The organism is Caballeronia sp. AZ7_KS35 (genome assembly GCF_023631045.1).
In the GTDB taxonomy this organism is placed as follows: domain Bacteria; phylum Pseudomonadota; class Gammaproteobacteria; order Burkholderiales; family Burkholderiaceae; genus Caballeronia; species Caballeronia zhejiangensis.
The window spans coordinates 336323-451665 of the sequence record NZ_JALQDV010000003.1; the positions used below are offsets into that span (position 1 = coordinate 336323).

101 protein-coding genes and 3 tRNA genes (2 of these 104 running past the window's edge) are annotated in these 115343 nt (G+C 63.8%); 61 read left to right on the forward strand and 43 right to left on the reverse strand.

Annotated elements, in window-relative coordinates:
* Positions 1 to 32 carry the start of a glyoxylate carboligase gene (gene gcl, locus NCT05_RS07750; protein ID WP_175980101.1) on the reverse strand. 1744 nt of this gene lie to the left of the window's left edge, so only the first 32 of its 1776 coding nucleotides appear in the window; the start codon lies at positions 30 to 32; its stop codon lies beyond the left edge, outside the window.
* A 167-nt stretch (positions 33 to 199) separates the two neighbouring features.
* Between gcl and NCT05_RS07755 the strand changes: the two genes are divergently transcribed.
* From NCT05_RS07755 to NCT05_RS07790, 8 genes are all read left to right on the forward strand, one after another.
* Positions 200 to 1153: a LysR family transcriptional regulator gene (locus NCT05_RS07755; RefSeq protein WP_008349850.1), complete on the forward strand. Its 954-nt coding sequence runs from the start codon at positions 200 to 202 to the stop codon at positions 1151 to 1153.
* Between the two features lie 131 nt (positions 1154 to 1284).
* Entirely contained in the window at positions 1285 to 1656 is a 372-nt protein-coding gene (rpsF, locus tag NCT05_RS07760) for a 30S ribosomal protein S6 (protein WP_008349848.1), read from the forward strand.
* 33 nt (positions 1657 to 1689) lie between these two features.
* On the forward strand, positions 1690 to 1989 hold the full coding sequence (priB, locus tag NCT05_RS07765) for a primosomal replication protein N (RefSeq protein WP_175980102.1): 300 nt from the start codon (positions 1690 to 1692) through the stop codon (positions 1987 to 1989).
* A 2-nt stretch (positions 1990 to 1991) separates the two neighbouring features.
* Positions 1992 to 2267 (forward strand): 30S ribosomal protein S18, encoded by a 276-nt coding sequence (rpsR, locus tag NCT05_RS07770; protein ID WP_007000150.1) that lies wholly within the window; start codon positions 1992 to 1994, stop codon positions 2265 to 2267.
* Positions 2268 to 2296: 29 nt separating this feature from the next.
* Positions 2297 to 2752, forward strand: a complete 456-nt coding sequence (gene rplI / locus NCT05_RS07775; protein WP_175980103.1) for a 50S ribosomal protein L9 — start codon at positions 2297 to 2299, stop codon at positions 2750 to 2752.
* 123 nt (positions 2753 to 2875) lie between these two features.
* Positions 2876 to 4264, forward strand: coding sequence for a replicative DNA helicase (locus NCT05_RS07780; RefSeq protein ID WP_008349838.1), 1389 nt, complete (start codon positions 2876 to 2878; stop codon positions 4262 to 4264).
* Between the two features lie 138 nt (positions 4265 to 4402).
* Positions 4403 to 5029 (forward strand): DUF47 domain-containing protein, encoded by a 627-nt coding sequence (locus NCT05_RS07785; RefSeq protein ID WP_008349836.1) that lies wholly within the window; start codon positions 4403 to 4405, stop codon positions 5027 to 5029.
* A gap of 95 nt (positions 5030 to 5124) precedes the next feature.
* A complete protein-coding gene (locus NCT05_RS07790) occupies positions 5125 to 6135 on the forward strand; it encodes an inorganic phosphate transporter (RefSeq protein ID WP_008349834.1) in 1011 nt (336 codons plus the stop codon).
* Positions 6136 to 6174: 39 nt separating this feature from the next.
* Here the strand turns inward: NCT05_RS07790 and NCT05_RS07795 are convergent, their stop codons facing one another.
* The 12 genes from NCT05_RS07795 to NCT05_RS07850 all read right to left on the reverse strand — a co-directional run bounded on the left by NCT05_RS07795 (position 6175) and on the right by NCT05_RS07850 (position 19003).
* On the reverse strand, positions 6175 to 6981 hold the full coding sequence (locus NCT05_RS07795; RefSeq protein WP_175980104.1) for an SDR family oxidoreductase: 807 nt from the start codon (positions 6979 to 6981) through the stop codon (positions 6175 to 6177).
* Positions 6982 to 7039: 58 nt separating this feature from the next.
* Positions 7040 to 7969, reverse strand: coding sequence for a C40 family peptidase (locus NCT05_RS07800; protein WP_033536115.1), 930 nt, complete (start codon positions 7967 to 7969; stop codon positions 7040 to 7042).
* A 198-nt stretch (positions 7970 to 8167) separates the two neighbouring features.
* Entirely contained in the window at positions 8168 to 10033 is a 1866-nt protein-coding gene (locus NCT05_RS07805) for a PhoH family protein (protein ID WP_250480494.1), read from the reverse strand.
* Positions 10034 to 10431: 398 nt separating this feature from the next.
* On the reverse strand, positions 10432 to 10893 hold the full coding sequence (locus tag NCT05_RS07810) for a peroxiredoxin (protein WP_008349827.1): 462 nt from the start codon (positions 10891 to 10893) through the stop codon (positions 10432 to 10434).
* Positions 10894 to 10964: 71 nt separating this feature from the next.
* A complete protein-coding gene (locus tag NCT05_RS07815) occupies positions 10965 to 11861 on the reverse strand; it encodes a polysaccharide deacetylase family protein (RefSeq protein WP_250502008.1) in 897 nt (298 codons plus the stop codon).
* Between the two features lie 9 nt (positions 11862 to 11870).
* The gene (locus tag NCT05_RS07820) at positions 11871 to 12917 is read right to left on the reverse strand and encodes a bifunctional UDP-4-keto-pentose/UDP-xylose synthase (protein ID WP_008349823.1); all 1047 of its coding nucleotides are present in this window, start codon (positions 12915 to 12917) and stop codon (positions 11871 to 11873) included.
* Complete coding sequence (locus tag NCT05_RS07825) at positions 12914 to 13900, reverse strand: formyltransferase (RefSeq protein WP_250459683.1); 987 nt, start codon at positions 13898 to 13900, stop codon at positions 12914 to 12916. The genes NCT05_RS07820 and NCT05_RS07825 overlap by 4 nt, the downstream gene beginning before the upstream one ends.
* Positions 13897 to 14934 (reverse strand): glycosyltransferase, encoded by a 1038-nt coding sequence (locus tag NCT05_RS07830; protein WP_008349819.1) that lies wholly within the window; start codon positions 14932 to 14934, stop codon positions 13897 to 13899. Before NCT05_RS07830 ends, NCT05_RS07825 begins: the two co-directional genes overlap by 4 nt.
* 29 nt (positions 14935 to 14963) lie before the next feature.
* Positions 14964 to 16121 (reverse strand): DegT/DnrJ/EryC1/StrS family aminotransferase, encoded by a 1158-nt coding sequence (locus NCT05_RS07835; RefSeq protein WP_250502009.1) that lies wholly within the window; start codon positions 16119 to 16121, stop codon positions 14964 to 14966.
* Between the two features lie 52 nt (positions 16122 to 16173).
* Positions 16174 to 16545, reverse strand: coding sequence for an SMR family transporter (locus NCT05_RS07840; protein ID WP_008349817.1), 372 nt, complete (start codon positions 16543 to 16545; stop codon positions 16174 to 16176).
* A 97-nt stretch (positions 16546 to 16642) separates the two neighbouring features.
* Positions 16643 to 18316 carry a glycosyltransferase family 39 protein gene (locus NCT05_RS07845; protein ID WP_175980107.1) on the reverse strand — a complete coding sequence of 558 codons (1674 nt, stop codon included), beginning with the start codon at positions 18314 to 18316 and terminating at the stop codon, positions 16643 to 16645.
* Between the two features lie 312 nt (positions 18317 to 18628).
* Complete coding sequence (locus NCT05_RS07850; protein ID WP_250502010.1) at positions 18629 to 19003, reverse strand: Mth938-like domain-containing protein; 375 nt, start codon at positions 19001 to 19003, stop codon at positions 18629 to 18631.
* A 419-nt stretch (positions 19004 to 19422) separates the two neighbouring features.
* Between NCT05_RS07850 and NCT05_RS07855 the strand changes: the two genes are divergently transcribed.
* The 4 genes from NCT05_RS07855 to NCT05_RS07870 all read left to right on the forward strand — a co-directional run bounded on the left by NCT05_RS07855 (position 19423) and on the right by NCT05_RS07870 (position 25237).
* Positions 19423 to 20661, forward strand: a complete 1239-nt coding sequence (locus NCT05_RS07855) for a pyridoxal phosphate-dependent aminotransferase (RefSeq protein ID WP_008349814.1) — start codon at positions 19423 to 19425, stop codon at positions 20659 to 20661.
* Between the two features lie 25 nt (positions 20662 to 20686).
* A complete protein-coding gene (locus tag NCT05_RS07860; protein ID WP_008349813.1) occupies positions 20687 to 22009 on the forward strand; it encodes a homoserine dehydrogenase in 1323 nt (440 codons plus the stop codon).
* 11 nt (positions 22010 to 22020) lie between these two features.
* On the forward strand, positions 22021 to 23466 hold the full coding sequence (thrC, locus tag NCT05_RS07865) for a threonine synthase (RefSeq protein ID WP_250502011.1): 1446 nt from the start codon (positions 22021 to 22023) through the stop codon (positions 23464 to 23466).
* A gap of 178 nt (positions 23467 to 23644) precedes the next feature.
* Entirely contained in the window at positions 23645 to 25237 is a 1593-nt protein-coding gene (locus NCT05_RS07870; protein WP_250502012.1) for an ABC-F family ATPase, read from the forward strand.
* Between the two features lie 69 nt (positions 25238 to 25306).
* Here the strand turns inward: NCT05_RS07870 and NCT05_RS07875 are convergent, their stop codons facing one another.
* The 3 genes from NCT05_RS07875 to NCT05_RS07885 form a co-directional block, all read right to left on the reverse strand.
* Positions 25307 to 25510: a DUF1289 domain-containing protein gene (locus NCT05_RS07875; RefSeq protein ID WP_008349809.1), complete on the reverse strand. Its 204-nt coding sequence runs from the start codon at positions 25508 to 25510 to the stop codon at positions 25307 to 25309.
* 72 nt (positions 25511 to 25582) lie between these two features.
* Positions 25583 to 26800 (reverse strand): phospholipase A, encoded by a 1218-nt coding sequence (locus tag NCT05_RS07880; protein WP_250502013.1) that lies wholly within the window; start codon positions 26798 to 26800, stop codon positions 25583 to 25585.
* 168 nt (positions 26801 to 26968) lie between these two features.
* Positions 26969 to 28306 (reverse strand): Nramp family divalent metal transporter, encoded by a 1338-nt coding sequence (locus tag NCT05_RS07885; protein WP_250502014.1) that lies wholly within the window; start codon positions 28304 to 28306, stop codon positions 26969 to 26971.
* A 551-nt stretch (positions 28307 to 28857) separates the two neighbouring features.
* Here NCT05_RS07885 and NCT05_RS07890 point away from each other — a divergent pair.
* The 4 genes from NCT05_RS07890 (at position 28858) to NCT05_RS07905 (ending at position 32995) form a co-directional block, all read left to right on the forward strand.
* Positions 28858 to 29973 (forward strand): polyamine ABC transporter substrate-binding protein, encoded by a 1116-nt coding sequence (locus NCT05_RS07890; protein WP_008349802.1) that lies wholly within the window; start codon positions 28858 to 28860, stop codon positions 29971 to 29973.
* A gap of 129 nt (positions 29974 to 30102) precedes the next feature.
* A complete protein-coding gene (locus NCT05_RS07895) occupies positions 30103 to 31275 on the forward strand; it encodes an ABC transporter ATP-binding protein (protein ID WP_244808061.1) in 1173 nt (390 codons plus the stop codon).
* Positions 31272 to 32180, forward strand: a complete 909-nt coding sequence (locus NCT05_RS07900; protein WP_033536118.1) for an ABC transporter permease subunit — start codon at positions 31272 to 31274, stop codon at positions 32178 to 32180. Before NCT05_RS07895 ends, NCT05_RS07900 begins: the two co-directional genes overlap by 4 nt.
* Positions 32180 to 32995 (forward strand): ABC transporter permease subunit, encoded by an 816-nt coding sequence (locus tag NCT05_RS07905; protein ID WP_250502043.1) that lies wholly within the window; start codon positions 32180 to 32182, stop codon positions 32993 to 32995. The genes NCT05_RS07900 and NCT05_RS07905 overlap by 1 nt, the downstream gene beginning before the upstream one ends.
* Positions 32996 to 33102: 107 nt before the next feature.
* Here the strand turns inward: NCT05_RS07905 and NCT05_RS07910 are convergent, their stop codons facing one another.
* From NCT05_RS07910 to mfd, 5 genes are all read right to left on the reverse strand, one after another.
* Positions 33103 to 34683, reverse strand: coding sequence for an NHL repeat-containing protein (locus NCT05_RS07910; RefSeq protein ID WP_250459691.1), 1581 nt, complete (start codon positions 34681 to 34683; stop codon positions 33103 to 33105).
* A 48-nt stretch (positions 34684 to 34731) separates the two neighbouring features.
* On the reverse strand, positions 34732 to 35655 hold the full coding sequence (locus NCT05_RS07915) for a SphA family protein (RefSeq protein ID WP_250502015.1): 924 nt from the start codon (positions 35653 to 35655) through the stop codon (positions 34732 to 34734).
* 570 nt (positions 35656 to 36225) lie between these two features.
* The gene (locus NCT05_RS07920; protein ID WP_175980116.1) at positions 36226 to 37248 is read right to left on the reverse strand and encodes a threonine/serine dehydratase family protein; all 1023 of its coding nucleotides are present in this window, start codon (positions 37246 to 37248) and stop codon (positions 36226 to 36228) included.
* Between the two features lie 23 nt (positions 37249 to 37271).
* Positions 37272 to 38498 carry an acetylornithine deacetylase gene (gene argE, locus NCT05_RS07925; RefSeq protein WP_244808066.1) on the reverse strand — a complete coding sequence of 409 codons (1227 nt, stop codon included), beginning with the start codon at positions 38496 to 38498 and terminating at the stop codon, positions 37272 to 37274.
* Between the two features lie 836 nt (positions 38499 to 39334).
* The gene (gene mfd / locus NCT05_RS07930) at positions 39335 to 42811 is read right to left on the reverse strand and encodes a transcription-repair coupling factor (protein ID WP_008349786.1); all 3477 of its coding nucleotides are present in this window, start codon (positions 42809 to 42811) and stop codon (positions 39335 to 39337) included.
* Positions 42812 to 42950: 139 nt separating this feature from the next.
* On the opposite strand from mfd, the gene ispD reads away from it, so the two are divergent.
* Together ispD and ispF are read left to right on the forward strand one after the other, a co-directional pair.
* On the forward strand, positions 42951 to 43673 hold the full coding sequence (gene ispD / locus NCT05_RS07935) for a 2-C-methyl-D-erythritol 4-phosphate cytidylyltransferase (protein ID WP_250502044.1): 723 nt from the start codon (positions 42951 to 42953) through the stop codon (positions 43671 to 43673).
* A gap of 26 nt (positions 43674 to 43699) precedes the next feature.
* Positions 43700 to 44191 (forward strand): 2-C-methyl-D-erythritol 2,4-cyclodiphosphate synthase, encoded by a 492-nt coding sequence (gene ispF, locus NCT05_RS07940; protein WP_008349780.1) that lies wholly within the window; start codon positions 43700 to 43702, stop codon positions 44189 to 44191.
* Positions 44192 to 44207: 16 nt separating this feature from the next.
* Here the strand turns inward: ispF and NCT05_RS07945 are convergent, their stop codons facing one another.
* The 4 genes from NCT05_RS07945 to ompR all read right to left on the reverse strand — a co-directional run bounded on the left by NCT05_RS07945 (position 44208) and on the right by ompR (position 47694).
* Positions 44208 to 44732, reverse strand: coding sequence for a carboxymuconolactone decarboxylase family protein (locus tag NCT05_RS07945; RefSeq protein WP_008349777.1), 525 nt, complete (start codon positions 44730 to 44732; stop codon positions 44208 to 44210).
* 89 nt (positions 44733 to 44821) lie between these two features.
* Positions 44822 to 45370, reverse strand: coding sequence for a peroxiredoxin (locus tag NCT05_RS07950; RefSeq protein WP_008349775.1), 549 nt, complete (start codon positions 45368 to 45370; stop codon positions 44822 to 44824).
* Positions 45371 to 45542: 172 nt separating this feature from the next.
* Positions 45543 to 46907 carry an ATP-binding protein gene (locus NCT05_RS07955; RefSeq protein WP_250502016.1) on the reverse strand — a complete coding sequence of 455 codons (1365 nt, stop codon included), beginning with the start codon at positions 46905 to 46907 and terminating at the stop codon, positions 45543 to 45545.
* A 61-nt stretch (positions 46908 to 46968) separates the two neighbouring features.
* On the reverse strand, positions 46969 to 47694 hold the full coding sequence (gene ompR, locus NCT05_RS07960; RefSeq protein WP_008349770.1) for an osmolarity response regulator transcription factor OmpR: 726 nt from the start codon (positions 47692 to 47694) through the stop codon (positions 46969 to 46971).
* A 244-nt stretch (positions 47695 to 47938) separates the two neighbouring features.
* Between ompR and NCT05_RS07965 the strand changes: the two genes are divergently transcribed.
* Both NCT05_RS07965 and NCT05_RS07970 read left to right on the forward strand, forming a co-directional pair.
* A complete protein-coding gene (locus NCT05_RS07965; RefSeq protein WP_250439695.1) occupies positions 47939 to 48304 on the forward strand; it encodes a hypothetical protein in 366 nt (121 codons plus the stop codon).
* Positions 48305 to 48320: 16 nt separating this feature from the next.
* Entirely contained in the window at positions 48321 to 49172 is an 852-nt protein-coding gene (locus NCT05_RS07970; RefSeq protein ID WP_244808069.1) for a DUF1501 domain-containing protein, read from the forward strand.
* Here the strand turns inward: NCT05_RS07970 and NCT05_RS07975 are convergent.
* Both NCT05_RS07975 and NCT05_RS07980 read right to left on the reverse strand, forming a co-directional pair.
* Positions 49169 to 50011 carry a squalene/phytoene synthase family protein gene (locus NCT05_RS07975; RefSeq protein WP_008349765.1) on the reverse strand — a complete coding sequence of 281 codons (843 nt, stop codon included), beginning with the start codon at positions 50009 to 50011 and terminating at the stop codon, positions 49169 to 49171. The two genes, NCT05_RS07970 and NCT05_RS07975, sit on opposite strands and share 4 nt — an antisense overlap.
* 168 nt (positions 50012 to 50179) lie before the next feature.
* Positions 50180 to 50266 (reverse strand) — tRNA-Leu (locus tag NCT05_RS07980).
* A 272-nt stretch (positions 50267 to 50538) separates the two neighbouring features.
* Here NCT05_RS07980 and NCT05_RS07985 point away from each other — a divergent pair.
* Complete coding sequence (locus tag NCT05_RS07985; RefSeq protein WP_250502017.1) at positions 50539 to 50907, forward strand: DUF2946 domain-containing protein; 369 nt, start codon at positions 50539 to 50541, stop codon at positions 50905 to 50907.
* A 141-nt stretch (positions 50908 to 51048) separates the two neighbouring features.
* The gene (locus NCT05_RS07990) at positions 51049 to 52479 is read left to right on the forward strand and encodes a PepSY-associated TM helix domain-containing protein (RefSeq protein ID WP_250502018.1); all 1431 of its coding nucleotides are present in this window, start codon (positions 51049 to 51051) and stop codon (positions 52477 to 52479) included.
* A gap of 24 nt (positions 52480 to 52503) precedes the next feature.
* Here NCT05_RS07990 and NCT05_RS07995 read toward each other — a convergent pair whose 3' ends face one another.
* Positions 52504 to 53652: a glycerate kinase family protein gene (locus tag NCT05_RS07995; RefSeq protein WP_250502019.1), complete on the reverse strand. Its 1149-nt coding sequence runs from the start codon at positions 53650 to 53652 to the stop codon at positions 52504 to 52506.
* Between the two features lie 528 nt (positions 53653 to 54180).
* Here NCT05_RS07995 and tig point away from each other — a divergent pair.
* The 8 genes from tig to NCT05_RS08035 all read left to right on the forward strand — a co-directional run bounded on the left by tig (position 54181) and on the right by NCT05_RS08035 (position 63350).
* Complete coding sequence (tig, locus tag NCT05_RS08000; protein WP_008349757.1) at positions 54181 to 55527, forward strand: trigger factor; 1347 nt, start codon at positions 54181 to 54183, stop codon at positions 55525 to 55527.
* A 138-nt stretch (positions 55528 to 55665) separates the two neighbouring features.
* Positions 55666 to 56319: an ATP-dependent Clp endopeptidase proteolytic subunit ClpP gene (gene clpP, locus NCT05_RS08005; protein WP_008349755.1), complete on the forward strand. Its 654-nt coding sequence runs from the start codon at positions 55666 to 55668 to the stop codon at positions 56317 to 56319.
* A gap of 173 nt (positions 56320 to 56492) precedes the next feature.
* Positions 56493 to 57764, forward strand: a complete 1272-nt coding sequence (clpX, locus tag NCT05_RS08010) for an ATP-dependent Clp protease ATP-binding subunit ClpX (protein WP_008349753.1) — start codon at positions 56493 to 56495, stop codon at positions 57762 to 57764.
* A 186-nt stretch (positions 57765 to 57950) separates the two neighbouring features.
* Entirely contained in the window at positions 57951 to 60374 is a 2424-nt protein-coding gene (lon, locus tag NCT05_RS08015) for an endopeptidase La (RefSeq protein WP_008349749.1), read from the forward strand.
* A gap of 212 nt (positions 60375 to 60586) precedes the next feature.
* The gene (locus tag NCT05_RS08020) at positions 60587 to 60919 is read left to right on the forward strand and encodes an HU family DNA-binding protein (RefSeq protein WP_279613068.1); all 333 of its coding nucleotides are present in this window, start codon (positions 60587 to 60589) and stop codon (positions 60917 to 60919) included.
* 76 nt (positions 60920 to 60995) lie between these two features.
* A tRNA-Val gene (locus NCT05_RS08025) sits at positions 60996 to 61071 on the forward strand.
* 25 nt (positions 61072 to 61096) lie between these two features.
* A tRNA-Asp gene (locus tag NCT05_RS08030) sits at positions 61097 to 61173 on the forward strand.
* Between the two features lie 254 nt (positions 61174 to 61427).
* Complete coding sequence (locus NCT05_RS08035) at positions 61428 to 63350, forward strand: SurA N-terminal domain-containing protein (RefSeq protein ID WP_250502020.1); 1923 nt, start codon at positions 61428 to 61430, stop codon at positions 63348 to 63350.
* A 90-nt stretch (positions 63351 to 63440) separates the two neighbouring features.
* Here the strand turns inward: NCT05_RS08035 and NCT05_RS08040 are convergent, their stop codons facing one another.
* Both NCT05_RS08040 and NCT05_RS08045 read right to left on the reverse strand, forming a co-directional pair.
* Positions 63441 to 63782, reverse strand: a complete 342-nt coding sequence (locus NCT05_RS08040) for a hypothetical protein (RefSeq protein ID WP_008349728.1) — start codon at positions 63780 to 63782, stop codon at positions 63441 to 63443.
* A gap of 125 nt (positions 63783 to 63907) precedes the next feature.
* The gene (locus NCT05_RS08045; RefSeq protein ID WP_284507484.1) at positions 63908 to 64579 is read right to left on the reverse strand and encodes an arylesterase; all 672 of its coding nucleotides are present in this window, start codon (positions 64577 to 64579) and stop codon (positions 63908 to 63910) included.
* On the opposite strand from NCT05_RS08045, the gene NCT05_RS08050 reads away from it, so the two are divergent.
* The gene (locus NCT05_RS08050) at positions 64578 to 65279 is read left to right on the forward strand and encodes an ABC transporter ATP-binding protein (RefSeq protein WP_033535923.1); all 702 of its coding nucleotides are present in this window, start codon (positions 64578 to 64580) and stop codon (positions 65277 to 65279) included. The genes NCT05_RS08045 and NCT05_RS08050 overlap by 2 nt on opposite strands.
* A gap of 50 nt (positions 65280 to 65329) precedes the next feature.
* Here NCT05_RS08050 and pgi read toward each other — a convergent pair whose 3' ends face one another.
* The 3 genes from pgi to NCT05_RS08065 all read right to left on the reverse strand — a co-directional run bounded on the left by pgi (position 65330) and on the right by NCT05_RS08065 (position 70090).
* Positions 65330 to 66964, reverse strand: coding sequence for a glucose-6-phosphate isomerase (pgi, locus tag NCT05_RS08055; protein WP_250502021.1), 1635 nt, complete (start codon positions 66962 to 66964; stop codon positions 65330 to 65332).
* 203 nt (positions 66965 to 67167) lie between these two features.
* Positions 67168 to 68730: an NAD(P)H-hydrate dehydratase gene (locus tag NCT05_RS08060; RefSeq protein WP_250502022.1), complete on the reverse strand. Its 1563-nt coding sequence runs from the start codon at positions 68728 to 68730 to the stop codon at positions 67168 to 67170.
* A gap of 67 nt (positions 68731 to 68797) precedes the next feature.
* Positions 68798 to 70090 (reverse strand): FAD-dependent oxidoreductase, encoded by a 1293-nt coding sequence (locus NCT05_RS08065; protein ID WP_250502023.1) that lies wholly within the window; start codon positions 70088 to 70090, stop codon positions 68798 to 68800.
* Positions 70091 to 70547: 457 nt separating this feature from the next.
* Between NCT05_RS08065 and purL the strand changes: the two genes are divergently transcribed.
* Together purL and NCT05_RS08075 are read left to right on the forward strand one after the other, a co-directional pair.
* Positions 70548 to 74585 carry a phosphoribosylformylglycinamidine synthase gene (gene purL, locus NCT05_RS08070; protein ID WP_250502024.1) on the forward strand — a complete coding sequence of 1346 codons (4038 nt, stop codon included), beginning with the start codon at positions 70548 to 70550 and terminating at the stop codon, positions 74583 to 74585.
* 224 nt (positions 74586 to 74809) lie between these two features.
* A complete protein-coding gene (locus NCT05_RS08075; RefSeq protein ID WP_250502025.1) occupies positions 74810 to 77266 on the forward strand; it encodes a family 20 glycosylhydrolase in 2457 nt (818 codons plus the stop codon).
* Positions 77267 to 77330: 64 nt separating this feature from the next.
* Here the strand turns inward: NCT05_RS08075 and NCT05_RS08080 are convergent, their stop codons facing one another.
* The 5 genes from NCT05_RS08080 to NCT05_RS08100 form a co-directional block, all read right to left on the reverse strand.
* Positions 77331 to 78113: a peptidylprolyl isomerase gene (locus tag NCT05_RS08080; RefSeq protein WP_008349712.1), complete on the reverse strand. Its 783-nt coding sequence runs from the start codon at positions 78111 to 78113 to the stop codon at positions 77331 to 77333.
* Between the two features lie 81 nt (positions 78114 to 78194).
* Positions 78195 to 78509 (reverse strand): BolA family protein, encoded by a 315-nt coding sequence (locus NCT05_RS08085; protein ID WP_008349710.1) that lies wholly within the window; start codon positions 78507 to 78509, stop codon positions 78195 to 78197.
* On the reverse strand, positions 78506 to 79042 hold the full coding sequence (locus NCT05_RS08090; RefSeq protein WP_008349709.1) for a septation protein A: 537 nt from the start codon (positions 79040 to 79042) through the stop codon (positions 78506 to 78508). Before NCT05_RS08090 ends, NCT05_RS08085 begins: the two co-directional genes overlap by 4 nt.
* 104 nt (positions 79043 to 79146) lie before the next feature.
* Positions 79147 to 79563: a peptide-methionine (R)-S-oxide reductase MsrB gene (gene msrB, locus NCT05_RS08095; protein ID WP_008349708.1), complete on the reverse strand. Its 417-nt coding sequence runs from the start codon at positions 79561 to 79563 to the stop codon at positions 79147 to 79149.
* Positions 79564 to 79612: 49 nt separating this feature from the next.
* The gene (locus NCT05_RS08100) at positions 79613 to 81205 is read right to left on the reverse strand and encodes a protein adenylyltransferase SelO (protein WP_008349707.1); all 1593 of its coding nucleotides are present in this window, start codon (positions 81203 to 81205) and stop codon (positions 79613 to 79615) included.
* A 105-nt stretch (positions 81206 to 81310) separates the two neighbouring features.
* On the opposite strand from NCT05_RS08100, the gene NCT05_RS08105 reads away from it, so the two are divergent.
* The 10 genes from NCT05_RS08105 to NCT05_RS08150 all read left to right on the forward strand — a co-directional run bounded on the left by NCT05_RS08105 (position 81311) and on the right by NCT05_RS08150 (position 91072).
* The gene (locus NCT05_RS08105) at positions 81311 to 82969 is read left to right on the forward strand and encodes a 3-(methylthio)propionyl-CoA ligase (protein ID WP_250439714.1); all 1659 of its coding nucleotides are present in this window, start codon (positions 81311 to 81313) and stop codon (positions 82967 to 82969) included.
* A 171-nt stretch (positions 82970 to 83140) separates the two neighbouring features.
* Entirely contained in the window at positions 83141 to 85225 is a 2085-nt protein-coding gene (locus NCT05_RS08110; protein ID WP_250502026.1) for a 3-hydroxyacyl-CoA dehydrogenase NAD-binding domain-containing protein, read from the forward strand.
* On the forward strand, positions 85218 to 85868 hold the full coding sequence (gene pncA / locus NCT05_RS08115; RefSeq protein ID WP_249798848.1) for a bifunctional nicotinamidase/pyrazinamidase: 651 nt from the start codon (positions 85218 to 85220) through the stop codon (positions 85866 to 85868). Before NCT05_RS08110 ends, pncA begins: the two co-directional genes overlap by 8 nt.
* Complete coding sequence (locus NCT05_RS08120) at positions 85865 to 87043, forward strand: acetyl-CoA C-acyltransferase (RefSeq protein ID WP_034473389.1); 1179 nt, start codon at positions 85865 to 85867, stop codon at positions 87041 to 87043. Before pncA ends, NCT05_RS08120 begins: the two co-directional genes overlap by 4 nt.
* Positions 87044 to 87103: 60 nt before the next feature.
* The gene (locus NCT05_RS08125; RefSeq protein ID WP_061161325.1) at positions 87104 to 87406 is read left to right on the forward strand and encodes a Dabb family protein; all 303 of its coding nucleotides are present in this window, start codon (positions 87104 to 87106) and stop codon (positions 87404 to 87406) included.
* A 5-nt stretch (positions 87407 to 87411) separates the two neighbouring features.
* Complete coding sequence (locus NCT05_RS08130; protein ID WP_008349701.1) at positions 87412 to 87894, forward strand: PaaI family thioesterase; 483 nt, start codon at positions 87412 to 87414, stop codon at positions 87892 to 87894.
* A 27-nt stretch (positions 87895 to 87921) separates the two neighbouring features.
* The gene (locus NCT05_RS08135; protein WP_034473387.1) at positions 87922 to 88926 is read left to right on the forward strand and encodes an NADP-dependent oxidoreductase; all 1005 of its coding nucleotides are present in this window, start codon (positions 87922 to 87924) and stop codon (positions 88924 to 88926) included.
* Positions 88926 to 89786, forward strand: a complete 861-nt coding sequence (locus tag NCT05_RS08140; RefSeq protein ID WP_034473386.1) for an SDR family oxidoreductase — start codon at positions 88926 to 88928, stop codon at positions 89784 to 89786. The genes NCT05_RS08135 and NCT05_RS08140 overlap by 1 nt, the downstream gene beginning before the upstream one ends.
* A gap of 49 nt (positions 89787 to 89835) precedes the next feature.
* Positions 89836 to 90795 carry an alpha/beta hydrolase gene (locus NCT05_RS08145; protein WP_008349697.1) on the forward strand — a complete coding sequence of 320 codons (960 nt, stop codon included), beginning with the start codon at positions 89836 to 89838 and terminating at the stop codon, positions 90793 to 90795.
* A 40-nt stretch (positions 90796 to 90835) separates the two neighbouring features.
* Positions 90836 to 91072, forward strand: coding sequence for a hypothetical protein (locus tag NCT05_RS08150; protein ID WP_008349694.1), 237 nt, complete (start codon positions 90836 to 90838; stop codon positions 91070 to 91072).
* Here the strand turns inward: NCT05_RS08150 and NCT05_RS08155 are convergent, their stop codons facing one another.
* Positions 91073 to 91891: an NRDE family protein gene (locus NCT05_RS08155; RefSeq protein ID WP_244808081.1), complete on the reverse strand. Its 819-nt coding sequence runs from the start codon at positions 91889 to 91891 to the stop codon at positions 91073 to 91075. It abuts the gene before it with no gap.
* Positions 91892 to 91903: 12 nt separating this feature from the next.
* Complete coding sequence (ygfZ, locus tag NCT05_RS08160) at positions 91904 to 92890, reverse strand: CAF17-like 4Fe-4S cluster assembly/insertion protein YgfZ (protein WP_008349691.1); 987 nt, start codon at positions 92888 to 92890, stop codon at positions 91904 to 91906.
* 104 nt (positions 92891 to 92994) lie between these two features.
* Between ygfZ and mltG the strand changes: the two genes are divergently transcribed.
* The 9 genes from mltG (at position 92995) to NCT05_RS08205 (ending at position 102003) form a co-directional block, all read left to right on the forward strand.
* The gene (gene mltG / locus NCT05_RS08165; protein ID WP_250502027.1) at positions 92995 to 94005 is read left to right on the forward strand and encodes an endolytic transglycosylase MltG; all 1011 of its coding nucleotides are present in this window, start codon (positions 92995 to 92997) and stop codon (positions 94003 to 94005) included.
* Positions 94006 to 94626, forward strand: coding sequence for a dTMP kinase (gene tmk, locus NCT05_RS08170; protein ID WP_250502028.1), 621 nt, complete (start codon positions 94006 to 94008; stop codon positions 94624 to 94626).
* Between the two features lie 18 nt (positions 94627 to 94644).
* Positions 94645 to 95682 (forward strand): DNA polymerase III subunit delta', encoded by a 1038-nt coding sequence (locus NCT05_RS08175; protein ID WP_250439727.1) that lies wholly within the window; start codon positions 94645 to 94647, stop codon positions 95680 to 95682.
* A gap of 61 nt (positions 95683 to 95743) precedes the next feature.
* Positions 95744 to 96529 (forward strand): TatD family hydrolase, encoded by a 786-nt coding sequence (locus tag NCT05_RS08180; RefSeq protein WP_250434693.1) that lies wholly within the window; start codon positions 95744 to 95746, stop codon positions 96527 to 96529.
* Between the two features lie 54 nt (positions 96530 to 96583).
* On the forward strand, positions 96584 to 97330 hold the full coding sequence (locus NCT05_RS08185) for an ankyrin repeat domain-containing protein (RefSeq protein WP_033535925.1): 747 nt from the start codon (positions 96584 to 96586) through the stop codon (positions 97328 to 97330).
* A gap of 103 nt (positions 97331 to 97433) precedes the next feature.
* Positions 97434 to 97790 (forward strand): Rap1a/Tai family immunity protein, encoded by a 357-nt coding sequence (locus tag NCT05_RS08190; protein ID WP_008349679.1) that lies wholly within the window; start codon positions 97434 to 97436, stop codon positions 97788 to 97790.
* 188 nt (positions 97791 to 97978) lie between these two features.
* Entirely contained in the window at positions 97979 to 99217 is a 1239-nt protein-coding gene (locus NCT05_RS08195) for a mechanosensitive ion channel family protein (RefSeq protein WP_250502029.1), read from the forward strand.
* Between the two features lie 100 nt (positions 99218 to 99317).
* The gene (gene otsA, locus NCT05_RS08200; protein WP_175982897.1) at positions 99318 to 100703 is read left to right on the forward strand and encodes an alpha,alpha-trehalose-phosphate synthase (UDP-forming); all 1386 of its coding nucleotides are present in this window, start codon (positions 99318 to 99320) and stop codon (positions 100701 to 100703) included.
* A 229-nt stretch (positions 100704 to 100932) separates the two neighbouring features.
* On the forward strand, positions 100933 to 102003 hold the full coding sequence (locus NCT05_RS08205) for a glycosyltransferase family 4 protein (RefSeq protein WP_008349671.1): 1071 nt from the start codon (positions 100933 to 100935) through the stop codon (positions 102001 to 102003).
* Positions 102004 to 102114: 111 nt separating this feature from the next.
* Here NCT05_RS08205 and NCT05_RS08210 read toward each other — a convergent pair whose 3' ends face one another.
* The 3 genes from NCT05_RS08210 to NCT05_RS08220 form a co-directional block, all read right to left on the reverse strand.
* Complete coding sequence (locus tag NCT05_RS08210; RefSeq protein ID WP_008349670.1) at positions 102115 to 102705, reverse strand: BPSL1445 family SYLF domain-containing lipoprotein; 591 nt, start codon at positions 102703 to 102705, stop codon at positions 102115 to 102117.
* Between the two features lie 399 nt (positions 102706 to 103104).
* Positions 103105 to 103575, reverse strand: coding sequence for a hypothetical protein (locus NCT05_RS08215; protein ID WP_250502030.1), 471 nt, complete (start codon positions 103573 to 103575; stop codon positions 103105 to 103107).
* Between the two features lie 224 nt (positions 103576 to 103799).
* Positions 103800 to 104096 carry a PsiF family protein gene (locus tag NCT05_RS08220; protein ID WP_008349666.1) on the reverse strand — a complete coding sequence of 99 codons (297 nt, stop codon included), beginning with the start codon at positions 104094 to 104096 and terminating at the stop codon, positions 103800 to 103802.
* A gap of 227 nt (positions 104097 to 104323) precedes the next feature.
* Between NCT05_RS08220 and NCT05_RS08225 the strand changes: the two genes are divergently transcribed.
* The 9 genes from NCT05_RS08225 to NCT05_RS08265 all read left to right on the forward strand — a co-directional run.
* Positions 104324 to 104605, forward strand: a complete 282-nt coding sequence (locus NCT05_RS08225) for a hypothetical protein (RefSeq protein WP_250502031.1) — start codon at positions 104324 to 104326, stop codon at positions 104603 to 104605.
* Between the two features lie 254 nt (positions 104606 to 104859).
* On the forward strand, positions 104860 to 105822 hold the full coding sequence (locus NCT05_RS08230) for a sugar ABC transporter substrate-binding protein (protein ID WP_250502032.1): 963 nt from the start codon (positions 104860 to 104862) through the stop codon (positions 105820 to 105822).
* A gap of 158 nt (positions 105823 to 105980) precedes the next feature.
* Complete coding sequence (locus NCT05_RS08235; protein ID WP_008349659.1) at positions 105981 to 107570, forward strand: sugar ABC transporter ATP-binding protein; 1590 nt, start codon at positions 105981 to 105983, stop codon at positions 107568 to 107570.
* Positions 107571 to 108560 carry an ABC transporter permease gene (locus tag NCT05_RS08240; RefSeq protein WP_008349658.1) on the forward strand — a complete coding sequence of 330 codons (990 nt, stop codon included), beginning with the start codon at positions 107571 to 107573 and terminating at the stop codon, positions 108558 to 108560.
* A 219-nt stretch (positions 108561 to 108779) separates the two neighbouring features.
* Positions 108780 to 109802, forward strand: coding sequence for a LacI family DNA-binding transcriptional regulator (locus NCT05_RS08245; protein WP_008349655.1), 1023 nt, complete (start codon positions 108780 to 108782; stop codon positions 109800 to 109802).
* Positions 109803 to 109838: 36 nt separating this feature from the next.
* Positions 109839 to 110771, forward strand: coding sequence for a ribokinase (rbsK, locus tag NCT05_RS08250; protein WP_034473383.1), 933 nt, complete (start codon positions 109839 to 109841; stop codon positions 110769 to 110771).
* Between the two features lie 181 nt (positions 110772 to 110952).
* Positions 110953 to 112668, forward strand: coding sequence for a methyl-accepting chemotaxis protein (locus NCT05_RS08255; RefSeq protein ID WP_008349650.1), 1716 nt, complete (start codon positions 110953 to 110955; stop codon positions 112666 to 112668).
* A 114-nt stretch (positions 112669 to 112782) separates the two neighbouring features.
* Complete coding sequence (locus NCT05_RS08260; protein WP_250502033.1) at positions 112783 to 113544, forward strand: hydratase; 762 nt, start codon at positions 112783 to 112785, stop codon at positions 113542 to 113544.
* A gap of 386 nt (positions 113545 to 113930) precedes the next feature.
* A protein-coding gene (locus NCT05_RS08265) for a PrkA family serine protein kinase (RefSeq protein WP_008349646.1) crosses the window boundary here: on the forward strand, positions 113931 to 115343 show its 5' portion. 510 nt of this gene lie beyond the right edge of the window; only the first 1413 of its 1923 coding nucleotides appear in the window; its start codon is at positions 113931 to 113933; its stop codon lies off the right edge, out of view.

The window sequence follows — 115343 nt, forward strand, 5'->3', positions numbered from 1 at the left end:
ACGGCTGCGTCGACGGCTCTCATTTTGGGCATGGTTGTCTCCTTCTGGGGTCTCTATCCGAAATCGCTGTCTGCATTCAAGCAGGGTTCCGTTGCACTTTAAGTCTGTGAAAAAGGTTTGATAAGATCAGCGTCAGTCGCTTTTTTCCAAACAAAAAGTATCGAATGCCCGAGTGATGAGGCATTGGCGGGAGACGCAGATGGACCGCTTCAAGCAGATAGAAACGTTCGTGCGCGTGGCCGAGGCGGGCAGTCTCGCGGCGGCGGCGCTGGAAGAGGGGGTGTCGCCCGTGATTCTGGGACGCCGCATCGACGCGCTCGAAAAGCGCCTCGGCGTGAAGCTGATGTATCGTTCGACGCGACGGCTCGTCGTGAGCGAAGAGGGCGCGGCGTTCCTCGACCGCTGCAAGAACCTGCTCGCGGACTGGGATCAGGCTGAGAACGAACTGGCGGCGGGACGGCGCGCGGTGGGCGGGCATCTGATCGTGTCGGCGCCGGCGGCCTTCGGGCGCATGCACGTCGCGCCGCACGCGCCGCCGTTCCTGCGCGACAAACCGGAATTGCAGATGTCGTTCAATCTGACCGATCGCGTCGTCGATCTGGTGCGCGAGGGCTATGACCTGTCGATTCGCATCGGCGGCGCGGTCGATCCGAATTTCGTCGCGGTCAAGCTCGCGAGCAACCGGCGCGTCGTCTGCGGCACGCCCGCGTACTTCAAGAAGCACGGCCGGCCGAAAACGCTCGAAGACCTGCCGAATCACAATTGCCTCGCGTTCAATCTGCAGGGCGGGCAGAACCGCGGCTGGTATTTCCGCCGCAATGGCAAGGTCGTGACCGTGCGCGTGACCGGCAACCTCGACTGCAACGACGGCGAATTGCTGCATCGCTGGGCTTCGGAAGGGCTCGGGCTCGGCTGGCGCTCGACGTGGGAAATCCAGCGGCAACTGGAATCGGGCGAACTCGAAACCGTGCTCGACGACTTCGAACTTCCCGATTACGACATCCTCGCGGTCTATCCGCAGCAGCGCTACGTGCCTGCGCGCGTGCGCTACTTTATTGATTATCTTAAGGAAATCTACGCGCAACCCGGATATTGGAGCCGTCGGCTGACGCTTCCCGGCGAACCGCAGCGCGAGCACGCGCGCGGCCGCTAACTGCTTGAAAAGGCGTTCGAATTTGCATTTGCGCGAGCGCGCACGAAAAGCTATAATCTTTGGCTTCTCACTTGCCGCACCGGTCCGACGCCCGGGTGGCTTTCATCCAAAAGTCAGCACAAGGAGTGAATATGCGTCATTACGAAATCGTCTTTATCGTGCACCCCGATCAAAGCGAGCAGGTGCCCGCGATGATCGAGCGCTACAAGAGCACGATCACGTCGCACGGTGGTCAGATCCACCGCATCGAGGACTGGGGCCGTCGCCAACTGGCCTACATGATCGAGAAACTCGCGAAGGCTCACTACGTCTGCATGAACATCGAATGCGATCAGGCTACGCTCGAAGAGCTGGAGCACGCATTCAAGTTCAACGACGCCGTTCTGCGTCACCTTATCGTCAAGATGAAGAAGGCTGAAACCAGCCCGTCGCCGATGATGAAGGAAGTGCAGCGCGAAGAAGCCAAGAAGGCGGCCAGCCAGCCGTCCGAAGCGCAGGCTTAAGGCGAATCTTTCGCCACAGCCACCAAGGTTTAAGTGAACCGGCTGCAACTGACAGCGAGCGTCGTGGAACGCGAACCGGTGCGGTACACGCCCGCCGGCATCCCGATCGCAAGCTGCACGTTGCAACACGCGGCAGAAGTCGTCGAGGCGGGCATCGCCCGGAAAGTCGAACTGACTCTGCAGGCGGTCGCGGCCGGCGAAGCGAGCGGCAAACTGGAAAGCTGTCCGATGGGCGTCGAAACACGCTTCACGGGCTTTCTGGCGAAGAGAAGCCGTAACGCGCGAACCTTGGTGTTTCACATCACAGAATTGCAGGACATTGGAAAGGACTAATCATGCCCCGCCCGACTGGTAAGAAATTCGACAAGCGTCGTCAGCAACAAAACCCGCTCTTCAAGCGCAAGAAGTTCTGCCGTTTCACGGCAGCCGGTGTCGAGTACATCGACTACAAGGACACGGAAACGCTGAAGGACTTCATCGGCGAAAACGGCAAGATCACGCCGGCTCGTCTGACTGGCACGAAGGCGCACTATCAGCGCCAGCTCGACACGGCAATCAAGCGCGCGCGTTTCCTCGCGCTCCTGCCGTACACCGACCTGCACAAGGCCTAAATCAGACGACGCACTAAGGAAAGCCAAAAATGCAAATCATTCTTTTGGAAAAGGTCGTCAACCTGGGCAACCTCGGCGATATCGTCAAGGTCAAGGACGGCTACGCACGTAACTTCCTGATCCCCGGCAAGAAGGCACGCCGCGCGACCAAGGACGCAATCGCCGAATTCGAAGTTCGCCGCGCGGACCTCGAAAAGGTCGCCGCTGAAAAGCTGGCAGCCGCACAAGCTCAGGGCGAAAAGCTGAACGGCTTCACGGTTCAGATCGCCCAGAAGGCTGGCGTCGACGGCCGTCTGTTCGGTTCGGTCACGAATGCGGACATCGCTGACGCGCTGAAGAAGCAAGGCTTCGCGGAAGTGGAAAAGGCGCAAGTGCGTCTGCCGCAAGGCCCGATCAAGATGGTCGGCGACCATCCGGTTCAAGTGGCGCTGCACACGGACGTCCTCGTCGACGTCAACGTGTCGGTGCTCGGCGAGCACGCGTAAGTTTCAGGCGAGGCCTCGCGTCTCGCAACGCACGAAAGAAAGGCAGGAACCGTCGAGGTTCCTGCCTTTTTTATTTGTCTGAGCGTTGTTCCTACGCGCTGAATTCATCGATAATTCCACCCCATGAACGCACCGTCCAAAGACCCGCAACTCGACGCGCTGAAGGTCCCGCCGCACTCGATCGAAGCCGAGCAATCCGTGATCGGCGGCCTGCTGCTGGACAACGCCGCATGGGACCGCATCGCCGATGTGATGCATCAGGGCGATTTCTATCGCTACGACCATCGCATCATTTATGAGCATATCGGCAAGCTGATTGCTTCGACGCGTCCGGCGGACGTCATCACCGTCTACGAAGCGCTCACGATGGCCGGCAAGGCCGAGGAAGTGGGCGGGCTCGCGTATCTGAACGCGCTCGCGCAGAACACGCCGAGCGCGGCGAATATCCGCCGTTACGCGGAGATCGTGCGCGATCGTGCGGTGCTGCGCCGTCTGGTTTCCGTCGCCGATGAAATCTCCGCCGATGCGTTCAATCCGCAAGGCAAGGAAGTCCGCCAGATTCTCGACGAAGCCGAAGCGCGCGTGTTCTCGATCGCCGAAGAGGGCGCGCGCGGCACGCAGGGTTTTCTGGAGATCGGACCGCTCTTGACGCAAGTCGTCGAGCGCATCGACACGCTCTATCACACAGCCAATCCAAGCGATGTGACCGGCACGCCGACAGGCTTCGTCGACCTCGACCGCATGACGTCGGGCATGCACGGCGGCGAGCTGATCATCGTGGCGGGCCGCCCGTCGATGGGTAAGACGGCCTTTTCGATGAATATCGGCGAATACGTGGCCGTGGAATACGGCTTGCCCGTCGCCGTGTTCTCGATGGAAATGCCGGGCACGCAGCTCACCATGCGTATGCTCGGCTCGGTCGGCCGGCTGGACCAGCATCGCATGCGCACCGGGCGTCTCACCGACGAAGACTGGCCGAAGCTCACGCACGCCGTCCAGAAAATGAGCGAGGCGCAACTTTTCATCGACGAAACCGGCGGCCTGAATCCGATGGAACTGCGCTCGCGCGCGCGGCGTCTGTCGCGGCAGTGCGGCAAGCTCGGCCTCATCATCGTCGATTACTTGCAGCTCATGTCCGGCTCGGGCGGCGGCGAAAACCGCGCGACCGAAATCTCCGAGATATCGCGTTCGCTGAAGAGCCTCGCGAAGGAACTCGACGTGCCGGTCATCGCGCTGTCGCAGTTGAATCGCGGTCTCGAGCAGCGTCCGAACAAGCGGCCGATCATGTCGGACCTGCGCGAATCGGGCGCTATCGAACAGGACGCGGACGTGATCCTCTTCATCTATCGTGACGAAGTCTACAATCCCGACAGCCCCGACAAGGGCACGGCGGAAATCATCATCGGCAAGCAGCGTAACGGTCCGATCGGGCCGGTTCGCCTGACCTTCCACGGCCAATACACGAAGTTCGACAACTTCGCGGGCGCACAAAACTTCTACGGCGGCGAATAGGCCAGTTACCGCAACCGCTGTCAAGCCCGGGGCAATAGCGGCCGCGCGTCAGATGCGCGCGGTGCGTCGGGTAGTGCACACAGGTACAATATGTCAGTTTGATGTCTGACTCAGATTGACCCATTTATCGGGATTTTCATGTTCGGTCGTTTCATGCCCACCGAGGGCAAATTTTTCGAGATTTTCAACGCGCATGCGAAGTGCATGGTCGATGCGAGCCGCGAGCTTGAACTGCTGATCGACAACCTCGACGAAGCCGAGGTTCACAAGCAGAACGTGCAGGCGAACGAGAAGCGCGCCGACAAGCTCACGCACGAAACCATCGACCTGTTGCACAAGACGTTCATCACGCCGCTCGACCGCGACGAAATCCACAAGCTCATCACGACGATGGACGACATCCTCGACCTGATGGAGGACGTGGCCACCGCTATTTCCCTGTACGACGTGCGTTTCGTGACGTCGGAGGCGAGCCAGCTCGCGCATATCTGCACGAGCACGGTCACGCGCGTGCAGCAGGCCGTCGAATTGCTGGCGGACATGAAGCGCGCGAGCGAAATCCTGAAGATCTGCGAGGAAATCGACCGGCTCGAGTCGGACGCGGACCGCGTATTGCGCTCGGCGATGTCGAAGCTCTTCCGCGAGGAAGACGACGTCAAGACGCTCATCAAGCTGAAGGCGATCTACGAACTGCTCGAGACGATTACCGACAAGTGCGAAGACGTCGCGAACATCATCGAAGGCATCGTGCTGGAAAACGCCTGATCATGCCGCCCGAGCCCGCGGCGCATCACGCAACGCGGGCAACGACGACACAATCCCGCGCCGTCTTCGAGCGCCGGTAAAAACAACACCAACCGATGCATTCGATTCAACTCGCCATCTGGGCAGTCGCCTTGCTCGTCATAGTCGCACTCGCGTTCGACTTCATGAACGGCTTTCACGACGCCGCCAACTCCATCGCCACGGTCGTTTCGACCGGCGTATTGAAGCCGCAGCAGGCGGTCGCCTTCGCCGCGGCGTTCAACGTCATCGCGTATTTCATCTTTCACCTCAAGGTCGCCGCAACCGTCGGAAAGGGCACGATCGATCCCGAAATCGTCGATCATTACGTCATTTTCGGCGCGCTCGTCGGCGCGATAGGCTGGAACATCGTCACCTGGATCTACGGCATTCCATCGAGTTCGTCGCACGCACTGATCGGCGGCCTCGTCGGCGCGGCGCTCGCCAAATCCGGCTGGGGGTCGCTCAACTGGGACGGGCTGCTCAAGACCGTCGCATTCATCTTCATCTCGCCGCTGCTCGGCTTCGTGCTCGGCTCGTTCTTCATGCTGCTCGTGTCGTGGCTGTATTTCCGCACGCCGCCTTCGAAGGTCGACCGGCGTTTCCGCCGCATGCAGCTCGTTTCGGCTGGCCTGTATTCGCTCGGCCATGGTGGCAACGATGCGCAAAAAACCATCGGCATCATCTGGATGTTGCTGATCGCGACCGGCTACGCCTCCGCAACAGCCGAAGCGCCGCCCGTCTGGGTAATCGGCCTGTGCTACCTGTCGATGGGTCTCGGCACGCTCTTCGGCGGCTGGCGCATCGTGCGGACCATGGGTCAGAAGATCACGAAGCTGAAGCCGGTCGGCGGATTCTGCGCGGAGACGGGCGGGGCGATCACGCTCTTCGTCGCGTCGTTCCTCGGCATTCCCGTATCGACGACCCATACGATCACCGGCGCGATCGTCGGCGTCGGCGCGACGCAGAAATTCAGCGCGGTGCGTTGGGGCGTCGCGGGCAATATCGTGTGGGCGTGGATTCTGACCATTCCCGCGTCCGCCGCGCTCGCGGCGGCCGGCTGGTGGATCGGCCACCGCTTCCTTTGATTCGTTCCGCCTGCGGGCTCTCATCGGGCCCGCAGCGCGTCAGATGATCGGCGACGACACTCCGTCCATCGGAATGATTGCGCCCGACACGTAACTCGCGCGGCGGCTCGCCAGAAAGAGCGCAACGTCGGCGATTTCCTCCGGCTTCGCATAGCGTCCGAGCGGCACTTTCGCCTGACTGTCGGCGAGCACCTGATCGCGCGTCACGCCTTGCCGCTTCGCCTCCAGATCGAGCGCTTCCTCGACGCGTTCCGTGAGCGTCGCGCCCGGATTGATCGCGTTGATGCGGATGCCGAGCTTCGCGTAGTGATGCGCGAGCCCGACGGTGTTGAGCATCAGCGCCGCATTGGCCGCGCCGCCTGCGATGTGGATGTCCGTCGCGATCTTGCCGCCCATTCCCACGATGTTGACGATCGCGCCAGGCTCGGCTTTCGGATCGTTACGCAGGCGCTCCGCCATGCGCTTGAGAACGACCTGCTGCGGATAGACATAGGAGAAGTATTTGGCGTCCATCGCCGCTCTGTAGGCCGCGGCGTCGAGCGTGTCCGGATCGTAGCGGCGCGCGGCGCCGGCGCTGTTGATAAGAATGTCGATCGGCCCGAGCGCGGTGCTCGCTTCCTCGACGACATCCTCGGCGCTGTGGGCCTCGTGCAGGTCGGCGCGCGCGAGATGCACGTGATACCCGTCGCTCGCGAGTTGCTCCCGGGCGCGGGCCAGATTCGCAGCGTCGCGCGAAACAATCGCGACCTTCGCGCCTTCGCTCGCGAACGCTCTGGCGCATGCAAATCCGATCCCCTTGCTGCCGCCCGTAATCAGGACAACCTTGCCCGCGAGTCCCAGGTCCATGGTGTTGCGCTCCGTCGACGAATGATCGGAACACGATAGCAGAGACGCGCAGCGCGCGTCAGTTCGTGCCAGTGGCGAAGCGGGCGATGGGATCGTCGTTCTGTGCGGGGCGGGGTGCGGCGAGCGAGCCGGTGGAGGCGCGCATCACGCGCACGGGCGGCTCGGCGGAATCGTAGGGATCGGCAGCGGCTTGTGCGGAGCGCGCCTGCTGACGCGCGGCGGTCGATGTCGGCGGCGGCGGTTCGAAGGCGTCGGCGGCGGCCTGAATCGGATCCGATGAAGCGTTGATCGTCGCGACGCCAGGCGTCGTAGCGCTCGCGGCGCGAGCCTGGCGTTGCGCCGCGTTGAGCGTCGAGGGCGGTGGCTCGAAAGCGTCGGCGGATGACGGAGCAGGCGCTTGCACGGGCGCAGGCGACGCGATGTAAGTCGGCGCATCGAACGGGGTAGGCGCGGTCTTCGGCGGCGCGACGCGGCGAATGCCGTCGAATCGTTTCGCCCAGTACGGGTTCGTCAGATAGTCGAGGCGCACCGTGCCGCCCGTCGATGGCGCATTCACGAAGCGCAGCTTGCCGACATAGATGCCCACGTGCGAATGCGGCCGTCCGGTCGTGTTGAAGAAGATCAGATCGCCCGGCGCGATCTCGTCGGGTTCGACCGATTCGCCGCGCGAGCTCATGTCGGCGGTCGTACGCGGCAGATTCACGGACGCCGCGCGGTCGACGACATACCGCACGAGCCCGCTGCAATCGAAGCCCGCATCGGGCGTGTTGCCGCCCCAGCGATACGGCACGCCGACGAGCGACATCGCCTGAATGGAGATTTCCTCGCGCCCGACACTGTGATCGACGAACTTCGGAAAACCGGGCGGCGGACTATAAGTGCGGTTGGCGCTCGTGCTGGCCGCAGGCTTGCGTGCCGTCTGCTGCGGCGCGGATCCACACGCGGCGAGCATGACGGTAACAAGTAGCGGCAGGCAGATTCGACGCATTGCAAAAGGCGAGCGGCAACCCGCCAGGAAGGACAGTGTGCCGATACTAATCCGCCGCACGGCCGTGCGGCAAGATGTCTTGAGGATTTACATGAAGTCTGTGCCGTAAGTGTTGCAAGTGCGGAACGTTAGGACGAAAGGAAACGGCCCGGCAGGATCGCTCCGCCGGGCCGTTTCATCGCGTTGAAAGCCGCGCGCTTACAGAATGTCGGACGCGTAATCGGCGAGGCGCGAACGCTCGCCGCGCGCGAGGGTCACATGACCGCTGTGCGTCCAGCCTTTGAAGCGATCGACGACATACGTGAGACCCGAACTGCCTTCGGTCAGGTACGGCGTGTCGATCTGCGCGATGTTGCCGAGGCACACGATCTTCGTGCCGGGGCCCGCGCGCGTGACGAGCGTTTTCATCTGCTTCGGCGTGAGATTCTGCGCCTCGTCGATGATCACGTACTTGTCGACGAACGTGCGTCCGCGCATGAAGTTCATGCTCTTCACCTTGAGACGCGAACGGATGAGCTCCTGCGTCGCGGCGCGGCCCCATTCGCCGGCGGCGTCATCGGTCTTCTGGAGGACTTCGAGGTTGTCGTCGAATGCGCCCATCCACGGCTGCATCTTCTCTTCCTCGGTGCCGGGCAGAAAGCCGATGTCCTCGCCGACCGGAACCGTCGCACGCGTCACGATGATCTCGTTGTAGCGCTTGTCGTCGAGCACTTGCGCAAGGCCCGCGGCGAGCGCCATCAGCGTCTTGCCGGTGCCGGCCTGACCCAGCAGCGTGACGAAATCGACTTCCGGGTTCATCAGCAGATTCAGCGCGAAGTTCTGCTCGCGGTTGCGCGCAGTGATGCCCCACACGTTGTTCTTGTGATGACCGTAGTCCCGCAGCGTCTGCAGGAGCGCGGTCTTGCCGTTGAGCTCGCGCACGACCGCATGGAACGACGGCTCGCCGTTCTGCGGCTCGAGATAGACGAACTCGTTGACGAGCATCGAAGGGCACAGCGGCCCGGTCACGCGGTAATACGTGGTGCCGGTCTTGGTGTCCTGCCAGCTCTCCATGCCCTTCGCGTGCTTGGTCCAGAAGTCCTGCGGCAGTGCGCGCACGCCGGAGTAGAGCAGATCCTTGTCTTCGAGAACCTGATCGTTGAAGTAGTCTTCGGCAGGCAGACCGAGCGCGTGCGCCTTGATGCGCATGTTGATGTCTTTCGACACCAGCACGACCTGGCGATCCGGCCGCTCCTTCTGCAGCGCGCGCACGACGCCCAGAATCTGGTTGTCCGCCTTGCCGACGGGCAGGCCTTCGACCGGCTCGATGTCCGTGAGCGTCGTCTGGAAGTAGAGGCGGCCGAGCGCGTCGCGATTGCCTTGCGCAGCGAGCGGAAGCCCTTCGGCCATCTTGCTGGCGTTGCCCGCGTGCGCGACGAGCGCATCGAGCGTCCGGCTCACCTGACGCGCGTTGCGCGCCACTTCCGACATGCCCTTCTTGTGGTTGTCGAGTTCTTCCAACGTCATCATCGGCAGATAGACGTCGTGTTCCTCGAAGCGGAAGAGCGAACTCGGGTCGTGCATCAGCACGTTGGTGTCGAGCACGAAGAGCTTGCGCAATTCGGCTTCGGCAGCCGTGCCCTTGCGACGTTTGTTCTGCGCGCGCGTATCGCGCGTCGTGGCCGAGACAGGTGCTTCGGTCGCGACGGGCGTTTCGGCGCGCTCCGTGCGCGCTTCGACTGCATCCGGCGTGGCGCGGGCGCCGGGCGTCGGCTGCAGGAGCGCGGCGGTCTGCTTCGATTTTCGGCCGCGCGTAGGGACGGTGCCCGGTGCGGGCGGCGGCACGACGGCTTCGACGTGCGGCTCGGCCGGAATCTGGGTCAGCACTTCGTTCGCGATCGAGCGCAGCGTGTGCGCGGCATTCGTGGCGGGACGCTCGGCGGCGACGGTCTCGACCGCGCCATAGGCGTCGTCATCGCTCGCCGCGGCTTGTTTTTTCGACTGCTTCGAAGGCCGGGCTTTGGCCTTGTATTCTTCAGCCGGAAGGAGATGGCCGAGCTTGGCCGGGGCGGTAGGCAAAGGCATGATGTTCCCTCGAAAGGAATCGGGTCGTGTATCGTGCGCCGCCTGTCGCATCCTGCTCGTACGCCCTCGAAGCGATACGAATCCTGCAGTTTGCGCCCGGAGGCGCGCTTCGTTGTCGAAATCGCCGGTTCGCCTAAGTTTCGATCTGCTCCTTGGAGGTTGCGTGCAACACGCCGCGCCCGAGCCGATGAAGCGTGGCTTTCGTGCGACGCCAAATGAAAAAGCCGCCGTTCCGACTACCGGAACCAGCGGCTGACTTCAGCTTCAGAGCGCCTTTCCCTTGCCGGATCCACATAGCCCGGGTCCATGCCCACCGTACCCACGGGCACACGGCGGCTTGCACTGGAACGAAGGAAATGGGGAAGGCAGGCGCTCATTGCGAACCAATATAACGTGCCTCAAATCGCTTGTACAGCCTCGACGATCGCCTCTACGTGGCCCGGCACCTTGACACCGCGAAACTCGCGTCGCAGCACGCCGTTTGCGTCGACGAGGAAGGTCGAGCGCTCCACGCCGCGCACTTCCTTGCCATACATCTTCTTCATCTTGATGACATCGAAGAGCGTGCAGATCGCTTCGTCAGCGTCCGAAACCAGCGTGTAAGGCAGCTCGAGCTTCGCCTTGAAGTTGTCGTGCGATTTCACGCTGTCGCGCGAGATGCCGATCACTTCCGCGCCGGCCGCCTTGAACTGATCGTAGTGGTCGCGAAATTGCAGGCTTTCGGTGGTGCAGCCGGGCGTGTTGTCCTTCGGATAGAAGAAGAGCACGACCTTTCTGCCGCGCAAGGAGGACAGGGTGAACTCGCCACCCGTCGCGGGTGCGGTGAAGTCGGGAACGGGCTGGTCGACTGCAACTGACACGTAGGTTTCTCCGGTTGTTCTGGTTTATCGGTGAGAAAAGCGAGGCGGGGAGAAAGCGGCCACGCGCCGCTTCAGCCCGGCTGGACGATCAGTTCGCCCGCGCGGCCCGGAATCTCGCCCCACGTCACAGGGTACGTGGGCAGCGACGCGCGGTCCAGCGCCGCATGGTAATCGCCCATCGTGGCAAAGCTGTGTCCCTGCGCGCGCCAGCCGGCGAGCAGCTGCTCGAACACCGGCGCGAGCTTCTGGCCTTCGAGTTCGGCGTGCAGCGTGAACACCTGATCGTGCGGATTGTTCGCCGTATGACGCAGCACGTGCGCCGCGACATTGCTTTCGTCGACGCCGTCGACGCCGAGCACTTCGTCGAGCGTCGGCAGCGTGGTCGGCATCTGGATGTGATTCAGCGTGCGGCCGTCGAGCACGGGAATATACGGCGTGTGGCCGCGCCCGTCGGATGCGTAGCGCATGCCCCACGCGTCGATCTGCTCGAACGCGTAGCCGTTCATCTGCCAGCCGGCGGCGCCGTGCGTGACGGGCGGTGCGCCGAAAATCTCGATGAAGCGCGCGTGGCTCTGCTGCATCTGCGCGACGGTCCAGTCGCGATCACGCCCGCGCACGTTGTCCTGCCAGTAGACGTGATCCCACGTATGGATGCCGCATTCGAAGCCGGCCTCGTGGATCGCACGCATTTCCGACACCGCTTCGCGGCCGATATCCGGCCCCGGCAGCAGCACGCCGTACATGAGCGTCTTCACGCCGTAATGCTCGACCACCGACGTGCGCGACACCTTCTTCAGAAAGCCGGGCCGGAAGACCCGCCGCAGCGCCCAGCCGGTGTGATCCGGGCCGAGACTGAAGAGGAACGTCGCGCGGGCGCTGTACTTGTCGAGGAGCCGCCCGAGGTTCGGCACGCCTTCGCGCGTGCCGCGCAGCGTATCGACGTCGATTTTCAGAACGATGCGAGCCACGCGCGCGCCTTACGCCTGTTCCACCAGCTTGCGGGCCTCGCCCACGTGGCCGCGGTACGCTTCGAAGATCTTGCGCAGCGCGTCGTCCATCGACGCTTGCGGCGCCCAGCCGAGTTCCTGCATCGTGTTGTCGATCTTCGGCACGCGGTTCTGCACGTCCTGATAGCCGTTGCCGTAGTACGCGCCCGACGACGTCTCGACCAGTTGCACCTGCTTCGCGCTGTCCGAGTACTCGGGGAATTCGTTTGCGAGCGCGAGCATCTTGTTCGCGAGTTCGCGGACCGAGAAGTTGTTCGTCGGATTGCCGATGTTGTAGATCTTGCCCGACGCCACGCCGCCCTTGTTTTCGATGATCTTCATCAGCGCGCCGATGCCGTCGTCGATGTCGGTGAACGCGCGTTTTTGCGCGCCGCCGTCGACGAGACTGATGTTCTCGCCGCGCACGATATGCCCGAGGAACTGCGTCACGACGCGCGACGAACCTTCCTTCGGCGTGTAGATCGAGTCGAGGCCCGGGCCGATCCAGTTGAACGGACGGAAGAGGGTGAAGTTGAGACCCTCCATGCCGTAGCCCCAGATCACGCGGTCCATGAGCTGCTTCGAGCACGCGTAGATCCAGCGCGGCTTGTTGATCGGGCCGTAGGAAAGCACGGAGTTTTCCGGATCGAACTGCTCGTCGGTGCACATGCCGTACACCTCGGACGTCGACGGAAACACCAGATGCTTGCCGTACTTCACGGCCGAACGCACGATCGGCAGATTCGCCTCGAAGTCGAGCTCGAACACGCGCAGCGGCTGCTTCACGTACGTGGCGGGCGTGGCGATCGCGACGAGCGGCAGGATCACGTCGCACTTCTTCACGTGATACTCGACCCACTCCTTGTTGATCGTGATGTCGCCCTCGAAGAAATGCATCCGCTCGTGATTCGCGAGGTCGCCCAGGCGATCGGTTTGCATGTCCATCCCGAAGACTTCCCAGTCGGTGGTTTCGAGGATGCGCTTGGACAGGTGATGGCCGATGAAGCCATTGACACCCAGGATCAGAACTTTTTTCATGAATGACGAGAGGATTGAATGATTCGGCCGAATTCGGAAGGATCGACGGTGCGTTCTTCGCCCGACGGTTGCGCGTCGGCGTTCAGGGGCCGGTGACGCAATTCGTGGATGGCGATGACGCGGCCATCGCCGCAGACGCCAAACAGCGCATTATCCGCCACGGTCAGGCCCGGGGGCAAACCCCGCAGCTCACGGAGTCTTTCGGGTGAAACGCCCGGCGCGCCCGTTTCGGGCACGAGCCGCGCCCGCGCGACGATGAAACGATCGGCGCCGATATCCGTGAACGCGCCCGGATACGGCGGTGCGACCGCGCGGATCAGGTTGTAGACACGCTGCGCCGGCTGCGACCAGTCGATGCGGCCGTCTTCCGGCTTGCGTCCGCCGTAATAGCTGCCCGCCGCGAGATCGTTCGGCAGATGCGGCGCTTCGCCGGCGAGCAAGGCGGGCAGCACGCGCCAGAGCGTCTGTTCGGCGGCAACGACGGTCTTGTCGAAGACTTGCGCTGCTGTGTCGTCGGGCAGGATGGGCACCGGCGTTTGCGCGAGGATCGCGCCTGCATCGGGTTTCGCGAGCATTTCATGCAGCGTCGCGCCGGCCTCGGTTTCGCCGTTGATGACGGCCCAGTTCGTCGGCACGCGGCCGCGATACTTGGGCAGAAGCGAGCCGTGCATGTTGTACGCGCCGCGCTTTGCGAGCGAAAGCAGCGAGACGGGCAGCATGTGCCGGTAGTAGAACGAGAAGATGAAGTCCGGCGCGATTTTCTCCACCGCGCCGAAAAGCTCGGGCGACTTTGGATCGGCAGGCGTGATCGTGTCGATGCCGTGTTCCGCCGCGACCTGCGCGACGCTGCCGAACCAGATGTTCTCGCTTGCGCTGTCTTCGTGCGTGACGACGAGCGCAACATCGACGCCGCGCGCGAGCAGCACCTGCAGACAGCGCACGCCGACGTTGTGATACGCGAAGACGACTGCGCGCGGCTTCATCGGTCGTCTTCCTCGCGCGTGACGGCGACCACTTGCTGCACGGCGTCCTGCAACGGCTTGGCGGCGACCGATACGCCGTCGCGCTGTTCGAGAATCGTCTGCACGAGATAGCGCGGCCGCGCGCGCACCTGCTGATAGATGCGCCCGATGTACTCGCCGAGCAGCCCGAGCGCGAAGATGATGACGCCGAGCATGAAGAACGTGATGGCGAAGAGGGTGAACACACCCTGGACTTCCGCGCCGAACATGAAGCGGCGAATCAACAGCAGCAGGAACAGGCCCGCCGAGCCGACCGACAGAATCACGCCGATGAACGACAGCCATTGCAGCGGCACGACCGAAAAGCCGGTAACGAGATCGAAGTTCAGGCGGATGAGGCTATAGAGCGAATACTTCGACTCGCCCGCGAACCGCTCCTCGTGTGCGACATCGACTTCGATCGGGTTTTGCGCGAAGGTGTACGCGAGCGCCGGAATGAACGTGTTGATCTCGCCGCAGCGATTGATCGTATCAATGATATGGCGGCTGTACGCGCGCAGCATGCAGCCCTGGTCCGTCATCTTGATCTTTGTGATGCGCTCGCGCAGGCGGTTCATCGCGCGCGACGCCTTCTTGCGCCACAGGCTGTCCTGCCGCTGCTGGCGAATCGTGCCGACGTAATCGTAGCCCTCGCGCATCTTCGCGACGAGCTTGCCGATTTCCTCGGGCGGATTCTGCAGGTCGGCATCGAGCGTGACGACGATCTCGCCGCGCGACTGTTCGAAGCCCGCGAGGATCGCCATGTGCTGGCCGTAATTGCCGTTGAGCAGAATGACGCGCGTGGTGTCGGGCCGCACGTGGAACTGCTGCGCGAGCAGCGCGGCCGACTTGTCGCGGCTGCCGTCGTTGATGAAGATCACCTCGTACGACGTGCCGAGCGCATCGAGCGCCGGATAGAGGCGCTGGAAAAGCGCGGCGAGGCCGTCCGCTTCGTTGTACACCGGGATGATCACCGAAAGCTCGGGGGACGTCGCCGGAAAATCGAAATGACTCATGTTGCGCTGATTGTCCTTGATGGTCCGTGTTACCCGTTGTGTCCGAACTGCTCGCAGATTTCGTCGATGGACCGGACGACATGCGTCACGTCGTCGGCGGTCATGCCCGGGAAGAGCGGCAGCGTCACGTTCGACGCGCCGTAATGCTCCGAATGCGGGTACATGCCTTCCTTGTAGCCACGCGCGCGATACAGCGTGAACAAGTGCAGCGCCGGGTAATGCACGCCGCTTCCGACGTTGCGCTCCTTCAGTTGCGCCATGAATTCCGCGCGCGTGAGCTTGAGCCTCTCGAGCGGCAGCGCGATCTGGAACATGTGCCAGTTGTGGTCCGTGAAGTTGTCGACCGGCAGACCCACGCCGAGCTCGACCGCCGCGCCGCCTTTGAAGGCATCGAAATAGAGGCGCGCCAGTTCGCGGCGCTGCTGCGTGAGGGTTTCGACGCGCCGCAACGAGCCGAGGCCGACGCGCGCCGCCACGTCCGTCAGGTTGTACTTGCCGCCGAGCACGTCGCAATCCATGCCGTCGAAGCCCGTGCGCGTAATGCCTTGCAGACGGTACTTGCGCGCGAGTTCCGCTTCGTCCTCGTTATTCATTACTAGCGCGCCGCCTTCGATCGACGTCACATTCTTGTTCGCGTGGAAGCTGAACGACACGATGTCGCCGATCGCGCCGATGCGCTGGCCTTTCCACGTCGAACCGAACGCCTGCGCGGCGTCTTCGATCACGCGCAGCTTGTGGGCGCGCGCGATCTCGTAGAGCTTGTCCATGTCGACGGGCAGGCCGGCCAGATAGACGGGCATCAGCGCCTTGGTGCGCGGCGTGATTGCGCGTTCGAGCAGATTCAGGTCGATGTTGCGCGTGACCGGATCGATATCGACGAACACCGGCGTCGCGCCGACTTCGAGGATCACGTTCGCGGTCGACACCCAGGTCATCGGCGTGGTGATGACTTCGTCGCCGGGGCCGACGCCCGCGATGCGCAAGCCGATTTCCATCGTGCAGGTGCCCGAGTTGAAGGCGCGCACCGGGCGGCCGCCCACGTACGCCGACAACTCCGCCTCGAACTGCTGATTCTGCGGGCCGGTCGTGATCCAGCCCGAGCGCAGCACGTCGACGACGCCCTGAATGGTTTCTTCGTCGATATCGGGCTTCACGAAGGGCAGGAACGGCCGCGTTGTTTGAGTCATGGACTATGCGTTTAAAAAATGAATTGATCCGGCGGACGCTTCGGTCCGGCAACTAGCCGCGCGCGAGCACCACGACGCCGACCAGAATGATGCCGATGCCGATGAGCCGCTGCATCGACAGCACTTCGCCGAACAGGTACCACGCGGCGAACGCGTTGACGACATAGCCGAGCGAGAGCATCGGATAGGCGATCGACACGTCCACGCGCGACAGCCCGACGATCCACACGACGACGCTCAGCACATAACAGGCAAGCCCGCCGATGATCGGCCACTGCGTCGCGATCTTGATGCCGACCGGCAGAATGTTGGCGGGCGTCATGTCGAAATGGCCCACCGCGTTCACGCCGGCTTTGAGCAGGAGCTGGGCGCATGCGTTCAACGATACGCCGATGACGATGCAAATAAAGGAGATCGGGTTCATCGCGCGTTTTTCAAATGCGGAACAAGGATACTCGGTTCATCGCGAAATGCCGAACGATCGTGCAGCGCAGCATCGCGACCGGGAGGAAAACGCGCGCTCACGGCTGCGGTTTCTCCACGATCACGCGGCGCTCGTCGCGGGCGATCACCTGCATGGGCACGTGGCGTGCCATGAGCTCGTCGTAGCGTGCGGGCGGCATCAGCGCGAACGCGTAGCGCTCCGAATCCCACAGCCTGACCCATTCGTCGACGCTCGGCACCCATTTTTGCGGCTCGGTCTGGACGCCGAAGGTCAGCTCGTCGGCTTCGCCGACCATGATCATCGTGTGGCCGAGGTAGAAGGGCATCGTGTGGTCGAGCTTCGCGATCGAGTAGAACGGCGTGTCGGGCGGGAGCTTGGCCATCGCGGCCTTCACGGCCGGCACGAGCCGCACGCCGGAACTCTGCGTGCCGAAGACATCGTGACCGGAGCCCGCGATCGTGCCCAGCAGCAGCCAGGCCGCGCCTAGTCCCGTCGCGCCCGCGAGCACGCTGCGCCGGTTCAGCCAGAGCGCGAATATCGTCACGACGAAAGCGACGGCGAGGCCCGCGTACACCCAGATCTGGAACTCGCGATAGAGCGCGTTAGGCGTGTTGGCGCTGCCCGCGCGGCCGAGGAAAATCGCTCCGAAGGCCGCGGCGATCAGAAATACCGCATAGCCGATCAGATGCATGCGGTACTGCGATTTCGTCAGCGAGGGCAAATACAGCCCGATGACGAGCGCGAGCGCCGGCGCGATCGGCAGCACGTACGAAATGAGCTTCGAATGCGACGCGCTGAAGAACAGGAAAATGAACGCGGACCAGATCAGCAGCATCGTGACCGGCGCGAAGCCGTTGGGCTGGCGTGGCGTCTTCAAGCCGTGGCGCACACTCTGAAAGGCGATCGACAGCCACGGCAGAAAACCCACGATCAGAACCGGCACGAAGTAATAGAACGCGCCGGGGCGGTTCTGCTCGGGCGTCAGATAGCGCTTGAACTGCTGGACGATGAAGAAGAAGTCGAAGAACTCCGGGTTCTTCATCTGCACGAGCGCGAACCACGGGCCGGTCACGATCAGGAACACGATCAGCCCACTGCCGATATAGAGCCGCTTCCAGAGCGCCCAGTCGCGCGACACGAGTGAATACAGAACGAGCACGGCGCCCGGCAGGATCAGGCCGACGAGACCCTTCGACAGCACCGCGGCGCCCATGCCGGCCCAGCAGAGCCACATCCAGAGACGCACTTCGCGGGTCGGCAGTCCGGGGCGCTGGGCGAGCAGGAGCGCGCAGAGGGTCAGCTCCATCCAGAACGACAGGCCCATGTCGAGCGCGTTGAAGTGGCCCATCAGGTTCCAGTACGGGCACGTCGCGAGGATGACCGCGGCGGCGAAGCCCGTCATCGCGTTGAATACGCGCGTGCCGGTATAGCCGACGAGCAGCACGCCCAGAAAGCCCGTGAGCGCCGTATAAAGGCGCGCCTGCCACTCGCCGATGCCGAACCACGCAAAGGTAAGGGCATTCGCCCACGTTTGCAGGGGCGGCTTTTCGAAATACTTGTAGCCGTTGTAGCGCGGCGTGATCCAGTCGCCGGTCACGAACATCTCGCGCGCCATTTCGGCGTAACGGCCTTCGTCGCTGGGCACGAGATGACGATACCCGAGCGGCGCGAACCAGATGATCGCGAGTGCGAGTACCAGAAGAATGAGCGAAAGACGCGTGAGCGGTAGCCGGGTAGGCGTATCGTTCATGAAGTCGACCTGTCCGATGCCGCGATGCGCGGCGCTAATGAAACGAATTGAGCGATGAATGCGCGCCGCGCGAGGATGCAACTCGTGCATGCTCAGGCACGCATTGTCGATGCGAGTTCGCACGTTCGAGCGCGCGCTGCGCACTTGTCCGACGTCGAAACGCCCGGCGTAACGACGATGCCGGGCGGGAGTGTAGCGCACGGCCGACCGGCATCCGTCAAAATTGACGACTGGCAAGCGACGGCTGCTGCCGATATCGGACGGGCGGCGGGAGTCTGCCAACGCTTCCTTAGCGCCGCCTTAGCGATCCCGTCAGGCTTCGATCAGCAGTGCGGCGGCCACGCGCCGGCCTTCGGACATCAGTATGTTGTAGGTGCGGCAGGCCGCGCCGAAATCCATCGTTTCGACGCCGATGCGGTGTTTCGCCAGTTGCGCGGTGAGGCGCGGATGCGGAAAGCGCAGCCGCGACCCGCTGCCGAAAATGACGACTTCCGGCGCGGCCTCGATGAGCGCATCGAAATCCTCGGGCTTGAGCGCATCGAACGACGACACCGGCCACGCCGCGACGGGCGTCTGCGGCATGACGATCACGCTGCCTTCGTGCCTTTCGAGATTGATCGCCACGAAACCGTCTCCGTAGCTCGTGATGGTATTGAGCGCGCTGGTGGAATCCTGGTGCAGTTTCAAAACAATGATCCGGCAAGGAAAAGGAGAGAGGCCCGGCGGGCGCGCGCAGCGCCGTTTGCGCCGGTTCCGGCGCATTCGATTGGTGCATTGCGGAACTGGGCCATAATCAGTAAATTATAACTTTTTGGCTGCCGGGCTCGCTCGTGCGCCACCCGTTGCGCTCGCGTGCCGCCACAAGCCGCCTTCGACACGCAATCCGGTCCGCATCGCCCATGCCTTACCTGGCGCGGCGTCTAAAATGCATCGTTCGGCGCTCGGGAAAAGCGAGCCGTCCGGGCGAGCCGCCATCGGCTTTCACCTCGGTATTTATTGCAACGCCCGTCCGCCGCGCGCGAGGCTGGCTGCCCCGAATTCCGAGCCGCACGCGACCGACATCACCAGAACCCGTCCGCATTCACATCAGACCCAGAGCGCCAGCCGTGAAACCGATTCTCAAATCCAACAAGCTGCAAAACGTCTGCTACGACATTCGCGGGCCCGTGCTCGAACACGCGAAGCGCCTCGAAGAAGAAGGCCATCGCATCATCAAGCTGAATATCGGCAATCTGGCGCCGTTCGGCTTCGAGGCGCCGGACGAGATCATTCAGGACATGATCCGCAATCTGCCGGGTTCGTCGGGCTATTCGGATTCGAAGGGCGTGTTCGCCGCGCGCAAGGCGATCATGCATTACACGCAGCAAAAGGGTGTGACGGGCGTCGAACTGGACGATATCTACATCGGCAATGGCGCGTCGGAACTGATCGTCATGGCGATGCAGGCGCTTCTCAACGACGGCGACGAAGTGCTCCTTCCGGCGCCGGACTATCCGCTGTGGACGGCCGCGGTGAGCCTGTCGTCGGGCACGCCGCGCCACTACATGTGCGACGAGAGCAACGGCTGGATGCCCGATCTCGACGACATCCGCGCGAAAATCACGCCGAACACGAAGGCGCTCGTCGTCATCAACCCGAACAACCCCACAGGCGCGCTGTACTCCGACGAACTGCTGCGTGAACTGATCGCGATCGCGCGCGAGCACGGTCTCATCATTTTCGCGGACGAGGTCTACGACAAGATCGTCTACGACGGCAAGACGCACACGTCGATGGCCGCGCTCTCCGAAGACGTCGTCACGGTCACGTTCAACAGCCTTTCGAAAAGTTACCGCTCGTGCGGGTATCGCGCGGGCTGGATGGCGATCTCCGGGCTGATCGAAGAGAACCGCCGCCGCGCGAAGGATTATCTCGAAGGCCTCGGCATTCTCGCGTCGATGCGCCTGTGCCCGAACGTGCCCGGCCAGTATGCGATCCAGACGGCGCTCGGCGGCTATCAGAGCATCAACGACCTGATCGTCCCGAGCGGGCGCCTCTTCAAGCAGCGCGAACTCGCGTACGACATGCTCACGGCGATTCCGGGCGTCACGTGCGTGAAGCCGCAAGCCGCGCTCTACATGTTCCCGAAGCTCGATCCGAAGATGTATCCGATCCAGGACGACCAGCAGTTCATCACGGATCTGCTGCTCGAGGAGCGCGTGCTGCTCGTGCAAGGCACCGGCTTCAACTGGCCGACGCCGGATCACTTCCGCGTGGTTTTCCTGCCGAACGTCGACGATCTCGCGGATTCGATCAACCGCATCGCGCGCTTCCTCGACGGCTATCGCAAACGACATTCCGCTTAATCTCTCTTTTAAAGACTCGCGCTGCATGGAACCGATCAAAGTAGGACTCTTGGGCTTCGGCACGGTCGGCAGCGGCACCTTCACGGTGCTGCGCCGTAACCAGGAAGAAATCAAACGACGCGCGGGACGCGGCATCGAAATTTCGCGTGTCGCCGTGCGTACGACGGCGAAGGCCGAAGCGGCGAAGCAGGAAGGCATCGCGGTGACGGACGACTTCAACGCGGTCGTCGACGATCCTTCCATCGCCATCGTGTGCGAAATGATCGGCGGCACGGGCTTCGCGCGCGAACTGGTGCTGCGCGCGATCGCGAACGGCAAGCATGTCGTGACGGCCAACAAGGCGCTGCTCGCGGTGCACGGCACGGAAATTTTCGAGGCCGCGCGCGCGAAGGGCGTGATGGTCGCGTTCGAGGCCGCGGTGGCGGGCGGCATTCCGATCATCAAGGCGCTGCGCGAAGGGCTGACGGCGAACCGCATCGAGTACATCGCGGGCATCATCAACGGCACGACGAACTACATTCTTTCGGAAATGCGTGACCGCGGGCTCGACTTCGCGACCGCATTGAAGGCCGCGCAAGAACTGGGTTACGCCGAAGCCGATCCGACTTTCGACATCGAAGGCGTCGATGCCGCGCACAAGGTCACGATCATGAGCGCAATCGCGTTCGGCGTGCCGGTGCAGTTCGATCGCGCGTATGTGGAAGGCATCAGCAAGCTGGCCGCGATCGACATTCGTTACGCGGAAGATCTCGGCTATCGCATCAAGCTGCTCGGCATCGCGCGGCGCTCGGAGAAGGGCATCGAGCTGCGCACGCATCCGACGCTCGTTCCGGCCAAGCGCCTGCTCGCCAATGTGGAAGGCGCGATGAACGCGGTCGTCGTGCACGGCGACGCGGTCGGCACGACGCTCTACTACGGCAAGGGCGCGGGCGCGGAGCCGACGGCGTCCGCCGTGGTCGCCGATCTCGTCGACGTGACGCGCCTGCATACGGCCGATCCCGAGCATCGCGTGCCGCATCTGGCGTTCCAGCCGGACAGCCTGTCGAACACGCCAATCCTGCCGATCGACGAAGTGACGAGCGGCTACTACTTGCGCCTGCGCGTCGCGGACGTGACGGGCGTGCTCGCGAACATCACGCGCATTCTCGCGGACAAGGGCATCTCCATCGACGCGCTCCTGCAGAAGGAATCGGAAGAAGTCGACGGCGCGAACAAGGGCGAGACCGACATCATCCTCATCACGCACGAGACGCTCGAAAAGAACGTGAACGCGGCGATCGCGCAGATCGAGGCGCTGTCCACGGTCGTCTCGAAGGTGACGAAGCTGCGCATGGAAGCGCTCAACTAAAGGCAAGCACGATGAACTACATTTCGACGCGCGGCGCCGGCACCGACGAGCGCCACACGTTCTCCGACATTCTGCTGGGCGGCCTCGCCAAAGACGGCGGCCTGTATCTGCCGACGGAGTATCCGAAAGTCAGCGCCGACGAACTCGCGCGCTGGCGCACGCTGTCGTACGCGGATCTCGCATTCGAAGTGCTGTCGAAGTTCAGCGACGACATTCCTGCCGACGACCTGCGCTCGCTTACGCGCAAGACGTACACCGCGCAGGTGTACAGCAACGTGCGCCACGAAGAGAGCGCGGTTCAGATCACGCCTTTGAAGACGCTCGGCGAGGAAAACGGCACGACGCTGTCGCTGCTGGAACTCTCGAACGGCCCGACGCTCGCCTTCAAGGACATGGCGATGCAACTGCTCGGCAATCTGTTCGAGTACGCACTGGCCAAGCAGGGCGATGAATTGAACATCCTCGGTGCGACCTCGGGCGACACCGGCAGCGCCGCCGAATACGCGATGCGCGGCAAGACCGGCGTGCGCGTGTTCATGCTCTCGCCGCACAAGAAGATGAGCGCGTTCCAGACCGCGCAGATGTTCTCGCTGCAGGATCCGAACATCTTCAATCTGGCGGTCGAAGGCAACTTCGATAATTGCCAGGACATCGTCAAGGCCGTGTCGAACGATCACGCGTACAAGGCGAAGCACAAGATCGGCACGGTCAATTCGATCAACTGGGCGCGCGTCGTCGCGCAGGTCGTGTACTACTTCAAAGGCTATTTCGCCGCGACGAAGAGCAACGACGAACGCGTGTCGTTCACGGTGCCCTCGGGCAATTTCGGCAATGTGTGCGCGGGGCACATCGCGCGCATGATGGGCCTGCCGATCGATCAACTCGTCGTCGCGACCAACGAAAACGACGTGCTCGACGAGTTCTTCAAGACCGGCGTGTATCGCGTGCGCGGCGCGGCGGAAACGTATCACACGACGAGCCCGAGCATGGATATCTCGAAGGCGTCGAACTTCGAGCGTTTCGTGTACGACCTGCTCGGACGCGATCCGGCGCGCGTGCTGCAACTGTTCCGCGACGTCGAAGAGAAGGGCGGCTTCGACCTCGCGGTGAGCGGCGATTTCTCGCGCGTGAAGGAATTCGGATTCGTGTCGGGCAAGAGTGGCCACGACGACCGCGTGAAGACGATCCGCGACGTATTCGAGCGCTATCACACGATGATCGACACGCACACCGCCGACGGCGTGAAGGTCGCGCGCGAAAATCTGAAGCCCGGCGTGCCGATGATCGTCCTCGAAACCGCGCAGCCGATCAAATTCGGCGAGACGATCCGCGAGGCGCTCAATCGCGAGCCCGAGCGGCCGGCTGCGTTCGTCGGACTTGAAAAACTGCCACAAAGGTTCGATATCGTTCCTGCCGATGCTGGCGTCGTGAAGGCGTTCATCGCCGAGCGCACGTAACAGGATCGTCATCGGGATGAACGGGGCGCGGCTGCACGGCCGCGCCCCGTTTTTCATGATGCGGCACGAAATCCGCCGCCCGAGCCAGCTTGGCAGAATCGCCGCTCGCGGGCAAAAGCCCGCCAAAAGCTGTTAAAATCTCAGGTTTTTCGTCGTACCCCATTCAAAAGGACGCGCCGTGCTGTCTACCGCCAATATCACCATGCAATTCGGGCCCAAGCCCCTCTTCGAGAACATCTCGGTCAAGTTCGGCGAAGGCAACCGCTATGGCTTGATCGGCGCCAACGGCTGCGGCAAGTCGACCTTCATGAAGATCGTGGGCGGCGATCTCGAGCCGTCATCGGGCAACGTCATGCTGGAGCCGAACGTGCGTCTCGGTAAATTGCGCCAGGACCAGTTCGCGTACGAAGACATGCGCGTACTCGACGTCGTCATGATGGGCCACACCGAAATGTGGGCCGCGATGACCGAGCGCGACGCGATCTACGCCAACCCCGACGCCACCGACGACGACTACATGCGCGCCGCCGACCTCGAAGCCAAGTTCGCCGAATACGACGGCTACACGGCCGAAGCGCGCGCGGGCGAACTGCTGCTCGGCATCGGCATCAACATCAACGATCACAATGGCCCGATGAGCAACGTCGCGCCGGGCTGGAAGCTGCGCGTGCTGCTCGCGCAGGCGCTGTTCTCGAAGCCCGACGTGCTGCTGCTCGACGAGCCGACCAACAACCTCGACATCAACTCGATCCGTTGGCTGGAAGACGTGCTGAACCAGTACAACTCGACGATGATCATCATCTCCCACGATCGGCACTTTCTGAACCAGGTCTGCACGCACATGGCGGACATGGACTACGGCACGTTGAAGGTCTGGCCGGGCAATTACGACGACTACATGCTGGCGTCGACGCAGGCGCGCGAGCGTCAGCAGGCCGCGAACCAGAAGGCGAAGGAGCGCGTGGCCGACCTGCAGGACTTCGTGCGCCGCTTCTCGGCGAACAAGTCGAAGGCGCGTCAGGCGACCAGCCGTCTGAAGATGATCGACAAGATCAAGATCGAGGAATTCAAGCCGTCGTCGCGTCAGAATCCGTTCATCCGCTTCGAGTACGAGAAGAAGCTGCACAACATCGCGGTGGTCGCGGAAGAAATCACGAAGAAGTACGACCGCACGATCTTCCAGAACTTTTCGCTCTCGGTGCAGCCGGGCGAGCGTATCGCGATCATCGGCGAGAACGGCGCGGGTAAGACCACGCTGCTCAAGTCGCTCAAGGGCGCGCTCGAACTCGATCACGGCACGGTGAAGTGGGCGGAAAACGCCAACGTCGGCTATATGCCGCAGGACACGTACGAAGAGTTTCCCAAGGACGAGACGCTGACCGAGTGGATCGACCAGTATCGCAAGGAGGGCGACGACGAGCAGATGATGCGCGGCACGCTCGGCCGTCTGCTCTTCAACGCGGACGATATCAAGAAGAACGTGAAGGTGCTGTCGGGCGGCGAAAAGGGCCGCATGATCTGGGGCAAGCTGATGCTCGGCCGCCACAACGTTCTGCTGATGGACGAGCCGACCAACCACATGGACATGGAGTCGATCGAGTCGCTGCAGATCGCGCTGGAGAAGTTCGAAGGCACGCTGATCTTCGTGTCGCACGACCGCGAGTTCGTGAGCGGGCTGGCGAATCGCATCATCGAAGTGAAGACGGATGGCACGCTGCGCGACTTCGGCGGGAATTACGAAGATTTTCTGGCGAGCCAGGGGATTCAGTAATCACCGGCTTCGCGCTCGCGCTGAAACAAGCGGCCCGCCTCGAAAGAGCGGGCCGTTTTTACATGCCGGTCAAAGCCTGTCGTTGCGAAACCGCATCGCCGTTCCTTCGCGCGTAATGCGCTCCCAGATCGCGCGTTTTTCGTCGTCGTTCAGAAACACCCAGTTGGACACTTCGCCGGCCGTGCGGCCGCAGCCTTTGCAGACGTCGTCGAAGAGCGTGGAGCACACGCCGATGCAGGGGCTATCAGGCAGATCGTGAAGATTCGAAGACATTGGGCTAGCTCGTGACCGCATCGGCGCCGAACAAAAAGGGCGGCAACGCGGCATTCAAAATCGTAAAAAAACTCAACGCGCGATACTGTAGCCTATCCGCGCGATCCAGTGATGCCGCTGGTTGTAATCGAGGATGTCCTCGCCGTACCCGTTGAAGTAGCTCACGAACAGATAGCCGCCCCACGCGCTGCCGATCAGCTTCGCGAGCGGATAGGTCAACTGCGATTCCACGCTGCCGTACCAGTGCTTCGAGCCTTTGCGTAATGTCGTCGCGAGTTGCCAGCCGTCCGGGCTGCCGTATTTCACGAGGAAATCGACGTAGCCGCGATAATCCGCGATGTCCTCGTTGCCCGCCTTCGACAGGTAGTAATAGAACTTCGGCGAGAGCGTCAGGTGATTGCCGTTCAGATCGCCGAAATCCCATGTCGGGCGCACGAACGCGATGTTGATCGAGCGCGATTCGTCGCCGCTCTTGCCGTTCGATTCATGCCCGATGCCCGCCGCGACGCCCATGCGCGTGAAGAGCGCGCTTTTCCAGCCGGTGTCCTCCACGTAATAGAACAGTTGCGGCTGAAAGCTGATGTCGCGAAACGGCACCGATTCGGCCGAGAGATTCCATATGGCCGTTTGCGTGTAGCCGAAATAGAGGTTGTCGAGGAAGCCGCGCGAGCGGGGATCGTCAGGCAGATGCAGGCGATATTTGAAGCTGAACTGGAATTTCGCGAGATTGTCGCCGTTTTTGCCATCCGCGAAATAGATCGGCTCGAACGTCGAGAAGCGGCCCGAGAGCAACGTGTCCGTGCTGGACGCCGGTTGGACGGCGGTATTCGCCGCGGCCGTCGCGACGGCGAGTTGGCCGGGCGTCGTCGCTTGCGACTCGGCCTTCTCCGCGGCGGCGACCTCGGTCTGCGTATCGCTGCGATTGAGCGTGACGAGCATCGGCGAAGCATCGAAGCCGACCGGATCGATCTTCACCGTGCCGCGCGCCGAATCGGGCCACGGCGCCGAAAAACGCACGCGGCGATACTGGCCGGGCGCAAGGCGCAGACGGTCCGGCACTGTCGGATCGCGCTCGAGCGTGAGCGGCGCCGGCGGCAAATCGCCATTGGTCAGATTCACGGTCAGTTGCTTCGGGACATCGACGGTCAGGGGTTTCGCGTCATCGTCGGTATAGAGGAGCGTCAGTTCGAGCGGTTGCGAGGCGGCGGCTTCGCGCGCGGGTTGCAGCACCGCGACGGTCGCGCGCGTAGCGCCGCTTGTGCAAAGGCCGGCAAGAAGAAGCGCGAACATGCGTGCGCGGCCGGCAGAGCGGCGGGAATTTTTCAGCGAAATCGATCGTGGGCCGTGGGCCATGTAGTTCGTGTCCTGTTGGGGCGGGGCGGGCATCAGGACAGTCTGACAGCGCGAGCCGCGCCGCGATCCCGACATTCCAGACGAAATGGCATCGAAACCGGTGCGTCAGGCCGAAAACACCGCCTGCCAGAGCATCGCGCCGTTCAGCGCGACGATCACGCCCGCGCACATCCACGCCAGCGCCAGCGGCACGCGCGCGACGCGCCAGCGGCCCATCAGCCCGGCATCGGAAGCGAAGCGCACGAGTGGAATCACGGCGAGCGGCAATTGCAGGCTCAAGACGACTTGCGTCGCGACGAGGAGCGCGTTCGAACCATGCTGGCCGAAACTTCCGACCGCGACGAGCGCCGGACCGATCGCGAGCCCGCGCGTCAGGAGCGCCCGCGCCCAGCGCGCCATCTTGAGGCGCAGGAAGCCTTCCATCACCGCCTGGCCGGCGAGCGTGCCCGTGACCGTCGCGTTCAGGCCGCACGCGAGCAGCGCGGCGGCGAACACGACGCCCGCCCAATGGGTGCCGACGAGCGGCGCAATGAGACGGTGGGCGTCGGCGAGATCGTTCACACCGGTGTGGCCGTTCGCGTGGAAGACGGCGGCCGCGACGATCAGTAACGACGCGTTGACGATGAACGCAAGCCCGAGCGAGCCGAACGTATCGATGTTCACGCCACGAAGCGCGCGCCCCATGGTCGCGTCGTCGCGGGCGCTCGCGTGCTCCTTGACGAGCGCGGAGTGCAGGTAAAGGTTGTGCGGCATCACGGTCGCGCCGAGCACGCCGGCGGCGAGCCAGAGCATGCCGGCATCGCGGACGAGTTCGCGCGACGGCGCGAGCCCGCGCAGCGCATCGCCCCAGACCGGATGCGCCAGCGCGAGTTCGATGACGAAGCACAAACTCACGAGAAAGATGAGCGTCGACACCGCCCGCTGCAGGGACCGCTTGCCGCGGTTTTGCAGCGCGAGCATCGCGAAGGTTCCGACCGCCGAAACCAGCACGCCGGCCGTGAGCGAGAGGCCGAAGAGCATTTGCAGCGCAACCGCGCTGCCGACGACTTCCGCGACGTCGCACGCGATGATCGCGATTTCGCACGCGATCCACAGGACAAGCGTCGTACGGCGGCTGTAGCGTTCGCGGCACAGTTGCGCGAGGTCGCGCCCGGTCACGACGCCCACGCGCGACGCGACCCATTGCAGCAGCATCCCCATCAGGCTCGCGAGCAGGACGACGAAAAGCAGCGAGTAACCGTAGCGCGCGCCGCTCGCGAGCGCCGTCGCCCAGTTGCCGGGATCCATGTAGCCGACAGCGACGAGCGCGCCCGCGCCGGCGAACGAATACCAGTGTCTGCGCGGGCGCGGCGCGCGCTCCCGATCTTCACGGGTCGCCGCGGGCGACTGCGCGTCGGATTTCGCGGCTGACGGCCGGGCGAGCGCGGAGGGATTGGTATTCATGCGGGAGGCGGCCTCGAATAGCGTTGCAACGGTGCGCGTTGCCGGTTCAGAAGACGCCGCTTTTCGCGGCGCACGTCGAATTGGCTCGCAACAACTGTTCCGCTGGCTATTCGTCAGGCTTGCCCGTGTCGGCCGCGCTCGTGCGAGTCAACGAAACGACGAAGAAACGACTCGCAAAACGGCGGGCGCAAGGGGACGCAGGCGACCGACCACGAATAATGACATTGCATCGGGCTTACGCCTGCGTGTCACTTTGACGAGTGTGGGTTTATCACGTGCCGCGGCAGCGGATTAGGGGCTAAAATGCGCGCTCTTTCCGGCTGTCGGCGCGCGGCGCTAAGCCGGGCAGAGCCCCGCGCGGCAAGACCGTCGCCGCGTGACGCAAGGGCGTGTACATTTTGCGCGACAAGCGGCGGATTATTTTTTGTCGCGTCCGCGTTTAATGGTAGTTTTCGGGGTTTTAGGGGAGTCGCGGGTCGCTCGGCGATGCGAAAATGCGCCGGGTCCGGGCGGCACGACGTCGTGACAAGTCGGAACAAGGGAGAATCGAAATGAACGAGAAACTGGCGAGCCGCACGGCCAAGCTGGCGGGCGCCCTGGCATGCGCCGCGATGTTGACTCCGCTCGCGGCCTTCGCGAAAGACACGCAGTTGAACGTGTACAACTGGTCGGACTATATCGCGAAGGACACGATTCCCAACTTCACCAAGCAGACCGGCATCAAGGTGAAGTACGACAACTACGACAGCGACGACACCCTGCAGGCCAAGCTCCTGACCGGCCGTTCCGGCTATGACATCGTCGTGCCGACCAGCAATTACGCCGGCAAGCAGATCGCCGCGAACATCTTCGCGCCGCTCGACAAGTCGAAGCTGCCGAACCTCAAATATCTCGATCCCGACCTGATGAAGCTCGTCGAGGGCGCGGATCCGGGCAATAAATACACGGTGCCCTGGGCGTACGGCACGACGGGCCTCGGCTACAACGTCGACAAGGCGAAGCAGATCCTCGGCGCGAACGCCGAACTGAACAACTGGGACATCCTTTTCAAGCCCGAGAACATCTCGAAGCTGAAGGCGTGCGGCGTCTCGGTGCTCGACGCGCCGGACCAGATGTTCGCGGCCGCGCTGCATTACATCGGCAAGGATCCGATGAGCACGAACCCGGCCGATTATCGCGAAGCGCTCGCGATGATGAAGAAAATCCGTCCGTACATCACGCAGTTCAACTCGTCGGGCTACATCAACGACATGGTCGGCGGCGATATCTGCTTCACCTACGGCTGGTCGGGCGACGTCGTGATCGCGAAGCATCGCGCCGTCGATGCGAAGAAGCCGTTCAAGATCGAGTACTACATTCCGAAGGGCGGCGCGCCCGTGTGGTTCGACGTGATGGCGATTCCGAAGGACGCCAAGAACAAGGACGCGGCGCACGAGTGGATCAACTACATCGAGACGCCGCAGGTTCACGCCGCGATCACCAACGCCGTGTACTACCCGAGCGCAAATCTCGAAGCGCGCAAGTACGTGGATAAGGACGTCGCGAACGATCCGGCCGTGTATCCGCCGCAGGATGTCATCAAGACGCTGTTCCTGCTGAAGCCGCTGCCGCCGGAAATCCAGCGCCTGCAGACGCGGCTCTGGACGGAATTCAAGTCCGGCCGATGAATCCGATAAGCCGGTTATTCTTTTGAAACGACGAAGCCCCTGGACCTCCGGGGGCTTTGTTCGTGATCGCATCGCGTGGCGGGGCGAGTCACGAAAGACGCATGGAAGCAAGGAGTCGAACAGGCAATCATGAGTGAGCAGTCGAGCGCGTTGAAGGCAGCGCCTAATTCCGGCCGGCGCGAGCCGGGCAGTTTCCCATCGGTCTCGAGCACGGACGACAGCTTCGTGCAGATCGTCGATGTCGTGAAGAAGTTCGGCGAGACGACGGCCGTGCGGGGCGTCAACCTGTCGGTGAAGAAGGGCGAGCTGTTCGCGCTGCTGGGCAGCTCGGGCTGCGGCAAGTCGACTCTTTTGCGCATGCTCGCCGGACTCGAATCGGTGACCGAAGGGCAGATTCTGATCGACGGGGAAGACCTCGCCAAGATGCCGCCGTACAACCGGCCGGTCAACATGATGTTCCAGTCCTACGCGCTCTTTCCGCACATGAGCGTGGAATCGAACGTCGCGTTCGGGCTGAAGCAGGAAGGCGTAAAGGGCGGCGAGCTGAAGGACCGCGTCCACAACGCGCTCGAACTCGTGCAGATGGCGAAGTTCGCCAAGCGCAAGCCGCACCAGTTGTCGGGTGGTCAGCAGCAGCGCGTCGCGCTCGCGCGCAGCCTCGTCAAGCGACCTAAGCTGCTTCTGCTCGACGAGCCGATGTCCGCGCTCGACAAACAGATTCGCCAGCGCACGCAGATCGAGCTCGTCAATATTCTCGATACGGTGGGCGTCACCTGCATCATGGTGACGCACGATCAGGAAGAAGCGATGACGATGGCCAATCGCATCGCCGTGATGAGCGAAGGGCAGATCGTGCAGCTCGGCACGCCGCACGAAGTCTATGAGTATCCGAATAGCCGCTTCTCCGCGCAGTTCATCGGCTCGACCAATCTCTTCGACGGCAATGTCATCGAGGACGAGCCGGATCACATCTTCGTCGAATCGCCGGACCTTCCGGTGCGGCTCTATGTGAGCCACGGCATCACCGGGCCGCTCGGCATGCCGGTGACGATATCCGTGCGTCCCGAACGCATCGCGCTCACGCGCAAGCCGCCCGAAGGCACCTACAACTGGGGCCGCGGCAAGGTGACGAACATCGCGTACATGGGCGGCTACACGCTCTATCACGTGACGCTCGATTCCGGCAAGGTCGTGGTCGCGAACCTGTCGAGCCTCGCGATCGGCGAGATCGATTCGCCCACGTTCGACGACGAAGTCTACGTGCGCTGGAGCGCGTCGGCGGGTGTGGTGCTGACCGCATGATGACGAACTGGCTCAAGCGCATCGGCGTTTCCGGACGCACGCTCGTCATCGGCGGTCCGTATCTGTGGCTCCTGCTGCTGTTCTTCGTGCCGTTCCTGCTCGTCGTGAAGATCAGCTTCGCCGACAGCCAGCTCGGCATTCCGCCGTACACGGATCTCGTGACGATGGAAGAGGGCGTGATGCATATCGCGCTCGACTTCGCGCACTACGCGTTCCTCGTCAAGGACAGCCTGTACTTCGCGACCTACATGAACTCGCTGCTGGTCGCGGCGGTATCGACGGTGCTGTGCCTCCTGATCGGCTATCCGATGGCGTATTACATCGCCCGTTCGAATCCGGCCACGCGCAACATCCTGATGATGGCCGTGATGCTGCCGTTCTGGACGTCGTTCCTCATTCGCGTGTACGCGTGGATCGGCATTCTGAAGAACAACGGCCTGCTCAATAACTTCCTGATTTCGATCGGCCTGCTGCATTCGCCGATCGAGCTGTATCACACGAACATCGCGGTATATATCGGCATGGTGTATTCGTATTTGCCGTTTCTCGTGATGCCGCTTTACGCGCATCTCGTGAAGATGGATCTGACTTTGCTCGAAGCGGCCTACGATCTCGGCGCGAAGCCGTGGAAGGCGTTCGTGCAGATCACGTTGCCGCTGTCGAAGAACGGCATCATCGCGGGCTGCCTGCTCGTGTTCATTCCGGCGGTGGGCGAGTACGTGATTCCCGAACTGCTCGGCGGCGCGGACACGCTGATGATCGGCCGCGTCATGTGGAACGAGTTCTTCAACAACGCCGACTGGCCGATGGCTTCCGCCGTCACTTGCGCGATGGTCCTCTTGCTGCTCGTGCCGATGGCGCTTTTCCAGCACTTCCAGGCGAAGCAACTGGAGGAAAAGCGATGATCAAGGTCAGCCGTCCGTTGCAAATCACCGCGCTCGGACTCGGGTTCGCGTTCCTCTATATACCGATCCTGAGTCTCATCGTCTATTCGTTCAACGATTCGCCGCTCGTCACCGTCTGGACCGAGCCGTCGCTCAAGTGGTATCGCGCGCTCGTCACCGACGACGAACTGATCAACGCGGCGTGGCTGTCGTTGCGCATCGCGTTTTTCACGGCGTGCGCGTCGGTCGTCATCGGCACGTGGGCGGGCTTCGTGCTCGCGCGCATGGGGCGCTTCAAGGGCTTCACGCTCTACGCGGGCATGATCAACGCGCCGCTCGTGATCCCCGAAGTCATTCAGGGCATTTCGCTGCTGCTGTTGTTCGTCGAAATGGCGAAGCTCATCGGATGGCCGGATCGCGGATTCTTCACGATCTGGATCGGACACGTCATGTTGTGCATCTCATATGTGGCGATCATCGTGGAATCGCGCGTGCGGGAGCTGAATCCTTCGCTGGAGGAGGCCGCGCTCGATCTCGGCGCGACGCCGCTGCGCGTGTTCTTCTCGATGACGCTGCCGCTGATCTCGCAGGCGCTCGTCGCCGGTTGGCTGCTGTCGTTCACGCTTTCGATCGACGATCTCGTGCTGTCGGCGTTCCTGTCCGGTCCCGGTTCGACGACATTGCCGCTCGTCGTGTTCTCGCGCGTGCGTCTTGGCCTGAATCCGGAGATGAACGCGCTCGCGACTTTGTTCATCGCGCTCGTGACGGTCGGCGTGATCGCGGCGAACGTCTTCATGCTGCGCAGCGAACGGAGAAAACTCGCAACGGTGATGTGACGCCAAGTGGCCGGACGCAAAAAGCGCGTCCGGCACGACGCTGTAAACGCCGAAGGGCCATCGCGATGTTCAGTCGCGATGGCCCTTCTTGCATCAAGACGCGCCGCTTACTTCGCTGCTGCGTCCTTCAGAACGACGCGCGTCGGACCGCCGATGCTATTCATGAGCAGGTCGCCGTTGGACATGTACTGGATGATGGCGTAAGCGCCGTTGCCCAGATTGCTCTGCCCGAACGACACGCGATGCACGGTCTTGCCGGTGTTCCAGTCCATGCCGGTGATTTCCCAACCCGTCTTCGGATAGTAGCCGTTCACGAACACCATGTTCGACGCCGAACTCGTGCTCGGCACCATGCTGATGGAAACGACGTCGTCACGCGTCCAGACCGAGCGCCATGCGTGCTTCTTCGGATCCCATTCGAGACGCTCGGCACCCGAGGCCGGCTTGTTGACCGGACCGAGCGACAGCACGTCGACGAGCTTGTCCGGATGGCCCTTCTCGGCAACGTTGTTGACGACGAACGCGCCGTAGCCGTTCACGACCACCGACTGTTCGCTCTGAACGAACTTCGGCGGATGCTTGAGTCCGGCCGTGATGCCGATCTGACCGGCGATGCGCGGCGACTTCGTACCCGGAATCTGCTTCCAGCCCGCGGGCATCTGGTCGCGCCAGAACGCGACGAGGTGCATGCGGTTCGCGCCGTCCGTGATGACCACGAGCTTGTCCTGGTCGTCGCCGAAGCCCATGAGCGTGGGCGTGGAGCCGGTGCCGTCGCCGAACTTGACTGCGGGCGGCTGATCGCCGTGCTCGTATTCGGCCTTCCATGCGCCGTCTGCTTCGTCTTCCGAGAGCTTCGTGCCGGTCCAAACGACCTTATGCATCACGCGATTCGACGCAATGTAGATGCCGCCTTTCTGATCGATCGCGAACGAGTTGCTCACGAATTCGCCCGGCGCAAAGCGGATCGTCTGCGGCTGGCCTTCGAGCGAACGGTCGAACACGCTGATCGACACGTTCGATGCCACGACGAACTTGCCGTCGTACGTGACACCCGTGCCGACGAGATGCGCCTTGCCGACGATCGGTTTCATGTCGATCGTCTTGATGACCTTGATGCCGGCGGCCGGATTCTTTTCGTCCACGAGACCGAACATGCTGATGTTGCCGTCCGAATCGTTGTAGTAGACATGATTATCCTTGTCCACCACCGAGTACACGCCGTTGACGACGCGCGTCCAGTCGAGGCCGTAGGTCTTGAACACTGCGTCTTCGGCCTGCTTGATGTTCGTGTAGCGCTCGCCGAGCACCTTGTCGTGCAGCGCGGCCGGAATGACCTTGTTGCCGGGGGCCGGGGCGCGTGCGACTTCCTTGAAGCCGCCGTTCGACACGTCGATATACGTCACGCCTTCGCTGGACACGCCCCACATGTAGTTCGGCGACGTCGACGCGAGCGTCATGATGTTCACCGGACCGGCGACGACGCGCGGCGCCTTGCTGATATCGACGTTGAAGAAGCCGGGCTTGACCGCATACGGAAACGCATCGCTCTGCGACGAATCGAAGTGCGTGATCGAATATTTCTCGGCGGCGAGGAACGGGTTGCGCGGCGGCTGCTTCGCTTCCAGCGCGTGCGCGGTGCCGGCAGCGAACAGCAGCGCGGTTATCGTGCTGATAGAGGTTTTTTTCATGCGTTGCTCCTTCTTCGGGTTGAATTCATATCGCGATGCGGGCAGGCATCAGAACGCCAGCGTCGCGCTTGCCATGAAACTGTTGGTGCTCTTGAGCCGGTTCGTGCTCGCGATGCTCGGCACCCAGCGCAAGCTCGCCGAAACGGGATGTTTGCCGCCCACCTTGGTGTCGTAAGTGACGATGGGACCGAGCGAGAAGTCATGTCCGACGAAGCCGTCGAGCCGATCGGCGACTGGGCCGGAGTCCTTGCCGAGCTGCTGAACGGTGCCCATCACGAGGCCTACGCCGACGCCATTGGCGAATTTCTTCAGGCCCATTAGATCGAGCGTGAAGAGCGGGGCGTTTTGATAATCGGTGGCTTGATTGCGCGTGTAGAACTGCAGTCCCGCGACGGCGTCGAATTCCAGGCCGTACTGCGGAACGAGCTTCGTGTACGCCACTTGAGGCACGAAGGTCCAGTTGTTCAGGCTCGTGTTGGCGAGCGCGTTCGGGTCGTAACGGCCGGTCGGCGCCCAGACGTTGAAGCTGAGCGCGATGTGATCGGTGCGCGAGAAGTGGTATCCCGCGACGATCGGCGTGAAGTAGAGGTCAAACAAGTTCGCGGCGCTGTCGCTGCGCGCGCCGTTCAGGCGTCCGACGGACGCGCCTGCTTTCACGTCGGTCCAGACGTAGGGCAGCGTGATGGCGGACGCGAAACTCCATCCGGCCATGCTGCCCCACGAGCGCATCAGGGTAGCGAGCGTGAAGTCGATCTTCGCGTCGACGCCGGCAGTCGCCGTGCCGGCGATCGGCACGGAGCGGTTCGCGCCGATCGAGCCGTCGAGATAGATGTTCTCGAAGTTCACGATGGTCATCGGCTCGGGCGGCACGATGCCCGCGCTCGGGCCGACGCTCATGCCCGCGACAGGCCGGCCGAGCGCGCTTTCGGTTGCATGAGCAACGGGAATGCAGGCCGATGAGGCCGCCAGCATCAGCGCCAGAACTGATCGGCGCGCGGTAAGTCCGCGACGCGTGCCGAATTCAGATAAAACGCATTGCATTATTCCCGTTTCTGGGATTCGATTTATTTTGCTCATTGTTTGAAAAATTGGTGCGTCCAAAAGCGCCGTAATAAATGGATCCGTCTATCTATCCGCTTTGTGAAATATCGCGGTAGACATTAATTGAATTTAATCGCTATTCGTAGGTGTGCGTGTTCCCGCAACGATGGATCGTTGCTGCCTGTACTTGCCGGAGAGAGTTCTTGTTCGTGGCGAATCAGCTCGGCGAACTTTGGAACGGGCGCTAATGGCGATTGAAAAGGATTAAACAGTGCTCAGATTTAGAAACAGATCTTCCGACTGCATTTGGTTGGCGACACTATCAGCGCGCACGTGCGCAGACAAGCTTTGCCGCCGGAATGACAAAGATATGCACAAAGATCAATTATTTTTTTCATTAATACGCTTTGAGAAAATCTCAGCGTGAAGTTTGCGCAAAACGAGTTCGGGGCGCACGATGCGCCCCGAGAAAAGACATGCAAACGCCTGCTTGCGAAAGCTTCAGTCGCCCGACGCTTCCCGCGCGAGCGCGAGATGCTTCGCGAAGGTCGTCGGGTCGGTATTGGTGCCGCACAGCAGCACGCCGACACGCTTGCCTTCCAGCCGCTCGCGCAACGGTCCGAGCAGGGCGGCGGTGGCGGCGGCGCATGCCGGCTCGACCGCCAGTTTGAGTTCACCGAACAACTGCAGCATGCCGTGACGCAGCTCGTTGTCCGACACGGTGACGATCTCGTCGATATGCCGCCGACATAGCTCGTAGCTGTACTGCTCGGTATGCGGCGCCATCAAAGAATCGGCGATGCCGTGCATCGCGCCCATCTTGACCGTGTGATTCGCCTCGAAGCTGCGTTTCATCGCATCCGAGCCTTCCGGTTCCACGCCGAAGACATGCAGCGACGGATTTGCGAGGCGCATCGCCGTCGATACGCCCGCGGCCAGGCCGCCGCCGCCGATCGGCAGGATCACGGCGTCGAGATCGGGCGCCTGCGACGTCCACTCGTAGCCGAGCGTCGCCGTGCCGAGCACCGTGCGATAGCCGTTGAACGGATGGATGAACACGCGTCCTTCTTCCGCTTCGACGCGCCGCACGACATCGAACGCCTCGGCGACGTTCTCCGCGAACACGACTTCCGCGCCGTAGCGCCGGCACAGCGCCACGCGCGCCGGGCTCGCGCTCTTGATGATGACGACCTTCGCGCCCACTTCCATGCGCTGCGCCGCGTACGCGACCGCCACCGCGTGATTGCCCGCCGATACGCACGTGACGCCCGCCGAACGTTCGCTGTCGGTGAGCGCGAGGATATTCGAAAACGCGCCGCGCGCCTTGAACGTGCCGCTTGCCTGCAAGAGTTCGAACTTGAACGTGACCGGCGTGCCTTCGAGCGTCGGAAAGTCGTGGCGCTCGAAGGTCGGGGTGCGCGTCACCCACGGCGTGAGCGCCATATGCTGCTCGGCGATTTCGTCGAGCGTCGGAATCGGCGTGCCGTCGATCGTATTGTCGGAATGCTGCATGGCAGTGGACATGACGTGTTGTCGATCTGGAGAGGTCAACGGGGCTGTGCTTCGACGGACATGCTGTGGATGAACTTGCCCAGGAACGCCTCGCACTGGACGAGCTGTTCGAGCGACACGTACTCGTTCGCCTTGTGCGCCTGTTCGATGTTGCCCGGCCCGCAAACGATGCTCGGCACGCCCGCGTTCGCGAACAAGCCCGCTTCCGTGCCGTAGGCGACCTTGTGCTTGTCCTGATTTTGCGTGAGCGCGCGCACGAGTTGCGTGATCGCGGCCTGCTCGGTGGCGTCGAGGCCGGGCGCGGACGCGAGCTTCGTGAATTCGATCGCCGCGTTGCCGTGTTCCTTCAGCATCTTCGGCAGCAGCGTGTCATGCGCGTACGACTGGATGCGTTTGAAGATCTGATCGGGATCGATCGTCGGCAAATTGCGGAATTCGAACTCGAAGTTGCATTCGGCGGGCACGGTGTTGATCGCGTTGCCGCCTTTTATCGTGCTCGTCTGACCGGTGGTGAAGGGCACGTCGTAGAGTTCGTCGAACGGACCTTGCGCGCGAAACTCGTCGACGAGATCGCGGATGTGGCAGATGAGCCGCGCTGCGTACTCGATCGCGTTCAGGCCCTTCGGCGTCAGCGACGAATGCGCCGCGAAGCCGCGCACGCAGCAGTGATAAGTGTTGATGCCTTTGTGCGCGATGATCGGGCGCATCGATGTCGGTTCGCCGACGATGCAGCCATCGGGTTTGAGGCCGCGCTTTTTCAGGTCGGCGATCATCAGCGGCGCGCCGGCGCAGCCGACTTCTTCGTCGTAGGAAAGCGCGAAGTGGATGGGTTTCGCGAGCTTCGTCGCCTGCATCTTCGGTAGCATGGCGAGCGCGGCGCCGATGAAGCCTTTCATGTCACATGAGCCGCGGCCGTAGAGGAGGCCGTCGCGCACTTCGGGCTTGAACGGATCGCTCTGCCAGTCCTGACCGTCGACCGGAACGACATCGGTGTGACCCGACAGCACGATGCCGCCGTCGGTTTGGCCGTCGTGCGCCGGGACCGTGGCGAAGAGATTCGCCCACTGGCCGCGCGGATCGTTGGTGATGGTCGCTTCGATGCCCGCTTTTCGCAGTTCGTCGCGTACCGTTTCGATCAGGCCGAGATTCGGATTGCGGCTTACGGTATCGATGGATACGAGCCGTTCGATCCACGGCAGGCAAATGGGCGTTTCGGTTCTGGATTGAGCTTCGAGATTCGCCGTGTCAGCGATCTGTGACATATTTTTGCTCCTGCGGGTAGGGCTTGATCATAGCCCAAAAGAATGATGCTGGCCGTAGGGGGCTTTTTGGTTTTTGAGTTTTGGGGCTTTTGAGCTTTGGCGCTTTGGGGTTGTCGCTGGATCCCGTTTTCTTTGTGGTCTATGAGCGTTGCCCCTGTGCGGCGCGGCAGTCACTTTCTTTGCTGCTGCAAAGAAAGCAACCAAAGAAAGCAGCTTCCGATACGCCCGTGGTCACACGCAATTTGGGTAGTCCTCTCGTCCATCGTGGGCTGCCTAAAGAGTGCCCTCATAGGCCCCATCGTGCTTGGCTCGCGCACGGTCCGTCTCATCGCACCACACAACAAACCGGTTCAGCACCAAACAGCTCCAGCCTGCTTCGCGGCCGACCGGTCAATCGGGGATGCATGTGCTTCTTCACTAACGTCTCCATCTCACTACAATCGCCGCCCTTTGGTTTCCCTTGCAGACCCGGCGGCAGCGCGTAGCGCTGTGCGGAAGCTATTTCGTGCTGAACCAACGTTCTGAACACCTTCGGGCGACAGACCGTGCGCGAGCCAAGCCCGATTAGGTATTTGAGGGCACTCGTTAGGCGAGTGCCGCCTGGGACGAGAGAACTACCCAAATTGCGTGTGACCGCGGGCCTGAAAAGCTGCTTTCTTTGCTTACTTTCTTTGCAGCAGCAAAGAAAGTGAGTGCCGCCCCGCACAGGGGCAACGCTAATAGACCGACACGAAACCGGGATCCGGCGACTACAGTAAGCAAAGTGAGCCCCACCCCGCACAGGAGGCAACGCTGACAGACCGAAAGCAAATCGGAATCCGGCGAAAATAAAAAAGTCACCGAACAACAGCGGCCGGTTTCCGAACCGGCCCCCCCAACGCCCGCAACGTCTCCTTGACAGTAGAGATCCGCACCGAGAGATCGGGACTCCGCGACTCGATGCGCAACTTGTCCTGACCCGCGAGCTTGATGTGCTTATGCTTCTGCACCATCTCGATGATCTTCATGCCATCGACGGGCGGATTCGGAACGAACTGCAGCGAGATCGACTGCTCGCCCGCGTCGATCTTCGAGATGCCGAGCGGTTTCGCAGCAAGACGCAGCCGATGCGTCTCCACGAGCGCATGCGCCTGCGGCGGCAGCTTCCCAAAACGATCGACGAGCTCTTCGAGAATGCCATCGATCGCATCGCTCGATTCGCAGTTCGCGAGCCGCTTGTACAACGACAAACGCTCCTGCACATCGGCGCAGTAATCGGCGGGCAGAATCGCGGGCGCGTGCAGGTTGATCTCGGTCGTAGCCGCAAGCGGGGCGTTCAGATCCGGCTCGCGGCCTTCGCGCAGCGCGCGCACGGCGTCGTTCAGCATGTCGGTGTAAAGCTGGAAGCCGATCTCGTGAATCTCGCCCGATTGCTTGTCGCCGAGCACCTCGCCCGTACCGCGAATCTCCAGGTCGTGCATCGCGAGATAAAAACCCGAGCCGAGTTCCTCCATCTGCTGAATGGCTTCGAGCCGCCGCTGCGCCTGCTTCGTCAGCGATTGCGGATCGTGCACCAGCAAATACGCATACGCCTGGTGATGCGAACGCCCGACACGTCCGCGCAACTGATGCAACTGCGCAAGACCGAACTTGTCCGCACGATGCATGAGGATCGTGTTCGCGCTCGGCACGTCGATGCCGGTCTCGATGATCGTCGTGCACAACAGCACGTTCGCGCGCTGGCCGACGAAATCGCGCATCACGCGTTCGAGCTCGCGCTCGTGCATCTGTCCGTGCGCAACCGCGATGCGCGCCTCGGGCACCAGCGCTTCGAGCATCGCGCGCCGATTCTCGATCGTCTCGACTTCGTTGTGCAGGAAGTAAACCTGGCCGCCGCGCTTCAGTTCGCGCAGCATCGCCTCGCGGATCACGCCGTCTTCCTCGCGCCGCACGAAGGTCTTGATCGCGAGCCGCTTCTGCGGCGCGGTCGCGATCACGGAAAAATCACGCAGGCCTTCGAGTGCCATGCCGAGCGTGCGCGGAATCGGCGTCGCGGTGAGCGTGAGCACGTCGACCTCGGCGCGCAATGCCTTGAGCGCCTCCTTCTGCCGCACGCCGAAGCGATGCTCCTCGTCGATGATCACGAGCCCGAGCCGCTTGAACTTCACATCGCTCGACAAGAGCTTGTGTGTGCCGATGACGATATCGACCGAGCCTTCGTTTATCTGCTGCACGGCCGTCGAAACTTCCTTGCCGGTCTTGAAGCGCGACAGTTCCGCGATGCGCACCGGCCAGTCGGCGAAACGGTCGGTGAAGGTCTGCGTGTGCTGTTCCGCAAGCAGCGTCGTCGGCGAAAGAATCGCGACCTGCTTGCCCGCCATCACCGCGATGAACGCGGCGCGCAGCGCGACTTCCGTTTTGCCGAAGCCGACATCGCCGCACACGAGACGGTCCATCGGTTTGCCGCTCGTCATGTCGCCGATGACGGCTGCGATCGCCGCCGCCTGGTCGGGCGTTTCCTCGAAGCCGAAGCTCTCCGCGAACTTGGTGTAGTCGCGCGGCTCGAGCTTGAACGCATAACCTTCGCGCGCCGCGCGGCGCGCGTAAAGGTTGAGCAGCTCGGCGGCCGTATCGCGAATCTGCTGCGCGGCCTTGCGTTTGGCTTTTTCCCACTGGCCGGAGCCGAGCGTATGCAGCGGCGCGCTTTCCGGGTCCGCGCCGCTGTAGCGCGAGATCACATGCAATTGCGCGACCGGCACATACAGCTTCGCCTCGTTCTGATACTCGAGATGCAGGAATTCGGTTTCACCTTCGCCGAGGTCCATCGACACGAGGCCCATGTATCGGCCGATGCCATGCTGCGCATGCACGACGGGATCGCCGACCTTCAGCTCGGCGAGATCGCGCACCATCGAATCGACGTTGCTCGCCTGCTCCTGACGACGCCGTCCGGCGCGGCGCGCGAGCGGTCCGTAAAGCTCCGTCTCGGTGACGATCGACAGCTTCTCCAACGGCAGCGCGAAACCGTTGGCGAGCGGCGCGATGCCGAGCGTGAACTTGCCGTCGGCGGTCAGCCATTCGTGGAACGTGTCGCGCAATTCGCCGCGCAGGCCGTTGTCGGCGAGCAATTGCTGGATCGTCTCGCGACGTCCCGCCGATTCCGCGACGAGCATCACGCGATTGTCCGTCTGCTCCAGATAGTGACGCAGCGCGAGCAAAGGCTCGTCGGCGTGACGGTCGATCGCGAGGCCCGGCAGCGGCACGGCCCAGCCGCCTTCGGGCGTCGCGGGAAACTTCAACTGCGCGAAGGGCTTCGCGAACGTGAAGAAATCGTCGTCTGTCAGAAAGAGCCGGCGCGGTTCGAGCAAGGGCCGCTCGCGATCGTGCGAAAGGAAGTCGTAGCGCTGCTTCGTGTCGTGCGTGAAGCGTTTGATCGCGGCGTCCATATCGCCGACAAACGCGAGCTGCGAGCCTTGCGGCAAGTAATGAAAGAGCGTCGCGGTTTCATCGAAGAAGAGCGGCAGATAGTATTCGATGCCCGCCGAGGGCACGCCATTGCCCATGTCCTTGTAAATCTGCGAGCGGCTCGGATCGCCCTCGAAGACCTCTCGCCAGCGGCTGCGAAAGGCGGTGCGCGCGGCTTCGTCGAACGGGAACTCGCGGCCCGGCAGCAGGCGCACGTCGCGCACCGGATAAAGGCTGCGCTGCGTGTCCGGATCGAACGCGCGGATGGAGTCCACCTGGTCGTCGAACAGATCGATGCGATACGGCAGCGCCGAGCCCATCGGATAGAGATCGATGAGCGAGCCGCGCACGCAATACTCGCCCGGCCGCACGACCTGGCTCACGTGCTCGTAACCCGCGAGCGTCAATTGCGCCTTGAGCTTCGCTTCGTCGAGCCGCTCGCCCTGCGTGAACGAAAACGTGTAAGCCGCGAGAAACGACGCGGGCGGCATGCGATAGAGCGCGGTCGTCGCCGGGACGATGAGGATGTCGCAGCGGCCTTCGCCGAGATCGTGCAGCGTCGCGAGACGTTCCGAGACGAGATCCTGGTGCGGCGAAAACGTGTCGTACGGCAGCGTCTCCCAGTCGGGCAGAAGGCGCACGCGCGCATCGGGCGCGAAGTAGGGGATTTCGGCGGCCAGACGCTGCGCATCGACTGCGCTCGCGGTGACGACCGTCAGGAGCGGCACGCTCTCGCGATACGCGGCGTAGTAGCGCGCGATGGCGAGCGCATCGGACGAGCCGGAAGCGCCATCGAAGACGAAGCGCTGACCCGGTTTCACGAGCGCGATGGGAGAACTGGACTGCGCGTTGACGGCTTTGGAAGGCATAAGGTGTGCATGGAGCCGTCCGGCAAACGCGGGTTCGGAGAGTCGAACCGGCGTGCGCGGGACGTGGTCGCGAAAGACCTATTATAAAATCCGGGCTTCAACTTTGACTTGTTCACCTCATCTGCTCGACTATTCGCCCGTGACTTCGCGCCTGTTCTCACTGATTCCCTGCGCCGGCACCGGCAGCCGCTCCGGCGCGCCGATGCCGAAGCAATACCAGACGATCGCGGGCCGCCCAATGCTCGCGTACACGCTCGCGGCGTTCGACGCGTGCTCCGAATTCTCGCAGACGCTCGTCGTGCTCGCACCGGACGACAACCACTTCGACGCGCGCCGCTTCGCCGGATTGCGCTTCGCGGTCGAGCGCTGCGGCGGCGCCTCGCGGCAAGCGTCGGTGTACAACGGGCTCGTCGCGCTCGCGAAATTCGGCGCGCGCGAAGACGACTGGGTCCTCGTGCACGACGCCGCGCGCCCCGGCATCACGCCGGAGCTGATTCGCAAGCTTGTCGCGGAACTGCGCGACGATGCGGTCGGCGGCATTCTCGCGCTGCCGGTCGCGGACACGCTGAAACGCGTCGCACCGAACATGCCCGATATCCCCACGGACGACGTGCGCGTCGCGCGCACCGAATCGCGCGACGGGCTCTGGCAGGCGCAGACGCCGCAAATGTTCCGGCTCGGCATGCTGCGCGAAGCGATCGAGCGTGCGCGTCACGACGGCCACGACCTGACGGACGAAGCGAGCGCGATCGAATGGCTCGGTCATTCGCCGAAACTGGTTCAGGGCAGTCTGCGCAACTTCAAGGTGACGTATCCGGAGGATTTCGCGCTCGCGGGCGCGATGCTTTCGGCCGGCGCCTGACTCACACTCAACAAAGGTTTGGATCGATGGATTTCAGAATCGGACAAGGGTACGACGTCCACCAGCTCGTCGAAGGCCGCCCGCTCATCATCGGCGGCGTGACGATTCCCTACGAGCGCGGTCTGCTCGGCCACTCGGACGCCGACGTGCTGCTGCACGCGATCACCGATGCGCTGTTCGGCGCGGCGTCGCTCGGCGACATCGGCAGGCATTTCCCGGACACGGCGACCGAATTCGCCGGCGCGGACAGCCGCGTGCTGCTGCGCGAGGCGTTCCGGCGCGTGTCGGAGGCGGGTTTCGCGATCGCGAACGTCGACAGCACGATCATCGCGCAGGCGCCGAAACTCAGCTCCCATATCGATGCCATGCGCGAAAACATCGCCGCTGATCTCGATCTTTCAATGGATCGCGTGAACGTCAAGGCCAAGACGAACGAGAAGCTCGGCTATCTCGGGCGCAAGGAAGGCATCGAAGCGCAGGCCGCGGTGCTTTTGCGCCGGACGTCAATCGACGGCTAAAGCGCGGCGGGAAGCGCTATTTCCCTTCGGCTTCGATCGTCAGCGCGACGGCGTTGATCACCGCGGCGATGCGGCCGACGTCGCGCAGTTGCGTCGTCGACATGCCTTCGGCCACGAGATTCTCGTAGTGCGATTTCACGCAGAAATGGCACTTGCCGACGATCGACGCCGCGAGCGCGTACATCTCGAAGCGCCGCTTGTCGACGCCGCCGTGCGACGCATACGCGTTCATGCGCAAGTTCGCGGGCTGCGTCTTGAGATCGGCGTTGTCGGCCATTTCCAGGTACGGATACCAGACGTTGTTCATGCCCATCAGCGCGGCCGCGGTGAGCACGGCGTTCGTCTCTTCGGGCGACAGCGCGCCCGAGTTGCGAATGATGGCGACGAGCTTCGTCGCTTTCGCGGCAAACGCGGCGGCGAGCGCGACGCCAGCCGCATCGCTGCCTTCGAGCGATGAACGCGCGATCGTGCCGTCGACGTTAAGGCGAATGTCCTTCGCGTAGTCGGGCACCAGTTCCTTGATCGCAGACAGAAATTCCATTGTTTTCTCCTGTTCGATGGCATTAAAAAGCCCGCCGATCGGCCGAAAACACTCGGCTCGATGGCGGGCTTTGCGGCATCCGGAAACGCTTACAGCGTCGCGCCGCCGACGGCACGGTTGCACGGGCAGAGTTCGTCCGTTTGCAAGCCGTCGAGAATGCGCAAGATTTCTTCCGGGCTGCGGCCGACGTTCAGGTTATTGACCGAGACGTGCTGAATGACGTTGTCCGGATCGACGATGAAGGTCGCGCGCAACGCCACGCCGGCTTCCTTGTCGCGCACGCCGAGTTGATCGATCAGTTCGCCTTTCACGTCGCCGAACGAGTAATGGTTCAGCTTGTTCAGGTCTTTGTGCTCGCGGCGCCATGCCAGCTTGACGAACTCGTTGTCTACGCTGCCGCCGAGCAGAACCGCGTCGCGGTCCTCGAAATCGGCCGCCAGCTTCGCGAATTCGACGATCTCCGTCGGGCAGACAAACGTGAAATCTTTCGGATAGAAATAGATGATCTTCCACTTGCCGGGGAAAGACTGCTCGGTAATTTCCTCGAACGCCGACTGGCCGTTCTCTTCGTGATGGTTGAAACCCGGCTTCGCAGCGGTGACAGTGAATGCTTCGACTTTATCGCCAACGGTCTTCATGCGGAAAACTCCTGTGAAATCGTTGAAAGGACAAACTCCAGCCAAACTACCGTATCGCCGTAACGCTCGCGTGACACGTTCATGCCAGGCCGCGCCGAGCGTTGAACCGCTTCATCTTAACCAGAATTAAAAGAGTGCTTCGGCCGTTTCCAGCTTCCGAAACGGGCGCGCTCTAGCCTTCGAAGCGCACGCCGCCTTTCATCGGCGGGAAGTCGATGGTGACTTCGAAGCCGGGCAGAGGCGTGCGGTTGCGCAGACGCAGCGTGCCGCGCTGTCGCGTGACGAGGCGCTGCACGATCGCCATGCCGAGACCGGTGCCGTTCGCCTGCGTGCGCGCCGTATCGACGCGATAGAACGGACGCGTGATGAGCGCGACCTGATCGTCGGGGATGCCGCGGCCCTCGTCCATCACGGAGAGCTCGACCCTGCCGTGCGCGACGCGCGTCTGCAGCGTAATGCGGGCGATGTCGTCGTGTTCGCTGCGGCCGTACTTGCGCGCGTTTTCCAGCAGGTTGCCGACCACGCGGCGCGCATCCGTCGGATCGCCTTCGATGACCGCGCCCTGGGCGAGATCCGTCCGCATGACGACGCCGTCGTCGGCCTGGAAGCGGGCGGCGAGTTCGCTCGCGATCATCGACAGGTCGACGGCCTCGGGCATGCGCTGCATCGGCCGCGCATAGTCGAGAAAGCGCCCGATGATCATGTCCATCTGCTCGATGTCGTCGATCATCGCGAGCTTGGTCGCTTCGTCCGACGGGCTCATCTCCGTCTCCAGCCGCAGGCGCGCAAGCGGCGTGCGCAGATCGTGCGAGATGCCCGCGAGCATCAGCGCACGGTCGGCCTCGAGCTGCTCGAGATCCTGCACCATCTGGTTGAAGCTTCGATTGGTTTCCGCAGCAACGCCCATGCCGCGTTCGGGCAAGGGTTCGGGCGATTGCCCCGAACCGACCTTGCGCGCGGCGAGCGCGAGACGCGCGAATGGCCGATTCACGAGACTTGTGATGAACGCCGCGCCGAACAGCGACAGCGCGAGCGCGAACACGCCCCAGCCGGCCCATTGCAGGCCGGTGACGGTGTCGAGCTGATCGCGATCGAGGGCGACCCAGTAATCGTCGTCGTCGATCTTGAAGCTGATCCATACGCCCGAAATGTCGTTCACCGACTGCGCGATGATCGTCTCGTTGCCGAGCCGCCCGCGCACGTCGCGTTCGATCAGCCGGTTGAGCGATTCATCGGGCTGGAGTTTGTATTTGTCGGTGGTCTCGCGCGGATACACGCGCACGCCTTCGTTGCTCTCCAGATCCTGAAGCAGCGCGCGGCGCAGATCGGGGTCGGAATAGAGCAGGGCGGTGCGCGTGAGCTTGACCACGGCGACGAGCTGAAGCGCCACGCGCTGCGCACGCGGCTCGCGCTCGATGACGCGAAAGCTCTGGAACCACGCCGTGAGACTGACTGCGATGAGCAGCGCGATCAGCGCGAAGGTTCGCCAGAACAGGCCGCCGAACGCGAGCGCCAGTAGCCGCCTGTCGATTCGCATGAGTCTGTCGGGTTCGGCTCGGTGAAGGGGAGAGAGCGTGACGAAACTCGCTTAGGATCGATCAGGCTGCGCCGTCGGGAATGAACACGTAGCCGAGGCCCCACACGGTCTGGATGAAACGCGGACTGCTGGGATCGGGCTCGATCAGCTTGCGCAGACGCGATATCTGCACGTCGAGGCTGCGGTCGAACACTTCGTACTCACGGCCGCGTGCGAGCTCCATCAGCTTTTCGCGCGAAAGCGGCTGGCGCGGATGGCGCGCGAACACTTTGAGTACCGAAAATTCGCCGGTGGTCAGCGGGATTTCCTGGCCGTTCTTCGTGAGCGTGCGCGTCGCGAGATTCAGTGCAAATTCGCCGAACTCGAACACTTCGGTGGTTTCGGACGGCGCGCCCGGCAATTCGGACGGCGTCTGACGCCGCAGCACCGCATGAATGCGCGCGACGAGTTCGCGCGGATTGAAAGGCTTCGGCAGATAGTCGTCCGCGCCCATTTCGAGGCCGACGATGCGATCGACATCTTCACCCTTCGCGGTGAGCATGATGATCGGCGTGCGATCGTTGCTGCCGCGCAGACGCCGGCAGATGGAAAGACCGTCTTCGCCGGGAAGCATCAGATCGAGGACGAGCAGATCGAAACGCTCGCGCACCCACAACTTGTTCATCGACGGGGCGTTTTCCGCAACGTACACGTTGAAGCCCTGTTCACCGAGGTATCGGCGCAACAGATCGCGCAGGCGCGGATCGTCGTCGACGACGAGAATTTTTGAAGGGTTCTTGGTTTCCATGGCGGCATCTTAGCGCGTTTGTTCAAACGCCGAGTTTGTAACAAAAGCGAGTGTAACAGTTCGTTACAAAATTTACGGGGCCTGTGGCACGGCCTAGGGGTTTGCTGCGTACACTGCTTTACCTAAGCCCGCCATTCGGTAGATACTCCATTAGACCAGTGCGTCGCGCGGCACGACCAAGCCGCTTCGAGACGTGCGCGAAAAGACTGAGGCTGTCCGGTTGTCGAGCAACGAAGGGAACAACATGAAGGGAGCGCGGCAGCGCGGACCCGTGCGCAACGAGCGCATTCTCAGAAAGACACTTCTTGCCAGTGCGCTCTACGCAGTACTGAGCACGCCTCACGCCTATGCACAACCGACAGGCTTCGATCGCGGCATCGCGAGTTCCCCGAATCGTTTCGATGGCAGGATGATTCGCGCGCAGCAGCGCGTGGGCAAAGGTTCGGGGTCGTCGAGCCACGATCCGAAGACCGCGGCCATGCAACCCATTCAGCAAGTGGATCAGGCGCCGCCCGCGCGCCCGCCGCGCCACACCGTGATGACCGCCGACGAGCGCCGTCTCTTGCGGCAGCATATCGAAGAAGCGGTGCGCGATCTCTACAAGCGGTAAGCGGCGCGTGCCCGCGATGGACCGACGTGAATTTCTCTCGATTGCCGGTGCGTTCGCGGGAGGTCTCGGCAGCATCGGCGATGCGTGCGCCATCGCACATTCCGACACTTCCTCTGCTTCGATTCGCTCCCTCGTGATCGTCGACCTCGACGGCGGCAACGATGCGCTCAACACAGTCATCCCGATCGCCGATGCGCGCTATCGCGTGTTGCGGCCGAAACTCGCGATATCGAAAGACCGCGCATTGATGCTCGATGAACGCACCGCCTTGCATCCGTCGCTGTTGCCGTTGATGAGCGCGTGGCGCGCCAACGAAATGGCGATCGTGCAGGGCGTCGGCTATGACGCTCCCAATCGCTCGCATTTCCGCTCGCGACAGATCTGGGACACGGCATCGCATGCCGATGAATATCGCGCCGGCGGCTGGCTCGATCGCGTGAACCTGAAGGTGACGCACATCACCTTGCACGGCTTCGACACGCACGAGCGTCAGTCGCACCGGCATGCGGCGCTGCTGGCCACGCTGGCAGAGCGGCTCGCGTCGCTGCGGGCGTCGCTGATCGCGTCCGGCGCATGGAGCCGCACGCTCGTGATGACGCGCTCGGAGTTCGGACGCGCCGCGCGCGAGAACGCCGCGGGCGGCACCGACCACGGCGCGGCCGCGGCGCATTTCATGATGGGCGGAGGCGTGCGCGGCGGACTCTTCGGCATGCCACCGCGACTCGATCGACTCGATGCGGACGGCGGCTTGTCCGTCGGCGTCGACTTCAGAACGCTCTATGCCACGGTGCTCGACGCATGCGGGCAGATCGATTCGTCATCGATTCTCGGCGCGCGCTTCGCGCCATTGCCGATCCTTCGCGTCTAACGCGTCTTCCATGTGATCCACAGCTTGCGGATCGGCGTGAGTGCGATGCGTTGATGCAGCACCCGAAAGTTCTCCCGTTCGATCTCGTCGAAAAGCGCGAAGGACAGCGCTGCCTGCGCGCGCAGCACGCGTTGCGTCGCGCGCTCCGAAGCGGGAATCGCGGCCAGCGCGTCGTCTAGCGCCTGGCGGGCGCGGCTGGTCTGAAAGCGCATGAGGTCCGTGAACGTATCGCCGTACTTGCGATTGATGATGTCCGCGGCCGTCACGTTGAATCGCTGCAACTCGTCGATGGGAATATAGATGCGGCCATTGCGCGCATCGCCGCCGATGTCCTGAACGCGCTCGGCCAGCAGCAACGCGGATCCGAGCGGCGCGGCCCACGACGCGGCCTGCTGCGGATCGCGCGCGCTCGCGCGTGCAACGGCCGTCGCGAATGCGCCGCCCGTCTGATCGAGGTAACGCCGCAAGCCGGGCCAGTCGAGGTAGCGCGCCTGATCGAGATCCATGCCGAAGCCGTCGACGATCGCGGCAAGCGATGCGCGTCCGGCATCGTCGAGAACCGGATGCGCGGCATCGCCCGCGTGCGCCTGCAACGCTTTCGTGACCGGATGCGTGGGCTCGCCGCCATCGAGCCGCCCGAGTTCGCTTTGCCACCATGCGTGCTTGGTGCGGCCGATGGTCGGATCGCTCGTCTCCTTCACGGTCTCTTCGAGCTCGCGATAAAGCGCATAGAGCGCGGTCAGAAGCGGCTGGCTCGCAGCCGGCGCGCGGCGCAGCGCGTAGTACGTGCCGGAACCTTCAGGCGCGGCTTTTTGCTGGCAGTAATCGTCGAAATTCACGAACGGAGCTTGTGGGAGTTCGAGGGGAGGCGGGGTCGGTTCTGGTCGTGCGGTTGGCCGCGCGGCGTTCATTTTATCCGGCGAGGCGCGGCTTCGCTGCGCAGCGGCGGCAGCATCAGCCGGCCGCAAAAACAAAAAACCCCTTTGCCGATGAAAGGGGTTTTCGTGTGGTGCGAGGAGCGGGACTCGAACCCGCACACCCTTGCGGGCGTCAGGACCTAAACCTGGTGCGTCTACCAATTTCGCCATCCTCGCAGCACGGCAGGCGCTCTGGGCTCTTGCGGATGATGACCCGCGCCCGGCGATGCCGCCGTGTCCGGCACCGGTCCACTGTGCCAAGCCCGAGATTCTAACGCATTCATCTGGCGATGTCTGCGAAAATGCGTCGACGGTCCTGAGCTTAAGCGAGGCGCGAGAATCGTCGGCATGGCCGTCGATTCCGGCCATACGCGCCCGAAGATTGCGGCTCGCAGATCGGCTGCCTACAATCTCGTCACACTTCCGCTTCGGCATCGACATTCCCGCTCATGAACCGCAACGCGCGCAATCGCTTCGTCGCATGGCTCGGCATCGCCGCCATGTGGCTTGCCATCGTCGCGCCGGTCATCAGTCAGACGCTCGCCGCGCGCCAGGCCGCCAATCCGCAAGCGGTGCTTTGCACGGTCGATGCGACTGCAACGGACTCGCACGCCGGCCAGCACGACGCCGGGAGTCATGTCGACGCCTGCTCCTACTGCGGACTGCTCGCGCAGAATCTGCCGATCGTCACGGGCGTCGTGCATGACGTCGCGCTGATCGAACGCGTCACGCGCGTGCCTGCCGTCGCGAACGTCGAAGACGTCACCTCGAAATCCTTCAACGCCGCGAGCCCGCGCGCGCCGCCCGTCCTCTCCTGAAGCCTTCCTTCGTCTGACCGCATCGATGTTCGTCGCGCACATGAGCGCGATGGACGTACGACCGCTCGTCGGGAATATCGTCACGGCACTGACGGTACCTCCGATGCGCGCTCATCGCAAAAATACTCAACGAGATTCGCCATGCTTGCACCCGACCTGAACGCGGCGCCAGCGACGCCGAGCGCGGAAGTCATCGCGCATCGCCGCACGCTGTGGCGCTGGCATTTCTATGCGGCACTCTTCGTGATGCCGCTCCTCATCGTGCTCGCGATCACCGGCACGATCTACTGTTTTCAGCCGCAGATCGAGCCGCTGCTGTATCGCGACCGGATGATCGTCGCGGACACGCACGCCCCGCAACTGTCCCGCGATATCCTGCTCGCCAAGGCTGCCGCGAGCGAACCGCGCGGCGCCGTACCGACGCTCGCGCAAATCGAAACCGATCGCACGCGCAGCGCCGAATTCGTCTTTCGCCTGCCATCGGGCGAAAGCGAAAGCGTCTACGTGAACCCGTACGACGGCACCGTGCTCGGCACGCTTTCCGTCGAACATCGATTGATGAAACAGGTGCGCAACCTGCATCGCGGCCTGATGCTCGGCAAGACCGGCGAGCTGCTGATGGAACTCGCCGGATGCTGGACGCTCGTGATGATCGGCACGGGTATCGCGCTGTGGTGGCCCAGCCGGTCGAACGCGAGACAGGGCGGCGTGTGGCTGCCCCGGCTATCGCTCCAAGGGCGCGCGTGGTGGCGCGATCTGCATGCGGTCGGCGGCGTGTGGCTCGCGGTCGGCGCGCTCTTTTTCGTTCTCTCGGGATTGCCGTGGTCGGGATCGTGGGGCAAGCAATTCAAGGCGCTTGCGACGACCGCATCGCTCGGATATCCGAAGGGCGCGTGGGGCGAGGCGCATGTGCATTCGACGGCCCCAGCGACCTCGAACAACGAACACGCGATGCACGGCATGCAGATGAAGATGGACGATCTGCCGCTGCATCAGACGCCGTGGGCCGTCGGCGCGACAACGGTGCCGCAAGGCGCGAATGCGTCGGCTTCGGCTGCGCGCGTGTCGATCGACGACGTGGTCGCGCTCGCCGCGAAAAACGGTGTCGCGGATGACTACGGCATCGCGCTTCCGTCCAAGCCGACGGGCGTCTACACGGTCTCGTATTTCCCCGCCGATCCGCGCGCCGAACGCACGCTGCACATCGATCAATACAGCGGCCGCGTGCTGTCCGACATCGATTACGCAAGCTACGGCGGCGTGGCGAAAGTGATCTCGTACGGCACGTCGCTGCATATGGGGCGCTACTTCGGGCTTCTGAACCAGATCGTCTGCTCGGCGATATCGCTCGGGCTCGCGGCGTTGTCCGTGACGGGCTTCATCATGTGGATGAAACGCCGGCCCGCGCGCGAACTCGGCGCGCCTGCGCGGCCCACGAAGCGCCCGCCGATGCGCGCCTGGCGCGGCAGCCTGACGTTGCTCGGCGTGATTTTCCCTTTGATGGGCGCGACCATGCTCGCCGTCTGGTGCTTCGACCGGCTTGCGTTCGGGGCCAAGCGCGCGGCTGCCTGACGAACCCGCGCGCCTCGTTCGGACTTATTTGGAACCGAATCTGAGGCGCGTGAGCTGCTCGGCTTCGTTGGCGAGCAGCCGCGCCGCATCGCGGATCGCCGTTTCGAGCGTGATCGGGCCGGGCGCCGGCGAGAAGCAGCCGCTGAAAAATTCGGAGAGCCGCGGCAGCGCGGCCGAATCGACGGCGCCCGACAGCAACGACGCCGGCACGCCGTGATCGCGCGCGTGCTTGCAGGCGATGAACGGCGCCTTGCCATGCAGCGTCTGCACGTCTGAACGGCCTTCGCCCGTGATGAGCCAGTTCGCGCCTTCGAGCGCGGCGTCGAGCCCGATTTCGCGCGCCACCACCTCCGCGCCGGTCTCGAAACGCGCGCCGAGCATGTGCAGCGCGAACCCGAGCCCGCCCGCCGCGCCCGCGCCGGGTTCGCTGCGTTTCGCGACGCCCATCGCGGGTTCGAGCAGATCGGCGAAATGGGCGAGGGCGGCGTCGATGGTGGGCACTTGCTCCGGCGTCACGCCTTTCTGCGGCCCGAAGACCGCCGTCGCGCCGTGATCGCCGGTGAGCGGATTGTCGACATCGGACATGCCGACGAACTCCGCGTCCTTCACGCGCGGATCGAGCCCGGAAGGGTCGATGCGCGCGACTCGCCCGAGCGCCGATGGCACCGGATGGAGCTCCTTGCCGTCTGCGTCGAAGAGTTTCAGCCCGAGGCCGACGAGCAGGCCCGCGCCGCCGTCGTTGGTGCTGCTGCCGCCGAGCGCCACATAGAATCTGCGCGCGCCGGAATCCAGCAGCGCGCGGATCGCCTCGCCCATGCCGAGCGTGCTGCGCTCGGTGACGGGCACGGCCATGCCGTCCGCATCCGTGATGCCCACGACTTCCGCCGTCTCGATAATCGCGCTGCCGTCGTCGAGCAGGCCCGTGGCGGCGTCGCGGCGTGCGGCGGCCGCGCCCCGCACGTTGAGCATGCGCCGCTCGCCGCCTGCCGAGAGCATCGCGTCGAGCGTGCCTTCGCCGCCGTCGGCCATCGGACGGATACGGATATCGGCGTCCGGCCGCGCGCGCCTGATGCCTTCCGCGACGGCGTTCGCGACGCCTTCCGCGGAGAGCGAGCCCTTGAACGAATCGGGAGCGATGACAACTACGGGAGCAGCGGACGTGGCGTTAGGCATGGTGTCTCGAATGTTCTGATGTGGAAGCAAGGATTGAAAAGCCGCGGCGAGGCTCCATCTATGCGTATGTCGCATGCGCTTCATGCCTTGCGGCAATGGATTGCGCGCCGGAGCGCTTCGCCGCTCGAATCATGCGCCGGCAAGCTTATCAGCGCGGCGCGCGACGCAAAATAGCGGCGTGCCGATAGCGGGAATTCTGCGCGGGAGAGCCGGTCAGCAAAACGCGGATTTACGCCGAAATGAGCGTCGAAAACTGGCACTTTTCGAGTCAAATCGGACCGAAACGCAGTGTTTGCAGGATCGTCGGACGGACCGCGCGGAATAGTTTGCTAAAATGCTTGGCTCTGTTGACTGACACCGTGTCGGGCGACGTTCCGGCACTCCCGCGAGACGCTTATTCTGGGCGTCTTCCGGCGCCAGGCGTCGATTTCGGCCGGCTCAGGCAGAGGCCGCATCCGGACCCGCGCCTTTAGAACCGCGGAAGAACCGAACACCGAATTTACGATTTACTCTAGGACGATTTCAGCCATGGCTAACGTAGTTGAGAACCTCGGCAAGCTCGAACGCCGCGTGACGATTTCCCTGCCGAAGGACACGGTGCAGAAGGAAGTGGATTCGCGCATCCGCCAGTTGGCCAAGAATGTGCGCATGCCGGGTTTCCGCCCGGGCAAGGTACCGCTCAAGATGGTGACGCAACAGTATGGCGGCCAGGTCGAAGCCGAAGTGCTGAGCGACAAGGTCGGCAAGGAATTCTTCGATGTCACGCGCGCCGAGAACCTGCGTGTCGCGGGCCAGCCGAGCTTCGCGCCGAAGTCGGAAGCCGCAACGGACGCCTACGCCTTCGACGCGACCTTCGAGGTCTATCCCGAAGTGCGCCTCGGCGACGTGGCGACCGCTGAAATCGAACGCACGGTCACGACCATCTCCGAAGCCGAAGTCGATCGCACGCTGGACATCCTGCGCAAGCAGCGCGTGCATTTCCACGCCCGCGGCGAAGCCGGCGAGCACGGCGACGGCGGCGCGGACACGGCAGCCAAGGAAGGCGACCGCGTAACGCTCGATTTCGTCGGCAAGATCGACGATGTCGCGTTCGAAGGCGGTAGCGCACAGGACTTCGCATTCGTGCTGGGCGAAGGCCGCATGCTGCCCGAGTTCGAGCAAGCCGCGACGGGCCTGAAGGTCGGCGAAGAGCGCACGTTCGACCTCAAGTTCCCGGATGACTACCACGGCAAGGACGTGGCGGGCAAGACGGCGCAATTCACGATCACCGTGAAGAAGATCGAATGGCCGCATCTGCCGGAAATCAACGCCGATTTCGCGAAGTCGCTCGGCATCGAAGACGGCGACCTCACGAAGATGCGCGCCGAGATCAAGGACAATCTGGAGCGTGAAGCGAAGCGCCGCACGCAGCAGATCGTGAAGAATCAGGTCATGGACGCGCTCCTGAAGATCTCCGAACTCGACGTGCCGAAGGCGCTGATCGAACAGGATCAGCAGCGCCTCGTCGAAATGGCTCGCCAGGACCTGCAACAACGCGGCGTGCCGAATGCAGCCGACGCGCCGATCCCGGCCGAAATGTTCGCCGAGCAGGCCGAGCGTCGCGTGAAGCTGGGCCTCGTGCTGGCCGAACTCGTGAAGGCCAACGAACTGCAGGCGAAGCCCGAGCAGATCCGCGCTGAAGTGGACGAATTCGCCAAGAGCTACGAAGACCCGAAGGAAGTCGTCCGCTGGTATTATTCGAACCAGCAGCGCCTCGCCGAGATGGAAGCGTACGTCGTCGAAAGCAACGTCGTCGATTTCGTCTTGGGCAAGGCCAAGGTGACCGACAAGGAAGTCAGCTTCGAGGAACTGGCCAGCGCAACGGCGCAAGCCTGACGCGTTAGGCAAGGGGCGTGCGGAGTCGTCGGACTGACGGCTCGCACGCCTTTTTTGCATTAAAGTTGGGCGTTTGCATGCCGTTCTAGTGGATGTTCCTTTGTCGTTCAGTACCCTTATTCCGAACAAGGAAATTGCATGACCTTTCGCGCTGAATTGCTCGACACGTTGGCGTCCCACGCACCGCGGGATTTCGAAGCCCAGGCGCTCGGCCTCGTTCCGATGGTCGTGGAAACGAGCGGCCGCGGCGAGCGTGCCTATGACATTTACTCGCGTCTCCTCAAGGAGCGCGTGGTGTTTCTCGTCGGTGAAGTGAACGACCAGTCGGCGAATCTCGTCGTCGCACAGTTGTTGTTCCTCGAAAGCGAGAACCCGGACAAGGACATCAGCCTGTACATCAACAGTCCTGGCGGCTCGGTCTCGGCCGGCATGGCGATTTACGACACCATGCAGTTCGTGAAGCCGGACGTTTCGACGCTGTGCATGGGCCTCGCCGCAAGCATGGGCGCATTCCTGCTGGCGGCCGGCGCGAAGGGCAAGCGCGTCGCGCTGCCGAACGCGCGCGTGATGATCCACCAGCCGCTCGGCGGCGCACGCGGCCAGGCGTCGGACATCGAGATCCAGGCACGGGAAATCCTGTATCTGAAGGAACGTTTGAATCAGTTGCTGTCGCATCACACGGGTCAGCCGGTCGAGCGCATCGCGCGCGACACGGATCGCGACAACTTCATGTCGGGCGACGATGCGCAGGCTTACGGCCTCGTCGACCAGGTGCTTCACAAGCGTCCCTGAGGCGTCCGGAGCGGCGCCGCGCCGGCGCTCGGAGACGAAGCCGGCGAAGCGTGCGAAGTCGCGCATTGGGCGCCACGCCAAAACGCGCTCCGGCGGTCCTCGCGGGTGCGAATCTGCGTCGCGGAATCGAAGCGCGTATCATGTAACAAGAGTGTCCGGAGGCTTACACATTTATGGCGGACAAAAAAGGTTCCAGTAGCGAAAAGCTGCTGTATTGCTCGTTCTGCGGCAAGAGCCAGCATGAGGTGAAGAAGCTCATCGCTGGGCCGTCGGTGTTCATCTGCGATGAATGCATCGACCTGTGCAACGAGATCATTCGCGACGAGGCAGCCGGTGCGGCGGAGGAGGCCGGGCTGACCAAGTCCGACCTGCCGAGCCCGCAGGAAATCAGCGATATCCTCAATCAGTACGTGATCGGCCAGGAACGCGCGAAGAAAATTCTCGCGGTGGCCGTGTACAACCATTACAAGCGGCTCAAGCATCTCGACAAGAAGGACGACATCGAGCTGTCGAAGAGCAACATTCTCTTGATCGGGCCGACCGGCTCGGGCAAGACGCTGCTCGCGCAGACATTGGCGCGCATGCTGAATGTGCCGTTCGTGATCGCCGATGCAACGACGCTGACCGAAGCCGGCTATGTCGGCGAGGACGTCGAGAACATCATTCAGAAGCTGCTGCAGAATTGCAATTACGAAGTCGACAAGGCGCAGCGCGGAATCGTGTACATCGACGAGATCGACAAGATCAGCCGCAAGTCGGACAACCCGTCCATTACGCGCGACGTGTCGGGCGAGGGCGTGCAGCAGGCGTTGCTGAAGCTGATCGAAGGCACGATGGCGTCGGTGCCGCCGCAAGGCGGACGCAAGCACCCGAATCAGGATTTCATCCAGGTCGATACGACCAACATCCTGTTCGTCTGCGGCGGCGCGTTCGACGGACTGGAAAAGGTCATCACGGATCGCACCGAGAAGACCGGCATCGGTTTCGGCGCGAGCGTGAAGAGCAAGCAGGATCGCGACGCGGGCGAAGTGCTGCGCGAAGTCGAGCCGGAAGACCTGATCAAGTTCGGCCTGATTCCGGAGCTGATCGGCCGTCTGCCCGTCGTGGCGACGCTCGGCAAGCTCGATGAAGCCGCGCTGGTGAAGATCCTGATCGAGCCGAAGAACGCGCTCGTGAAGCAGTATCACAAGCTCTTCGCAATGGAGCGCGTCGAACTGGAAATCCGTCCGGCGGCGCTTCAGGCCATCGCGCAGAAGGCCATTCGCCGCAAGACCGGCGCGCGCGGGCTGCGTTCGATTCTGGAACAGGCGTTGCTCGACGTAATGTACGAACTGCCGACCATGAAGGGCGTTTCGAAGGTGATCGTCGACGACAACACGATCGACGGAGACGGCAAGCCGCTGCTCATCTACGAAGACGCACCGAAAGTAGCAGGATCGAACTGAAGCAGGCTGTGTGTCGGCGAAAGGCCGTTCATGGCGACGTGAACGGCCTTTTATTTTTGTCGGTTTATCTTGTGGACGTTACTGACGCGATCTTTGACTAACGACTTTTCCCTTCCGATAAAGGCTTGCAATAGCTCTGACCGGCCTTATTTACGACTGAACTGATTCCACTAATGGGGAAATGAAATGTCAGGAACCCAACTCCTCCCGCAGGAACGCATTACGCTGCCGCTGCTCCCGCTGCGCGACGTAGTCGTTTTCCCGCATATGGTGATTCCGCTCTTCGTCGGGCGGCCCAAGTCGATCAAGGCACTCGAAGCCGCGATGGAAGGCGGCAAGCACATCATGCTCGTCGCCCAGAAAACGGCGGCGAAGGACGAGCCGACCGAAAAGGACATGTACGAAGTAGGGTGTGTCGCCAACATCCTGCAAATGCTGAAACTGCCCGACGGCACGGTGAAAGTGCTCGTCGAAGGCCTGCAGCGCGCGAAAACGCTGTCGATCGAAGAGCAGGAAACGCAATTTTCCTGCGATGTGATGCCGCTCGAGCCGGATCACGCCGATAGCGCCGAAACCGAAGCGCTGCGCCGCGCGATCGTGTCGCAGTTCGATCAGTACGTGAAGCTCAACAAGAAGATTCCGCCGGAGATCCTGACGTCGCTGTCGGGCATCGACGAGGCGGGTCGTCTTGCCGACACTATCGCCGCGCATCTGCCGCTCAAGCTGGATCAAAAGCAGCACATCCTCGAGATGTTCCCTGTGATCGAGCGTCTGGAGCATCTGCTCGCCCAGCTCGAAGCCGAAATCGACATTCTTCAGGTCGAGAAGCGCATCCGTGGCCGCGTGAAGCGCCAGATGGAAAAGAGCCAGCGCGAGTACTACCTGAACGAGCAGGTCAAGGCGATCCAGAAGGAACTGGGCGAAGGTGAAGAGGGCGCGGATCTCGAAGAGCTCGAGAAGCGCATCGCCGCCGCGCGCATGCCGAAGGAAGCCAAGAAGAAGGCCGACGCCGAGCTGAAAAAGCTCAAGCTGATGTCGCCGATGTCCGCGGAAGCGACTGTCGTGCGCAACTACATCGACACGCTGATCGGCTTGCCATGGCGCAAGAAGAGCAAGGTCAACAACGACCTTTCGAATGCCGAGCGCGTGCTCGACGAAGACCATTTCGGTCTCGAAAAGGTCAAGGAACGCATTCTCGAGTACCTCGCGGTGCAACAACGCGTCGAGAAGGTGAAGGCACCGATTCTGTGCCTGGTCGGGCCTCCGGGCGTCGGCAAGACCTCGCTCGGGCAGTCCATCGCTCGCGCGACGAACCGCAAGTTCGTGCGTATGGCGCTCGGCGGCGTGCATGACGAATCCGAAATTCGCGGCCACCGTCGCACGTATATCGGTTCGATGCCCGGCAAGATTTTGCAGAGCCTCACGAAGGTCGGCGTGCGCAATCCGCTTTTCCTGCTCGACGAAGTCGACAAGATGGGCATGGATTTCCGCGGCGATCCGGCATCCGCGCTGCTCGAAGTGCTCGATCCGGAACAGAACCATACGTTCGCGGACCACTACATCGAAGTGGACTTCGACCTGTCCGACGTGATGTTCGTGGCGACGTCGAACTCGCTGAACATTCCGCCGCCGCTGCTCGACCGGATGGAAGTCATCCGCCTGTCGGGTTACACGGAAGACGAGAAGGTCAGCATCGCGACGCGTTACCTGTTGCCGAAGCAGAAGCGCAACAACGGCCTGAAGGACGGCGAGATCGACGTCACGGAACAAGCGATCCGCGACATCATTCGCTACTACACGCGTGAAGCGGGCGTGCGTTCGCTCGAGCGTGAAGTATCGAAGATCTGCCGCAAGGTCGTGAAGATGCTGCTGCTCAAGAAGGCGGAAGGCGCCGTGAAGGTCGACGGCTCCAACCTCGACACCTTCCTCGGCGTGCGCAAGTACGACTTCGGTCTGGCCGCGAAGGAAAACCAGATCGGTCAGGTGACGGGTCTTGCGTGGACGGAAGTGGGCGGCGATCTGCTGACGATCGAAGCAGCGGTGATGCCCGGCAAGGGCGGCGTGATCCGTACGGGTTCGCTCGGCGACGTGATGAAGGAATCCGTCGAAGCGGCGCGCTCGGTCGTGCGTTCACGTTCGCGCCGGCTTGGCATCACGGATGAGTCGTTCGAGAAGAAGGACATCCACATCCACGTGCCGGAAGGCGCGACGCCGAAGGACGGTCCGTCCGCCGGTATCGCGATGACCACGGCGCTGGTCTCGGTGCTGACCGGCATTCCGGTTCGCGCGGATGTCGCGATGACGGGCGAAATCACGCTGCGCGGCGAAGTGCTGCCGATCGGCGGATTGAAGGAGAAGCTGCTGGCAGCGCATCGCGGCGGCATCAAGCTCGTGCTGATTCCTGAAGAAAACACGAAGGATCTGGCCGACATCCCCGACAACGTGAAGAACGCCATCGAGATCGTGCCGGTTCGCTGGATCGATCGGGTGCTGGAACTGGCGCTCGAACGTGCGCCGGAGTCGTTGCCCGAAGACGAAGCGAAGGCAACGCCCGTCGCAGCCGAACAGCAGAAGGACACGCCAGCAACGGGCGAAGTCGTGAAGCACTGAACGCTTGTCGCGGCACGGTTTTAACGCCGTGTTGCGTGAGCGAGGCTAAAAACCCGCGGGCAACCCACCCGCGGGTTTTCTTTTTTGCGCGCGGCTTTTCGAAGAGAACTTCTAAAACGCCCGAAGGCCGCGCCGAATAAGGCTCAACCCCGGTTGACACGTGTCTTTCGGCTAAGTTAAATGAGCGCCGCATCCAATCTTATCGAGATGCGATCCGCTTCGATGCCGGACCACATCGATTAAAACGTGCCAATACTGATTCGGGGATCACAATGAACAAGACGGAATTGATCGACCATATCGCGCAGCAAGCCGATATCTCCAAGGCCGCCGCCGGCCGCGCGCTCGATGCGGTCATCGGCGGCGTGAGCGCGACGCTGAAGAAGGGCGGCACCGTGACGCTCGTTGGCTTCGGCACGTTTGCCGTCGGCAAGCGCACCGCGCGCACGGGGCGCAATCCGCGCACGGGCGATGAGATCAAGATCAAGGCCGCGAAAGTGCCGAAATTTCGCCCTGGCAAAGCGCTGAAGGATGCGCTAAACTAGCGGACTCGCTGGATACGGACCTTCGCAAAACGAAGTGTGAATCCAGCAGCAGCGCAAACCGAGTGAATTGCGGACCGGGTGCTTAGCTCAGTTGGTAGAGCGGCGCCCTTACAAGGCGTAGGTCGGGAGTTCGAGCCTCTCAGCACCCACCAGGTCACAGTTCATTGCGCGCTACCCGGAGCGGTAGTTCAGTCGGTTAGAATACCGGCCTGTCACGCCGGGGGTCGCGGGTTCGAGTCCCGTCCGCTCCGCCAGATTCGACAAAAAATCCCGTAAGCTTCACGGCTTGCGGGATTTTTGTTTTGGCGCGTGCTCGTTAAGAATGCTAATCATTGCTTCGCATCATTGAATGCTTGCTGGACGCAAACTTTCAACTGAAACATCGCCCGTTACGAAAAGGGGACGCGAGAATTTCACATCGGGCGGTGCAAATCCCGCCCGCCTTTCGCCTTTTCCTCGTCCACTGTTGTAATATCGAGCGTTTTGTTATAACCACGCAGCGCTACGCATGCTCGACTTCTTCCGTAATCACCAGCGCCTGATGATGGCTCTGCTGATCCTGATCATCGTGCCCGGTCTGGGCATGGTCGGGATTCAGGGCTTCAGCAACTATTTCGACGAAAGTTCCTACGTCGCCAGCGTGAATGGCCACAAGATCACGCGCGCCGAATTCGACAGCGCTTTCCGCCAGCAGGTGGACCGCGCCCGCTCGATGCTCGGTTCCCAATTCGACGCCAAGATGTTCGACACGCCCGAAGCGCGCGCCGCGATGGTCGATAGTCTCGTGCAGCAACGCGCGATGGCCGACGAAACGCAGCGTCTGCATCTGACCGCCTCCGACGACGCCGTGCGCCGGGCGCTGCTGAACGATCCGGTGATCTCGTCGCTTAAGAAGCCCGACGGCAGCATCGACCTCGATCGCTACAAGCAACTGCTCGCGATGCAGGGCATGACGCCCGCGCAGTACGACGAGCGCATGCGCTACACGATCGCGACCGGACAGATTCCGGGCAGCATTCAAGGCACGGCGTTCACGTCGAAGTCGCTCGCGCAAAGCCTGACCGAACTCGCGGAACAGAAGCGCTCGGTGCAGGGTCTGTCGCTGCGCGCGGCCGACTACACCGCGAAGGTCCAGCCGACCGACGCGCAACTCACCGCCTACTACGAAGCGCATCGCAACGATTTCGCGACGCCCGAAACCGCCACGATCCAGTATCTGCTGCTGTCGCCATCGACGATCGCGGCCGCATCGAAGCCGAGCGACGCCGATCTCAAGAAGTACTACGACGACAACATCCAGCGCTATCGCACCGAAGCGCAAGTGCGCGCGAGCCACATTCTCGTGAACGCACCGAAGGACGCGAGCGCGGCCGACAAGGCGAAGGCCAAGCAGAAGGCCGAAGACCTGCTCGCGCAAGTCAAGGCGCATCCGGATCAGTTCGCGCAAATCGCGCAGAAGAACTCCGACGATCCCGGCTCTGCAGGCAAGGGCGGCGATCTCGGCTACTTCGCGCGCGGTCAGATCGCGGGCGGCAAGGCTTTCGACGACGCCGCATTCGGCCTGAAGAAGGGCGAAGTCAGCAATATCGTCGAGTCGGATTTTGGCTATCACATCATTCAGGCGACCGACGTGAAGCCTTCCGTCACGAAGCCGTTCGACGAAGTGAAGGACTCGATCGCGAAGGATTACGCGGCTCAACAGGGCACGAAGGGTTTCGCCGACGACGCGCAAGGCTTCACCGATCTCGTCTACGAGAAGGCCAAGTCGCTGCAGCCGGCCGCGGACAAGTACAAGCTGACGGTGCAGAGCGCAACGGTCGGTCCGAAGCCGAATCCGCAATTGCCGCAAGACAATCCGCTCAACAATCCGAAGTTCCTCGCGGCCGTGTTCGCGCCGGATGCCGTGAAGGACCGCAACAACACGCAGGCAATCGACGTCGGCAACAACACGCTGATCGCCGCGCGCGTCACCGACTACAAGGCCTCGACCGTTCCCGCGTTCGACGTCGTGAAGGACGACGTGCGCAAGAAGGTCGTCGCGGAAATGGCTGCGGCGATGGCGAAGAAGGAAGGCGAGGCGAAGCTCGCGGATCTGCAGAAGTCGAAGTCGACCGACGGCTTCACGTCGCCGATCACCGTCTCGCGCAATGACGCGCAAGGCTTGCCGCCCGTCGCGTTGAGCGCGATCTTCAAGGCGGATGGATCGAAGCTGCCGTCGTATGTCGGCGTCGATCTCGGTGCGGAAGGCTACGCGATTTATCGTGTGAACGGCATCGAGAAGGCCGCGCCGGTCGCCGCCGATCGTCTCGCCGGCGCACAGCAGCAAGTCGCGCAGGTCTACGCGCAGGCCGACATGGAGGCGTACCTCAAGTCGCTGAAGGCTCGCTCGAAGGTCAAGCTGAGCCAGGCGCCGGCACCGTCGTCGAACTGATCGGCGCTGACATCATCGAAAAGCCCCGCTTCCGAAAGAAAGCGGGGCTTTTTTGCTTTGCTACGCCGCTACGAGACGGCAGCAGGATGCTTACAGGCAAGCCTGAATATCGCCGGTTGCCTGACTGCCGGCAGCGCCCGAGGCGCGGAAACCGACCCACGTACCGGAGCCCGAGCGCGCTGGCTGCACCACCGCGGCGGCGCCATTCGGCGGCTGCTGGCCGGGCACATAGACGTCGACGCCCTGATTGTTGGCGAGCGTGTTCTGCGACACGACCTGCTGCTGTGACTTTTCGGCCCACTTTTGCGCGATGCACTGCGCGACGACATTGGGCGCCTGCTTGCTCATGCCGACTTGTTGCACGTTGGCGGGCGGCTGTGCGGCACAAGCCGAGAGCGCGACGGCCAGGCCGAGGAGAGGGATAAGTTTCACGTGACCTCCTTGTAGAGTCGCTCACGAGACGAGCGGGTTATAAGAGTTACGCGAAAGTCTCAGATATCTGAATCGTGGCCGTGTTCCGCGTTGGTTCTGCAAGAGCTGTCGCGGCCGGCGTCGTCCTAATGCGACGCACTGGCGCCCAGCAAGGGTTTCAAGGTTGGCCAGACGTTTTCCAACAGCAAAGGCTGGGCCTGCACCGTCGGATGAATCTGGTCCGCCTGGAACATGGCGGGCTTGTCAGCGATGCCGGCAAGCAGGAACGGCACGAGGGGCACGTTCTTCTCCTTCGCGATGCGCTCATAGACGGCGTGGAACTTTTGCGTATAGTCCGGGCCGTAATTGGGCGGGACGTACATGCCGATGAGTAAAACCTTCGCATGCGCCGCCTGCGAGGCATCGACGATGCTGCGCAGATTCGTCTCCGTCGTCGCGAGCGGCACGCCGCGCAGCGCATCGTTCGCGCCGAGTTCGACGATCACGACCGCGGGCTTCAGGCGAGAAAGCACCGCGGTCAATCGTGCGCGCCCGCCGCTCGTGGTGTCCCCGCTGATGCTTGAATTGGCGACGCTATAATCGAAACGCTCCTTCGCAAGCTTGTCGCGCAAGAGGTTGACCCAGCCGGTGTCGCGCGGCAGGCCGTATTCGGCCGACAGGCTGTCGCCCAGCACGACGATCGCGGGCTTCGGTTGCGCTGCGGCTTGCGCATCGGCGGCATGCGCTGTCGCCGAACATGCCGCCATCAACAGGATCGCCGGCACGAGGCCGCGCAAGTTAATTTTCAGAGTTTCCATGCAAAACAATATCGAGCCGGTCATCGAAGTTCGGGGGTTAAGCAAGCGAGTGAAGGACGCAACGGGCGAGCTCACGATTCTCGATCAGATCGATCTGTCGATCGCGAAGGGCAGCAGCGTCGCGATCGTCGGTGCATCGGGCTCGGGCAAGTCGACATTGCTCGGCCTGCTCGCCGGATTGGACAGCGCGAGCGAGGGCTCGGTTCGTCTGCTCGGCAAGGAGCTGTCGAACCTGAACGAAGACGAACGGGCCGCGCTCAGAAGCGGCGCGGTCGGCTTCGTGTTTCAGTCGTTCCAGTTGATGCCGCATCTGACCGCGCTCGAAAACGTGATGCTGCCGCTCGAACTGCGCGCCGAGATGCCGCACGGCGAGATCGCGGCGCGCGCCCGCTCGCTTCTCGATCAGGTCGGTCTCGCGCAGCGCACGGGCCACTATCCGAAGCTGCTTTCCGGCGGCGAACAGCAGCGCGTCGCGCTCGCGCGTGCCTTCGTCACGCATCCGGCCGTGCTCTTCGCCGACGAACCCACGGGCAGCCTCGATGCCGCCACGGGCTACGCGATCATCGACCTGATGTTCGAGATGAACCGCCGCAACGGCGCGACGCTCGTGCTCGTCACGCACGACGCCGAACTCGCCGAGCGCTGCGACGCGACGGTGACGATCGAAGCGGGGCGGCTCGTCAACGGCATCGGCGTATAAAAAAACCCGCGACGCCGAAGCGCCGCGGGCCACCTTCTTCAACGCGCGCTTCAGCGCTTCAAAGCCTCACGCGCACGCGCGATCAACGCGGATGTCGACGAATCGTGCTTGGCCGGATCGGCGCTCGCGGCGGTGATATCGGCCTCGACGACCTTGCCGAGAATCTTGCCGAGCTCGACGCCCCACTGATCGAACGAGTTGATGTCCCACACCGTGCCCTGCACCAGCACCTTGTGCTCGTAGAGCGCGATGAGCGCGCCGAGCGACTGGGGCGTGAGCGCGTCGAGCATGATGGTCGTCGTCGGACGGTTGCCGGGGAAGCTCAGATGCGTCGCCAGTTCCTCCTTGCCCGGACCCGCGACCTTCTTCGCTTCTTCGAGCGTGCGGCCGAGCATGAGCGCCTCGCTCTGCGCGAAGCAGTTGGCGAGCAGCTTCGCGTGATGATCGACGAGCGGATGCTCCGGCGTCAGCACGGCGATGAAGTCGATCGGAATGATCGTCGGTCCTTGATGCAGCATCTGGAAGAACGCGTGCTGGCCGTTCGTGCCAGGCTCGCCCCAGATCACGGCGGCGGTCGGGTAATCGACCATCTTGCCGTCGAGACGCGCCGACTTGCCGTTGCTCTCCATTTCGAGCTGCTGGAGATACGAAGGCAGATAGTGCAGCGCCTGCGAATACGGCGCGACGAGATCGCTCTGCGAACCGAAGAAATTGCGATACCAGATGCCGATCATGCCCATCAGCACCGGCAGGTTCTTGTCGAGCGGCGCGGTGCGGAAGTGCTCGTCCATCGCGGCCGCGCCTTGCAGCAGCGCGTCGAAATTCTGCGGACCCACCGACAGCATGATCGACAGCCCCACCGCCGACCACAGCGAGTAGCGTCCGCCGACCCAGTCCCACATCTCGAAGACGTTTTCCTTCGCGATGCCGAACTTGACCACTTCAGCCGGATTCGCCGACACGCCGACGAAATGCTTCGCGAGCTGATCTTCGGGGCAGCCGGACTTCAGGAACCAGTCGCGCATCGAATGCGCGTTCGTCATCGTTTCGAGCGTCGTGAAGGTCTTTGAGACGACGATCGCGAGCGTTTCTTCGGCGTCGACTTGCTGAAGGACGTTCCAGAGATCCGCGCCGTCGACATTCGATACGAAATGCGTGTCCAGATCCTTCGACGCCAGATGATGCAGCGCGTGCACGACCATCTTCGGCCCGAGATCCGATCCGCCGATGCCGATATTCACAACATGGCGAATGCGCTTGCCGGTATAGCCCGTCCACGAGCCGTCGCGAACCTTGTCGGCGAAGGCGGCCATCTTGGCCTTTTCCTTCTGCACCTGTTCGTGGAAGGGCGCATCCGGCGACTGCGCGCGCAGCGCGGTATGCAGCACGGCGCGATGTTCGGTGATGTTGACGATATCGCCACGGAACATCGCGTCGCGGCGCTCGGTGACTTTGGCCTGCTGCGCGACTTCGACGAGCAGCTTGAGCGTTTCGTCCTTCACGCGGTTCTTCGAAAAGTCGATGGCGAGGCCGCCGCCCGCGAAAGTGAGGCGCTCGGCGCGCGTCGGCGTGGTGTCGTTCTGCGGCGCGAACCAGTCGCGCAGGCGCTCGCCGGAGATGGCATCGTAATGCGTCTGGAGCGCCGACCAGGCAGGAAGCGAGTTGAGCATCGAGTTTTGGGTCATGAGCGGTCCGTTAGTCTGAAGGTGACAGAGGAATACGTTCGTGCGATTGCGGCTCGCCTGCCTGTGCGTCGTGTCTGGTGAACGCGACTGAAGCAGATGTGAGCGGCCGCGGTTGCCCGAATCAAAAAAGAGTATAGCGACGATGCATGAACGGATGCTTGCAAAGCGTCACGGCGGCCTTGCAATGGGACGCGCGAAAACCGTCAGTTGCGCGCGTGCTCCGCGTAAAAGCGGCGGTTGATGAGACTTCGCACGACGGGCGCGAGTTCTCCGGCAGTCAATCCGGCCGGGCCGATGCCGCCGTCGCTGAGCGTCTGCGCGGCGAGGCCGTGCAGCCAGACGCCCGCGAGCGCCGCTTCGTATGCAGGGAGCTTCTGCGCGAGCAATGCTCCGATCAATCCGCCGAGCACGTCGCCGGTGCCGCCCGTGGCGAGTCCCGCGTTGCCGGTCGGATTGACGGCGACGCGGCCATCGGGCGAGGCGATCACGGTGCCGGAGCCCTTGAGCACCGCAATGGCCGCATAGCGCGCGGCGAGCTGGCGCGCGGCCGCGATGCGATCGGCCTGAACGGCTTTCGCGTCGGTTTGCAACAGACGCGCGGCTTCCAGCGGATGCGGCGTGAGGATGCACGGATCGCCCTGCGCGCCGCGCGCCGCGACGGCGGAGGCGAGCGCGTCGTCTTTCGCGACGAGATTGAGCGCGTCGGCATCGAGCAATTTCGGGACATCGAGCTTCAGCGCGTCGGTCAGCACCGTCTTGGCGCGCTCGCTCGGGCCCATGCCGCAGCCGATGGCGAGCGCGTCCATCCTGTCGAGCGCGAGGTCATCGACGTGATGCAGCATCAGCTCGGGATGCGGCGGATCGTAAGGCGGAAAGCCTTCGCCAAGAAACGCGACGTGCACCTTGCCCGCGCCGCCGTAGAGCGCCATGCGCGCGGCGAGAACCGGCGCGCCGCACATGCCGGTATCGCCGCCGACCACCGCGAGCGAGCCGAACGTGCCTTTGTTGGTCGCGTTGTCGCGTGGCGGCATGCATGCGCCGAATAGCGCGGGCGCGTTGAGCACGATCGACGGCGCCGCGCTCGCATCGACTTCCAGCGTCGAAACGAAAAGGCGTCCCGTCAGATCGCGGCCCAGCGACGTGAAATGCCCCGGCTTCGCGCCGATGAAGGTGATCGTGTCCGTTGCGCGCACGGCTTCGCCGCCGTTCACGGGCGCGCCGGTGTCGCTGTTCAGGCCGCTCGGGACGTCGAGCGCGAGCACGCGCCCCGACGCGCGCGCGCGGCGCGTCATGCGCGCGGCGATTTCCGCGAACACGCCTTCGAGCGGCCGCGTGAGACCGATGCCGAACATGCCGTCGACGAGCCAGCCGACGCCGTCGAACGAGGCGGGCGGCTTGTCGTCGATCGAGACGCCGGCCGCGCGCGCCGCGTCGAGCGCCCAGCGCGCGTCGTCGGGCTTCACTTCGACCGGCATGCACACGCGCACCGGAATGTCCGCGCGATGCAGGCGCTCGGCCATCACGAGCGCGTCGCCGCCGTTGTTGCCGGGGCCGGCCGCGAGCCACACCGGCAACGCACGCGAATCCGGATCGTGCTCCAGCGCATCGATGACGCATTGCGCGGCGGCCGCGCCCGCGCGCGCCATCAGCGTATGCGGCGGCAGCGCGGCGGCTGCGCGCGCTTCGAGCGTGCGCAGCTCGGCGAGCGTCAGAAGCGTGAGCGGATCGTCTTTGGGAGTGAAATAGGGCGAGCGGGCAGCGGTCATGGCGGCGGGCGGGAAAGCGCTTTGGAAACCCGGCGTCCGCAGCATTCGTGCCCGTCGCAGCGCGCTGCTAGAAGCGTTCGGGGCTCAGCGCGGCAAGGGTATCGGCGGGAACATCGGGCGTAACGCCGGAAATGAGATCCGCGATCACTTTAGCAGACCCGCACGCGAGGCCCCAGCCCGCCGGGCCGTGCGCGGCGTTCACGAAAAGCCGCGGATGGCGCGTCGCGCCGACGAGCGGCAGGCCGTCGGCGGTGACGAGGCGCAGCCCTTCCCACGCGCGCGCAGCGGAGACGCGCGCCGCGCCCGGAATCCAGTCGTGCGTGCCTTGGCCGAGCAGATCGAGCGCGCGGCGCGAGAGCGAGGCGTCGAGCGGCTTGTCGGCCTTGGACGCGCTCTGGAACACGCCCGCGCCGCCCACGCGCAGCCGCTGGTTGATGCGCGTCATCGTGATGCGCTTGATCGAATCGACGACCGTCAGATGCGGCGCGCGCTCCTCGTACGCGACGGGCGCGGTGAGCGTATGCACGCGCAGCGGAAAGAGCGACGACGCCGACTTGGAGCCGCCGATGAGCCCCGGCGTGCCCGTGCCCGCCGCGACGACGATGGCGTCCGCCGTGATGAGCTCGACATCGGCGCTGCGCTTTTTGCCTTCGTGGGGACCGGCGAGCTGGACGGCCGCGCGGCCATCGTCCAGACGCAGCGACGCCACCGCGCGATGCATGCGGAACTGCACGCCGCCGTCTTCGAGCACCTGCTTCAGTTGCTTGGTGAAGAGCGGACAGTTCGCGGTGCGCTCGTCGGGCAGCAGCACGCCGCCCGCGAATTCCGGGAAATCCGGCACGGAAGGCTCGATGGCGACGCATTCTTCGGGCGTCAGCAGTTGATGCGCAACGCCGCAACTTCTGAGCAGATCGATGGCCGGCTGCGCGTCTTCGAGCTCGCGCGGCTGCCTGAAGACGTGCAGCACGCCGCGGCGCTGCTCGAAATCGAGTTCCAGCCGGCTTTCGATGTCCGCGAGCACGCGCCGCGACACATCGACGAGCGGCTGCAGATGTGCGTACTGCGCCGCGAACGCCTCGGGATCGCGCAGCGTCGCGAGCTGCTTCAGAAAATCGCGCGCGGCCGAGTCGAAGCCGGTCTTGACCACCATGCCGCTTTGCTTCGAGCGGCTCGACGCCATGAACGTCGGCCCGAACCAGACATCGAGCGGCGAGGGCAGCAGCGCGCCGCCCTGGCCGTAGGTGGCGCCTTGCGCGACGGTCGCGTGGCGCTCGACCACGCACACGCGATGACCGGCCGCATGTAATTGACAGGCGGTGGCGATGCCGGCGATTCCTCCGCCGATGACGATGACATCCATGACTTTTTGTGCCCGAAGGCGCGAGATTGCAGGTGCGGCGTGACGCTCGGGCACGGACGCCCGGCTGCTGCGTTGACGGTGAAACGACAGGCTGGCGGCGTGATTCGGCACGCGCCGTACCCGAAGAAAGCGCGCCATGATAGCGCCAAAATCGTTTGCGGGGGACGGCGAGCCGGGCGCTCATGTGGCCCGCGGCACGCTCGATCCCCGATGGCCGGCCCGGCGCGGACAATTTCGGGATGCGCGACGATCCGTTTCGCGTCGCCGCTGCACCGTGGCGCGCCACGCGGACGGACCGCCCCGGCCGATTTCGAGACGCTTCCGGGTTATAATCGCGGTCTTCCTTTCGCCTCACGCCGTTTAGCGTGCTCGAGTCCGAATTTGCGAATATCCGGTTTGCAAAAAGCGATCGAGCGTCGCGCGAGCGGCACACAGACGTCATCGACGCACCGTCACAATGGCCCACTTCTCGTGTTTCCCCGGCGCTTCGGCCCTCTCCGATTTCCGTCAGACCCGCCTTCTCGAAACGCTCGCCCGCATCGACGCGAACATCGTCGGCGTGCGCGGCCAGTTCCTGCATTTCGTCAACGCGTCCGAGCCGCTCACCGACGATGACAACAGCCGCATCGCCGCGCTGATGCACTACGGCGCGCCGTTCGCGGACTCGAAAGAGCGCGGTCATGTCGAGACGTTCATGGTCGTGCCGCGCTTCGGCACGGTCTCGCCGTGGGCGAGCAAGGCGACCGACATCGCGCATCACTGCGGCCTCGAGAAAGTGCGTCGCATCGAGCGCGGCGTCGAATTCTCGGTCGTCATGAAAAGCGGCTTCCTCGGCGGCAAGAAGGCGCTGTCGGACGAAGCGCGCGCGGCCGTCGCGGATGCGCTGCACGACCGCATGACGGAAAGCGTCGCGGCATCGCGCGACCAGGCGCTGCATCTCTTCGACGAGCTGCCCGCGAAGCCTTTGCAGACCGTCGACATCATCGGCACGGGCCGCCGTGCGCTCGAGGCCGCGAACGCCGAGCTCGGCCTCGCGCTCGCGGAAGACGAGATCGACTATCTCGTGAACGCGTTCGAGAGCCTGAAGCGCAATCCGACCGACGTCGAACTGATGATGTTCGCGCAGGCCAACAGCGAGCATTGCCGCCACAAGATCTTCAATGGCGAATGGACCATCGACGGCGAAAAGCAGGACATGTCGCTGTTCCAGATGATCCGCAACACGGAAAAGCTGAATCACGCGGGCACGATCGTCGCGTATTCGGACAATTCGGCGATCATGGAGGGCGGCGTCGCGGAACGCTGGTTCCCGCGCGGCGCCGACGAGCAGTATCGGCGCAACGTGGAATTGACCCACACGCTGATGAAGGTCGAAACGCACAATCACCCGACCGCGATTTCCCCGTTCGCGGGCGCGGCGACGGGCTCGGGCGGCGAAATCCGCGATGAAGGCGCGACGGGCCGCGGCGCGCGTCCGAAGGCCGGTCTCGCGGGCTTCACCGTGTCGAACCTCGATCTGCCCGACGCGCGCGAAAAGTGGGAAAACGACCGCGACGCCGCCGTGCCGCTCACGCAACGCAATCCGTCCGACGAGCACGCGCCGTATGGCCGCCCGGACCGCATCGCGTCGCCGCTGCAGATCATGATCGACGGCCCGATCGGCGCTGCCGCGTTCAACAACGAATTCGGCCGCCCGAACCTCGGCGGCTATTTCCGCACCTACGAGCAGAACGTCGCGGGCCGCGTGCGCGGCTATCACAAGCCGATCATGATCGCGGGCGGCATCGGCAATATTTCGGATCAGCACACGCACAAGCTCGACCTGCCGGCCGGCACGCTCTTGATCCAGATCGGCGGGCCGGGCATGCGTATCGGCATGGGCGGTGGCGCGGCATCGTCGATGGCGACGGGCGCGAACACCGCCGAACTCGATTTCGACTCGGTCCAGCGCGGCAATCCGGAAATCCAGCGGCGCGCGCAGGAAGTCATCAATACGTGCTGGCAGTTGGGCGAGGGCAATCCGATCCTGTCTATCCACGACGTCGGCGCGGGCGGCATCTCGAACGCGTTCCCGGAGCTCGTCGATGGCGCGGGCAAGGGCGCGCGCTTCGAGTTGCGCAAGGTTCAGCTCGAGGAAAGCGGTCTGTCGCCGCGCGAAATCTGGTCGAACGAGGCGCAAGAGCGTTACGTGCTGGCGATTTCGCCCGCCGATCTGCCCGCGTTCCAGGCGATTTGCGAGCGCGAACGCTGCCCGGTGGCGGTCGTCGGCGTGGCGACGGACGAACGTCAGCTGAAGCTGATCGACGACGCCAACGAAGGCCAGGAACCCGTCGACATGCCGATGGACGTGCTGCTCGGCAAGCCGCCCAAGATGCATCGCGATGTGAAGCGTGAGAATGCGCAATTCACGCCCGTCGACGTGACGGGTCTGTCGCTGTCCGAAGTCGCTGTCGACGTGCTCAAGCATCCGACGGTCGCGAGCAAGTCGTTCCTCATCACGATCGGCGACCGTTCGGTCGGCGGCACGACCGCGCGCGACCAGTTCGTCGGTCCGTGGCAGGTGCCCGTCGCCGATTGCGCGATCACGACGATGGATTACGCGGGCTTTCGCGGCGAAGCGATGACGATGGCCGAGCGCACGCCGCTCGCCGTCATCGACGCGCCCGCGTCCGGCCGCATGGCAGTGGGCGAGGCGGTGACGAACATCGCGTCCGCGCCGATCGAATCGCTCAACAAGCTGAAGCTCTCCGCGAACTGGATGGCCGCGTGCGGCAGCGCCGGCGAAGACGCCGCGCTCTACGACACCGTTAAGGCGATCGGCATGGAACTGTGCCCGGCGCTCGGCATCAGCATTCCCGTCGGCAAGGATTCGCTGTCGATGCGCACCAAGTGGCAGGACGCACGCGGCGGCGCGCGCGAAGTGGTGTCGCCGGTGTCGCTCATCATCTCGGCGTTCGCGCCGGTCGAGGACGTGCGCCGGCATCTCACGCCGCAACTCGTCGACGATACCGACACGGTGCTGATCTCGATCGATCTCGGGCGTGGCCGCAACCGCATGGGCGGCAGCATTCTCGCGCAGGTCACGCAGCAGGTCGGCGACGCAGTGCCCGATGTCGACGATCCCGAAGACCTCAGGCGCTTCTTCGCGGCGATCCAGGCTTTGAATGCCGATGGCAAGCTGCTTGCCTATCACGACCGCTCGGACGGCGGCCTGTGGGCGACGGTCTGCGAAATGGCGTTCGCGGGGCATGTGGGCGTGTCGCTGAACATCGACATGCTGACGCTCGACGCCGATCACGAATCCGATTACGGCGACGCGAAAGACTGGGCCAAGCAGACAAGCGGCCGCCGCGACGACCGCACGATCCGCGCGCTGTTCTCGGAAGAGCTCGGCGCGGTCGTGCAGGTGCGCGCATCGGATCGCGACGCGGTGCTCGGCGCGCTGCGCGAACACGGTTTGTCGGCGTGCTCGCATGTGATCGGCAAGCCGAACCGGAGCGGCGCGGTCGAAATCTATCGCGACGCGAAGAAGATTTTCGATGCGCCGCGCGTCGAGTTGCATCGCGCGTGGAGCGAAGTGAGCTGGCGCATCGCGCGTCTGCGCGACAACCCGGCCTGCGCCGACGCCGAATACGACGCGCTGCTCGACGCCGCCGATCCTGGCATCGCGCCGGTGCTGACCTTCGATCCGGCGGAAGACGTCGCTGCGCCGTTCATCGCGACGGGCAAGCGTCCGCGTGTCGCGATCCTGCGTGAACAGGGCGTGAACTCGCATCTGGAAACGGCATACGCGTTCGATCGCGCCGGCTTCGATGCACACGACGTCCACATGAGCGACCTGCTCGAAGGGCGCGCCACGCTCGCCGATTTCGCGGGCGCGGTCGCGTGCGGCGGCTTCTCGTACGGCGACGTGCTCGGCGCGGGCGAGGGCTGGGCGAAGACGATCCGCTTCAACGCGAAGCTCGCCGACATGTTCGCGGCGTTCTTCGCGCGTCCGGATACCTTCGCGCTCGGCATCTGCAACGGCTGCCAGATGATGTCGAGCCTCGCGTCGATCATCCCGGGCGCGGAAAGCTGGCCGAAGTTCACGCGCAACAAGTCGGAGCAGTTCGAGGCGCGTTTCTCGCTCGTCGAAGTGCAGAATTCGCCGTCGATCTTCTTCGCGGGCATGGAAGGCTCGCGCATTCCGGTGGCGGTCGCGCACGGCGAAGGTTTCGCTGACTTTTCGCAGCAAGGCGATCCGGCGCAGGCGCTCGTCGCGATGCGATACGTCGATCATCGCGGCAATGCGACGGAGCAGTATCCGTTCAATCCGAACGGATCGCCGCAGGGCATTACGTCCGTGACGACGCCCGATGGCCGCTTCACCGTGCTGATGCCGCACATGGAACGCGTGCATCGCAACGTGCAGATGAGCTGGACGCCCGACGACTGGACCACCGACGGCAGCCCGTGGCTGCGCGTGTTCCAGAACGCGCGACGCTTCCTCGGCTAATCGCGCATCGTCGCATGGCTGGACCGAACACCCCGAAGCTGACGCTTCGGGGTGTTTTTATTTTTGAGCCCGTTCCATAACACTGCCTTCCGGCAAATATCCCAAAATAATCAACGCGTAAGTTGCGGGTATAGTGCTTCGGCGCGTCGCGAGGCGCGTTCGACCACGGAGGAGAAATGAGGCAGTTGCCATCAAAATATTTAGGTATACGGAATTTATTGGCGATGACGGTCATCGCGTCGTCGTGTCTCGTCGCGGCGTGCGGCGACAGCTCGGATTCGGGTTCGGCCAATCTCTCGCCGACGGCGCGCGCGGCGGCGCTCGGCGAGAACCTGATGGTGCGCGTGGACATCGACGGCAACGATGCCGCGAAGTCCGGCACGAACTGCGCCGATCTCGGCGCCGACTGGGCCAGTTGCGCGCGCGGCAAGCTGATTCTCGAAAACACCGGCAGCCGCAGTCTCCCGGCAGGCGGCTGGACGCTGTACGTGCACAGCATCCGGCGCATTTTGATGGTGGAACATCCGGCGTTCGCGTGGAAGCACGTCACCGGCGATCTTTACGCGCTGACGCCGCGCGCGGGCGCTTTCACGCTCGGCGCGGGCGAGCGCATCGAAGTGCCGTTCGTCGGGGAGTACTGGTATCAGCGCTACAGCGATCTGTTGCCGCGCGCGTATGTCGTGGCGGACGGCAATGCGGCGCCTGCCATCCTCAAGCACAACGATACCGACGATGAAACCCGCTACGTCGATCGCATTCCGCCGATCGCGGACGACGCAGCGGCATTCGCCGCAACGCCCGCGCAAGTGCAACGCGCACGCTCCGAAGCCGCGTTGCCATCGGCGCAGCAGACCGCCGCGCGCGCGGTGCCGGCGGTGCTGCGTTCGACGGCGGGTGAGGGCGCGGCGCAGGTCGGCGGAATCGATTTGTCGGCGTCCGGTTTGACATCGTCGCAAGTGGCGGCGCTCACGTCGCGCGCGGCGACGCTCGGTCTGACCGGCGCGGCCGTGCGCGTGAGCGGGCAGATCGCCGGAGGCGCATTGCCGGCCGATATCGCGCGCGCGGGCGGTTATCGGCTGACGATCGCGCAAGACGGCGTGAAGATCGACGCCTTCGATGCGGGCGGGCTGTTCTACGGCGTGCAGACCTTGCTCTCGCTTACGCCCGCGGGCGGCGGCAGCGTGCCGGCGATGACCATCGAAGACGCGCCGCGATACACGCATCGCGGCATGCACGTCGACGTCGCGCGCAACTTCCGTCAGCCCGCCACGTTGCGCCGTCTGATCGACCAGATGAGCGCATACAAGCTCAACCGGCTACACCTGCATCTCACCGACGATGAAGGCTGGCGCATCGAAATCCCCGGTCTGCCGGAGCTGACCGAAATCGGCGCGAAGCGTTGCCACGATCTCACGGAAACGCAGTGCCTGTTGCCGCAGCTCGGCTCCGGTCCCGACAATCGCTCGGGCGGCGGCTATCTGAGCCGCGCCGAATATGTCGCGCTGCTTCGTTATGCGGCGGATCGCTTCGTCGAGATCATTCCGGAAATCGACATGCCGGGCCACGCGCGCGCCGCGGTCGTGTCGATGGAAGCGCGTTACCAGCGTCTTGCGGCGCTCGGCAACAAGGCGGCCGCGAACGCGTACCGTCTGCTCGATCCGGCCGATACATCGAACACGACGACCGTCCAGTTCTACGACCGCCGCAGTTTCCTGAATCCGTGCTCGGACGGTGCGCAGCGTTTCGCATCGAAGGTGATCGGCGAAGTCGCGTCGATGCATCGCGAAGCGGGCGCGCCGCTTTCCGTGTGGCACTTCGGCGGCGACGAGGCTAAGAACATCCTTCTCGGCGGCGGTTTCCAGCCGCTCGACGGCACCGATCCCGGCAAGGGCCGCGTGAACCTCGCGTTGCAGGACAAGCCGTGGGGACGCTCGCCGCAGTGCGCGGCGATGATCGCGTCGGGCAAGGTTGCATCCGTCGACGAACTGCCGTCGATCTTCGCGCGCCAGGTCAGCCAGATCGTGCGCGCGAACGGCATCGGCACGATGGCCGCGTGGCAGGACGGCATCAAGCACGCGAACGGTCCGCAGGATTTCGCGACGTCGAACGTGATGGTGACGATGTGGGACACGATCTTCTGGGGCGCGTCCGACACCGTGCAGACGCTCGGCAGTCAGGGCTACAAGACGGTGCTCGCGCTGCCGGATTATCTGTACTTCGACTTCCCCTATGCCTTCGATCAGCGCGAGCGCGGGTATTACTGGGGCTCGCACGCGACGGACAGCTTCAAGACGTTCTCGCTCGCGCCTGACAATCTGCCGCAGAACGCGGAGATCATGCCCGATCGCGACGGCAAACCGTTCGAAGTGACGAGCGCTGGACCGGCGCCGCGTATCGAAGGCATTCAGGGACAAGCCTGGGCGGAAGTGATGCGTACGGATCAGCAGTTCGAGTACATGGCGTATCCGCGCTTGCTTGCGCTTGCGGAGCGCGCGTGGCATCGGGCCGCGTGGGAACGTCCTTACGTGCAGGGCGAGCGCTACAAGCTCGGCGACACCGACAAGGTCGACAAGGCCGCGCTCGCAGCGGACTGGGCGGGCTTCATGAGCGTGGTGCAGAACCGCGAAATGGCGAAGCTGACGCGCTCGGGCGCGGTGGTCAGGACGAAGCTGGGCGGTTGACGGCGCATGAAACGGCAAAGCCGCCCGAAGGGCGGCTTTGTTACCAACGAACAAGCAAGCGCGCTTACTTCACCACCGCCTTGTTCCGCAAGCCTTCCTCGAACGCCTGCAGCTTTTCCTGCTGCATTTGCTGCGCGATCTGCGCCTTCACCTGATCGAACGGCGGCGGGGCGACATCACGCGCATCGTCCAGACGGATGATGTGCCAGCCGAACTGCGTCTTCACCGGCTCGGACGTCATTTCGCCCTTCTTCAGCTTCTCCGCGGCCGCGCCGAATTCAGGCACGTAAGCCGAAGGCGAGGACCAGTCCAGATCGCCGCCGTTCTTGCCCGATCCCGGGTCCTTCGAATATTGCTTCGCGAGATCTTCGAAGCTCGCACCGGCCTTGATCTTCGCGATCAGATCCTTCGCCTGCGCTTCGTCCTCGACGAGAATGTGATGCAGATGCAGTTCCTTGCCGCCGCCGTTCTGCTTGACGAGCTCGTCATAGCGCGCCTTGATCTCGGCGTCGGTCGGCGTGTTCTTCTTAACGAAATCTTCGATCAGCGCGCGCAACACCACGGTCTGCTGTGCGACGGCGACCTGCGCCTTCACGTCGGGACGCGTCGCGATGCCTTCGCGCGCGGCTTCCTGCATCAGGATTTCGCGGTTGATGAGTTCCTCGCGCACCGCCTGCTGAAGCTGCGGCGAATCCTGCTGACCTTGCGCCACGAGTTGCTTCACGAGCGCATTGGCGCGCGACGTGGGAATCGGCGTGCCGTTGACGACGGCGATGTTTTGCGCAAACGCAGGAGCAGCCGCGAATGCAGCCAGCAACACCCAGACGCGGGTTTTTTTCAAAGTCATCGGAGGTTCCTAACTGAACAAACAGACGCCTTCAAAGGCGAGATTTAAGAGGCAAGGCTTAGGGTCGAACCGCGCGCGGGTTTATTCGAATTGTTCTGCGAACTCTTGCGGCGTGTAGGCCCGGATCGCGAGCGCGTGCACGCCGCGCCGCATCTCCTCGGCCAGCGCATCATACACCAGTCGATGTCGCGCCACGCGTGCCTTGCCCGCGAAGCATTCCGCGACGATCGTCACCGTGTAATGGCTGCCGGCGGCCGCGCCCGCATGGCCCGCGTGCGCGGCGCTGTCGTCGTCGATATGCACCGACTGAGGCTGCAGCGTGGCATTCAAACGCGCTTCGAGATGCGCGATCTTGTCCGCCGCCGATGCGCTCGTGAAATCGAACGATGCGCTCATTGCCCGTCCTCCTTCATGTATTTCGCAAGCCAGAAGCTTTGCGCGACGATGAACAGGACGAGACAGCCCGTCGCGCCGAAGAGCTTGAAGTTCACCCACTGATCCGTCGTGAAGTTATACGCGACGAAAAGATTGACGATGCCGAGCAGCGCGAAAAACACCGCCCAGGCGACATTCAACTGGCCCCATACGCGATGCGGCAGCACGATCTGCTTGCCCATCATCGCTTCGATGAGATTCTTTCTGAAGCCGATCTGCGCGACGATCAGCGCGAACGCGAAGAGCCAGTAGAGCGCCGTCGGCTTCCATTTGATGAAGGTATCGTTGTGCAGCACGAGCGTCGCGCCGCCGAACACGACGACCACGCCGAGACTGACCCACAGCATCGGATCGACCTTGCGATGCCGAAACGCGACCCAGGCGATCTGCACGAGCGTCGCCGCGATCGCGACCGCCGTCGCGGTATAGATGCCCCAGACCTTGAATGCGACGAAAAAGAGAATGATCGGAAACAGATCGAACAGAAATTTCATTGGCGTGCGGACGTGATGGGCATCGGATGGATGCGAGGCGCGCGAGAAAAAAGCGCCCGCGAGAAGCGGCGGGCGCCGGTACGACGAAATGAACGGGCTCGCGCTTACTTGGGTTCGAATTGTAGCGCAGCCGAGTTGATGCAATACCGCAGGCCGGTCGGCGCGGGGCCGTCCTCGAAGACGTGGCCGAGATGCGCGCCGCAGTTCTTGCACACGACTTCGATGCGAAGCATGCCATGCGAGCGGTCGGTCTTCTCCTGGATCACTTCGCCGTTGATCGGCTTGAAGTAGCTCGGCCACCCGCAGCCGGCGTCGAACTTCGTGTCCGATTCGAACAGCGGCGTGCCGCAGCACACGCAGTCATAGACGCCGCGCTCCTTGTGATCCCAGTATTTGCCCGTGAAGGGGCGCTCGGTCGCGGCGTGGCGCGTGACCTGGTACTGCATGTCGTCGAGTTCGCGGCGATACTCGGCGTCGTCCTTTTGCAGCGGATAGCTCGTCGGGGTGGCGTCGTGGCTCATCTGTCGTTCCTTTGATCTGGCCGGGAAGGCCTGGTATATGAGGGCGATCCTACGAAGAACAACTGACTTCGAGATCGCTCGCCCAGTCGGGCGGCAGGCCCGCGTAGGCTTCGTATTCGGGCTGTTCGTCGTATGGATGGCGCAGCACGTCCAGAAGACGCGCCACTTCCGAAAAATCCTTTTCCGCCGCGCGCCGAATGGCGTTTTCCGCCAGATGATTGCGCAGCACGTACTTCGGATTCACGCGATTCATCGCCGCGGCGCGCTCGGCGTCGTCGCGCGGCTCGTGGGCGAGGCGCTCGCGATACTGCGCGGCCCACGCATCGAATGCGGCGCGATCGAGGAACAGATCGCGCACGGGCGCGTCGCGGCTCGCGTCGGATTTCGAGAGCTTCGACAGGTTCCGGAACGTCAGCGTGAAGTCCGCGCGATTCGCATGCATGATTTCGAAGAGACCGTTGGCGAGCTTGTCGTCGCCTTCGCGCTCGATATCGAGGCCGAGCTTCGCGCGCATCTTCGCGACGAGCGCGGGCCCGAAGCGATCCTTGTAGCGCTCCATCACCTTTTGCGCCTCTTCCACCACGCGCTCGGCGCGGCCCTCCTCGGGCAGATTCGCGCCGAAGAGCGGCACGAGCGCCTGCGCGAGACAGAAGAGATTCCAGTACGCGACCTGCGGCTGGCGCCCATACGAATAGCGTCCTTGCGTATCCGAATGATTGCAGACGTGATGCGCGTTGAAGGCATCCATGAAGCCGAACGGACCGTAATCGATCGTGAGGCCGAGGATCGACATGTTGTCGGTATTCATCACGCCGTGGCAGAAGCCGACGCCTTGCCACTCCGCCATCAGATCGGCGGTGGAGCGCACGGCTTCGTCGAGCAGCGCGAGATACGGATCGTCGGCATCCCTGCAATGCGGATAGAACCGGTCGATGACGTGATCGGCGAGCGTCTTCAGCTCGTCGATGCGATCGTTCGAATAGAAATGCTCGAAGTGGCCGAAGCGCACGAAGCTCGGCGACACGCGCGTGACGATCGCCGCCGTTTCGACGATCTCGCGCCGCACCGGCAAGTCCGAGCCGATGACGGTGAGCGCGCGCGTCGTCGGGATGCCGAGATGATGCATTGCTTCCGAGCACAGAAACTCGCGGATCGACGACCGCAGCACCGCGCGGCCATCGCCCATGCGCGAATAGGGCGTGCGGCCCGCGCCCTTCAGTTGCACTTCGAGACGCGCGCCGTCGTGCTCCGCTTCGCCTAGCGTGAGCGCGCGGCCATCGCCCAGTTGTCCCGCCCACACGCCGAACTGATGCCCCGAATAGACGGCGGCATAGGGCAGGGCATCGGCTGGCCAGTCGCGCGTCGGATTGCCGGCGAAGAAGGCGGCGAACGCGTCTTTCTCAGGGCCGGTGGCGACTTGCGGATCGAATCCGAGCGTTTCGGCCATCTCGCGCGACATCCCGACGAGATACGGATCGGGAACGGGCGCGGCAGGAAGACGGGTGAGAAAAGCGGTGCCGAGCGCGGCGAAGGAGCCCGGCTCGCCGACCCGGATCGCGCTGGCGATTTCGTTCACGGAACGCGCGTCGGCGGGCGTCTCGTCGCGCGCCGCGCGCACGGCATTGCTTGGGGAAAACGACATGTTGAGCGCCTCTGAGTTAAACGATATTGTAATTCCGCGCCCGCGGGCCTGCAGAGCGCGGCCCGGCCATCCGATCAGCATTCGCCAGATTCGAGGACTTCGCCTATGACGTCGCCGCTCTACGGGCAGATGATGGACATACCGCTGCTCGCGTCGTCCCTGCTGTCTCATGCCTCACGCCACTTCGGCGACAACGAGATCGTGTCGCGGCGCATCGAAGGCGATATCCACCGCTACACCTACCGCGATTGCGAGAAGCGCGCGAAACAACTGGCGCAGGCGCTGACCGCGCTCGGCGTCGAGCAGGGCGAGCGCATCGGCACGCTCGCGTGGAACGGCTACAGACATCTCGAATGCTATTACGGCATCAGCGGCATGGGCGCCGTGTGTCACACGATCAACCCGCGTCTCTTTCCCGATCAGATCGCGTTCATCATCGATCATGCGGACGATTCGTATGTCTGCTTCGACATGACTTTCGGTCCGCTCGTCGAACTGATCGCGCCGCAGTGCCCGAACGTGAAGGGCTGGATCGCGCTCGGCGATGCCGCGTGCATCGCCGAACATCTGTCGAACATGAGCGTGCCGGTGATGAGCTACGAAAGCCTCATCGGCGAGCACGACGGCGACTACGCATGGCCGATGCTCGATGAGCGTCAGGCATCGTTTCTCTGCTACACGTCGGGCACGACGGGCAATCCGAAAGGCGCGCTGTATTCGCATCGCTCGACGGTGCTGCACGCGTACGGCGCGGCGTTGCCGGACGCGATGGGCGCATCGTCGAGCGATGCGATCCTTCCCGTCGTGCCGATGTTCCACGTCAACGCGTGGGGCATTCCGCACGCGGGGCCGCTCGTCGGCGCGAAGCTCGTCTTTCCCGGCAAGGATCTGGACGGCAAGTCGCTCTACGAATTGATGGAAGCCGAAGGCGTCACCTATTCCGCCGGCGTGCCGACGGTGTGGATGAGCCTGCTCACGTACATGAAGCAGCAGAACGTGCGTTTCTCGACGTTGAAGCGCACGGTGATCGGCGGCTCGGCGTGTCCGCCCGCGATGCTGCGCATCTTCGAGGAAGAGTACGGCGTGCAAGTGATCCACGCGTGGGGCATGACGGAGATGTCGCCGCTCGGCACCTTGTCGCGCCTCAGTTTCAGGCAGAAGCAGCGTCCGCTCGACGAGCAGCGCCGCTCGCTGGAAAAGCAGGGCCACGCGCTCTTTGGCGTGGACATGAAAGTCGTCGGCGACGACGGCACCGAACTGCCGTGGGACGGCAAATCGTTCGGCGATCTCCATGTGCGCGGGCCGTGGGTCATCGATCGGTATTTTCGCCGGGACGATTCTCCGCTCGTCGACGGCTGGTTCCCGACCGGCGATGTCGCGACCATCGATGAAGACGGGTTCATGCAGATCACCGATCGCAGCAAGGACGTGATCAAGTCCGGCGGCGAATGGATCAGCTCCATCGATCTGGAGAACATCGCGGTGTCGCATCCGCAGGTGGCGGAAGCGGCGTGCATCGCGTGCTCGCATCCGAAGTGGACCGAGCGGCCGCTGATCGTCGCGGTGCTGAAGCCGGGCGCGACCGTCACGCGCGAGGAACTGCTCGCGCATTTCGAGGGCAAGGTCGCGAAGTGGTGGATTCCGGACGATGTCGTGTTCGCCGAGGAACTGCCGCACACCGCGACGGGCAAGCTGCAGAAAGTGCGCCTGCGCGAGCAGTTTCGCGATTACGTGTTGCCCAACGCCGCGGAGAATCCGGTCTAGCTTTTTCTTGCGTCATCGAAAGCCCCGGCTCGCGGTGCGCGCGCCGGGGCTTCGTGCATTTCTGGCGATCGATTGGCGCGAAACGCGTCGTTTGAACGATCGTGCTTTTTTGTGTATTCTGCCCCGATCGCCCACAATCGATCTCATATCCGGTCGACAGGAGACACGTTCATGGCAGTGGACTACACGATCCGCGACGGCGTCGCCGTCATTACGCTCGACAATCCGCCGGTCAACGGTCTCGGGCATTCGACGCGGCTCGGCATCGTCGAAGGTGTCGAGCGCGCGAACGACGATGCCGACGTGCGCGCCATCGTCATCATCGGCGCGGGCAAGGCGTTCTCGGGCGGCGCGGACATCACCGAATTCAACACGCCGAAAGCCACGCAGGAACCGACGCTCATGACCGTCATCGCGACGCTCGAAGCGAGCGCGAACCCCGTAGTCGCGGCGATTCACGCCGTCGCGATGGGCGGCGGTCTGGAACTCGCGCTCGGCGCGCATTACCGCGTCGCCGTGCCCGGTGCTCAGATCGCGCTGCCGGAAGTGAAGCTCGGGCTTTTGCCGGGCGCGGGCGGCACGCAGCGTCTGCCGCGCGTGGTCGGGCTGGAAACGGCGCTGAACATGATCGTGTCGGGCGCGCCGGTGCCCTCAGAAAAGCTCGCGCAAACCGCGCTTTTCGATGAACTCGCCGACGGCGATCTGCTGGAAAGCGCGTTGTCGTTCGCACGGCGGGCCGCCGATCGCGGCGGTCCGCATCCGAAAGTCCGCGATCGCCAGATCGAGCATCCGAACGCCGAGGGTTTCATCCAGTTCGCGCGCAACAGTGTCGCGGGAGTCGCGAAGCATTTCCCGGCGCCGCACAAGTGCATCGATGCAATCGAAAAAGGCGTGAAGGAAGGTTTCGAGCGCGGTCTCGCCTTCGAGCGCGAATGCTTTCTCGCGCTCGTGCAGACGCCCGAAAGCCGCGCGTTGCGGCATGCGTTCTTCGGCGAACGCGCGGCTGCCAAGATCGCCGATGTCCCGTCGAACACGCCCGTGAGGAAGATCGAGCGCATCGGCGTGATCGGCGCGGGCACGATGGGCGGCGGCATCGCGATGAACTTTCTCAACGCCGGCCTGCCCGTCGTGCTGCTCGAAACGAAGCAGGACGCGCTCGATCGCGGCATCGCGACGATCCGGCGCAACTACGAGGCGCAGGTCAAGAAGGGCAAGCTCACGCAGGAAAAGGTCGAAGAGCGCATGGCGCTCATCGCGCCGACGCTTGCCTTTGGCGATCTGGCCCAGGCCGATCTGATCGTCGAAGCCGTGTTCGAAGACTTGAGCGTGAAGGAACAGGTCTTCCGTCAGCTCGACGAAATCGCAAAGTCCGGCGCGATCCTCGCATCGAATACATCGACGTTGAATCTCGACACGATCGCCTCGTTCACGAAGCGTCCCGGCGACGTGATCGGCATGCACTTCTTCAGCCCCGCGAACGTGATGAAGCTGCTCGAAGTCGTGCGCGGCGCGAAGACCGAAAAGGACGTGCTCGCAACGGTCATGCAGCTCGCGAAGAAAATCAGGAAGACGGCGGTGGTGTCGGGCGTATGCGACGGCTTCATCGGCAACCGGATGATCGAGCAGTACATCCGCCAAGCGCTCTTCATGCTGGAGGAAGGCGCGCTGCCGGCGCAGATCGATCGCGCGATCGAAAACTTCGGCTTCGCGATGGGGCCCTTTCGCATGAGCGATCTCGCGGGCAACGACATCGGCTGGGCGATCAGAAAGCGGCGTTATCGGGAGCAGCCGGAGCTGCATTATTCGCGCGTCGCGGATCGTCTGTGCGAGATGGGCCGCTTCGGCCAGAAGACCGGCGCGGGCTGGTACGACTATCAGCCGGGCAAGCGCGACGCGCTGCCGTCGAACGTGGTCGATGACATGATCGTCGCGTATTCGAAGGAACGCGGCGTCGAGCGGCGCAAGATCCGCGATGAAGAGATCGTCGAGCGTCTCGTGCTTTCGCTCGTGAACGAAGGCGCGAAGATTCTCGAGGAAGGCATCGCGGGCAAGGCGTCGGACATCGACATGGTTTATCTGACGGGCTACGGCTTTCCGCTCTGGCGCGGCGGCCCGATGCTGTATGCGGACACCATCGGCCTCTACAACGTGGAACGCGCGATGCGCAAATACGCGAAGCAGGCCAACGGCTACGCGTGGCAACCCGCCGCGCGCGTCACCGAACTCGCGCAATCGAATGGACGCTTCAATGGCTGATATCAAACCTGTCGAAGACGTGTTCCTCGCCGTGGACGTGCAGTACGACTTCATGCCGGGCGGCGCGCTTGCCGTCGCACACGGCGATGAAGTCGTGCCGGTCATCAATCGGCTTGCGCGCGCGTTCCCGCATGTCGTGCTGACGCAGGACTGGCATCCGCGCTCGCATGTGTCGTTCGCGGCGAATCACGAGGGCCGCGCGCCATTCGAGACGATGACCTTGCCTTACGGCGAACAGGTGCTGTGGCCGGTGCATTGCGTGCAGGACACGCGAGGCGCGGCGCTGCATCGCGATCTGCATGTGCCGCACGCGCGGCTCGTGATTCGCAAGGGGCATCACGAACACGTCGACAGCTATTCGGCGTTTCTCGAAGCGGACCGTTCGACACCGACCGGTCTCGAAGGCTATCTGCGCAACGTCGGCGCAAGACGCGTGTGGCTCGCCGGACTGGCGACGGACTATTGCGTCGCGTGGTCCGCGCTCGATGCGCGTGCGGCGGGCTTCGACGTCATCGTGATCGAGGACGCGTGCCGCGCGATCGATCTGAACGGCTCGCTCGACCGAGCGTGGAACGACATGCGCGATGCGGGCGTGCAACGCGTGAGCTCGGACGAAATTCTCAAAGCGGGGGCAACGACATGACCGATGCAGTCATCGTATCGACGGCGCGCACCGCGCTCGCCAAATCGTGGCGCGGCGCGCTCAACATGACGCACGGCGCGACGCTCGGCGGCCATGTGACGAAGGCGGTCGTCGAACGCGCGGGCATCGATCCGGCGCGCGTCGAGGACGTCATCATGGGCTGCGCGAATCCGGAAGGCGCGACGGGCGCGAACATCGCGCGGCAGATCGCGTTGCGCGCGGGCTTGCCGGTTTCCGTCCCCGGCATGACGGTGAACCGCTTCTGCTCGTCGGGCTTGCAGACGATCGCGCTTGCCGCGCAGCGCGTGATGACGGGCGAGGGCGATGTGTTCGTCGCGGGCGGCGTCGAATCGATCTCGTGCGTGCAGAACGAGCTGAACCGTCACATGCTGACCGAAGGCTGGCTCAGGCAACACAAGCCCGAAATCTACTGGTCGATGTTGCAGACCGCCGAGAACGTCGCGAAGCGCTACGAGATAGCGAAAGAGCGGCAGGACGAATACGGCGTGCGCTCGCAGCAGCGCGCGGCGGCGGCGCGGGCGGCGGGCAAGTTCGACGATGAAATCGTGCCGATCACCGTGCTTGCCGGCATCGCCGATCAAGCGACGGGGCGCATGTTCACGCAAGAAGTGACGCTCGCCGCCGACGAAGGCATCCGCGCCGATACGACGCTCGAAGGCGTGTCGAAGATTCGCACCGCGCTGCCTGGCGGCGTCATCACGGCGGGCAACGCGAGCCAGTTCTCGGATGGCGCGTCGGCGTGCGTCGTGATGAGCGCGACGCTCGCCGAGAAGGAAGGTCTCGCGCCGCTCGGCATTTTTCGCGGCTTCGCGGTCGCGGGCTGCGAGCCGGACGAAATGGGCATCGGTCCGGTGTTCGCCGTGCCGAAGCTTTTGAAGCGCGCGGGCCTGTCCGTCGACGATATCGGCTTGTGGGAGCTGAACGAAGCGTTCGCCGTGCAAGTGCTCTATTGCCGCGACCGGCTCGGCATTCCCGACGAGCGCCTGAACGTGAACGGCGGCGCGATCGCGGTCGGGCATCCGTACGGCGTGTCGGGCGCGCGCCTGACGGGTCACGCGCTCATCGAAGGCAAGCGGCGTGGCGCGAAGTTCGTCGTGGTCACGATGTGCATCGGCGGCGGACAGGGCGCGGCGGGCCTTTTCGAAATCGTGTGAGCATTTGCGGCCCGGCGATTTTTGCTACGCTTCGAGATTCGTTCGATAACAGGAGTCGCCGTGCTACGTCACATCGTCATGTGGAAGCTGAAGGAAAACGCCGAGGGCGCGAGCCGCGCCGAAAACGCGCAGAAGCTGAAGGCGAAGCTCGAAACCTGCCGCAGCATCGTGAAAGGGCAAGGGCATTTCGAAGTCGGCACCGCGCAGCCGGGTTTCGATTGCACCTATGACGTCGTGCTCGTGTCCGACTTCGACGACAAGGCGGCGCTCGAAGCGTATCAGGTGCATCCGAAACATCAGGCGCTGAAGGACTTCGTCGCGGCGATCCGCGAAGCGCGTCAATGCGTCGACTACGAAGTGTGAGCGCGATGTCCTCTTCCGATCAACCTGCAAGCAACGGCGTCGCGCTCGAGAGCCCGTTCATCGATACGCTCGGCGTCGAGCTCGTCAAGGCGCAGGACGGCGAAAGCGAAGTGCGGCTGCCGCTTCGCGACGAACACCTGAACACCTGGGGCATCGCGCACGGCGGCGTCACGATGACGATGCTCGACGCATCGCTGGCGCTCGCCGCACGCAGCGTCGCGGGCGATGGCATCGGCGTCGTCACCGTCGAGATGAAGGTCAATTTCATGCAGCCGGGGCGCGGCGAATTGCGCGGTTACGGCCGCGTGTTGCATCGCTCGACGACGATGGCTTATTGCGAAGGCGAGATTCGCGACAGCGAAGGCCACTTCGTCGCGAAGGCGCTCGGCACGTTCAAGTACATGAAGCGGCTCGCGGTCGGGCGCGACATCGTCCGGCAGAAGATGCGGTCCGATCCGAAGGCGACGCCCGGTCCGAGCGACGCCTGAACACCATTCGAGCGAAGGAGGTTCAGCATGGCAGACGCACAGATCAACCGACAAATCCTGCTCGTGTCGCGTCCGCAAGGCGAGGCGTCGGTGTCGAATTTCAGGCTCGTCGAGACGCCGCTTGCGCCGCTGAAGGACGGCGAAGTGCGCGTGCGCAATCACTATCTGTCGCTCGATCCGTACATGCGCGGCCGCATGGACGACGCGAAGTCGTACGCCGCGCCGCAACCGCTCGATGAAGTGATGATCGGCGGCACCGTGGGCGTCGTGAGCGAATCGCGCAATCCGGCGTTCAAGGCGGGCGATAGCGTCGTCGGCATGTTCGGCTGGCAGGAATACGGCACATCCGACGGCACCGGCCTGAACAAGGTCGATGCCTCGCGCGTGCCGCTTTCCGCGTATCTCGGCGCGGTCGGCATGCCGGGCGTCACGGCGTGGTACGGACTGAACCGCATCATCGAGCCGAAGGCGGGCGAGACGGTCGTCGTGTCGGCGGCGAGCGGCGCGGTGGGCAGCGTCGTCGGGCAACTGGCGAAGGCGGCGGGCTGCCGCGTGGTCGGCATCGCGGGCGGCGCGGACAAGTGCCGCTATGTCGTCGAGACGCTCGGCTTCGATGCGTGCGTCGATTACAAGGCCGGCAAGCTGCACGAAGATCTGAAAGCCGCGACGCCCGATGGCATCGACGGCTACTTCGAGAACGTCGGCGGCGACGTGCTCAATGCCGTGCTCGCGCGCATGAACGCGTTCGGGCGCATCGCCGTATGCGGGATGATCTCCGGTTACGACGGCAAGCCGACGCAATTGGACGCGCCGCGGCTGATCCTCACGCAGCGGTTGAAGCTGCAGGGCTTCATCGTCTCCGAACATCTCGATGTCTGGCCGCAGGCGCTGAACGAACTCGGCGAGCGTGTCGCGACGAAGAAGCTGCATTTTCGCGAGAGCATCGCCGAAGGGCTCGAGAATGCGCCTGAGGCATTTCTCGGCCTCCTGCGCGGCAAGAACTTCGGCAAGCAACTGGTGAAACTCGTGTGATGGATCGCTTCGAAGGCAAGGTCGCCGTCATCACGGGCGCGGGCAGCGGATTCGGGCGCGAGTTCGCGAAGAAGGGCGCGGCGCTCGGCATGAAGCTCGTGCTCGCCGATCTCGACACCGCCGGGCTCGCCGCGACCGTCGATGCGCTACGCGCGGCGGGCGGCGACGCGATCGGCATCACGACGGACGTATCCGACGCCGCTCAGGTGCACGCGCTCGCGCAGGCATCGCTCGACACTTACGGCGGCGTGCACATGCTCTTCAACAACGCGGGCGTCGGCGCGGGCGGCTTCGTGTGGGAGAACAGCGCGAACGACTGGCAATGGGTCTTCGGCGTGAACGTGATGGGCGTCGCGAACGGCCTGCGCGCGTTCGTGCCGATCATGCTCGAACAGAACGAGCCGGCGCATATCGTCAATACGGCGTCGGTGGCGGGCCTGCTCGCCGCGCCCGCGATGGGCGTCTACAACGCATCGAAGCACGCGGTCGTCGCGCTGACCGAGACGCTGCATCACGATTTGCGGCTGGCGGGCGCGTCGATGATCGGCGTGTCGCTGCTGTGTCCGGCGTTCGTGCCGACTGGCATCGCGGATGCCGAGCGCTCGCGCCCCGACGCGCTCGCCAACGACGCGCCGTACACCGCCTCGCAAAAGCTCGCGGCGCGGCAACTCACGCGGGCGGTAGAGGGCGGGAAGCTGTCGGCGCGCGACATCGCCGATTTGACGTTCGATGCGGTGCGCGAAGGGCGCTTCTATGTCATCACGCATCCGGCCATCATGCCGTCGGTGCAACTGCGGCTCGACGATATCGCGCAACTGCGCAACCCGACCGATCCGATGTCCCTGAAACGTCCGCGTTGATGTGCACGGTTCGTGGCATGATCGTGTCCCTTTGACGCTCTTTCCGCCGATGCCGCTCAATCCAAAGATCGCGCAAATTCTGGAGATGGTCGCGCGCGCGAATCGACCGCCGTATCACACGCTCACGCCGAAAGAGGCGCGCGCAGCCTACGCGATGAGCGCGCAGATTCTCGATATCGCGCCATTGCCGGTGCACGCCATCGAGGATCTGCGGATTCCCGTGCGCGATGGCGCAACGATCGGCGTGCGCGTCTATCATCCGATCGAGCCGAGCTGGGCGCAGCCTTCTCCGGGGCTTCTTTATTTTCACGGCGGCGGCTTCACCGTCGGCAGCGTGGCGACGCACGACGCGCTGTGCCGCAAGCTCGCGCACGATGCGCAATGCGCGGTCGTATCGGTCGATTACCGGCTTGCGCCGGAGCACAAGTTTCCCGTCGCCGTGACCGATGCCTTCGATGCGCTGCAATGGCTGGCGCGCGAGGCTCCGACGCTCGGCATCGATCCGGCGCGGCTCGCGGTTGGCGGCGACAGCGCGGGCGGCACGCTCGCGATCGTGTGCGCGGTGCTCGCGCGCGATGCGGGCATCGACCTGAAACTGCAATTGCTGATCTACCCGGGCACGAGCGCGTGGCAAAAGAGCGATTCCCATGCGCGCCTCGCGGACGGGTATCTGCTCTCAGGCGAAACGATTCAGTGGTTTTTCGCGCAGTATCTGCGTGATGATCGCGATCGCGACGATTGGCGTTTCGCGCCGCTCGATGCGGCGCGCGGTACGCCGGATTTCGCGGGCGTCGCGCCGGCGTGGATCGCGGCGGCGGACTACGACCCGCTACACGACGAAGACACTGCGTTCGCGGCGAAACTCGAAGACGCGCGTGTGCCGGTCACGCTCAAGCGCTACGAAGGCATGATTCACGAATTCTTCAAGATGGGCGGTTTCGTGCCGGAAGTAGCGGCGGCGCACGCGGATGCGGTGAGGGCGTTGCGGGAGGCGTTCGGGACGCTGTAGAAGCCGGCTCACCCATGATTAGAATCCGAATTATCGGCCCATGACCAGGAAAACGCCTCGCTCCTTCATCTATCTCGGCGCGCTGTTCATCTTGCTTCTCGTCGCCACATTGAATGTGTACAACCTCAATGAAGCATACGGCGACGGTCCGCCGTACTACGCGCGCACGACGAACATGGACAAGTGGACCGATCCTCTTCCCGCGCTCGTTGCGGTCGATGCCATTGCCGTCGTGCTGATCGCTGCGATCCTGTATCTCACACGAAGGAAACGCTGATCAACCGATCTCAAACGAAAAAGCCCGCTCAAACGCCCCCGGCCTCACGACGCGATGCGAGCCGTCATCGTCGCTGCGTTCCTTGATTTCCAGCGCTAACCCGAGCGCCGCCGGATTCACGCGCAAGGCCGTCGTGCTGCGCGTGCCGTAATCGGCCGTTTCGATGAACGCCGCCGACAGCACGCGCTCCCGCTCGATCGAAATCCCCGTCGATGGCAGATGTTCGTCGTTCGCGATGCGCGGGTCGCGCAACGTCTCGATGAGCACATCGAGCGACGGGCGTTCATCGGCGTGAATCAGATCGCACAGCGCCTCCCGCTGCGCGACGAGCTTCGGCCACGGCGTATTCAACAGGCTGTTCGACAAACCGTGCACGCCTGCATCGAGCAAAGCGGGCGGCGCGTCGGCACGATTGCCGTACCAGCCGAGTTCGCGCCGCAAGAAGTCGCCGCAAAGCAGATTGAACCCGTTATACCGATGCCCTTCGCGCGCCACGCCCTGCAGATAGTCGAGCGGCGCCATGCGCTCGCCCGCGAGAAAAGCGCTCACGAGCGTGCCGCGCGTCGGCGCATTCGGCTGCATGTCGCCCGGCGCGCGATAGTTGGTCAGCGCCGCGAAGCGCCCGTCGCGCGATACGCCGAGCCACGTCCCGCCGCCCGTCAGATCGCGGCCGGCGAGCACGTCTGGCGCGTCTTGCCACCAGTGCATCGGTTCGGCGTCGCGGCGAAAGAATTCATCGCGATTGGCGGAAAGCGTCAGCAATGCGCGGCCGTTTTCCTGCGACGCCGCGGGTTGCCAGTCGAAGACGATCAGACACATGCGCGCTCGACCTCAGGCGTCGGCCGGAAACGCGTAGGGCAGCGGCACGAACGTAAGCGCGGGGCCATCGGCGGAACCGACATGCACCGAGCCATTGTCAAGCGCCGCGAGCTTGATCTCGACGAGACAATCGACGCCGCCATGCTCCGCGGGCGCGACGTTGACGACGAGTCCGCACGGCTGGCCGGGATCGTCCGAATGAAAGAGCTCCGCGCCGGGCGTCGCGCTCTCGACGTGCGCGAGCGCCGTGCGCCGCTTGATCGTGCCGCGATACTGGCTGCGCGCGACGATCTCCTGCCCCGGATAGCAGCCCTTCTTGAAGTTCACCGCGCCGAGCACGTCGAAGTTGACCATTTGCGGGACGAACTGCTCGACCGTCGCGTGCGTGATGCGCGGCTCGCCCGCGTGGATGTCGAGCCAGTCCCACATCTGCTCGGGCACGCGCTTGAGTTTTTCATCGAGTTTCGCGAGTTGCGCCTCGACATCGGCTTTCGGGCCGACCCACAGGAAGCGCGGCCGATGCGCCGCGTCCGGCACGCGGATCAGCGAACCGTGCGGGCCTTCGACCTTGACGTGCACGCCGTCGGGCAGCGCATCGAAAATGCCGGAGAGCGCCGCGCGCACGTCGCCCGCGAAGCCGACGGCGGCCACTTCGGGCGTCGCGTCGGTGAGTTTCGCCTTCGCGCGCAGCACGAACATCGACAGGCGTTTCTGCACGGCCGCCTGCACGTCGTGTGCGATCAGGAGACGCACGGCGTCGGCGGTGCGCCACATCAGGAACGAGCCGAGGAGCCGGCCCTTGGCCGAGCAGTAGCCCGCGAGACGCGCGGTCGACGCGTCGAGATGCTGGACGTCGTTCGTAAGCTGACTGTGCAGGAACGAGGCGGCGTCCTCGCCCTTGACGTCGATCACGCCGAACTGGGTGAGCGGCATGTATGCGCCGGCGGTCTTGACGGAATCGAAGTCTGAAGCGGCGAGAGCGATGGTCTGGGAATTCATGAGTCGGCGGGCTGTCAATCCTATCGTTTGGGCGCGGGCCCGGGAATGCGGCTCTGGCGCAGGCGGCAAGTTATTATATTGGTCTTATCTCAAGCGTGTTTCGCATGTCCTTTCTGAAGAAATGCGTCGTGGCAGCGGTGCTCGCCGCCGTGCTCGCGGCAGCCGTCGCGGGCGGCGTGTACTGGTGGGCCAACCGGCCCATGGAATTGCCGACGCCCGAACTCGACGTCACCATCAAGCCCCACAGCAGCCTGCGCAGCGTAAGCGCCCAGTTGAACCGCGGGGGCGTGCCCGTCGAACCCGAGCTTTTCGTGCTGATGACGCGCGTGCTCGGCCTGTCCGCGCAACTGAAATCGGGCAATTACGCGTTCAAGACCGGCATCACGCCTTATGCGGTGCTGGAGAAGATCGCGCGCGGCGACGTCAACGAATATGTCGCGACCGTCATCGAAGGCTGGACGCTGCAGAAAATGCGCGGCGAGCTCGACAGCAATCCCGCGCTCAAGCACGACACCGTCGGCATGACCGACACGGACCTGCTGCGCGCGATTGGCGCGGCCGAAGTCGACAAGGCGTCCGCCGAGGGCCTGTTCTTCCCCGACACCTATCTGTTCGACAAAGGCACGAGCGATCTGGCCGTCTACAAACGCGCGTATCGGCTGATGCAGGCGCGCCTCACGGAAGCGTGGAACACGCGCGCACCGAATCTGCCTTACAAGACGCCTTATGAAGCGCTCGTGATGGCGTCCATCGTCGAGAAGGAGACGGGGCGCGCTGCGGACCGGCCGCTCGTCGCGGCGGTGTTCGCGAACCGGCTGCGCATCGGCATGCCGCTACAGACGGACCCGAGCGTGATCTACGGCTTAGGCCCGGCCTACGGCGGCAAGCTGAAGAAAAAGGACCTGCAGACGGACACTCCGTACAATACCTACACGCGCATGGGCCTGCCGCCGACGCCGATCGCGCTGCCCGGCGTGGCCGCACTGAACGCCACGCTCAATCCCGCCTCGAGCAACGCGCTGTATTTCGTGTCGCGCGGCGACGGCAGCAGCATCTTTTCCGACAATCTCGGCGACCACAACAAGGCCGTCGACAAATACATCCGGGGTCAATGAATGGCGCGCGGCAAGTTCATCACGTTCGAAGGCATCGACGGCGCGGGCAAGACCACGCATCTGGACTGGTTCCGCGAACGGCTAGAAGCCAAAGTGGAACCGGGCGGGCATCGGGTCGTCATGACGCGCGAGCCGGGCGGCACGCCGCTCGGTGAAACCCTGCGCGGCATCCTGCTGAATCAGCCGATGGACCTCGAAACCGAAGCGCTGCTCATGTTCGCCGCGCGCCGCGAGCATCTGGCGCAGGTGATCGAACCGGCGCTGTCGCGCGGCGACTGGGTGCTGTCGGACCGTTTCACCGACGCCACGTTCGCGTATCAGGGCGGCGGCCGCGGTCTGCCGCGCGACAAGCTCGAAGCGCTCGAACGCTGGGTGCAGGGCGGTTTCCAGCCCGATCTGACCGTGCTTTTCGACGTGCCGACCGAAACCGCGAGCGAGCGCCGCTCGGCCGCGCGCGCCCCCGACAAGTTCGAAAGCGAATCCGAGGCGTTTTTCGAGCGCACGCGCAGCGAGTATCTGCGCCGCGCGGATGAATCGCCGCAGCGCTTTTTCATCGTCGATTCGACGCGCTCCATCGACGAGATTCGCAAAAAGCTCGAAGAAGTTATCGCAAGCGTCTGAATTCAAAAGAATCTATCGATGATCTATCCCTGGCAAACCGACGACTGGCAGCGTCTGCAGCAATTGCGCGCGCACTGGCCGCACGCGCTCCTGCTGCACGGAGAAGCGGGCATCGGCAAGCTGCAGTTCGCCCAGCATCTCGCGCAGGGTTTGCTGTGTGAGACGCCCGCCGCGAATGGCGAGCCGTGCGGGACTTGTCCGGCGTGTCACTGGTTCTCGCAAGGCAATCATCCCGATTACCGCGCGGTGCTGCCCGAAGCGCTCGCGGGCCTTGCCGCAACCGGCGACGCAGCCGACGCTCCCGCCGACAAAGCCGATGGCGAAGAAGGCAAGAAGACCCGCACGCCGAGCAAGGAAATCAAGATCGAGCAGGTGCGCGGGCTGCTGGATTTCTGTGGCGTGGGCTCGCATCGGGGCGGCTTGCGCGTCGTCGTGCTGTATCCGGCCGAGGCGCTCAACGTCGCAGCGGCGAACGCGCTCTTGAAGACGCTCGAAGAACCGCCGTCGGGCGTCGTGTTCCTGCTGGTGTCGGCGCGCGTCGACCGGCTGTTGCCGACGATCATCAGCCGCTGCCGCCAATGGCCGATGAGCGTGCCGCCGGCGAACGAAGCGAGTGCGTGGCTGGCGTCGCAAGGCGTCGACGATCCGGCGGCGCTCCTCGCGCAGGCCGGCGGCGCGCCGCTCGCTGCGCTCGCGCTGGCGAACGACGAGAACCGCGCCTTGCGCGACTTCACGCTCGCGCAACTTGCCGCCGGACCGAATTGCGATGCCTTCGCGTGCGGCGAAAACCTGCAGAAGCTGCCGGTGCCGCTCGTGCTCGGCTGGTTGCAGCGCTGGCTTTACGATCTGCTCGCGCAACGCACGGCTAGCCGTCCGCGCTATTTCCCCGACGCGGCGAAGGCGCTCGCACGTTGCGCGCAAAGCGCCGATCCGGCCGCGCTCGCGCGCTACATGAAGACGGTCACGCGGCAGCGCGCGGTGGAAAATCATCCGCTGAACGCGCGCCTCGTGTTCGAGGAACTGTTCATGGGCTATCGCGGGATCTATACGGCCTGAGCGGCCAGAGCGGCCAGAGACCGTCGAGCCGCGCCGCAAGGAATGCACCAAGGAGCACCCGATGTTTGTCGATTCACACTGTCATATCAACTTCGAAGGGCTCGCGGACCGATTGCCCGACGTCCTCGACAAGATGCGCGCGCATTCTGTGACACATGCGCTGTGCGTGTCGGTGGATCTCGAGACGCTGCCTTCGGTGCTCGCGATCGCCGAGCAGCACGAAAACGTCTATGCGTCGGTCGGAGTGCATCCCGACCACGAGGATATGCGCGAGCCGAGCGTCGCGGAACTCGTCGAGCTGGCGAAGCATCCGAAAGTTTGCGCGATCGGCGAAACCGGGCTCGACTACTATCGGCTGGAAGGGCGCAGCATCGCCGACATGGAATGGCAGCGCGAACGCTTTCGCACGCATATCCGCGCCGCGCACGCGACGGGCAAGCCGCTCATCATCCACACGCGGTCGTCGTCGGACGACACCTTGCGCATCATGCAGGAAGAGCGCGCGTACGTGCCGGGCGGCGTCATGCATTGCTTCACCGAACCGTGGGAGATCGCCGAACGGGCGCTCGCGCAGAATTTTCATATCTCGCTGTCGGGCATCGTCACGTTCAAGAAGGCAACCGATGTGCAGGACGTCGCGCGGCGCGTGCCGATCGAGCGCCTGCTCATCGAAACCGATTCGCCGTACCTCGCGCCGGTGCCGTATCGCGGCAAGCCGAATGAACCTGCGTACGTGAGTTATGTCGGACGTTTCATCGCGCAGTTGCGCGAGCAGCCGGAAGAGGCCGTCGCGCAGGCGACCACCGACAACTTCTTCCGGCTCTTCAAGATCGCGCGGCCAGTCTGAGGGCGGCCGGCCCGCGCGCAAAAAAACTGTTTCAAGGCAATTCGAAGGTCACTTATGAACACTTCCCCGATGGTTTCCACTCTGAACACGACGCGCGGTGCGCGCAAGGGCACGGCCGTGCGCGGACTCGTCGCCGGCGCGCTGCTGGCGGCCTGCGCGATCGCTCAGCCGGTCTGGGCCGCGTCCGTGGACTCGCTCATCAAGGCGGTCAAGTTCGACGACGTATCGGCGGTCAAGAAGCAGCTCGCGCAGGGCGCGGACCCGAACACCGTCGACAACACGGGCACGCCGATCCTCGTGATCGCCGCGCGCGAGAAGTCCGACAAGGTCGGCCAGTTGCTCGCCGACAACCCGAAGACCGACCTCGAAAAGCTTGATCCCGCCGGCGAAAACGCGATGATGCTTGCCGCGCTCAATGGCGACGCGACCTTCGTGAATCTGCTGATCGCCAAGGACGCCGAAGTGAACAAGAAAGGCTGGACGCCGCTGCACTACGCCGCGACCAACGGCCACGACGACATCGTGAAGATTCTGGTCGACCATTCGGCCTATATCGACGCGGGCTCGCCCAACGGCACGACGCCGCTCATGATGGCGGCGCGCGGCGGTCATCTTTCGACGGTCAAGCTGCTGCTCGACTCGGGCGCCGATCTGCGCGTGAAGAATCAGCTCGGCCTGACGGCGGTGGATTTCGCGCAGAAGTACAACGAGAAAGATGTCGCCGAAGGTCTGAAGGCGCGTCTGGACTCGATGCAACAAGGCGGCGGCGCTGCGCAAAGCGGCTCAAACGGTGCAAAATAACGGCGCGACATCAAGTCACGGGGCGAGCGCGGTCAGGCGCGGCCGCGCATCGCTCCGAACCCGTTGCTCCGACCAAGCCGCCGCTCAACATAAAAGGAAGACCATGCTGCGGGAATTCGTCCTCGCCTGTGCTCTCGCGACGCCCGTCTGTGCGTTCGCGTTTACCGGCAACGATCTGAACAAGCTCTGCACCAAAACGGATCCCAACTCACGGACCGCCTGCGCGGCCTATATCGAAGGCGCGGCGGACGGCATCTACAACACGATCGAGGCGATCGGCGGAACCTCCGGGCCGCAGGTCGGCCAGTACTTCTGCCTGCCGGCGGACGTGAAGCCGCAGCAGCTTACGGACGCGGTGCGCAAGTACATCGCCAACAATCCCGACAAGGCCGATTTCAACGCGACCACGATGGTTTCGCTCGGACTCGGCAAGGCGTTTCCCTGCAAGGCGGAACGCTGAGCATCTGGTGACGCCGGAGCGCTGGCGTCACGCTTGCTGAACCAAGAGGCGACGGCCGCGCCCGGACGGCCATCGCCGCTGCTGTCTGCAACCTGGCGCAAAATCGCGCAGCACCACGCATCCGTGCGATGCGACCGCCGTATCCTCCTCGCCGCTTTCACTTTCTCGAGGCTGATCCCGCGACGCTCATGCTCTCACTCGACCATTTCCTGAATCTTGCGGAACGTCCGCTCGGCACCTGGCCCGGCGCGCTCGTCGTGGCCGTCATCGCGGTGGCGTTTGCGGTTGCCGCGCATCGCATCGGCGCGCGCATTCTCGTGCGCATCGCGCGTCCTTATCCGCTGATGAGCGTCGTGCTGCGCTATATCGACACGCCCGCGCTCATCCTGCTCATCATCCTCGGGCTCGGTTTCATGATCTTCGAGGCGCCCGATACGCTGCCGTTCATCGGCGTGCTGCGCGATGTCGAGACCGTCGCGCTGATCGTCGCGCTCACGTTTCTCGCGGCGCGCTCGGCGGGCGCGGTGGGCGAGGCGATCGTGCAGGCGCATCCGCTCGACACCGACGACAATCTCAACGCCCGCCGCATCCACACGCAGGCGCGCGTGCTCGCGCGCTCGGTGATGGTGGTGATCGTAATCATCGGTTTCGGCGCGGCGCTGATGGCGTTTCCGAGCGTGCGGCAGATCGGCGCGAGCCTGCTGGCGTCGGCGGGCGTCGCCGGGCTCGTCGCCGGTATCGCCGCGCGGCCGGTGCTCGGCAATCTGATCGCGGGCTTGCAGATCGCGCTGTCGCAGCCGATTCGCCTCGACGATGTCGTCGTGATTCAGGGCGAATGGGGACGCGTCGAGGAAATCACGGGCACGTACGTGTCGATCCGCATCTGGGATCAGCGGCGGCTTATCGTGCCGTTGCAGTGGTTTATCGAAAATCCGTTCACGAACTGGACGCGCAACAGTTCGCAGATCATCGGCACGGTGTTTCTGTATGTCGATTACCGGATGCCGCTCGCGCCGCTGCGCGAGGAGCTGGAGCGCATCCTCGAGCACGCGCCGGAATGGGATGGCCGTGTGCAGGTGCTGCAGGTCACCGACGCCACCGATCGCGCGATGCAACTGCGCGTGCTCGTCAGTTCGTTCGACTCGGCGCTGAATTGGGATTTGCGCTGCCGCGTGCGCGAAGGGCTCGTGAACTTCGTGCAGGCGACTTATCCGCACTATCTGCCGCGCGCGCGGGCGGATCTGTCGACCGACAAGGAAAGTCACGTCGATTTCGCGCCGCCGCTCGAAAGGGCGGGCACGGCACACGCGGCAAGCACGGCGAATACGGCCGCCGATCCGGTCGCGAGCCGCGGCGAGCCGACCGGGCCGGACCCGAGGGCGCACCCGGCGGCGTCCACCGCGCCGGCGCCGGCAGAAAAGACCTGACGGAAACCCGCGCGGCGTTTCCGGGTCGAAATTTTGGGTTGATGCTGAGAAAGTCACGTTAAGTCACGTTAATCACGTTCGAAGAGGAAAAGGAAAGTCTATGAGCCGTCTCGTCGTCGTATCCAACCGGGTCGCCACGCCGACCGAAACCAAGGGCTCCGCGGGCGGGCTCGCCGTCGGCGTCTTCGGCGCGCTGAAGGACAGCGGCGGCGTCTGGTTCGGCTGGAGCGGCGACGTCGTGAGCGAAACCGTCGCGAATCAGGGACCGAAACTCGAACAGGACGGCGCGGTGACCTTTGCGACCGTCGGCCTGCCGAAAAAGGACTACGACCAGTACTACCGCGGTTTCTCGAACGCGATGCTGTGGCCGGTTTTCCACTATCGCAACGATCTCGCCGTCTACGACCGGGACGAGTACGCGGGCTACCGGCGCGTGAACGCGTGGCTCGCGCACAAGCTCATCAAGCTGCTCGAACCCGGCGACATCATCTGGGTCCACGACTATCACATGATCCCGTTCGCCGAGGCGCTGCGCTCGGCGGGCATCACGAATCGCATCGGCTTCTTTTTGCACATTCCGTTTCCGTCGCCGCAGATCCTGTTGAACATTCCGCCGCACGAGGAACTGGTGAAGTCGCTGTGCTGCTATGACGTCGTCGGGTTTCAGACGGAAAGCGATCGCGTCGCGTTTCACGACTACATCGTCCGGCACGCGCACGGCACCGCGACGCCCGACGGCCACGTCGAGGCTTTCGGACGCAAGCTGCGGACGAACGTTTATCGCATCGGCGTGTTTCCCGATGAAATCGCCGAGCAGGCCGAACGCGGCGAGGCGCGTCAGGACGTGATGGACCTGAAGCAGAGCCTCGAAGGCCGTAAGCTCATCATGAGCGTGGATCGGCTCGATTACTCGAAAGGACTGGTCGAGCGCTTCCGCGCGTTCGAGCATTTTCTGGAAAAGTCGCCCGAGTGGCGCGGCAATGTCACGCTCGTGCAGATCGCGCCGCCGACGCGCTCGGACGTCGAAACCTATCAGCAGATTCGCCAGAACCTGGAATACGAAGCGGGGCGCATCAACGGACGTTACTCCGGGCTCGATTACACGCCGATCCGCTATCTCAATCAGCGATACGACCGCTGGAAGCTGATGTCGCTGTTTCGCGAATCGCAGATCGGGCTCGTCACGCCGCTGCGCGACGGCATGAATCTCGTCGCGAAGGAATACGTCGCGGCGCAGAATCCCGACGATCCCGGCGTGCTCGTGCTTTCCCAGTTCGCCGGCGCGGCCGATGAAATGACCGGCGCGGTGATGGTCAATCCGCATGATATCGTCGGCACGAGCGAGGCCATCGGCCGCGCGCTGGCGATGCCGCTCGCCGAGCGCAAGCAGCGCTACGAGACCAACATGGCGGCGCTGCGCAAGCACGATCTGGGCGTGTGGCGCGACAACTTCCTCGCCGATCTGCGCGGCGACGCCGAACGGTAACCGTCGCCGGAAACGAATGTTTCCGTGCTGTAACAGAGCGATGAAAGTGCAAGAGACGTCCGGAACGGGCGCATCCGCACTCGATAATGGGCTTCATCGCAGCGGATGGCGGAACGATTCGTAAGGGCAAACCTCGTTGTCCGGCCTTACGATCCGCTGTCATACTCGGTGCGCGCCGCGGCTGGCAAGCGATCAGCCGCACGTCGATATCCGCATGGAGACGAGAACGATGAGAATTGCCCAGATTGCTCCGCTGACCGAATCGGTGCCGCCGAAGCTCTATGGCGGGACCGAGCGTGTGGTGTCGTACCTGACCGAGGCGCTCGTCGAGCTCGGTCACGAGGTGACGCTCTTCGCCACCGGCGATTCGCAGACCAGCGCCAACCTGGAACCCGTGTGGCCGCGCGCGTTGCGGCTCGACCCGGCGATCCGCGACCGCATCGCGCCGCACATGCTGCTGATGGAACTCGTGCGCCGCCGCGCCGAAGAGTTCGATGTCCTGCACTTTCACATGGACTATTACTCGTTCTCGCTGTTCAAGCGCCAGGACACGCCGTTCGTGACGACAATGCACGGCCGGCTCGATCTGCCCGAGCAGCAGCCCGTATTCGATACGTTCAACACCGCGCCCGTAATCTCCATTTCCGACGCGCAGCGGCATCCGCTGCCGCAGGCGAAATGGGTCAGCACCGTTTATCACGGCTTGCCGGAGAAGCTCTACGTGCCGCAGCCGGTGGAGCAGAAGTATCTGGCGTTCCTCGGACGCATTTCGCCGGAAAAGCGCGTCGATACGGCCATTCGCATCGCGGGCCGATGCGGCTTGCCGATCAAGATTGCCGCCAAGGTCGATTTCGCCGACCACGAGTATTTCGAGCGCGAGATTGCGCCGCTGCTGGAGCTGCCGTATGTCGAGTACGTCGGCGAGATCAACGACAGTCAGAAAGCCGAATTCCTGTCGGGCGCGCACGCGCTCGTGTTTCCGATCGACTGGCCCGAGCCGTTCGGCCTCGTGATGATCGAGGCGATGGCGTGCGGCACGCCGGTCATCGCGTTCAATCGCGGCTCGGTGCCGGAAGTGGTGGACGAGGGCGTGTCTGGCTTCATCGTCGAGGATGAAATCGGTGCGGTGGCCGCGGTGAATCGTCTGCATACGCTGTCGCGCGAGCGCGTGCGCAATCGCTTCGAGGAGCGCTTCACGTCGCATCGCATGGCTCGGCAATATCTGGAGGCGTATCAGTCGGTCGTGCGCGCGCAGAAGCGTGCGCGCTTCAAAGTGATCGATCGCGCGACGACGACCTGACGCGCGACCCCACACGACGGGGGAAAAAACAAAACACCGCCGTGTGGCGCGACCCGGAAGGTCGCACCACACGGCGGTTTTGCATTCGCCGCGAGGTCAAGCGCGACGCGCTCAGTACTTGATGCGCGACACCTTCGTGCCTTGCAGCGACACGTCGGCCATCAGGCCGGCGTTGGTCAGCACGATGGCCTCGACCGGTTTCGTGGCGGTGGTCGTGTCGATCACGCCGTTCGCGCCCATCTTCACCAACGCCACCGATGCGTCCGCGCCCGCCGACCAGCCGTCGGAGTTGCGGAATTTGTCGAGCGCATCCTGCGTCATGAACAGGAAGATCAGCGCCTTCGACTGCGCGCCTGCCTGCAGGCCGAACGAGCCGGACGTCGTGCTGTAGTAGCCGACGCTGCTGCCCCCCACACGCAGCGCACCCTTGCCGTATTGCGCGCCGACGATGAAGCCGGCCTGAAGCACCGACGGGAACACCAGCACGCCGCGCGCTTTCGCGACCAGCTCGCGCGAGCCGCCGACGGTGGCATAGAGACGCTGGATCGTGCTGTCGACATCTGCGTCGATGGCGCGGCGGTCATCGGCGGCGCCCGCGGCCGCTTCGCTGCCGGCGTTCCGGTTTGCCGTGCAGCCGGCAAGCGCGAGGCCACCCATTGCCAGCACGGCCGTCGACTTGAGCATGAAGTTTCGTCTTTGCATCATTGTTCTCCATCGTGGAATTTAGGAAACCCCATAAGAGCGGGAGGGTGAGGCACGCCAAGTTATAGCACAGCAAGGTGAAACCGCGAGCCTCGGCCCATGCGCCGAAAGCCTTGTCAGGCTTGGGTCTTCAGGCTCCGCAACATTCGGGCGAACAAGCCGGACCTAGCTTACTCCGAATCCGTCCCCATAAGCGTCAGGCGCGTCGTTAAATTACACAAATCTTTCGAAGCACACATCGTCTGATACAAGGTTAGACGAAGCTTTGACCAAACCGAAATGGAAACGGCGTTTTCGCCCGAAGTGCGGCCCAAGGCGAGCAGAATTTTCGTGACGCTGCCTTTAGGTCGTACGAGAAAACCGCTGAAGGAAGTAGCAACGACCGTACCCGAGGCTCGGTCACGGATGGGTCGTCGTTTTTACTTCGGCGGAAGGCGGCGCGGGCGAGTGTTGCGGACGGCGCAGCGCGCGCCGGATGCCGCCGATCAGCACGCCGAGCACGAGCAGGAACGCTGCGGGCACGATCCAGTAGCCGACGAACGCATGCCAGAGATAATCGGCGAGCGTCGCCTTGCGATGCGCGTATTCGTTGAGCGCTTCCTGATGCTTCACCTCGGTGGCGGCGATGGCATCTTCGGGACAACCGGCTGCGCGCGCTTCTTCGGACGTGCCGTGGCAGCGCGCCGCGGCGCCGGCCGCGCGTTGGGCATCGGTCAACTCCCAGCTGGCAAGCGACTTCTGGAGATCGACGTTGTTGTACGCCATCTCCTCGCGCACTTCGTTCACCGCGACGATCAGCACCGGCACGAACCAGAACGTGATCGCCACGAGCCACCGCCTGAACCAGCGGTTCTTGTGTCTCCATGCCATCCGATGCCTCCATGCGCGGCTTTTCGCCTCGCTCGAAACGGCGGCGGCCGATGGCGTCTTTCTTGTATTTCGTAAGGGGCCGCCTTCGCGCCATCTTATGAGAAAAAGACGACGGTGCGAATCACTAGCTTGGGTGCAGTGCAATATCGGCCGGTAGGGAGCGTAAATACGCAAGGGCGCCGCGCGCGAACGGCGCGGCGTGCAGAACGCGAACGCAGGCGAGATCAGCCCTTGTTGCTGAGGCAGCTTTTCATGAAACTCTTGCGGTCGTCGCCTTTCTTGTCGCCTGCTTGGCTGTTGCACGCCGTCATCTTCTGCTGCTGCGTCATCGGCGCGGATGCGGCAGCCGGGGCGGCGGACAGACAGCTCTTCATGAAGGCCTTGCGGTCGTCGCCTTTCTTGTCGCCCGCCTGCTTGTTGCAATCGGTCATCTTGCTTTGCTGACTGTTGGCGGCGAAGGCGACGTTCGCGCCGAGCGTCAGGCTCAGCACGGCGATGAGGGCGGTGGCTCGAATGGTCATGTGACGCTCCCTGATTTGAGTGACGGTTGTTGTTCGACGGCGCGTGTCTGTATCGGCATGTCGCCCGCGCATTATGGCAAACACAATATGAACGGTGTGCGGGATAGGGTGAAATCGGGAGTCGCGGGAACGAGGCTTGCAAACGCCTTTCGTCGCCGGCGATCCGCACGACCGATGCAGTCGACGTATGATCGTGCGATGCATGTCAATGCGAAAGGAGATCGTCCATGTCCACGCCCCTGTCGGATCATTACAAAGGCTTCGAGATCAAGGTTCAGGCATTGAGGCGCGCGAAGGATCGCGACGAGCCGGACGACAGCCCGCGACACTTCGACATAGTCGTGACGATCGCGAAGAGCGCGCACGGCGAAAGCGGCCGCTCGGTGATGTTCGGCGTGCCCGATCAGGAACCGTTCGACAGTCCGATCGACGCGACGCGCGCGGGCATCGACTACGCGCGCGACATCATCGACAACAAGGTCGAAGGGCAGTCGGTCGAAGATTTCTGAGTCTTGTCCGCAGGCAACTAAAAACGCCGTCGAGCAGCCGTTCGACGGCGTTGTCGTATGTGCTGCACTACACGTTAGCCCGATTGACCTCCGGCGCCTGTCCAACGAGAATCGACGGCGAGCAAACGTTCAAACGTGCGCGAAAGGGCGTCGAAGGCATTGGCGCGCGAGCGTCCGGCGCGTTTCGATTGGCGTTGCTCGCGTTCGCTGCATCTCGCAAGACCAACAAACCAGAATAAGCATTGGAGATCCGCATGAACCGAATCATCCGCCGACGCGTCCTCACGGCTGCCGTCGCGCTCGCCGCCTGCACCGCATTGCCGTTCGCGTCGTCATCGGCGTTCGCGCAGCCGGCGGGCAAGCCCAAGGTGGCGCTCGTCATGAAATCGCTCGCCAACGAGTTCTTCCTGACGATGGAAACCGGCGCGAAAGACTATCAGGCGCACAACGCCAGCCAGTTCGACCTGATCACCAACGGCATCAAGGACGAGACCGACACGGCGGCGCAAATCCGCATCGTCGAACAGATGATCGTCTCGAAGGTCGATGCGCTCGTGATCGCGCCGGCTGATTCGAAGGCGCTCGTGCCGGTCATCAAGAAGGCGGCGGACGCGGGGATCATCGTCGTGAACATCGACAACCGGCTCGATCCGGACGTGCTCAAGTCGAAGGATCTGAACGTGCCGTTCGTCGGACCGGACAACAAGAAGGGCGCGCGTAAGGTCGGCGACTATCTCGCGCCGAAACTGAAGAAGGGCGATGAAGTCGCGATCATCGAAGGCGTGACGACCACGACGAATTCGCAGGCGCGCAGCGCGGGCTTCAAGGAGGCGATGGACGCCGCCGGCATGAAGGTGGTCGCGCTGCAGTCGGGCGAATGGGAAATCGACAAGGGCAACGCGGTCGCGTCGCAGATCCTGAACGCCAATCCGAACGTGAAGGCGCTCCTGTGCGACAACGACAACATGGCGATCGGCGCCGTGTCGGCGATTCGCGCGGCGGGCAAGGCGGGCAAGGTGCAGGTCGTCGGCTTCGACAACATCGGCGCGATCAAGCCGATGCTCAAGGACGGCCGCGTGCTCGCCACGGCCGACCAGTACGCGGCGAAGCAGGCGGTGTTCGGCATCGACGTGGCGTTGAAGGCGATTGCCGGCCACAAGAAGCAGTCGGAGCTTTCGCAGGTCGTGGAAACGCCGGTCGATCTCGTGACGAAGTGAGCCGGCGCGAAGCCTCAAGTTCGCGGCGGGCGTGCCGATAACACACTGACGAGCGCGAAAGGCAGACGGCGCGGGCACGCTCCGCGGCCTTTCGCGCGGGCTTCGCCCAGCCGTGCTGGATCATTCCGAGGATGCACAACCGAGCCTTGAAGCGCCCCATGACCGGACCGAACGATGCGAACGTGCTGACGGTGACGGGCATCGGCAAGACCTATGTCGAGCCGGTGCTGACGGACGTATCGCTCGATCTCGTCGCGGGCGAGGTGCTCGCGCTGACCGGCGAGAACGGCGCGGGCAAGAGCACGCTGTCGAAGATCATCGGCGGGCTGACCGATCCGTCGACCGGCGCGATGACGCTCGCGGGCCAGCCCTACGCGCCGAAGAGCCGCTCGGAGGCCGAATCGCTCGGCGTGCGCATGGTGATGCAGGAGCTGAACCTGCTGCCGACGTTATCGGTGGCGGAGAATCTCTTTCTGAACCGCTTGCCGCGCAAGGGCTTCGGCTGGATCGACCGCAAGCGCCTCGCAGAAGACGCGCGTCACGCGATGGCGCAAGTCGGGCTCGACGCGATCGATCCGGATACGCTCGTCGGCGGTCTCGGCATCGGGCATCAGCAGATGGTGGAAATCGCGCGCAATCTGATCGGCGATTGCCGCGTGCTGATTCTCGACGAGCCGACCGCGATGCTCACCGCGCGCGAAGTCGATCTGCTGTTCGAGCAGGTCGAAAGGCTGAAGGCGCGCGGCGTCGCGCTCGTGTACATCTCGCACCGGCTGGAGGAATTGCGGCGCATCGCCGAGCGCGCGGCCGTGCTGCGCGACGGACGCCTCGTGCATATCGGTCCGATGGACGCGCTCACGAGCGACCGGCTCGTCACGCTGATGGTCGGACGCGAGATCGGCGAGCGCATCGATCTGGGCGAACGGCGGATCGGCGATGTCGCGCTGAAAGTGGAAGGCATGACGCGGCTGCCGGCCGTGCGCGACGTGTCGTTCGAGGTGCGCGCGGGCGAGATTTTCGGCGTGAGCGGGCTGATCGGCGCGGGCCGCACCGAGCTGATGCGGCTCATCTACGGCGCGGATCGCGCGGACGCGGGCACGGTGTCCGTCGCGCGCAAAGGGCAGGCGCTGCGGCGCGTGACGGTGCAATCGCCGTCGGATGCGGTCGAAGAAGGCATCGCGCTCATCACGGAGGATCGCAAGGGCGAGGGCCTGCTGCTCAGCCTGCCGATCGCCGCGAACGTTTCACTGGGCAACGTCGGCGCGGTGGCGCGGCACGGCGTGGTCGACGCGCGCCGGGAAGCGGCGCTCGCGCAACGGCAGATCGACGCGATGCGGATTCGCACGTCGGGGCCGGCGCAGGCCGTGTCGGAACTGTCGGGCGGCAACCAGCAGAAGGTCGTGATCGGCCGGTGGCTCGCGCGCGACTGCTCGGTGCTGCTGTTCGACGAGCCGACGCGCGGCATCGACGTCGGCGCGAAGTTCGACATCTACGGGCTGATGGGCGCGCTCGCTCGCGAAGGACGCGCGCTCGTCGTCGTGTCGAGCGACCTGCGCGAGCTGATGCTGATCTGCGACCGTATCGGCGTGATGTCGGCGGGGCGCATGACGGGCGTGTTCGAGCGCGCGAACTGGACGCAGGACGCGCTGCTCGCGGCGGCGTTCTCGGGTTACGCGAAGCGCGAGGCGATCCTGCACGAGCCCATCGCCCCGGACGCGAAAGCGCCCGAAGACAACGTGGAGCATTGAATGAGCGAAGCGAATCTGCCCGCCGATGCGCCGAAGAGCACGAAAGGCGTCGGCACGCGTCTGGGCATTTCGAATTACCTGGGTCTCGCGGGCGCGCTCGCCGCGATGATCGCGCTGTTTTCGGTGCTGAGCACGCACTTTCTGACGTACGACACGTTCAGCACGATCGCGAACCAGATTCCGGATCTCGTCGTGATGTCGGTCGGCATGACGTTCGTGCTCATCATTGCGAGCATCGATCTGTCGGTCGGCTCGGTGCTGGCGCTGGGCGCGTCGGTGGTGAGCGTGGCCGCGCTGAAGTGGCACTGGCCGGCGTTTCCGGCGGCGCTGATCGGGCTCGCGGCCGCCGCGCTGACGGGCGCCGTGACCGGCCTCGTGACGGTGGCGTGGCGGATTCCGTCGTTCATCGTCTCGCTCGGCGTGCTGGAAGGCGCGCGCGGGCTTGCGTATCAGATGACGAATTCGCGCACGGCGTACATCGGCGATGCGTTCGATTTTCTGTCGAATCCGATCGCGTTCGGCATCTCGCCCGCGTTCCTGATCGCGGTCGCGGTGATGATAATTGCCCATCTGGTCTTGACCCGGACGGTTTTCGGCCGATATCTCGTAGGGATCGGCACGAACGAGGAAGCCGTGCGTCTCGCGGGCGTGAATCCGCGGCCGTACAAGGTGATCGTTTTCGCGCTGATGGGCGCCTTGTCCGGACTCGCGGCGCTCTTTCAGATCTCGCGGCTCGAAGCCGCCGATCCGAACGCCGGCGCGGGGTTGGAACTGCAGGTGATCGCGGCGGTCGTGATCGGCGGAACGAGCCTGATGGGCGGGCGCGGCTCGGTCATCAGCACGTTTTTCGGCGTGTTGATCATCTCCGTGCTGGCGGCGGGACTGGCGCAGATCGGCGCGAACGAGCCGACCAAGCGCATCATTACCGGCGCGGTGATCGTGGTGGCGGTGGTGCTGGATACATACCGCAGCAGGAGAAAGCGGGTTTGATCGAAGGGCGGCGCAGGCGGGCGCTCCGGAACGGGGTGGAGCAACGGCCGGCGACGAGAGAAGGCAGCGGGCGGCAGCGGCGAACGGGGATTCATCGCCGCCGCACACAATGAAGCAGGCAGGGCGCGGGGAAAGCAGAGCGGCGCATGAAAAGTGGTCGCGCCGGACGCCTTACGACCAATAAGAGCAGTTGGACCAAAGCATAGCGAAGGACGATGTATGGCGACGATCAAAGACGTGGCAGCCATTGCCGGGGTGTCGTTTACGACGGTATCCCACGTAGTGAACAATTCGCGGCCGGTTTCGGCCGACGTGCGGGCGAAAGTCGAGCGGGCGATCCGTGAGCTCGACTACGTGCCGTCGGCGGTCGCGCGCTCGCTGAAGGCGCGCTCGACGGCGACCATCGGCCTGCTCGTGCCGAACGCGACGAATCCGTATTTCGCCGAGCTCGCGCGCGGCGTCGAGGACGGCTGCGCGAAGAACGGCTATTGCGTGTTCTTCTGCAACTCCGACGACGATCCCGCGAAGCAGCGCAACTACCTGCGCGTGCTGCAGGAAAAGCGCATCGACGGGCTCGTGATTGCATCGGCGGGCGAGGACTCGGTGCTCGCGCAATGCCTCGCGGGCGCGCGCGAGCCGCTCGTGATCGTCGACCGCAATATCGAGGGGCTGCAATCGGACCTCGTGCAGATCGACCACGAAAAGGGCGCGTATCTCGCGACGCGGCATCTGCTGCAGCTCGGGCATTCGAAGATCGGCTGCATCACAGGCCCCGTCGCGACCGCCGTTTCCGCGATGCGCCTGCACGGCTTCATCCGCGCGATGGCCGAGCGCGGCATGGAAATCGCGCCGAACGCGATCCAGCAGAGCGACTTTTCCGCGACGGGCGGTTACGCGGCGGCCTCGCTCCTGCTCGACAACATGAAGCCGACGGCGATCTTCGCGTGCAACGACATGATGGGCATCGGCGCGCTGCGTGCGGCGGCGGAGCGTCACATCAACGTGCCGACGGACTGCTCGATCATCGGTTTCGACGATGTCGAGCTGTCGCGCTACACCTATCCGGCCTTGTCGACGGTGGGGCAATCGGTGCGCGCGCTCGGCGAAATGGCCGCGCAGACGCTGATCGAGCGCATCACCGGCAAGCTGACGGGCACGACGCGCCGCCGCGTGGTGCCGCCGCGCCTCGTGCGCCGCGAATCGACCGCGGTGGTGCCCGAGTCGCGCGGCGCGAAGGCCTAACGACCGCGGTGCAGTAAAGGAACCAAAGGAAACGAGATGGGCGACAGTGCCAAGACCGGCCGCGTGACCGTGGTCGGCAGCCTCAACATGGATCTCGTCGCGCGCGCGCCGCGCCTGCCGCGACCGGGGGAAACGCTCGCCGGACACGCGTTCGCGCAGATGCCGGGCGGCAAGGGCAGCAATCAGGCGGTCGCCGCGGCGCGCCTGGGCGCGCATGTCGCGATGATCGGCTGCGTCGGCGACGATACGAACGGCGCCACGCTCAGAGGCAGCCTCGAAGCGGAAGGCATCGACTGCACGGCGCTCGCGACCAGCGCCAGCGCGCCGACGGGCGTCGCGCTCATCGTCGTCGACGATGCGAGCCAGAACGCGATCGTCATCGTCGCGGGCAGCAACGCCGAAGTCACGCCCGCGCGCATCGAAGCGCAGGAGGCGCTCATCGCGCGCGCCGACGTCATCGTGTGCCAGCTCGAAACGCCGCCGGACGCCGTGCGCGCCGCGCTCGCCGCCGGCCGTCGCCTGAAGCGCACGACGATCCTGAATCCCGCGCCCGCGGCGCGCAAGTTGCCGCCGGACTGGTTCCCGCTGATCGACTATCTGATTCCGAACGAACTCGAAGCCGCGACGCTCTCCGGGGTCGCCATCGAAACGCCCGACGACGCGCGCCGCGCCGCGCAGGCGCTCAAGGCGAAAGGCGCGCGCAACGTCATCGTGACGCTCGGCGCGCAAGGCGTGCTGGCTTTGCTCGACGGCGCGGACGACGAAGGCGTTCATCTGCCGTCGCCGCGCGTCGAAGCGGTCGATACGACCGCCGCCGGCGACACGTTCATCGGCGGCTTCTCGGCGGAACTCGCACGCGGCGCGGCGGCAATAGACGCAATCGCGTTCGGCCAGCGCGCGGCGGCAATCGCGGTGACGCGCGAGGGCGCGCAACCATCGATTCCGCACCGCAGCGAAATTTCAGCATAACTTTTCAATATTCATTGAAAACACGGCGCGTCTGACGCGCCGTTTTCTTTTCATACGAAACAAATTCCTCAAGTGCCGACACATTCGCGCCGTTTACATCGATAGCGGTCGCGCGATGTCCAGCGCGCACGCTGCCACGCAACGACGACTCCGCTCGCGAGCGACATCAGGGAAAAATTCAATGAAAACAGCTTTGACGATCAAGGCGCGCCTCGGCATCTCGATGGCGTTTCTGGGGGCACTGCTCATCGCGATCGGCGCGTTGGGGCTCACCGGCATGAGCCATTCGAATCGCGCGTTTCAAGACACCTATTCGGTGCAGATGCCCGCGGCGATCGCCGTCGGCAACGCGGAAATGTATGCGGCGCGCGAGCGTCTCGTGTTCGATCGCGCGGCGCTGCTCGCCGGCACGCCGGAAGTGGCGGCCACGGTCGAGCGCGCGCGCATGATGCGCGAACGCGCGGACGGCTACTGGAAGCAATACCTGGCGCTGCCGCAAGCGCCGGAAGAAAAGCGCCTCGCCGACGCTGCTCAGGACCGGCGCCTCGCGCTGCAGGGCATCGTCGACAAGGGCGTCGCGGCGGTCTTGGCGAACGATCACGACGCCATCATCGCGAACGCCAAGGCGATGCAGGCGACGTACAACGAACTCGCCAACGCCAACGACGCGCTGCGCAAGCATCTGACCGAAGCATCCGCGAGAAGCTATGAGGAGACGCAGGACCGCTTCGGATGGTTCCGCGCGCTGAGCTTCGGCGCGATCGCGCTCGGCATCGCCGCGGCCGCGTTCGCGTGGCTGTCGCTCAGGCGCGCCATCGCGCGGCCGCTCGAAGCGGCGCTCGGTCATTTCGAATCGATCGCCGCGGGCGATCTGCGCCGCGAGGTCGCCATCACGTCGCGCGACGAAATGGGCCAGTTGCTCGAAGGCCTCGCCAAGATGCGCGCGAGCCTGCTGACGACGGTCCGCACGGTGCGCTCGGGCAGCGAATCGATCGCGTCGGCGACGCAGCAGATCGCCGCGGGCAATACCGATCTGTCGTCGCGCACGGAAGAACAGGCATCGGCGCTGCAGGAAACCGCGTCGAGCATGGAAGAGCTGACCGGCACCGTCCGCCAGAACGCCGACAACGCGCGGCAGGCGAGCGCACTCGCGGCGAACGCGTCGGAAATCGCCGGCAAGGGCAGCGCGGTCGTCACGCAGGTCGTCGACACGATGCGCGAGATCAACGGCAGTTCGTCGAAGATCGCGGACATCATCACGATCATCGAGGGCATTGCGTTCCAGACCAACATTCTGGCGCTCAACGCGGCCGTCGAAGCGGCGCGCGCGGGCGAAGAAGGGCGCGGCTTCGCGGTCGTCGCGGGCGAAGTGCGCAGTCTGGCGCAACGCTCGTCGGCGGCGGCGAAGGAAATCAAGGAACTCATCGACACGTCCGTCGCGCGCGTGCAGACGGGCACGACGCTCGTCGACGAAGCCGGCCGCACGATGAGCGAGATCATCGGCGCGGTGCAGCGCGTGACCGACATCATGGGCGAGATCGCGGCGGCGTCGGAGGAACAGTCGAGCGGCATCGAGCAGGTGTCGCGCGCCGTCACGCAGATGGACGAAGTCACGCAGCAGAACGCGGCGCTCGTCGAGGAAGCGGCGGCCGCCGCGCAGTCGCTCGAAGATCAGGCCGGGCGGCTGCGGCAGGCGGTGGCGGTGTTCCAGGTCGCGGACGGCGCGGCGCTTGCTGCTGTTCCGGCAGCATCCACGATGGCGGCGAAAATTGCACCGCGCGCAACGATGCCTGCGCGCGTTGCCTTGAAGTCGGCGAAGCGCGCACCGGCCGCGCCGTCGCCCGCGCCGAAGGCGTCCGCCACGACGGAGGCAAGCGGCGACTGGGAGACGTTCTGAGCGCGACAGACGGCGCTTAAGGCCTGAATGCGCGCGAGTGCACACGCGCGACCAACGTCGATCCGGTAACCCGTACACTGGTGGGTGCCTCACCGCTCACACGAGGATATCGACATGACCGGATCGACACTCGCCGCGAAGCTCGCGGACGCCCGCAGCCGGCATCAGCTGATCGACACGCTGGCGCCGGCCGACATACCTGCGGATGCGCCCACCGCCTACGCGATCCAGCACGAGATGCTGAGAGAGTCGGATGCGCGCATCGGCGCCTGGAAGATCGGCGCGCGCGCACCCGACGCGCTCGCCACGGGCGCGCCCATCGACGCCGCGCTCGTCCATGTTTCGCCCGCGCGCCTACCTTTTCAATCGTTTTTCCGCGTGCTCGTGGAACTCGAAGTCGCGTTCCGCTTTTCCTATGCGCTGCCCGCGCGACCCGACCCTTACACACGCGAGGAAGTATTCGACGCGATCGGCGGCATCGCGGTCGCGCTCGAAGTCGTCGACAGCCGTTTCGCTCAATGGCCCAATCTCGATCCGCTGGCCCAGCTCGCGGATTCGCAGAACAACGGCGCGCTCGTCGTATCGGGCATGGAACCTTACGACGTCGTCGCGCCGGGCTTCGACTTTCTGACGCCGCGACTGGAATTCACCCTCGACGGCGTGTCGATCGCACCGGCCGCGCTCGGCAATCCCGCGGGAGATCCGCGCGAATTGCTGCCGTGGCTCGTCAACCATTGTTCTCGCATGGGTTTGACGGTCGAGCCGTTCTGGACCATTACAACAGGTTCCTATACGGGCGCGTATCGCGTCGATGGACCGGGCATGCTGCATGGTGCGATCGATCGCATCGGCGAACTGGAATTGGTGCTCGCTTGATGTTCGGATGCGCCGCACCGGGAACGATTATTGATGATGTCGCACGCGCATCGTCTTTATCGGATGCGTGCATCTCTTGAGCGCTTGTCCACGTAACCAAGGATGTGAGGCGCGCGTCGCATTGGCGGACGGAAGCAGTAGATAAGTAGCGAAGAGCGCGGGGAAGCGAACAGGCAGGGACCATGTCGCGCAAGAGGATAGCGACATTGGGATGAACATTGTAGGTGAACGAAAATAGCGCACCAAGCTAGGAATTCTTCGAAGCAAATGAACAACGCAAGTGCGTGAAAAAAAATTCGAAAGGGTTTAGGATGATTTCAAGCGATGTCGTTTCGATTACGCGCGTTGCGCACGGCATAGCTTTCTGACTTCGGCGAGGAGGTAGCATGGATATCTACAGCAGTTTCGCGACGCGCTTCGAAAAAACTCGCGAGGAGGAATTCTCGCTCGAAGAGTATCTCGCGCTCTGCAAAGAAGATCCTGCCACATATGCAACAGCGGGCGAACGCATGTTGACGGCCATCGGGGAACCGGAGATGGTCGACACTCGGCTCGACCCGCGTTTATCGCGTGTGTTTGCAAACAAGGTCATCAAGGTGTATCCGGCATTCCGCGAGTTCTACGGAATGGAGGAAGTGATCGAGAACGTCGTGTCCTACTTCCGGCACGCGGCGCAGGGTCTCGAAGAGAAGAAGCAGATCCTTTATCTGCTGGGTCCGGTGGGCGGCGGCAAGTCGTCGATCGCCGAACGACTCAAGCAGCTCATGGAGCGTGTGCCGTTCTATTCGCTGAAGGGCTCGCCCGTCAACGAATCGCCACTCGGCCTTTTCGATTACGACGAAGACGGTCCGGTGCTCGAAGAGCAATACGGCATTCCGCGCCGCTATCTCAAGAGCATTCTCTCGCCGTGGGCGGTGAAGCGCCTGCACGAGTACAACGGCGACATCCGCAAGTTCCGCGTCGTGCGCCGCTATCCGTCGATTCTTCGTCAGATCGGCATTGCGAAGACCGAGCCTGGTGACGAGAACAATCAGGACATCTCGTCGCTCGTCGGCAAGGTGGACATCCGCAAGCTCGAAACGTATTCGCAGGACGACGCCGATGCCTACAGCTATTCCGGCGGCCTGTGCCTCGCCAATCAGGGCTTGCTGGAATTCGTCGAGATGTTCAAGGCGCCGATCAAGGTGCTGCACCCGCTGCTGACCGCGACCCAGGAAGGCAACTTCAAGGGCACGGAAGGCTTCGGCGCGATTCCGTTCGACGGCGTCATCCTCGCGCACTCGAACGAGTCGGAGTGGAAGGCGTTCCGCAACAACAAGAACAACGAAGCACTGCTCGATCGTATCTTCGTCGTGAAGGTGCCGTACTGCCTGCGCTACGGCGAAGAGATCAAGATCTACGAGAAGCTGCTGCGCAATTCGTCCCTCGCCGAGGCGGTCTGCGCACCGGGCACGCTCAAGATGATGGCGCAGATGGCCGTGCTCACGCGTCTGCACGAACCGGAGAACTCGAGCCTCTTCTCGAAGATGCAGGTCTACGACGGTGAGAACCTGAAGGACACGGACCCGAAAGCGAAGTCGTATCAGGAGTATCGCGATTACGCGGGTGTCGATGAAGGCATGACGGGCGTGTCCACGCGTTTCGCGTTCAAGATCCTGTCGCGTGTCTTCAACTTCGATTCGAGCGAGGTCGCGGCGAATCCGGTGCATCTCATGTACGTGCTCGAACAGCAGATCGAGCGCGAGCAGTTCCCGCCGGAAACGGAGCAGAAGTATCTGTCGTTCATCAAGGACGTGCTC

Bases quoted from the DNA above. Each gene is read 5' to 3' on its own strand.
- NCT05_RS07755 (WP_008349850.1), top strand. From the start codon at position 200: ATGGACCGCTTCAAGCAGATAGAAACGTTCGTGCGCGTGGCCGAGGCG.
- rpsF (WP_008349848.1), top strand. From the start codon at position 1,285: ATGCGTCATTACGAAATCGTCTTTATCGTGCACCCCGATCAAAGCGAG.
- rpsR (WP_007000150.1), top strand. From the start codon at position 1,992: ATGCCCCGCCCGACTGGTAAGAAATTCGACAAGCGTCGTCAGCAACAA.
- rplI (WP_175980103.1), top strand. From the start codon at position 2,297: ATGCAAATCATTCTTTTGGAAAAGGTCGTCAACCTGGGCAACCTCGGC.
- NCT05_RS07780 (WP_008349838.1), top strand. From the start codon at position 2,876: ATGAACGCACCGTCCAAAGACCCGCAACTCGACGCGCTGAAGGTCCCG.
- NCT05_RS07785 (WP_008349836.1), top strand. From the start codon at position 4,403: ATGTTCGGTCGTTTCATGCCCACCGAGGGCAAATTTTTCGAGATTTTC.
- NCT05_RS07790 (WP_008349834.1), top strand. From the start codon at position 5,125: ATGCATTCGATTCAACTCGCCATCTGGGCAGTCGCCTTGCTCGTCATA.
- NCT05_RS07795 (WP_175980104.1), bottom strand. From the start codon at position 6,981: ATGGACCTGGGACTCGCGGGCAAGGTTGTCCTGATTACGGGCGGCAGC.
- NCT05_RS07800 (WP_033536115.1), bottom strand. From the start codon at position 7,969: ATGCGTCGAATCTGCCTGCCGCTACTTGTTACCGTCATGCTCGCCGCG.
- NCT05_RS07805 (WP_250480494.1), bottom strand. From the start codon at position 10,033: ATGCCTTTGCCTACCGCCCCGGCCAAGCTCGGCCATCTCCTTCCGGCT.
- NCT05_RS07820 (WP_008349823.1), bottom strand. From the start codon at position 12,917: ATGAAAAAAGTTCTGATCCTGGGTGTCAATGGCTTCATCGGCCATCAC.
- NCT05_RS07825 (WP_250459683.1), bottom strand. From the start codon at position 13,900: ATGAAGCCGCGCGCAGTCGTCTTCGCGTATCACAACGTCGGCGTGCGC.
- NCT05_RS07830 (WP_008349819.1), bottom strand. From the start codon at position 14,934: ATGAGTCATTTCGATTTTCCGGCGACGTCCCCCGAGCTTTCGGTGATC.
- NCT05_RS07835 (WP_250502009.1), bottom strand. From the start codon at position 16,121: ATGACTCAAACAACGCGGCCGTTCCTGCCCTTCGTGAAGCCCGATATC.
- NCT05_RS07840 (WP_008349817.1), bottom strand. From the start codon at position 16,545: ATGAACCCGATCTCCTTTATTTGCATCGTCATCGGCGTATCGTTGAAC.
- NCT05_RS07845 (WP_175980107.1), bottom strand. From the start codon at position 18,316: ATGAACGATACGCCTACCCGGCTACCGCTCACGCGTCTTTCGCTCATT.
- NCT05_RS07860 (WP_008349813.1), top strand. From the start codon at position 20,687: ATGGAACCGATCAAAGTAGGACTCTTGGGCTTCGGCACGGTCGGCAGC.
- thrC (WP_250502011.1), top strand. From the start codon at position 22,021: ATGAACTACATTTCGACGCGCGGCGCCGGCACCGACGAGCGCCACACG.
- NCT05_RS07875 (WP_008349809.1), bottom strand. From the start codon at position 25,510: ATGTCTTCGAATCTTCACGATCTGCCTGATAGCCCCTGCATCGGCGTG.
- NCT05_RS07880 (WP_250502013.1), bottom strand. From the start codon at position 26,800: ATGTTCGCGCTTCTTCTTGCCGGCCTTTGCACAAGCGGCGCTACGCGC.
- NCT05_RS07885 (WP_250502014.1), bottom strand. From the start codon at position 28,306: ATGAATACCAATCCCTCCGCGCTCGCCCGGCCGTCAGCCGCGAAATCC.
- NCT05_RS07890 (WP_008349802.1), top strand. From the start codon at position 28,858: ATGAACGAGAAACTGGCGAGCCGCACGGCCAAGCTGGCGGGCGCCCTG.
- NCT05_RS07895 (WP_244808061.1), top strand. From the start codon at position 30,103: ATGAGTGAGCAGTCGAGCGCGTTGAAGGCAGCGCCTAATTCCGGCCGG.
- NCT05_RS07900 (WP_033536118.1), top strand. From the start codon at position 31,272: ATGATGACGAACTGGCTCAAGCGCATCGGCGTTTCCGGACGCACGCTC.
- NCT05_RS07910 (WP_250459691.1), bottom strand. From the start codon at position 34,683: ATGAAAAAAACCTCTATCAGCACGATAACCGCGCTGCTGTTCGCTGCC.
- NCT05_RS07915 (WP_250502015.1), bottom strand. From the start codon at position 35,655: ATGCTGGCGGCCTCATCGGCCTGCATTCCCGTTGCTCATGCAACCGAA.
- NCT05_RS07920 (WP_175980116.1), bottom strand. From the start codon at position 37,248: ATGTCCACTGCCATGCAGCATTCCGACAATACGATCGACGGCACGCCG.
- argE (WP_244808066.1), bottom strand. From the start codon at position 38,498: ATGTCACAGATCGCTGACACGGCGAATCTCGAAGCTCAATCCAGAACC.
- mfd (WP_008349786.1), bottom strand. From the start codon at position 42,811: ATGCCTTCCAAAGCCGTCAACGCGCAGTCCAGTTCTCCCATCGCGCTC.
- ispF (WP_008349780.1), top strand. From the start codon at position 43,700: ATGGATTTCAGAATCGGACAAGGGTACGACGTCCACCAGCTCGTCGAA.
- NCT05_RS07945 (WP_008349777.1), bottom strand. From the start codon at position 44,732: ATGGAATTTCTGTCTGCGATCAAGGAACTGGTGCCCGACTACGCGAAG.
- NCT05_RS07950 (WP_008349775.1), bottom strand. From the start codon at position 45,370: ATGAAGACCGTTGGCGATAAAGTCGAAGCATTCACTGTCACCGCTGCG.
- NCT05_RS07955 (WP_250502016.1), bottom strand. From the start codon at position 46,907: ATGCGAATCGACAGGCGGCTACTGGCGCTCGCGTTCGGCGGCCTGTTC.
- ompR (WP_008349770.1), bottom strand. From the start codon at position 47,694: ATGGAAACCAAGAACCCTTCAAAAATTCTCGTCGTCGACGACGATCCG.
- NCT05_RS07965 (WP_250439695.1), top strand. From the start codon at position 47,939: ATGAAGGGAGCGCGGCAGCGCGGACCCGTGCGCAACGAGCGCATTCTC.
- NCT05_RS07970 (WP_244808069.1), top strand. From the start codon at position 48,321: ATGGACCGACGTGAATTTCTCTCGATTGCCGGTGCGTTCGCGGGAGGT.
- NCT05_RS07985 (WP_250502017.1), top strand. From the start codon at position 50,539: ATGAACCGCAACGCGCGCAATCGCTTCGTCGCATGGCTCGGCATCGCC.
- NCT05_RS07990 (WP_250502018.1), top strand. From the start codon at position 51,049: ATGCTTGCACCCGACCTGAACGCGGCGCCAGCGACGCCGAGCGCGGAA.
- NCT05_RS07995 (WP_250502019.1), bottom strand. From the start codon at position 53,652: ATGCCTAACGCCACGTCCGCTGCTCCCGTAGTTGTCATCGCTCCCGAT.
- tig (WP_008349757.1), top strand. From the start codon at position 54,181: ATGGCTAACGTAGTTGAGAACCTCGGCAAGCTCGAACGCCGCGTGACG.
- clpP (WP_008349755.1), top strand. From the start codon at position 55,666: ATGACCTTTCGCGCTGAATTGCTCGACACGTTGGCGTCCCACGCACCG.
- clpX (WP_008349753.1), top strand. From the start codon at position 56,493: ATGGCGGACAAAAAAGGTTCCAGTAGCGAAAAGCTGCTGTATTGCTCG.
- lon (WP_008349749.1), top strand. From the start codon at position 57,951: ATGTCAGGAACCCAACTCCTCCCGCAGGAACGCATTACGCTGCCGCTG.
- NCT05_RS08035 (WP_250502020.1), top strand. From the start codon at position 61,428: ATGCTCGACTTCTTCCGTAATCACCAGCGCCTGATGATGGCTCTGCTG.
- NCT05_RS08050 (WP_033535923.1), top strand. From the start codon at position 64,578: ATGCAAAACAATATCGAGCCGGTCATCGAAGTTCGGGGGTTAAGCAAG.
- NCT05_RS08045 (WP_284507484.1), bottom strand. From the start codon at position 64,579: ATGGAAACTCTGAAAATTAACTTGCGCGGCCTCGTGCCGGCGATCCTG.
- pgi (WP_250502021.1), bottom strand. From the start codon at position 66,964: ATGACCCAAAACTCGATGCTCAACTCGCTTCCTGCCTGGTCGGCGCTC.
- NCT05_RS08060 (WP_250502022.1), bottom strand. From the start codon at position 68,730: ATGACCGCTGCCCGCTCGCCCTATTTCACTCCCAAAGACGATCCGCTC.
- NCT05_RS08065 (WP_250502023.1), bottom strand. From the start codon at position 70,090: ATGGATGTCATCGTCATCGGCGGAGGAATCGCCGGCATCGCCACCGCC.
- purL (WP_250502024.1), top strand. From the start codon at position 70,548: ATGGCCCACTTCTCGTGTTTCCCCGGCGCTTCGGCCCTCTCCGATTTC.
- NCT05_RS08075 (WP_250502025.1), top strand. From the start codon at position 74,810: ATGACGGTCATCGCGTCGTCGTGTCTCGTCGCGGCGTGCGGCGACAGC.
- NCT05_RS08080 (WP_008349712.1), bottom strand. From the start codon at position 78,113: ATGACTTTGAAAAAAACCCGCGTCTGGGTGTTGCTGGCTGCATTCGCG.
- NCT05_RS08085 (WP_008349710.1), bottom strand. From the start codon at position 78,509: ATGAGCGCATCGTTCGATTTCACGAGCGCATCGGCGGCGGACAAGATC.
- NCT05_RS08090 (WP_008349709.1), bottom strand. From the start codon at position 79,042: ATGAAATTTCTGTTCGATCTGTTTCCGATCATTCTCTTTTTCGTCGCA.
- msrB (WP_008349708.1), bottom strand. From the start codon at position 79,563: ATGAGCCACGACGCCACCCCGACGAGCTATCCGCTGCAAAAGGACGAC.
- NCT05_RS08100 (WP_008349707.1), bottom strand. From the start codon at position 81,205: ATGTCGTTTTCCCCAAGCAATGCCGTGCGCGCGGCGCGCGACGAGACG.
- NCT05_RS08105 (WP_250439714.1), top strand. From the start codon at position 81,311: ATGACGTCGCCGCTCTACGGGCAGATGATGGACATACCGCTGCTCGCG.
- NCT05_RS08110 (WP_250502026.1), top strand. From the start codon at position 83,141: ATGGCAGTGGACTACACGATCCGCGACGGCGTCGCCGTCATTACGCTC.
- pncA (WP_249798848.1), top strand. From the start codon at position 85,218: ATGGCTGATATCAAACCTGTCGAAGACGTGTTCCTCGCCGTGGACGTG.
- NCT05_RS08120 (WP_034473389.1), top strand. From the start codon at position 85,865: ATGACCGATGCAGTCATCGTATCGACGGCGCGCACCGCGCTCGCCAAA.
- NCT05_RS08130 (WP_008349701.1), top strand. From the start codon at position 87,412: ATGTCCTCTTCCGATCAACCTGCAAGCAACGGCGTCGCGCTCGAGAGC.
- NCT05_RS08135 (WP_034473387.1), top strand. From the start codon at position 87,922: ATGGCAGACGCACAGATCAACCGACAAATCCTGCTCGTGTCGCGTCCG.
- NCT05_RS08140 (WP_034473386.1), top strand. From the start codon at position 88,926: ATGGATCGCTTCGAAGGCAAGGTCGCCGTCATCACGGGCGCGGGCAGC.
- NCT05_RS08145 (WP_008349697.1), top strand. From the start codon at position 89,836: ATGCCGCTCAATCCAAAGATCGCGCAAATTCTGGAGATGGTCGCGCGC.
- NCT05_RS08150 (WP_008349694.1), top strand. From the start codon at position 90,836: ATGACCAGGAAAACGCCTCGCTCCTTCATCTATCTCGGCGCGCTGTTC.
- NCT05_RS08155 (WP_244808081.1), bottom strand. From the start codon at position 91,891: ATGTGTCTGATCGTCTTCGACTGGCAACCCGCGGCGTCGCAGGAAAAC.
- ygfZ (WP_008349691.1), bottom strand. From the start codon at position 92,890: ATGAATTCCCAGACCATCGCTCTCGCCGCTTCAGACTTCGATTCCGTC.
- mltG (WP_250502027.1), top strand. From the start codon at position 92,995: ATGTCCTTTCTGAAGAAATGCGTCGTGGCAGCGGTGCTCGCCGCCGTG.
- tmk (WP_250502028.1), top strand. From the start codon at position 94,006: ATGGCGCGCGGCAAGTTCATCACGTTCGAAGGCATCGACGGCGCGGGC.
- NCT05_RS08175 (WP_250439727.1), top strand. From the start codon at position 94,645: ATGATCTATCCCTGGCAAACCGACGACTGGCAGCGTCTGCAGCAATTG.
- NCT05_RS08180 (WP_250434693.1), top strand. From the start codon at position 95,744: ATGTTTGTCGATTCACACTGTCATATCAACTTCGAAGGGCTCGCGGAC.
- NCT05_RS08185 (WP_033535925.1), top strand. From the start codon at position 96,584: ATGAACACTTCCCCGATGGTTTCCACTCTGAACACGACGCGCGGTGCG.
- NCT05_RS08190 (WP_008349679.1), top strand. From the start codon at position 97,434: ATGCTGCGGGAATTCGTCCTCGCCTGTGCTCTCGCGACGCCCGTCTGT.
- NCT05_RS08195 (WP_250502029.1), top strand. From the start codon at position 97,979: ATGCTCTCACTCGACCATTTCCTGAATCTTGCGGAACGTCCGCTCGGC.
- otsA (WP_175982897.1), top strand. From the start codon at position 99,318: ATGAGCCGTCTCGTCGTCGTATCCAACCGGGTCGCCACGCCGACCGAA.
- NCT05_RS08205 (WP_008349671.1), top strand. From the start codon at position 100,933: ATGAGAATTGCCCAGATTGCTCCGCTGACCGAATCGGTGCCGCCGAAG.
- NCT05_RS08210 (WP_008349670.1), bottom strand. From the start codon at position 102,705: ATGCAAAGACGAAACTTCATGCTCAAGTCGACGGCCGTGCTGGCAATG.
- NCT05_RS08215 (WP_250502030.1), bottom strand. From the start codon at position 103,575: ATGGCATGGAGACACAAGAACCGCTGGTTCAGGCGGTGGCTCGTGGCG.
- NCT05_RS08220 (WP_008349666.1), bottom strand. From the start codon at position 104,096: ATGACCATTCGAGCCACCGCCCTCATCGCCGTGCTGAGCCTGACGCTC.
- NCT05_RS08225 (WP_250502031.1), top strand. From the start codon at position 104,324: ATGTCCACGCCCCTGTCGGATCATTACAAAGGCTTCGAGATCAAGGTT.
- NCT05_RS08230 (WP_250502032.1), top strand. From the start codon at position 104,860: ATGAACCGAATCATCCGCCGACGCGTCCTCACGGCTGCCGTCGCGCTC.
- NCT05_RS08235 (WP_008349659.1), top strand. From the start codon at position 105,981: ATGACCGGACCGAACGATGCGAACGTGCTGACGGTGACGGGCATCGGC.
- NCT05_RS08240 (WP_008349658.1), top strand. From the start codon at position 107,571: ATGAGCGAAGCGAATCTGCCCGCCGATGCGCCGAAGAGCACGAAAGGC.
- NCT05_RS08245 (WP_008349655.1), top strand. From the start codon at position 108,780: ATGGCGACGATCAAAGACGTGGCAGCCATTGCCGGGGTGTCGTTTACG.
- rbsK (WP_034473383.1), top strand. From the start codon at position 109,839: ATGGGCGACAGTGCCAAGACCGGCCGCGTGACCGTGGTCGGCAGCCTC.
- NCT05_RS08255 (WP_008349650.1), top strand. From the start codon at position 110,953: ATGAAAACAGCTTTGACGATCAAGGCGCGCCTCGGCATCTCGATGGCG.
- NCT05_RS08260 (WP_250502033.1), top strand. From the start codon at position 112,783: ATGACCGGATCGACACTCGCCGCGAAGCTCGCGGACGCCCGCAGCCGG.